Below are 108,929 nucleotides of genomic sequence, written 5' to 3'. Positions count from 1 at the left end.
AGTCTGTACTCATTCCGATAATCTTGGCAGTAATATGTATATCAGATAACTCATAATCAACGTTAATGAAATCGCCTAGAACAATCTTGTCCCTATCCGAGCTTTCTTCCATATCAAGCACACTAAACAAATTCACAATATCAATTTCTGCTGTTAGCTTTGGTTCGCGAATTGTGGCGAAGTAATCAATAGCCAGCTCCTTCAGTTTATCGGGATCACTAACATACTCGTTGCTATATTCGGCTTCAAAAATAAACTCGTCTAATTCAAGAATCTCATCATCTGTTAAGTTATTTTCAATTGAAAGCAGCGTATTCAATGTTTGAATTTGCGTATGGACAGAAGCGATATTACTTAATACACTGTTGACTTCCGTTGTTTTAATCGAAATGTCTGACTCTTTGATTTCCTTCAAATCTAATGTTGAAGTAACATCTTCCCCTTGAGAATTATTTACGTCCAATGCATCGAGAATCACATCTAATTCAGCGTTCAAATCATTTAACTGACCTTGCTTAATGACAAGATCCGCACGCAACGTATCCAATTGATCCAGATATTCACCAAAATCTTCTTCATGAGAGTTTTTCAAATCCACCCATGCAAGGAGTGCACTACGTAATTCATCGGACATATCATCGTAGTAGTAGGAGTAATCCTCTAAGTAGGAGGCGCCGGTTGAGGTCACTTCAGAAAGGGTAAGTCCGTCTTTACCACGCACAATCAGCCTTGTGGCTTGCTCATTGGAATTGGATTCATAGGTAATAGAATCTAAGAGCTTTCCATAGCTCGTTGTGAAGCCTTTGTTGATTCCATATGAATCAGGGTTATGAAGATTAACCGTTTTGTCCAATGTATTGAACAGGACTAAGCCTTCGAATGTTTCTGCCACAGCGTATATGAAATCAAGAACACTACCTGAAAATTCTAAGGAGCGGAATGAAATATCATAATCACCGTGCACACTGCCCACAGACCAGCTTGTTCCGCTTAAGCCATTACTAAGCAACTGTGTTGCGGTCAAACTCACTGCTTTGTAATCAGTAATGGTTCGATAAGTCAACTGAATAGGAAGGCCTGAGCATTCGACAGAGAGATGATCATCCCCGCTGTCACGGTTTTTCGTGATCTTCTGAACAAGGAAATATTCCTCTTTGTTCTCATCTTGAAAATGAATCAACTGTTTTTCTTTTAGTTTTTGAACATTTGCATTCTTTTTTTTCGTATGTCTTAAATTCAAAGCAAAGGGCATTTTAAAGGATAGAAGAGAGATGTCTCCTAATTTTGCTTCATGTGTAATGTCATAGGCTTCATTAATAATGCCTATTATCTTTCGGTTCTGCTTGCACAGAGACAGAATCGGTTTATTTTGCAAATCGATTTCCTCCTATTCGAATTTCTGCTGTTTGTGCTTCCAGTATTTTCTTGCCATGCTGTCGATATGATCAAGATTCCCATCCCAGTACAGAATTAGCTCCTCGAAATCTTGTTCGGTCTTAAGAAGAAAATCCAGTAGTTTATAATGCCTGGTTGTATGCTCACCAATCAAATACAAATAATTCAGAAGTCCTTCCTTGTTGTCCCACATTCTAAAGAGAAATTCATAGTGGATATTCATATCAATCGAGTAATCGTGTTTATTATCAATTTCTATGTATCTTTCAAGCAGTTTCTTTCGCATTGAAGCTAGCTTATCTACTTGCTCATAATCTCCCAACACATTTTCAAAGTACTCCATCTCTGTTTGCACGAAAAGGAGCTCTCTTCGGACAATCGGGTCGTTCATTGCATCAGATAATTTTGTATACATGCATATTCTCCTCTCAAATACAACAACCAAATATTTCATTGTTGTGTTATAACACAAATAATAAGCTAACTTGTGTACCGAGTCAACACAAGAGGGCGTTGTTTTTATATTTCGATAAAATTGTTGTATCATGACACAAACTATAATAGAATAGGTTTAGGTGATGATAGATGAAATCAAAAGAATTGCTTATGGACGTTATTAAGCTTTCAAGAACGTATGTCAATAAAACGTTAAGAGAGCTAGAAGAAGAAACAAAAATAAGTTACTCGCAGCTAAGTAAAATTGAAAGAGGGGAGTCTATTCCTTCTAAAGAAAACATTGAATTGTTAGCGAAAGCATTAAATTTGGATAAAAATCATTTATTAGTTCTTTGCGGGTATACTCCCACCGAAATTTCAATTGGAACTGCAGAATTAATTTATGAATTATGGGGAGATGATGAAGATTCCACAACCAACATTTCCTCCGAGGATATCATTCTTATTCGCAATCAGATGGCTCATGGCGCCATTCAAGCCAAAATACCGGATAGAGTTCCAATTGAAATGTCTGAAGATATGGATAGAGACTGGGCTAAATTTATTAAAGATATGAAAAAAAGAAACATAACTCCGCATCAACTAAGAGATATACTGGCATTCGCAGTAAACATTAATAAATATGTAGAAAATATTAGTTTCTTAAAGGAGAACAAATAATCAATTATCCTTTTAGTTGACCTCTGTATTTTATAGTTATTTTGACATTACCTTGTACAATTAAATAATTAGCCCCTGTAACCAGGGTAATGAAATGACTATCCTCAGTTTTATTGGAATAGCGATAGGTAAGTGGAATATCAGAGTCAACGGTTTTATTCAAACAATCTATTGTAAGTTTTTCATGATCTGCCAGGCCTGTATATTCGAGCTTTTCGCCACCATTACTTGTATTCATGATTGAAAAGCTTCCTCCCGATAGTACCTCAACCTCGAATAAGGGAGCTGCCGGCAGGTCTCCAACATTATGAATCAAACAACTTGTGCCTGTTGGACTGTTTTCAGAAAAATCATGATATTGTGAATAAGCAGGTGTCCAGGCCCAGGGAGAATCGCAACGCAAAGTGATGGAAACATAGCCTTGGTTTGCAGCATTATGCGTAAGTGTGCCTTCATCAACAAGCATGGCATAATAAATATGGCTTTGTTTGGATTCAAAGATTAGAGGTGCATAATTGTCTGTTGTCAACCAGTTTGCTAGGCTTCTCAATTTGGTGCTGTCGAAATTTTCTTCAAACGCCAATCTTAATGAAATAGTAAGGGGTTCATATTCAATTCCCATGAAATAAGGCTTTGAATTGCCTTTAATCTTTTGTTCAAGCAGCACTCTAGCTGGAGTGAATGGCTCTTCTTGCATACCACTATCTAAAGAAACATTCATGACTCCATAATCCCTGCAGTTTTCATTGTTAAAAGTAAATAGTAATGATTCTCTAATCGTCATATTTCACCTCAGTTATCTTCTACGATCAAAATCCCTTAAGGCTTTTACGAACAAATCGGCATCGCTTTGTTTGGCAGAGCCGCTTAAGTTGACCGTTAAATTATAGGTACTTCCCATTACACCAGTCGCTGATGCTGCTCTTGGCAGTAAGCTGCTAACTTCAATCGATTTAATTTTATCAATCATATTTTGAGCCCATTCATTGACTTTCAATATATCTTTAGTTTGAACTTTGTTCATAATCAGTTCTTGTTCATGAAGAATTCCAACCTTGCCACTTGTACCCCAAGAAGGAGTCATTCCGCCTTCTCTGGCAGAGAATATCGGCAAGCTTGAAGTACTAAGAGCTGCAAAGCTGCCGTCAACAAAGTTATATTGAGACCTCAATTCATCATTTTTTTCTTTTAAAGTTTTGAATTGTTCAGTACCTGGGGAGCCGATTTCTTCTGCCATTTTCTTGTTATTTAAGTAATCTTCCCAAGCAGATTGAGTGTCTGAATGATAGGCATTTGATGAATTTGATGGTTGACTAGATAATACTCCTTCAATTGATTTATTCAGATTCGTGAAGGATTCCGTAGAAGCTAGCTTCTGGTTGAGATTCATATCAATCGAGGAGCCAATCGCGTTCATATACGATTGAATAGTTAGTGAGAATTGTTCAAGAGACGAACGCATATTCTCAATATTACCTTCAAGTTGCGTTTGTTTTAATAAGCTGTAGTTTGCATCCGTATTCAATTCATTTTGCCATTTTTGTTCTACAGCATCTTTAGCAATTTTCGTTTCGTTTTGCTTAGCCTCGAGTAGATCATCATAATTATCATCTCTTTTTTTTCGAGCATGCTCCAGTTCTATATCAGAAATCTCTTCCAGTTTATTTTGAAGCTCTTCTTGCAAGTCTTCGCGTTTGGAAGTAGCTTCAAAAGAGTTATCAAGAGTAAGCTGATCTATTTTACTTTGTATTTCCAGTTGTTCTTGTTGTAGTTTTTCTCTATTCTTTTGAAAATCCTCTTCGCCATCTTGTCTATTAAGCAGTTTTTTTCGATCTTTTATGTAGTTTTCGTAAGCGCTTAATTGCTTGTCTAACGAATTAGTTTCTAAATCGGCTTGCTGCTTGTAGTAGTCCTCCAACACTTGCATAGCGTCTTTGGTTGCGTCCTCTACGCTATCTGACCACTTTTGATAATAGTCATTTTGTGTAACAATTACCTCAAGAAGAAGTCCTTTCTGAGCTTCAAGAAAGTTATTCAATTCTTTGATTTGATCATTCGTCAAATCGCCTTGTTTTAAACGCTTCTGCGCCCAATCAATATCAGAAAGAATAAGGGTTTGCTTTTCTTTAAGAAAGGCTGCTTGCTTCTTAATCTCATCATTGTATTCTTTCGTTCCTTCTTTATATAGACTCTGAATTTTCTGAGATTCGGAAACCTTATCATCATATTCAGAGATTGCGTCCGTCAAAGTAGTTAAATAGTTTTGAGTACGATCAAGCTTGATTGAATCAATATTTTTTTGCAGCTCTGTTTGAGAAGGAATTAACTCTTCTATAGCAGATTTGTTATCCTTAATTGCTTGTGTATATTTTTGATATTGATCAAATGTATCTTGAAGTTTATCTTGAGAAGTACCAGAAGTCATTGAATTATATAGCGCGATAAATGATTCTGTTGCTTCGCCGTTTTGGTCTGTCCAAGAACTCATATCAAATTTGGAATTTGCTGATTGCAGTTTGTCTATTTGCAATAAAAGCTTACTATTTGCTTCTTCAAGATATTTCATTTCATTGGCTTGACCATGAAGTAATTCTGTACTTTTTTCAATTTGTTTATCATAATTTTCATCAGATGAAATACTGCCTTTAATGACTTCGTTGAGCTTGGCTTGAGTCTCTGATAGAGCATTAATGGCATTCACTCTAGCATCAATTGTATCCTGTATTTTAGGGTCGTCTTTGGAAGATGATGAGGAAGATTGCTTAGAAATACCTAAATTGGGATCATTGATTAAATCTTGAAGTTTAGCAAGATCATCTAATTGCGTTTGTAATTTTTTTTTCTCTTTCTCAAAGAGTTGTTCTTGATCAGCAATCTTTTCTTGTAAAATTTCTGTTGGATTGGGTAAAGTAACAGAAGCTTCTTCACTAGCCTTTGTTCCGTTAAGTGAATCAACTGCATCATAAGGGCCAACGGTTTTGTAATTAATATTATTTTTATTTAATGGATTTGTAGCTTTCTTTAATGCTTCATCGCCATTAGCTCTAACTTTATTTAGCGACTCGAGGGCTAACAGTTCTCTTTGATAAGCGTCTAATCTAAATTTTATTCCATTTATAGTTGCTTGAGTTGCATTAATCTCATCCTGCTTCGTCTGTAAACTTCCATTTCTCTTAGTTTCCAATAAGGATGTTAAAGCATTTTTTTCGATTGTCCAACCATCCGCTGTTTTCGAAACGGATTTTAATAATTCTGGATATTGGTCAATTAAGTCTAATATAGCCTCAGAGCTAAGTGATTGACCATTTTCTAAATCGTATAAAATTTGATTTAAAGATTTAATTTCATTAAGGCTAGCGTTCGCTTCATCTCCTAAAAAGGAGACAGATTGAGCTGTTTCTTGAGTTGCTGTGCTAGATGATTGAGCAGCGTTAGATAATTCTGCTTCCGAAATAAATAGTTTATCAAGCTCCTTAGTTGAAATATTTGATTTTATTCCAATACTATAAATTTCATTTTTTAGGTTATTTATTTCTGCAGAAGAGTTAGATGTATTGATTTTTGTAAGATCAGTAACTATTTTAGTTATTGCATTGCCTCTTTCGACAATTTGATCTCCATCCAGGTTGGAAATATCAATGTTGCCTATCAAGTTTTCAATCTTAGTACCTAAAGACTCGTCGATTGTAACATTGTTGGTGTCTAGTATGTTCTGAACTAAGTCATTTAAATCTGTTTTTAAGGCATTTGAACTATTTGAAACTTTATGCTCCAGAATGGCAAGATCAGTTTCAAGTTTATTCATATATTCGTCAGAGTAATTAAACTTCTTGCCAAATTCTATATTATCTTGCAGATATCCTAACTCTTTTTTATCAGAATTTATATCTTTAATTTGCTTATCGAAATTGCCGCCAGCCTCTAAGATCGATTTCTTTTTTTCTAAATTAGAGAGCTTTTCACTGTAAGCGATTTCCTCTTTAATGGCATTTGCATTTTTGAGATGAACATTTCCTTGTTCATCTACATTGGCAATTAGAGAGGGCATCAATTTAGAAAGCTGCTCAATGGTGTCTTTATATTTTTCTTCTTCCTCACTGTTTGCAAACAATGATCCATTTTTCGTTGTATTTTGCAAATAAGTATAGGAATCAACTAATTCCAGTATTTTATCTTTTTGCTTTGAGAAACTTTCCGCAGATTGGATTTGCTGGTCATGGTATTCTTTTTCTATTTGTTGCTGCTCTTTATATTTTGTAAATAGTGTAGAGAGACCTGCAACTATTCCTGTAATGGCCAGAGACAGACCCAACGAGAGTGCTGCCTCTAAAGCAACCGCTGATACACTTGCCAGATTCATAGATAATCTTAGAGACTTTAGGCTGACTCCTAGCATTGACGTGCTCTTGGAGGCTCTTGTTGTTGCTGAAGTTAACTGCTCTACATTTGTAACTGTTGCAACTTCAGATAGAGATGGAGCAATGGTGCTAATGGTTCCTGCAGTATTCATTATTTGTTCGAAATTAAAATTGGAGCTGGAGGTATTTTTCGACGTCTTCTCTTGGTTCTCGGTTATTGAAGTAGTTTTTTGTTGCTCGATTCTCCATTTTTCTTTTGCTTTTATCGCTGATTCAACAGCTTTAGTATATTGATTAAATTCATTAGAAGATGTTTTTAGTGAATTGTTCAGACTATTGAATGAATTTGAAAGGTTAATCAAATGATTATTAAAATCTTTTAAGATTGAAGTTGTTTTATCATCAAGATCCAGCTTTATTTTTAGTTTTTGTAAGGAGGGGTGATTAGATAGTTCTTTTATTTGATTATTAATATCTTTCAGACTTTTATTAGCGTTTATATTTACGCCTATTATTAGTTGAGTCACTTCTGGCACCTGTAATCGCTCCTTTTTAACATAAGAAAGAGCAATCAAAGATTGCCCTTCCTAATGTCTTGTTTTGAATTATTCAAAATTTTCGTTTACCATTTTTTGAAACAGATCTAATTTCTGCATCAAACGTTCCGTTACTTTAGCCAATTCAGATTTATCAAAAGATTCCCCTAACTTTTCTATGATTTCACTATTTAGAATTCGATTAATAATATCAGCTCTGGCTTCGTATGTAGTTGGAAGATTCTCAAGCAAAGTAGAAAAATGCATAACGATGTAAATATGTAGATAATCGAAAAACATAGCCTCCGTCACACTCTCTCCGGAATTCTTCGCATATTCGGCAAGAAATTGGGATAAATCATCCAGCATGTTATCTATTTTTTGAGGTGAAAAGTACTTATAGATTTCTGTAAAACCAATTCCATCGAGCACAACCTTTTCCATTTCATCAAATTTGCTTGCCTCATGCATAATATGATCTAGCGTAAGTTTATCCATTATAGAAGCTCCTTTATTTTATTAGTTTATTTACTGATGATATCTTTAAAGTATTTAAGCCATGTCACTTTAAGTTTATGACCTCCAGGGAAATAGACGTCCGCACCAGTTTGTGGGTTTCGTGCTTTTCGAGGCGGAGTTGGAATCTTTTGAATTCTAATTATTTTTGTAATGTCAACAATACCATCTACATCGACGCCTTCAATAATAATATTGAATAGAGCATCAATGTGCTCTTCAGCATTCTTTTTTGAAATATGCATTTTTAAAGCGTATTTCTCTACCAGTTGTACCTTATTCATATCATTTGTTCCTCTCTATAATTTGATTGTATATTAAAATAAAAAATTAATTTATATATCATATGTCGAACTTCGTAGTTGCGGATAAGATTATAAAAAATATGATCTGAATGATTGTAGCTTCCAACAATTACAAAGATTTTTATTGGAAACTCCGTAAAAAAACATCCTTATGAGTCGAAAAGAGTATGTCTAGTAAACGAGCTGCAATCTTCTCACGCTGGTTTTTTTTTATTGCTGTAGATGTAAATTTAAATAAAATTGAATACATAGTTTCTTTATTTACTTGCAGCTTTCCAATGAAAAATTTGCAGTATTTGATCGCATCATCTATTCGTCTGTCTTTTTCCTCTGGTAATAAACTGCTTGCATAGGTATTATTAATTTTAGAAATCATATTTTCGACATAATTAAATATTTTTTGTTCTTGATCGTAATTAAATCCTCTGGTTTTATGTTTTATAAGAAAGCTTTCGAAGGAGATATCTGCTTTTTGCTCGGCATATTTTAATCCTGATAATTCTTTAATTAAATAATCCATTGGACAATCATAGACTTCTGTTTGCATAGTAGCATTTTGATTTATATGCTTCCAGAATAGAGGTTTTTCTTTTTTTAATTCTTTTGTTTTGCTAATATGTTCAATTTCTTTATTGATATCTATGTCAAACATCTTTTTGGCCAAATCAATACACATTCCAGAAAGAATTGTAACAACATCAATTTTTTTCATAAGTTCATGTAATTCTGTTTCCGTATGCCCCTTATTGAAGAGATCCCAATATCGAGACATACATAATTGCCCTATATTTACGGTCATACCTATATATTTTTGACTTTTAGATAATTCGGTGTCAATTTTAGCCATATCATAATTACTGACAGTGTATTGTTTTTTGCTGCTATGAACCTGATTGAGGCAAACATTGTATTTATTAAAAATATCTTTCGCAATGCCAAGCAACTTGTCATTATGAATGAGTAAGACGGTATCGGAATCATAATCTGATCCAGAAAGGATATCTTGCAATGGAAATTCAATAGCATTAACACAAACTATATTTTTAGATAGATTAAAGTAATTATTTATGATATTAATATTTTTGTTTTTTACTACCAGAACATTTTTAGGGCTTGTATGCGGATTTCTAAATCCTATTAACTCAGTTTCTTCGAACATGGATGTATGTACTTCATTATTCTGTAGTGAAAATGACTTTGGTTTATTTTTATCTAATTTTCCTATGGCGTGATAGAGATATTCGACACCATTGCCAAGCATTACACAATAGTCTCCGTGAAGCCGAATTTTTCCTTTTTTTATGTGCGCCACATATGAGCTTACTATGTCTTTTCTAAATCTTCTAAATAATTTTGTATGAATGATTTGTGGATTAATGTTGTACAGTTCAGCAAACATTTCATTAGAGTTTATTTCATTGGCATTATTTTTTATATATTGTATAAAAAAAATATCATCGTTTTTTAACCTAATGATAAAGTCTCTTTCTAATTTTGTGAATGAATCGATGTCGTTTTTACGCAATGGAAGAGAATTTAGCATTTGATAACTCGTTTGCTGTAATATGTTGCCCTTAGAATCGAATCCAAGTTTTGAAGATTTTTCGCTTTTACACACCCCAAAAATACAATTATCTTTCATGACAATATGTTTCCAGTGTTGCCACATGTTTAACTCAGATCCAAGTAACTGACTAAACTTTAACGCTTTAAGGCTACTTGGTGTTGTAATCATAAGAATGTCCTTTGCGTATAGCAGCTCGTTATGAAACATACTTGTGATCTGCCATTGTTCATAATCAATATCTTCCGGACAATGATCTTTAAAAAATTGTTGAATATTGCAATTAAATGCAGCGCTTTTAAACATGTGATTACGCAGCAATAGCATTGCTTTTCCATCGGGAAAATAGCTTGAGTCAAGTAAAGATTCACCATCAAATAGAGAGTTGCGAATACTGCCCATTTCGTTGTGACTATCAAGAAATCCACTTGCTCCAGGGCGTATGATGTGAGCCTTCTTATTAAATATACTTTCTACATCTTCAATAATAAGAATATTTTCAGGATTTATATGTATTGTACTTTCAATTGATGAGCCTACCAGGCTTTCATAAGCGAGGAGGGAAGGGAAATCAATTTCAACCTCTCTAGGCCTGTTTCTGAATTCTATGTTCATTCTGCTCCATTTTATCATCGATTCATAAAATTTTTCTTTAATAAATAAACATTGTCCAATTCTGGATTTTGCACTGGATCGTTTGTAAACGACATATTGTGCTCCATTATAGTAAAATCCATCGGTATAAAATTTTTTTCGTAAATGCTCTTGCGAAACCGCACTCCATTTTTCATCATTAATTTCTTCAGAAATAACTTTAATAAAGTCAAAAATCTTTTTTTTATAATCTCCTTTTTCATTTTCTAATTTTTCGATTTTTTTTTTGCAATTTTTAATAATTTCTTTACCGGAATGAACTTTCTGCGTGAACTTCACATTAATAATGTCACATGATATTAATTTGTTACTTGTTTTTTTGATAGTAGTATGTATTCCGATAGAGATTAATTTATTTAATTCCAGGCTGGAAGGAATCATTCCTATAAATTTCAAATCTATCTCTTTGTCTCTAAACATATAGTTGTATAGATCGCAGCTCTCTATAGAAGGTATATACATGGGTTTATTCAGTTTTGCCAAATAAGAAACCTCCAAATCATTATTTATTTTTAATATTATTATTTTTGTTCAATAAGCTAAGTTCCCAACTATCATCATATGTTCGATTCATATGATCATAGGTATCCCATCCATCATGCATACGATAACTAAAAACCATTTGAAGTTCTTCACAAAAAATTTCATATCTCGGATCATATAAACCGTCAAAATAAGCATCCTCTTTCGTTAAACCTATTGTTCTTTTCAATTAGCCTCACCTGTTTCATTAAATTTTTTGATCACCTCATATTAAGATTCAATAAATAAATTTATTGATGCTCTTGCTTACATTTACAATCTATCATATTGAAATTTGAAATGTCAATATAATAAAATATTGAATAAAGTTTTGACAAAAGTGAGGTTTGATGATATATTCGCAATGATTTCGTATGGCTATTTCAAAATCATTGAAAAGGAGACTGCTATGAGAATTCCTGCGGAAAAACTGTTTAGCAACCAAGTGAAAATTTTATCAGTTAACACATCAACGTTTTATTCGGAATATGAACAAAGGATTGCAGACAAATTGCTTCAGTTGTATTTGGAGCGTAAGCAATTGAAAAAAAATCTTGATAAGACAGATATGAAATCTATAGAACATATTAAATGGAAAGCAGACTTGACGAAGATTAACAAAATGATTAATAAAATAAAAAGCGAGGAGTTCTATCCATCTTTACATAGTCATCAAGAAGTTAGACATTTAAATGAGGACATTATTACTTTTGCAGTAAAAGATGAAGAAGGTAATGCTGCAGATGAAAGAAAAATAAAAAATAAATTTATCATTAGTATGTTTGAATCCGAACTTACGAGAATACTTAAGATTAAACCAAATACATTTACCAATTCTATTATCATTGTTGAGGAAATTTATAGTGAAGTAACGAAGCAGTTAATACAGGAAGGGTTTATTTATAAGGGATTAAGATATTGTTATTATTCATCATCTGCAGGTCAACTAAGAACTAAAAAGATGGTTTTTCTAAGACAATCCTTATGGAACAAATATAAAGGAACCTTGATGTGTGGTCTTACTGTTCCATACATTAATAGCAGGGGAGGAAGCAATGTTAATAAATTTTTAGCCTATTTATCATTACAAACGTCTTCAAGCGTTCGAATAAAAGATTTTGATATAGATAGAGTAATTGTATGCGACGATCTACAGCTTGATATTATGGGAGAAGTAGATTATATCGATAATCAAACCTTTAAAATTGAATCAAATGTAAAAATGCCAATTAATATGATGCCTACTGATGGGGCTGGAATGTGTTTGCCGGCAGTATCAAAACGTTCATTTCAGTTCAGGGCGAGCTGGATAAAGGGGTTAATTAGTCCCTTTGATTTTAAAAGATGGGTAGTAGAGATGAGAATTAAACATAACAATAATAGTATTGGTATCGTTAAAGATATTTGGAACAAGGAATATGATTTAATAGAGGATAATATTGAAATTATTATATGTAAGTCGATGTTTAAAATGTATGCTTATTATGATTCATGGGATAGTTTCAAAAATAAATTTAAAGAAAACAATTGTCATGCTGCTATTTGTAAATTTGAAAACGAAAATTTTAGTGATACTTTAAAATTAGGCTACCAGATGATTCAAAATTTACCTGATCTAACTGACGATGAGCTAAAAAAAATTGCTTCAATTACTGTTGATAAGATTAATAGACTTGGTAAAGATAAAAATGTAATGCTTGAAACTCTTGGAGTAACTGCAGCAAATAGAAGGAAAAATTATTACCAGCAGGCTTTGGAAATATATCCAGAATTATTGAATGATGCTTATGGGAAAGAGATTATAAGGTCGACAAAAAAAAGCTTGGTGAAGAACGCAAAAGGCGGAAAAGTCGAGGTCAAAGGAAAATATTTGTTTGCTGTTCCTGATTGGTGGGCCTATTGTGAGTGGTTAATACTGGGGAAAGATAAAGCCAAATTAAACGGGTTGCTAAATGATGAAGAAGTCTACTCCAGGTTATTTAAACCTGATGAGAAGCTTGATATTCTTCGATCACCAAGCTTGTATCGTGAGCATGGAATTAGAATCAATACGGTTAATGATACAAAGAAGGAGTGGTTTATTAGTAATGGCATTTACATTGGTCACAAATCATTATTGGCAAAGCTGCTTATGCTGGATTATGATGGAGATCAACTATTTTGTGTATCGGATCCAAAGCTAACGGCTCCAGCAGAAAGACATATGAAAGAAATTGTTCCTCTACATTATGAGTTAGCAAAAGCAAAGCCAAGTCAAATTAATAAAAATACGATATATCATGGAGTGAGAGAAGCTTTTAATTGTGATATAGGTGATATTTCTAATAAGATGAGCGTGGTTTGGAATAGCCATTCACCTGATCTAGATGTTCTAAAATATTTATGTTTGATTAATAATGAAGTTATAGATTTCGCAAAAACATTGCATAGAAGTATTATCCCTGAAGAAATTGAAAAGAAAATAAAGAATTCAACGAAAGGAAAACTCCCTTATTTATTTGTTTATATAAAGGATAAGAAGAAGGATTCTGTAGATAGTAATAAAACGAATACAGTAATGAATAGATTAGCTAATCTTATACCTAATAATCGAATCGTATTTGAAAATGTAGCAGGAAAATTTGATTATAAAATGTTGATGAACAACCCAGATATTAAAATAAATAATGATGTTATTTCATGTTATTGTGAATACGATTCAAAAAAATGGATGATGAACATACAGTCCAATGACAAAAATTCATCAAGTGATCATTTAAAAGAATATGAATTTATAAAAGAGGCTATTCTGCATATTCATCCAAATGAAGATGATGTGGTAGATATGTTAGTCGAGTATTTATATTTAAACAAAAACAGTAATTATAAGACAACTCTATGGTCATCGTTTGGAGACATAATCATAAAAAATATTAGAAATAATATTGCATTAAATGAAGGATTGCTATTGATCTGTGATACTTGTGACAACAAATTTATTAAAGAGAGACAAAGACAAACAAAATGTGATAATTGTAAAATAAAAAAGATTAGGGAATTGGATCGAATTAAAAAACAAAAAAAACGAAAAATAAGTTGTCCCCTATGAGTTTATAAGTCTTGTTTGGAAAAATCCTTATATTATAAGACCAGAATCAACATGAAAACTTATACTTAATGGTCTTTAAGGGCAGAAAACAAAGTTGAAAGCTGGAACACTTGGCCCATGATTGAAAAATTTACATTAATGGAGGTGTGAAAAATGAATAATAAAAACTTTAAGTGAGAATTAAACAATATGTTTTAGGATGTGGTTCTATTTCACGTTTACAAGAAATATACGAATATAAAAATCTTGTCATTTCAAAGATTCTTGAATCGTCGGAAATCGTTAAAGCGCTCTACTATGAAAACACTGATTATCTCGATCAAAATGATCTGGAGGATCCTAGTGTTTTGATCTATAATAATGTATTTCCTCACAGATTTATTCCTGATAATACAACCACCAGCAATATCTTTCTAACAGCATCCTATAAGAAGATAACAATGGTAAACAATCGGTATATTGTTGGCAATTTAGTGCTTGAAGTGTTTACTACTAGTGAATTGCTTCGAACTGATTATGGGATGACCAGGATTGATTTTATCATGAATAAAATTAATGATTTGCTTAACTCACAAAAAGGTGTAGGGATTGGCAAACTTGAGTTTATTGAACTGGATGAATTGGTTGTAAATGATATCTATTCGGGCGCTTCTATTACTTATCGTCCAATACAGTTTAATTAGGTAATGATATGGAGTTTAATCGAAAAAAAGCATTTTTGGGTAAACCAATAATCTTACCTTCTGGAGTTAAATTATATTCTCCAACGATTGACGAAATTGACGAATTAGATGATAGACTTTATTATCTTTATTTACTGTTCGCCTCTTTTAACAAGCATGAGATTTTTACTAAAATACTTGATTTTTCAGATAAGGATTTTGAATATTATCAGGGCTCTAACAGTTATTATGCACTAACTAAGGATCCAATTCTTACTGAGAAAATATGCGAATCATTATCCTTTTTCACAAAAGAAAAGGTGTTATATGATGAGAAAGCAACATGCTTTCATATTAATGAAAATCAAGTTTGTAATGCAACTGATTACCACTCATTTTCAAATTTGATTAAGCAGCTCAATGGTATAGGTGAGTTAGATCAAAGTGAAGTGAAATTTAAAAATGAAAAAGCAAAGAGAGTATTTTCTAAAATTTTAAAATTAAAAGAAAACAGCAAAAAAGTAAATAATAAAAATCAATTAGATATTAAGGACATCCTTTCGATATTATGCAATGCTCCTGATAATGGCATTGATATCTTTAATGTCTCAAAATTGACCATCTATCAAGTATATGAACATTTTGAAAGATTTCAATTAAAGGAAACGAATAGAAGACATTTACCTTTATGGACAAATGGTCGCCAATTACAAGAAGGCAGTGAATTACCTGAATGGATTTTAAAAACTAACTTATAAAAGGGAGATTAATGATTATGACACTAAACCTTGGACGTTATGGCTCTAGAGAAATTATGGATTTGCAAATTTTCAACTATGCGACTAAAGCGCCAATTCTTACTATGGATTATGCAACTTCTGCACAGACAGAGAATAGCGGTGAAGTAACTTATGCGAGAGGTGGCGCAGGAAATCCAAAGCGTATTTCCTGGAATGGTGATAAAGAATCAAAACTAACAATTGAAACATCAATTTTCACAATGCAGCATTTGGCTTTGTTGGCAGGTGAAAGTATTGAATCGGGCTCCAATACGATTTATAAAAATGAAGTTGTTACTGTAGGGACTGATAAAGTTCTGACTTTGTCGCATACACCAGTTGGTGGCGCTGCAAATATCTTTGTACGCAAATTCGTTAACGGAATTTTGGGTGAAGTACAGGAAATTGATTCCGTTTCGACGAACGAGGTTACTCTTGATTCACTCGCTACGGCTGTTGAAGGTGAAGAAGTGTCTGTGTACTATCAGTGGACGGCTGCTTCCGCACATAAACTCTCCTTTACAGCTAATGGGTTCCCTCCATATGTATTTATGGTCGGTGACACTGTGTATGCAGATGAAGTTGCTGGTGATGTGGTGTCTGCTCAAATGACCTATTATAAAGCAAAGCTTCAACCTAATTTTACAATTACAAATAGCCCAACCGGTGACCCGAGTTCTTTGTCGCTTGTGTTCGACGTATTTCCTGTAAAAGTAAATGGTGTTGAAACCCTGTACGATATGGTTATTTACGAAGACGAGGAATAAGTACATGCAAAAAGGAGATGATTTTAATCATCTCCTTTTTTTTAATCAGTTTAATTATTTATTTGTTTGATCGATTATACATTTATACATGATTTGGTCGAAACTATCTAGATTCCCATTCCAAAGTGCGCAAAAAAGTTCATGTAATTCAAAATCCCAAATCTCACTTAAGATAAGTTCATATAAAGGAGATAGATTGCTTGCTCCAGTGTAATAAAATCTTGCAAGTTCGATTAATGCATACTTCGATCCATTATAGACAGCATCGACATTTTCGGTCGTTAATTGAACTTGATTTTGCTCAGTTATCCTATTTACAGCATGGATGCTGTAGAAATTATCGTTGAATAATTGCATACTCGTTCCCCTTATCTTGTTGAATTTAATTGTTGCATAAACCTTTTATTGTCTCCTCCTTGGTTTAATTTTAGCATCTAATGGACTATTGACAATATTTAAAAGGTTGTTTTTTGTTATTTACAAATTATTCATTTTATGCATTTATGTCGAATGAAGTCGAAAAAGACATTAAAAATAAATAATTTGTCGTAATCTTGATTATATTAACTCATCATTATATGTTCTTTTGTAAATGATTGATGAGTTTTTGGCCCTTTCTTTTTTGTAAGCTAAATCATTTTCACGACCAAGCAAATTTTTGAACTTTTTTAAGAAGCTTTTATGAATGTAAGCTTCGATATAGTTGTTTTTTCTGGATTCCTTAACAGATTCAACATTTTCAAATAATAAAATATTTAATATTGAATGCATCTTTGTAACTTGATGCATATTAACGTAAATAAATTTATCAGATTGTGTAAATCCGAATTGTGCCGCTATATCTTCGATTCCGCTTAGCGTAATGGGACATAGAAATTTTTCATTTCTCGTCGTAAGAAGAGAATGATTCGGATCATAGTGAATGGTCAGAATGCTGGGAATGTTAAGCATACAAGTTTGAGACTCCATATTTTTTACGCGTAGATATTCTGGAGATATATCCATTTTGTCACCTCTTTTTTTTAGGGAAGAATACATCGGATTTAAGCTGTATATCAAGAAGCTCTAAATTATTTAATATGTCTATGTATATTTTTTCTTTTTTATGGTGTATACTGATTGCAATATGTTGTTTGAAAAGGAGTGAGTCTAATGATTGAAAATGTGGAGATAAATGAAAAAGATGTGTTTGAAGAATTTGCTGAAGTATCGCTGGAATTAATTAAAAATAAAGATATGCAAAGAGAGATAAACAAATATTTAGCTGAGAATCATAAAATTATATTGGGCACATTCGATGAAATGCTTATTAATCAAGATAAACTTCTTGGAATACCCCAAGAAGAGCTTGTTGCGATTATAAATGCAGTATTCATAGTGTCGAAGAACGAAAAAATCTCACCTCATCATTTTTTTTCCGAAAGAGAGATTAAACGCGCGTTAAAGTATAAAGCCGAGTTAGGCACACTGAATTATCCTTACACAATTGAAGGCGTTTTAAGATCCTCACACAATGAGTTTTTGACATTAATAAGCTATCAGGAGCTCGTTAAGATGTGGAATTCAGGATTGCTTTCATATAACTATGAAACTCAAAGAGCGGCGAAGAAGAAAAGAACAGCCAACGGTCAGATAAAAAAAACACCCACGATTATTACTAAAAGTGTTAAAAATATTGCCAAGCTAATGCTAGAGGGGAAATTTTTAAAATCTACGTTAACATTTAATATTTTAGCCGATGGAACAGATGATTTTGAATATGATGAAGGGGATTTAATTGTTAATGAAGGTACGAAAGTAAACCTAATTGATGGCGCTCATAGGATACTTGGCACAGTCGTTGCGCTAGAAACAAAACCAGATCTTGAAGGTTCATTTGAGGTATCGATAAGAAATTATACACTGGATCAAGCTCGTTACCTCATTGGATTGCTTAATACAGTGAATAGATTTGATAAAACGCTAGTGAAGTTTAACACGGATGACTCTTACGGCGGTTTAATCGTCAAGGATCTTATTCGAATTCCTGAATTGCGCGATAGAGTGGAAACGGATAAAACGACTGTAAGTAAAGCGTTAAATATGCTGACTAATTACGCGATTCTTGTTGATTCGGTTAATCTTACTTTTGACCCTCAATCAGCCAAGGAGCAATATCAAATTGCTGATTTTTTGAAAAAGTTTTATGCGATATTAATTTCCTCATATCCAGAGGATTTTAAAACGGATATGAAAAAGAGGCGTTCTCAAAGCTGGTTTAATCACCATAATATGCATGTTGGTTTTATTGTAATAGCAAAAAAAATATATGATCAGTTTCAGGGCACATTAGACTTTTCTGCCACTCTGGTCAGTGAAGTTGTTCAAAAAATTGACTATACAAAAGGTTCAGGAAATGAACTCGATAAAATTATGATTGAACAAGGGAGCAGAAATTCCAATCAAAGCAAAAATTTAATTAGAGCTTATTTTGAAAAAGAGATTAAAAATATTTTAAAATAAGGGAGTTGAGTTTTTGTGTCCAATATTCTCTATGAAGATAAGTTATACAATGAAAAAGTTAAAGAAGAATTCATGTCAAATATGAAATTAGGTTCAAAAAAAATATTTTCAAGACTTTTTAAAATTTCATATCCGCTTGAAACGCAGCTTAATAAAGATTTATATGATTTTAGTCGAGATGAATTAACAAAATTCTTTTACTTAATCAAACCTGCGAGTAAGCAAAGCTCTGCTGGAAATGTTGGATATGTTCAAAAATATATCGTTTGGGCCGAGGAGGAGGGCTATAAAACAGGGTTAAATCCTCTTGACTTTGTTGACGCGGAATGGAAAAAACAATTTTATAATGAATCAGTAAAAAGGTTTTGGACTGAGCAGGAACTAGACCAAATTATAGATAGCAGAGAAAATGCGCAAGATGCCATATTAATTGAATTATTGCGTTCTGGAGTTCGTGGATCCGGAAACAGTGAGATCCTAAATCTAAATAGACGTTCTGTAGATAAATTCAATAATCAATTATACCTGGAAGATGATAATGGAATGAAACGAACAGTCACTGTAAGTGAGAAATGTATAAAATTATGTTTGGAAGCATCAAATGAAACGGAATATAGTAAATTAAATGGAAATGCAAGTCCGGATATTAAAGCGCCAACTGCACATTTGATAGATAACGAATTCATCCTAAGAAATGCAAACACAAGAACAGTTCATAAACACGAAGCTGAGAAGAGTATTGTACATCGCAGGTTGGATAAAATTGCTACTGAATTGGATATTCCGAATTTTACTCCTCTTAATATTAGTCGAAGCGGAATGATGCAAATGGCAAAAGAAAAAATACTTAAGTATGGGAAGCTGACTGATGAAGATTGTGTTGAAATTGCTTTTCAATTTGGCGAAAAATCAGATGCTGCTCTATATCGCATGAAAAATGATTTTCTTAATGAGAATAAGGTAAGAATGCTTTATGAACTACTCTAAGGAATTAGAGTAGTTCTAATTAAATTAAATATTGAATTGTATTGACTATTTTTTAGTTGAAGTGATATATTCAACTTGTGTTCGTTCAACATGAGAGGTGTCACACGTAATATCTCACTTTGGTCGTTATCTTACTTTGAGAGGTGGTAATACAATGTTGATAAAATATTGATTTAAAATATTAAAATAAAATATTAAAATTTATTGAGGTGATAAAATGAAGATCATTGCCATTGAAGGAAGTGGCGAAGCAGAAAAATATATAGCATGTGAATTATTAAAAATACGTCTTGAATCTGAAGGGTATAAAATTGCAATAAGTAACTTTCGTCACGATGATCAACCTATTGGCAATTTGATTTTGAATTGGGGAAAGAAAGAATGGAAAGCCTCAAGAAAAACGATTGAACTTATTATGACAGCGGATATGCAGCATACGCAAGACTGGTTTAATGAACTTGAAAATCAGAACTATGATTTTTTAATTTTAGACAGTTACACTTTAAGTCAATTCATATATGCTAAAACGGATGGTATTGAAATGGATTGGATTATTCAGCTTCAGAAGCATTTAAGGAAGCCAGATTTAGATATTATCATTGATATACCTGCAGAGATTTGTATGAGCAGAAAAAATAAAAAAAATATTGATAAGAAGAGAGATTATAATTCGGAATTGGAATATCGAAAATATATTAGGGATGATTTCATCCTGTTATCTGAAAAATATTCTTCGCCCATTCATCGCATAGTGGATGGCAAACGAACTATTGAGGAGATGCACGAAGAGATTTATGAAATTGTAACAGATCATTTGACATAAGAGAATGAATACATTTAATTTAAAATATTGAAATATGCTGGAGGAATAGGGGATGTATTTTGAAGTTGACATTGAACATAGAGACATTGCAAATATTAAAGTTATTCCTACAAAAACATACGTAACATCGATCGTTGAGGAAGAAATTGAAATACATAAATATTTTGAAGATATTGAAGCTGTGGCCTTATATAAGGCTATACAAGAACATTTAAAATGTCTAAAAATGAGAAAGGGAGATATTCTTGAAGTCGTTGACATTCGTCAAATTGATCTGAATGAACAACTGATTTGGTCGATGTAATTGTAATGAGTCAGAATAAACAGCTTTAAAGCCACCTCAGGTGGCTTTTTTTCTGAAGTTATTTTAGCTAAGACAACACCATTTGCTCCTTCAGAGATCCTCGTCCTCGCCAATCTCTGAATGACTCCTATCCTTCTTATAAAATCTCCCCAGAAAGGCCAGCGGCGAAACATCGGTGATACCTAGTTCTTCGGTCCAACTGAATACGGCCAGAAACGGCAGCAGGCCAATAGCCAGAATGGCAATGATAAAGCCGACGGATACGCACAGAAGAGCTTTGCGAATGGTCATGCCAACATCTCCCCGTTATATTGTCTATTCTATCTATATGCCACAAAAGCGGGAATCAGAAGTTAGTGGCGATAGGGGAGGTGGACGTGGACGTGCTGGCCTTAGTCTGCAAATTCAAGAGCGAGAATGGCATGGAGATACGAGTCAGGCCACTTGCCTTTATGAAACATATGCTCCCGGAGATGACCTTCATACCTCATGCCGATTTTCTTCATGACGCTCGCAGAACCGATGTTGTCTGGCCTGCAGGTGGCGTAGATGCGATGAAGGCCGAGCGTGCCAAATCCGAAACGGAGCATCTCCCGAGCGGCTTCCGAGCCAAAGCCCTGACGCCAATAATCGGGATGAAGACAATAGCCAATCTCGCCAACTCGGTCCGAGACGACGTGGATACCGACGCCTCCAATCAAGTTGCCGGTTTCCTTCCGTATCAAGGCGAATTCATAATCGACTCGCGGCGTTTGCTCTTGCATGCGAATGACGGAATCGATGAATGCCATCGTATCCGCTTCGGTGTTCGGCCCCCATATCATATGCGTGGCAACGAGAGGGCTGCTGGCGTAGGCATGTACATCTAGCCAGTCCTCCTGACGAAAATCCCGAATGATCAGCCTTCCGGTTTCCAGCTTCATGTCGCTCATTTTGCTCCTCCTCCATTCAATCGTATCTAGCAGCCGACAGCGCAATGAAATTCTTCCTATTGTATAATGAGGGAATTGATCCTGGCAAGTGGAGGGGAAATGAGCTGATTTTGCGAGGTAAAGCGTGGGGAACAGGAATTTCTCCCGTTTATTGCTGCGAAATCGAAGAAAATAACGGATATGCTGGAAATCCTCCCGTTTATTTCATGAATTCAACCGAAATTCTCGATGATTGATGATATATGATGGAGTTTTTCCAGCATAAAAAGAGAATGGAGGGCAATGAGCAGTATAAGCTGGAGTTATTCCAGCATAAGCAGGCAAAATGCTCGCCACGATGAAATTAGGACGCCAACCAAAGCGTTCGCTAGAACAAACTTGGGAGCCTAAAAGCAATAACCAGGCTGCTTTATCCGAAAGGCAGCCTGGCTAGTTATGAAGCTAACACATATGCGGAGTCTTTATCACAAGCTGCAAGCTACAGAATGAGCATCGCGACCACCGTCGTGACCGTAAGTCCAATCACGACGGGCTTCAGATTGCGGCGGGCGAGCTCAAACGGGTCGACTCCGCAAATGGCCGCGGCGGGAATGAGCGCCCACGGCACAAGTGTGCCGCCGCCGACCCATATTGCGGAGATTTGACCGAGGGCGGTCAGGGTTGCCGCACCCGCGCCCAAAGCAGCAGAGAACAGATGCGCGATGGAGCCCGCCAGCGAGATGCCGGAGAAGCCTGAGCCGTCAAGACCGGTGATAGCTCCAACCGAGGTAAGAGTGACGGCGCTTACGCCGTTGTTGACCGGCACATGATTCGCGAGAGCGACGCCGAGGTCGTTCACGAGCCCGTGGGAGCCGGCCGGCAGCAAATCGCCGAATACCTGAGTGAACGCGGAGTCGCCCAGATAGAAGAAGGCGGCGATGGGGATGACGGGGCCGAATATTTTGAAGCCGAATTGAAAGCCTTCGATGATGAACTTGGTAATTTGCTCGAGACCGCGGGAGCGGTGGGTCAACATAGTGATGACGATCATGATGAAGACGGCCGTCCCGCCGACAAGCGCCGTAGCGTCGCCGCCCTGCAGATCGAACAGAAACATGCCGGCCACGTCAAGGGCGAAGAGCAGCGGTATAATGCCGGCAAGCCATCGCTTGGCTGATGCGCTTAACAGATGAGAGCTGCTGCTCTCCTCGACTGGCTCCGCATCATGCGGGATTACCGACTTCTTGGATTCGAGCTCCTCCGACTTGAAAGCGCCTCTGCGCATATCTCTCCGCAGCAGCCAGAACGCAATGACGGTGGTTGTCAGGCCCATGACAATGACGAGCGGAACGCTTGCGGACATGACGTCGCCAACGGGCAAGCCCGCAGCATCCGCCGTCAGCTTGGGCGCGCCCTGAATAATATAATCTCCGGACAAGGCAATGCCGTGGCCGAACAGGTTCATGGCCATGGCGGCGCCGAGCGCCGGAAGGCCGACCCGCACGGCAACAGGGAGCAGCACGGCTCCCATAAGCGCGACGGCAGGCGAAGGCCAGAAAAACCAGGACATCACCATCATGAGCAGGCCGATGACCCAGAAGGCTAGCGCAGGCGTTTTGATCAGTTTTGTAAACGGATACACCATTACTTCGTTAATGCCGGTTCGAATGAGAATACGGCTCATGGCAACGATAATGGAGATAATGAGGATGGTGCCGAGAAGCTCTGTGATGGCGTAGATGAAGCTGTTGAATACGCCGCTGACGGACCGCACCAGACTCTCCGTCGACAGCAGTCCCAGTACGAAGATACCGACGATGCAAACCAGGGACGTATCGCGGCGCATCATCATAAAGCTGATAATGAGAAGCACAAATGCGAGGTATACATAATGAATTGCAGTCAGTTCAATAACCATAAGAACGAACACCCTCCTGTACGAATGTACAATGCCCTGCTGCATCCTATGCGGAAGGATGGATAGGCGTTCGCTCTGTATAGCGGTTAGGCTCAGGCGGTTCCCTTCGTCGATTTTTTGGGCTTCGCCTTTGCTTTTGTCTTGCCTCCGGAATCCGTCGGCGTCTTCATCGCGTCGAGGCTGGCTTGAAGCGCGCTCATCAGATCAACGACATTCGATTTCGCCGCCGCGGGAGCTTCGACGATATCGATGCTTTCGCCCGCGATCTTGTGCTCGATGAGCTCGGAGAGCGCCAACCGGTAATCGTCCTTGTACTTGGACGGATCGAAGGTTTCGCTTAGCTGCTCCACGAGCAGCTTGGCCATGGTCAGCTCCTTCTCTTGAATAGCCGCTTCCTGCGGCAGATTGGGCACCTGATCGATGGGCCTTATCTCATCGGGAAAATGCATCGTCTCCAGGCAAATGCAATTGCCGACGGAGCGAATGGCGGCAAGGCTGCTTTTGCTCCGAATGGATATTTTCGCAATGCCGATTTTCCCCGTCTGCTTCATCGTCTCGAGAAGCAGGCTGTACGCGCCGGCGCCAGTCAAATCCGGGGAGAGATAGTAGGGCTTCACATAATAGAGCGGATCGATCTCGCTCAGATCGACAAAGTCGAGAATATGAATCGTTTGCGCGGATTCGGGCTTGATGGCGTCGATTTCTTCCTCCTTTACAATAACGAATTTATCCTTTTCGTATTCGAAGCCTTTGACGATATCCTTGGGCTCGACCACTTGATCGCAATGCTTGCAGGTTTTCTGATAGCTGATCGGCATGCCGCAATCCTTGTGAAGCTGCCTGAAGTGGATATCCTTGTCTTCGGTGGCGGTGAACATCTTGACGGGAACATGAACCAATCCGAAGCTGATGGCGCCTTTCCAAACGGTATGCATATGCAATCCTCCCTTTTTCCCATTAAGTTGCGTCAGGTTCAGGGGCTTTATTCGTTCGCTGTGACAGAAATAGAGGCAGACTTGAATTTGCCCAATCGGGAAATCATGGAACAAAAGGGTTGACAGTCGCTCTTAATATGTCATAATGAGTATATCGAATCGATAATGTCTAATTGATAATATTAAAATGAATGAGGCGATGACATGAACCCGCTCGAGAATGAATCAAATTACGATGCAAAACAGTACCGCACGCCGGACGGGGCTCCAAGCGACATTATCATCTTCACGATCGTCTCCCGGGAGAAGGTCGCCGCGAAGAAGGCGCTGCCCGACCGGGAGCTGCAGCTATTGCTTATTCGCAGGAAGGTCTGGCCTTATGAGGGAGCATGGGCATTACCTGGAGGCTTCTGCAAAGAATCGGAGAGCATGTATGAATGCGCAAGACGCGAGCTTGCGGAAGAAGCGGGCGTGCAGGATGTTCATATGGATTATTTGAACGTATACAGCACGCCGGGAAGGGATCCCAGAGGATGGATCATCTCCCATGCGTTCTGCGCTCTGGTGAACGAAAGCAAGCTGCTGGAGCGTCGCGCTGATGATGACGCCTCGGATGTGAGGCTCTTTGCGGTTGAAGACGCGCTTCGCTTGGAGCTCGCCTTCGATCACAGACAGATGATACGGGATGCGCTGGACAGGATAAGAGAGAAGATGCTTACGACGACGATCGCAAAGGAATTTCTATCGGAGGAATTCACGATAAGCGAGCTGTACCAGGTGATTCAGACCGTGGTGCCAGGCTTCGAGGAACGTAATTTCATTCGCAAAATAACCTCGACTCAAAGCCGCAAAGGCATTATTGAGGAGGTTAGGGACGCACAGGGCGGACTAAAGCTCTCCAATCGCTATTCGCAGCGCGCGGCGCAGCTCTACCGATTCACGAACGAGCGGCGGGAGCTGTCTATTTACAATTGAAAGGATGAGGAAGATGGACGCATTGATCATCATCGATTATACGGTTGATTTCGTGGACGGGAGGCTGCCATGCGGACAGCCGGCCATTGATATCGAAGAGCGGGTTATCGCGCTTGCCCAGTCGCATCTGGAGCGGGGGAACGAGGTTGTCCTGGCTGTGGATCTGCATGAGGAGGGGGATCCGCATCATCCCGAGACCGACTTGTTCCCGCCGCATAATATTCGCGGCACGGAAGGACGCTGGCTGTACGGTAGCCTGCAAGAGCTCTATGAACGGCACCGGAATGAGCTCCATTGGATGGACAAAACGCGATACAGCGCTTTTGCCGGAACTCATCTGGAATTGCGTCTCAGAGCGCGAGGGATAACCGAGCTTCATCTCATCGGCGTATGCACGGACATCTGCGTGCTTCATACGGCGGTGGACGCTTATAACAAAGGCTTCAAGCTTCATATTCACAAGGATGCGGTCGCAAGCTTCGATGAGACGGGACACGAGTGGGCGCTGCGGCATTTCCAGAACACGCTTGGCGCGAGAATCTACGAGAATGATCGGGTGATCCGCGTGTAGGCCGGCAACGCAAATCGAGAGGAGAGAACAACATGACTGGAGAGAATCTGACGCTTCATACCGACAAATATCAAATCAATATGATGTACGCCCATTGGAAGGGGGGGACTTATAACGAAAAGACCGTATTCGATCTCTACTTCCGCAAGCTTCCGTTCGGCAACGGCTTCGCTGTTTGCGCGGGTCTGGAGCGAGTCGTTCGCTATATTCAAAGCTTGACATTCGGAGAGGCGGAGCTGGCCTTCCTTGCGGCGCAAGAGGAGGATTATGATTCGGCGTTCCTGGAGGAGCTCGGCCGCTTCTCCTTCACAGGCACGCTGCACGCGATACCGGAGGGGACGATCGTCTTCGCGAATGAGCCGCTCCTCCGGGTGGAAGCGCGTGTATTCGAGGCGCAGCTTATTGAAACGGCGATGCTTAACTTCGTTAATTATCAGACGCTAATTGCGACCAAGGCGGCGCGAATCAAGATGGTTGCGCCGCATGACGGCTTGCTCGAATTCGGCACGCGCCGCGCGCAAGAGGCGGATGCGGCGATATGGGGCGCGCGGGCGGCGTATCTGGCCGGCTTCGACGGAACCTCGAATCTTCGGGCGGGCATGCTGTTCGGCATGCCGGTCAGCGGCACGCATGCGCATGCCTGGGTGCAATTTCATGAGTCGGAGGAAGAGGCGTTCATGCGGTACGCAAATGCGCTGCCGAATCAGGTGACGCTGCTGGTGGATACGTACGACACGCTGCGCAGCGGCGTGCCGAACGCAATCCGGACGGCGAAGGCGCTGGAGATGCAAGGGAAGAAGATGAAGGGGATCAGGCTTGACAGCGGCGATCTTGCTTATCTGTCAGCAGAGGCTAGACGCATGCTGGATGAAGCGGGTCTCGCGGACGTGAAGATCGTCGCGTCGAATGATCTCGACGAGCATATTATCGCGGAGCTGAAGGCGCAGGGAGCACGCATCGACATATGGGGCATAGGCACGCAGCTCATCACGGCCGCCGATCATCCCGCGCTTGGCGGCGTCTATAAGCTTGTTGCCAGAGAGCAGGAGGGACAATACAAGCCTGTAATCAAAATATCGGGCAATCCGGAGAAGGTGACAACGCCCGGCATCAAATCGATCTATCGCATGATTAATCCTGCCAGCGGCAAGGCGGAGGCGGATTATATCGCGCTTCAGGCGGAATCGGATGTCGACGAAGGACAGCCGATCAAGCTGTTCGACCCGATTCATCCGCAATTCAACAAAATCATGAGAGAATATATCGCGATGCCTCTTCTGAGGCCGATCTTTGAGGAGGGAGAGCTGGTTTACCAACTGCCTGAGCTTCGTGAAATCCGCGAACATCATCGGGAGCAGCTGAGCTTGTTTTGGCCGCAATATTTGCGCAAGCTGAATCCGGAGAAATATCCCGTGGATCTCAGCACTGAGCTGTGGGAATTGAAGCGTGATTTGATACAACGCTATCAAGGACAAGGGGCGGAGGAAGAATGAACCGATTGGGAACGATGCTGCTGCTGACGGGCTTTATGATCGCTGTTGCCGTCTATACCTCCTCGACCGCGCTTGAAATCACGGCCACCTTAACCGGCTTGCTCTGCGTATGGCTCACGGCGCGGGAGCAAATCTGGGCATGGCCGATTGGATTGGTCAATGTCGGCTGCTTCTTCTATATGTTTTGGGAGGTGCGGTTATATGCGGATATGACGCTGCAAGTGTTCTTCTTCGTTCTTAGCGTCTACGGCTGGATCTACTGGCTGAAGGATCGAGGCAGCCGCAAGGTGCGTCCGACGCGTCGCATCACTTCGAAGAACGCGGCACTGCTGCTCGTCCTTCTCATCGTCGTAACAGAGCTGTGGGGCCATCTGCTCTCGCAGTATACGGATGCCTCCATTCCCTACCTGGACGCGTTCATCGCGACCTTAAGCCTAATCGCGCAATTTCTGCTGTCGTCCAAATATTTGGAAAATTGGCTTTGCTGGATCATGGTTGATATTCTGTCCATCGGCATGTACAGCTACAAGGATCTGCATGCGCTGGCCTTTCTCTACGTGATCTTCCTCAGCATCGCTGTTGCCGGTTATCTATCGTGGCGGAAGGAGCTGACTAAGCAGCGCGTCCATCTGGCTCATGAAGGAGGGATGCCGAATGGCGCAGCGTAAAATCGGCTTGACCTTGGGTAAATTCGCGCCTCTTCATAAAGGCCATCAGCTTCTTATTGAAACGGCGCTAGAGGAGATGGATGAGGTCATTGTCGTCATCTACGACAGCCCCGAGGTGACGAATATTCCGCTGAATGTAAGAGCGGGATGGATTCGGAGGCTCTATCCCGAGGCGGAGGTCATCGAGGGTTGGGACGGCCCAAGCGACGCTGGTCATTCCATTGAGGTCCAGCGCATTCAGGAGCGGTATATTCTAGGTTTGCTCGGCGGCCGCAGCATAACGCATTTTTATTCGAGCGAATTTTACGGCGAGCATATGAGCAAAGCGCTTCATGCCGTTAATCGTCAAGTAGACGGCGATCGGCTGAAGCGGCCGGTGTCGGGCACGATGATTCGGGAGGATGCCTATGGCAACCGACGATTTGTCGATAATATCGTGTACAGGGACTTAATTGTGAGCGCGGTGTTTCTCGGCGCGCCGTCCACGGGCAAGAGCACGCTTGCGGCACATCTCGCGAAGCGGCATGAGACGGCATGGATGCCGGAATACGGCAGGGAATATTGGGAGCGGCATCAGCAGAATCGAAGACTGACGCTGGTGCAGCTGGAAGAGATCGCGGAGGGACATTTGTTGCGGGAGGAGCAGCTTTTGCAGCAAGCGAAGGAGGTGCTGTTCGTGGATACGAACGTGCTGACGACCAATCGCTTCGCACATTATTATCACGGGAAATCGACAGAGAAGCTGGAAGCGATGGCAGCCAAGTCGCAAGCTCGCTACGATCTGATTTTCGTATGCGATACGGATATTCCCTATGCGGATACTTGGGATCGCTCCGGCGCCGCGCAGCGAGAGTTGTTCCAGAAGCAGATCGTCGCTGATCTTCAGGTCCGGAAGCTGCCTTATATTCTGCTGCGAGGGACGCTCGAAGAGAGAGCGGAGAAGGTGGAGCGCGTGCTGAAGGGTTTTCGGAAATTTCAAAGCATGGGGGAGTGGAGAGATGGATGGAGCAGCGAGGATTGACCGAATCAAAGGCGGCTTGTTCGGTTTGGCGGTTGGCGACGCGCTGGGCGGGACGACGGAATTTATGACGGAATCGGAGATCAACAAGCAATACGGCGTTTTGACCGAAATAATCGGCGGCGGGGTGTGGCAACTGGAGCCCGGAGAGGTGACGGATGACACGATGATGACCTTGGCCGTGGCGGAGGGTATTCTGCAGAACCCTTTGCAGCCGGTCGAAGCAATCGGACGCCGTTTTCTCGAATGGTATGCCTCGAAGCCCAAGGATATCGGCAATACGATTCGGGCCGTCTTTCACCATTTTCAGGGAGACTGGTTCGCTGCGGCGCAGAAGGCGGCGGAAGAGCTTGGCGTAAGCGGAGGCAATGGAAGCTTGATGCGCTGCCTGCCGGTTGCGCTATATTACGATTCATTAGAAGAGATAGAGACCGTGACAAGGCTGCAGTCCCGAATGACGCATGTCGATGAACGCTGCGATGAGGCTTGCGCGCTCTATTGTCGCATGGCGCATCGACTGCTTCTTGGAGAAGACCTGGTTCCCGTATTGGAGCAGGAGCTGGAGCGAACCCGTTATGAAGATGTTCTGCTCGAAGAGCCTTCATGTGAGCCTACAGGCTTTGTCGTGCATTCCATGGCGTGGAGCATGCATCATCTCCTGAGATCCGACAGCTTTGAGGCGGTCATCCAAGGCGCGGCCAATAAAGGCGGCGATTCGGATACGATTGCCGCTATAGCGGGAGGTCTTGCGGGCATGTACTACGGCTATGAAGCCATTCCCGCCCGTTACAAGGAAAGCATTTTGATTCGTGAGAGGCTGGAGCATACTGCAGCGAGTCTGGCGGCTGTACACAAGCTGTAATTGTTGAGACGAGCAGTGGTTCTGAGCGCGCAGCTCCTTCGCATACGCTAGTAGAAAGAGCGCGAAGGAGGAACGGCGATGGGAGAGTTTTACGCTCACTTATCCTTGTGGCTAATCGGCATGTTCGGCATTATTGGCGTGTTCATCTATGCGCTTGCCCGATTTATTGGCAGCGATTCCTGGGATCATGACGAGCAATTCGTGTGGCGGCGCAAGATGAGGGAATAGAATGAGGCATTTTCGGGGAAAGTATCCTCCGTACCCTGATCATGATTGATAGGAGGAGGAAGCGTCATGGATCAACAAAATCAGAATCAACAGAATCAGAGCAGCATGCAACAGAATACCTCTTTTCAGCAAACACAGCAAATAGGCCAGCAGGAATCCGAGCATTTCGTTGCGGTTCAGAAAAACGGCGACGGCGATTTGACCGCGTTTAAAACGTCCTCGGGAAGAACGCTTGATTATAGGGAGGCGCTGCAAGAGGTGCAAGCGGGCCGCATTTCCGGCGTTAACGCCTTTAAAGGAAGAGATGGAGAAACCTATATTCGCGGCGACGCGGACGGGGATCCGAGCAACAATCTCGATCAGCTTCCGATCTTCTAGTCTCAAATAGGATAGCTTCACGCGGCAGCCGCCTGAACGACTCTAAGGGAGCGATTCAGGCGGCTATTCGTCTATACAATATAGGTTTTGCCCTGCTGCACTATGTTCATTGCTCCCGTTTTTCCCCGGAATTCCTCGACAGCATCCCCATAATGCATAAGCTGAATTTTCGCTTGGATGGAAGCGGGCAAGGTCAACAGCTCATCGAGGCAGGCATGTACGACGCCGGGAGCCTCTAGCTGGCAATCCTGGTAAATGACTTCAACGCCTTGCTCGACCAGTTGTTGCAGCAGTTTTCCGTCGAACCGCATATCCGCGGAATAGAAGAAACGGCGGTTAAAGAGGAAGGAAAAGCTTCTTTTACCCGGAATATGCTTTGTTTCGATAAGCTCTACGGCTATTCCCGGAGCGAGCTCATATTCAGTTCCCGGTTGCAGAGGACGGACATCGAAGAAATCGTCGATCGTTTGCAATTCGCCCTGAGTCAGGCCACCTTTCAATGTGTGCTCCCATAACGGCTGCACGAGCGGCTCGGCGATATAGAGCACCGGCTTGCGCGCATGCTTAAACATCATTTGGAAGGCGAGCTCCTCCAGCCCTCCGACATGATCGCCGTGAATATGGCTAATCAGAATCGCATCGAGCTCCCCGAAGCCGTAACCTGCGTCATGGAGAGCCTTCGGCAGCGTGATGCCGCAATCGATGAGCAGCCGGAAGCCGTTCGCCTCCGCAAGAGCGTTGTTGTTATTGAATTTTTTCGCAAAAGCGCTTCCTGTGCCGAGCATGGTCAAATTCATGGGTTTGTCCCTCATTTCCATTTATTTCGCGAAGCAGACGAATCCCTCTTACTGTAACAAAATTTATTCGTACATGCCATTTCCAGGCGCATTTCGAAGCCGCTCTACATACAATGCTCTAGCGGTATGAAGAGCGGAGGAGTTGGTTTGAGATGGCCAAGGGCGGCAAGGGCAAGTCGGCGACAAAGAAGAAGCAACTGGCGAGCGATCGCAAGCAGGTGAATTACAAGCTGGTGCTGTCCAGCACATGCGCGGTTTGCAAAACCCCGTGCGCGCGAGGCATGAGATATCTGGCCTCCATGCAGGAGCCCGGAGCGGTAGGCAAGGGCGTGCCGTGCATTTTGACCAAAACCTACGGGTAATAAGTCGTTCTATTTCCCAGGCAAGCGCAGAATTCAACAACATTTGACAAATGAGATAATTTATGAAACAACAATAAAATAGTTTCGCAGATTCGCGCAACTTTACGATGAAACACGAGTATAACCTTACATCCAGAATATGCGGATGGAGGTTAATAAAGCGATGAAATTCAAGAAAATAGCCGTAATCCTGGTGCTGTTAAGCGTATGGGGCGGTTCCATGATCTTCGCGGATGCCGCTGCGCAGAAGGTTCGCGTCATGCTCAATGGCGTGGAGCAAAGTGGAAGCGGCGCGATGCTGGAAGGCAAAACCTATTTGCCGCTCAGACAGCTGGCGACCGCGTTGGGAGCGATTGTGGAGTGGGATGACGCAAGCAAGACGGCGATTGTCTATAAACCGAATGTTCATATGTTCGTATATGATGATTCAAAGCCGTTCGGTGTGGTGAACAAAGGTTATTCGGCGAAAAAGCTGAAGGTGTTCTCGCAAATCGATAATCTGAAAACGGATATTTCATCCGTGAAGGTGACGATTACCGATCCATATGGAAGCGAGCAAGTCATTCAGACGAAGAGCATTACCGAAAACAAGGATAATTTTTGGTTCATAACCGAAGAGATGGATTACAAATTCGATTCCACCGGAATCTATACGATTCAATTCTACATGCAATCCTCTGATACGAAAGAATGGAACGTTGTGTCCGAGAAGCAGATCTCTTCGATTAACGGGAAATAACGAGCGCTGTATGGCTGAGACGCCCAGGCATCCAAAAGCAAGTCAAGAAGCCCGTCCTTCACCGGATGGGCTTCTTGTTTGACCGTCCCTAGCCGGACATGTTACGATAGGCGCGTATGATTATTACAGCGAAATGGGGTTGCTATCATGAGCGAACACGAACATCAGCACGGCGCGGATTGCGGCTGCGGACATGATCACGATCATGACCACGAGCATGAAGAGCATGTCTTCATCGTCTCCAACGACGAAGGCGAAGAGCGCGAGATGGTTATGGTGTATACATTCGAATCCGAATCTAACGTATATGCTGTTCTGCTTGATCGTCAGGATCCGGAGGAAGACGGCGTCATCTTCCGGATCGAGGAAGAGAATGACGAGGCGTTTCTGGTCGGCATCGAGGATGATGCGGAGTGGGATCGCGTAACGAAAATTTATGAAGAAATCGCGACGAAGGAAAACGAAGGCAAGTAGTTGCTCTTTGCCTAATCGCGTTTGGAAAGGGCAGCATCCGCCGACTTATCGGTGAATGCTGCCCTTTCGCATGCGTTTATTTTCTTGGATAATAGTAGACGGTTCTGCCGTTGAACATCAAGAGCTCGGCCTGCAGCTTCTTGGCCAGATGCTTGCACAGCTCGTTGGCCTTGGCTTTGTCGCCATGCGTTGCTTCGTCCGGCAAGACGACCTGAATGCAGGATACTTCGTCGCCGGCCGCGCTTGCCGCTTCGCCGATTCCGAAGATGATATGCTTGTACTCTCCGGCGGTGCCCTTCAAGTAAAACCATCGATCATCCTGTTTGGTCTCGATGCTGTAGGGAAAGGCCGCTCCGGCATAATCCCATCCGAGCTGCTTGCCCGTCAAGACCAATTGATCCCGATAGCGCAGCAGCAATTCCTGAACATTACGCAATGTCACACTCTGAGTTGCCGAACCTTGCACCAGCTTGATATAAGCGCTCTGAGCCACCTGCGATCACCTCTAGCCAAATTTTAGCATGGGGGGTACCGTCTTTACAATAGAATGCGGGTATCCTGGCTAGAAGATCGCGGTTTCCTCGACAATGACCTTCACGAATTCGATGCTGCGGTCCTCGGGTCCCTTCACGGGCAGACCGACCTCGACATGATCGACGATATAATCGATATTCGTCTGGGAGATGACCTCGCCGGGAAGCAGGATCGGGATGCCAGGAGGATAGACGTAGATGAATTCCGCGATAATGCGTCCTGCGGATTCCTTGAACGGAATAACCTCCGTCTCGGCGTAGAATGCGTCCCGAGGCGTCAGGGAAAGCTGCGGGATATCCGGAATTTTCACCACGAGCTCTTTCGCCTCGGCTCCGCCGTGGAACGCCTCGGAGAGACTCTTCAGCGACTCGATCAATTTTGCGACAGACTCGGATGTATCTCCAGGCGTAACCAGGCACAGAATGTTATACATATCGCTGAGCTCGATTTCCAGATTGAAATGCTCGCGCAGCCAATTCTCCGTATCATAGCCGGTGATGCCGAGATGCCTGACATGTATCGTGATTTTCGTAGGATCATAATCATAGGTTGCCTCGCCGCCGAGAATATCCTCGCCGAAGCAGTACAGACCGGGAATTTCATTGATCTGTCTGCGCGTCTCCTGTGCCAGCCTAATGGCCTTCTCCGCGATTTCATGACCGTTCAGCGCAAGATTGCGTCTGGATGTATCGAGTGATCCGAGCAAAATATAAGAAGTGGACGTCGTCGTCAGCATCGAAATGATCGTCTGCACGCGAAGCGGGTTAATTCTTCCCTTCTTAATATTCAGCACAGAGCTCTGCGTCATGGAGCCTCCAAGCTTATGCACGCTCGTCGCGGCCATATCCGCGCCTGCCTGCATGGCGGACATCGGAAGCTTGTCATGGAAGTGTATAAGAACGCCATGGGCTTCATCGACAAGCACGGGAATGTCGTAGCCGTGCACGACATCGACGATTTCCTTCAAATCCGCGCATAGGCCGAAATAGGTCGGATTAATGACAAGCACGGCTTTGGCGTCGGGATGCCGCTCCAGCGCGCGACGCACGGAGCTGGTCGTAATGCCGTGATCGATGCCGAGATTGTTGTCGCGCGCCGGCGAGATGAATACAGGCCTTGCTCCCGCGAATATGATGGCCGACATGATCGACTTGTGCACGTTGCGCGGAACGATAATTTTGTCTCCGGGTGAGCATACTGTCAGAATCATGGTCATAATCGCGCCGCTGGTTCCTTGCACGGAGAAATACGTGTAATCGGCGCCGAACGCGTCCGCGGCAAGCTTCTGAGCTTCCTCGATAACGCCGGTCGGCTGATGCAAATCGTCCAGAGGGGCTATATTGATCAAATCGATGGACAGCGCGTTGTCTCCAATGAAGGAACGGAATTCAGCGTCGCTGCCAAGACCTTTCTTATGGCCGGGTATATGGAATTGTATCGGATTCTGCTCCGCATGGTTGCGCAGCGCGGTGAAGAGCGGTGTTCTGCTGTGATCCATAGGAAACTCTCCTGCCTTTCTTCTCATGTGCAAACATAGTAGAGTATAGCAAAACCAACTTGGAATGCAAGAGAAATTAATTGTTCTCGAATTGTTCATTTCCGGCTGATTTCCGGATATGTTACGATAGATTGATGGAGGGATTGTTTCATGGAAAAGAAACGAATGTCTATAATCATGTCTATTCTTGTTATTACCTTTATCGGCTTCGGTATTATCATCCCGGTTATGCCCGTCATTATTCAAGACGCGGACCCCGAAGGGGCTGCGCTGCATACGGGAAGAATGCTCGCGCTGTATTCGGCGGTATCGTTCCTTCTGTCGCCAATCTGGGGCAATCTGTCGGATCGAATCGGCAGACGGCCGATTATTCTGACGGGCTTGCTCGGTTTCTCGGCAAGCTTCCTGTTGTTCGGCTTGTCCGCGGGCGACATGACGCTGATGTATCTGTCCAGATCGCTCGGCGGCTTGTTCTCGGGAGCGGTGGCTTCGGTCATCGTCGCTTATGTGGCCGATATTACGCCTCCCGAGCATCGCACGAAGGGAATGGGTCTTGTCGGCATGTCGATCGGACTCGGCTTTACGGTCGGACCGGGCTTCGGCGGCTTGCTAAGCGTTGTCTCGCATGAAACGCCCTTCTATGCGGCTTCGGCACTGACGCTGCTGACCTTTGTGCTCGCCTTTGCCACGCTGAAGGAGTCTCTGACCGAGGAGCAGCGAAGCAAACGCAGAAGCGCGAAGCGGGAATCGCGATGGACGGCGTTCCAGGGACGCCTCAAGTATTTGTACGTGCTTGCGTTCTTCGTTACCTTCACGCTTGCCGGCATGGAAGCGACGCTGCAATATTTCGGCGAGAAGCGCTTCGCGGTTACCCCGCTGCAGGTGGGTATGCTCTTCTTCGTCTGCGGGCTGGTCGGCGCGCTTGTGCAAGGCGGCTTTGTCCGCAGGCGGATCAAGAAGGGCGAAGAGACGAAGTATATTACGATCGGTCTCGTTGTGTCCGCGCTGGGCTTCTTTATGCTGATTTTCGCGCATGCGCTGTGGTGGGCTATTCTCTCGCTTGCCGTATTCGGCGTCGGCAATTCCCTGATCCGGCCTTGCGTCACCTCGCTCATTACGCAGAAGACGACCGTCGGGCAAGGGGTGGCTTCCGGACTAAGCTCGTCCATGGACAGCCTGGGCCGCATCGCGGGTCCGCTGCTCGGTTCGCTGCTGTTTACGTATGAAATCGGGCTGCCGTACATGGTGGGCGGCATCCTGTGTCTAGGCGCGGTTCTGCTGGTGACGCGTTTTACCCGACTCGATCATCAAGTCGTGGAGCAGCATGCTTCATAGAATGCAGAAGATAACAGTTGAAGTCGGATGTTTGGGAAATTATGAAATTCGTCTGTTGTGTCTGTTTATGGCATACGAATGGCTTAATTTTTTACGAAAGCCTGTGGCATTCATGCAATAATCCAGTATTTTCAGAATACTAGGAGACGCTGTTGCAAATTGCTGCAAATATACAGGAATGGTCGCTCCGAATCGCCGATATCAGACTCGAATGAGGAAATTCCTGTATGTATGCAGTATTTTTTAAGAAATAAGCTGCAACCAAAGAAATTCCTGCATTTATGCAGGAATTTCTTTGGTTTGTTTCAGTTTAGACCGTTTAGATACATAACTCGAACAGATGTAAACTGGACTTAAGTCGTAGTAACCATCCGACTCAGGACGTGCAGGTATTCCCATCTCTGGACGTTTCTCCGAAATTCCATCTCCCGCTATGATTGGAACAGATAAGAAATTTAGAATCCATATTGCAATGGGAGAAGGAGCTATGAAATGAACAGATTGACAGAATGGGCTTTCCGTAACAAATCGGCGGTGGGACTGCTGGTCGTTATGGCGCTGGTGATGGGGATTATCAGCTATCTGAGGCTGCCGATGGAGTTTCTGCCGGAGGCGGACAATCCTCAGGTTATGGTAACGGCGATTGGACAAGGCAACAACGCCAAATCGATGGAGGAGCAGGTGACTTCGCCGCTCGAAGACGCGCTGGCGTTCGTGAAGGGCAAGACCTCGATGCTGTCGTCCTCCGGTGATGGCTATTCGCAAGTCACCTTGAATTTCGATTCGAATACGAATATGAAAGATGCGAAGGCCGAGGTGCAAAGCGCGGTAGACGCGGTCTCGCTGCCAGCTAGCGTCATGAAGCCGTTCGTGGTGCAGTTCAACACTTCGATGATTCCAATCTCTTGGGTGAGCATTACCTTCGAAGACAGCATGAGCGAGCAACAAAGAGAGGCTGCGCTCGAGGAATGGACGAAGGAGCTGAAGAAGCTTGACGGCGTCGGCCAGATGAGCGTGTCGGGCAAATCGAATGCGGTTATCCGCATTACTCCGAACGCCGAGAAGCTGGCTGAAGCGGGAGTTCCGGCCCAAGCGCTGATGGGCGTGCTACAAGGACGCGGCGTTAACGCTTCGCTCGGCGAGCAAATCGTTGACGGCCAAGCCGCCAATCTGAACGTGACGGGCGCTATATCGGATCTGGAAACGCTGAAGTCGCTGCCGATCGCGCCAGGAGTGAAATTGTCCGATGTCGCGACAGTCGAAACCGATATTAATCAAGAGAGCATCAGCCGAATGAACGGCAAAGATGCGATAATGATTACCATATCGAAAGCGGCGAATGCCAACGCCGTGACTGTCGGCAATGAAGTTGAAGATCGAATGAATGAGTTGAACGGGGAAATTGCGGGCACAGAAGGATCTTTGCTGCTTAGCACGGCCGAATCCGTCGTTCATTCGGTGAATAGCATGCTTCAAGAGGTGCTGCTCGGCGCATTGTTCGCCACGATCGTTATTCTGTTGTTCATGCGCAATGTGAAGGCGACGATCGTCACGATCGTGTCGATTCCGTTATCGCTTGGCATCACCTTATATTTGTTGGACCTATCCGGCGTAACCTTGAACGTCATTACGCTCGGCGGCGTTGCGGTGGCGGTCGGACGGCTTGTCGACGACAGCATCGTCGTCATCGAGAATATATACCGCAGGCTTCAGAAGGAGCGTTTCTCGATCAAGCTTATCGCGGAAGCGACGAAGGAAGTGGCGTCGGCGATTACCGCCTCCACCATCGTTACGGTTGCCGTATTCTTGCCGATGGGGCTATTGAGAGGCTCGTTGCAAGCGTTCCTGTTGCCCTTCGCGCTTACGGTCACGTATTCGCTGCTTGCTTCGCTGGTTGTCGCATTGACGGTCGTGCCGCTTCTGAGCGCCGTGCTGCTTAGAGGGACATCGGAGAAGGAGCATAAGGGCTCTTCCAAATTCGCCGCTTTCCTGGCATGGAATTTACGCCGCAAATGGTTGGCTTTATCGTTGGCCTTCATCCTGCTTGTGGTCTCGGTAGGCGCTTATGTCAACATGCCAAAAGGCGCCCTTGATTCCTCCAGCGCGGAGAATGTCAATATTTCCTTAAAATATCCGAGCGATACGCCGGCTGAAACAGTGCAGAACGCCGGCAAGCAACTGGAGCAGACCATACTTGGCATGAATGAAATAAGCTGGGTGATGATGTCGATTGGCAACAGCTCGGACGCTGCGCAATACGGATCCGTTACTTCGCCGACGGAAATTACCTATCTGGTTGATCTGAAGAAGGGAACGGATGCGGAAGTATTCATCGATAATGTAACGTCTCATGCAGGCGAATACGAGGGAGCGGAGCTTATCAGCAACGCGGCCGATCTGATGATGGGCGGGGGCGGAACAACGGTATTCGTCGATGTGTCCGGCGATGATCCTGCTCAAATGGCGGAAGCCGCCGAGAAGCTGAAAGAGGCGATGGCTTCGGTGGACGGCGTGCTCAAGGTCGAGACGAATCAAGAGGAAGTGAAGCCGGTCTACAGCTTCGAGATTAATCCGGAAGCTGCGAAAGGACAGGACGTATCCGCCCAGCTTCAGAGTCTAATTAATCCGATGCCAATCGGGTCCATTAAGCTAAGCGGCAGCGATACGCCTGTTATTCTGATGCCATCTGCGCATCCGAAATCCGAGAGCGATTTGAACGCTCTTATGATTATGACGGAGGAAGGCGCAAAGCCGGTATCCAGCGTGGCGAAGCTTGTGCGTACCGAAGAAGCGAGTCTGTATTATCACAAGGAAGGCAAGCCGTATATTCGCGTAACGGCAAGCGCCGATCCCAAGCTGCTCTCCAAAGTCGGAGATGATATTAACAAGAAGGTTGCGGACCTAGATACAGAGGATGGAATCACGCTTGCGGTAGGCGGCGCGTCCGCCGAACAGGCCGGAGATTTTGCGGATCTGGGCATTACGGCATTGATCTCGATCGGCCTCGTCTACCTCATTATGGTATTGACGTTCAAAACGCTTCGGGCGCCTATCGCAATCATGATTTCGTTGCCCCTCGCGACAATCGGAGCGGTTACGGGTCTTATGGTATCGGGCGTTACGCCGGATTTCACCGCCATGTTCGGCGCTCTGATGCTCATTGGCATCGTCGTAACGAACGCGATCGTGCTGATCGACCGCGTGAAGAAGAACGAAGAGACGATGACGATCAGGGAAGCGCTGATCGAAGCGGCAACAACGAGAATGCGTCCGATTATTATGACGGCGGTCGCAACGATCAGCGCCATGCTGCCGCTCGTATTCGGCTCGCATGAATCGGGCAGCATCGTATCGCAAAGCCTCGCCATCGTCGTAATCGGCGGTCTTGCGGTCGCCACGCTCCTCACGCTGATCATCGTGCCTTGTCTCTACGAGCTGCTGTTCTTCTTGAAATCCCGCAGACAAAGAGCCGCGGCGAAAATCGCGTCTCCTCAGGAGCCGTCCGTGCATGCATAATGCCTAACAATGAAACAGTCGATGAACGGTCTGCAAATTGAACTAGAGCAAAGAAGCAGCGCCCGCGAATCTCATTCGCGGGCGCTGCTTTACTCTTCAAGTTTTGCCGCTTTGCCACCTTATCTGTCCTTAGAAATCGCCGACATGAAACGAGCCTCGCCGCCAGATAGGGATTCAATCTATGGTTGCGCGGACAGAGATAACCTTATATGCGATAAAACAGCATTTTTTTTGATTTTTTGAGGAAATAGCGTCCTCTGTGTCCACCAAAACGAACAAACTTCGTATTTATCCCAAATAGCGTCCCCTGTGTCCGCTTATTTGTTTCTGGGCTTATGAAAAGGTCTGTCGTTGTTTCTGTATAAAAATTTAACCGCGGACCGTCGTCGCTTGGCGCTATTGTTCGCACGCTTGCTTATACAGCGGAAGCAAGGCCTCGTAAGTTGAAGCTGCCAGCTGCAGCAAGCCCTCACCGTTCTGCAGCAGCTTGTCGTCCGCAGCAATATGGCGACCAAGAAGCAACTCCGCTTTGCCCACGTCGCGGAACCGGGTCAGCGCTTCCTTCCAATCCTTGCGGCTCATTCCTTCTACGGGGCGCGCCTCTTTGTTCATATGATCCATGGACAGGAGAAAATCGCCGGGCACAACGGCAATGGTTTCGTTCAGATGCTTCAGAAACGAGGAGGCGATTTTCTTCTTGTTCGGCAATTCGTAAATAAAGGCAAGCCACAAAAACAGATGATCATCGAAGAGACCAAGCTGGAAATGGGGATGCGCCTTGTAGCCTCTCTTATTGGGCGAGAGCGCAAGCCAGGTATCCTTCGGCGGATTCACCTTGCGGCGCGCGTGTCTCGCGATATGAAGGAACATCTCTTGTCCGGACAGCAGGGATAGCTCTGCGGCGAGCTGCGCTCCGATTTGCTGGAATTTCGGCTGAATTCGGGTCTGAATGCCGGTCATTCTCTCCGTCAGCCCTTCAAGCTCGAACACCTTGAAGTCATCGGGAAGAAAGCCGGTGAATATCGTAGACTGCTCGGCAGTTTGTGTGGTCATGTCTTTGGCTCCAATCTATGAATGATGTATTTGAATTATAGCATACCGTCTGCTTACAGTCCTTCCTTAAGGGGCTTTTTCATCGCTTCTTCATCCTATGGAATTCTCACTCCGGCAAGCATTCGGTTAATTTTGGGCAATCCCGATTGAAAATTAGTCAATAATCCAAGTTGCCAGAACATAAGATGGAGTATAAGATAGTGATAAGAACAAATTATCAGAACATTTCGTCAAATCATTCAACCGGAGCAAAGATCATAATATTTTAAGGGCAAGGGAGGGATTGCCGTGAACAAAAGCTACGAGGTGGAATATTGCAATTTGGAGCTGAGATTCGAACGCCGGCAAATCCAAAATCTTATTCGCGATCTGATTCAGGAAGGATACTCCTTGTACTGGAGTGAAACCGACGGTCAGTTCCTCGTCTCCATTCGCACAGGCCGCAAACTCGTCAAGCTTCAGTTCGAGCGCATGAAGAGCAGGTACAAAATTGTAGGAGATTATGTGATTAAGGATGAAAAGCTGTCAGAGCTGCTTGAAAAACTAATTAATGATTCACGCGGGCATGCGGTCGTCAAGCGGATCAAGGATCGTCAAATCGTCATCGAGAACATTATGTTCGGCGAGATTATACGACTTGTGGAGGTGTCTGGCATGGAGCACAGAATTATTTATCAGAAGAAGCCGTTCGTCACGATAGAGGAAATGATCAAAGCCTTTCAATCCAAACGGGCCGAAGAGCGGGCGGCTGTTCTGCGGTATGAGCTCGATTATGAATTGTCCGTCTTGTTCGAAGCGTTAGAGGCCGGGAATCAGGAAGCGGTTACAGAATCGAAAGACAAATTGGTCGGACTTCGTTCCGAAATGCTGCAATTGGAGCTGTGATGCATGATTAGATGTTCCGCACGTAAGAAGTGAACGATCTCCTCTCTGCGAGCTTTGCGGGGGTGCGGGATCGTTTTCTTGTTTGAGGGACGCCAATTTTGGAGACAATTTCGACATTTTTCCATACAGACGGTTTTCTTCTGGTCGCAAAAAGAGTAGAATAAAGCTATTGTGACTAAAATTAAATATAAAGGGTGGAAGAAATCAATGTCTAAAACTCAGATTGGCGTTATCGGAATGGCTGTCATGGGTAAAAACCTGGCTCTCAATATCGAGAGCAGAGGCTTCACGGTATCCGTGTTCAACAGATCCCGCGAGAAAACAGATGATCTTATGAAAGAATTTCCGGGCAAGAACCTTGTGCCTGCCTATACAATCGAAGATTTCGTCGCATCCTTGGAAGTTCCGCGCAAAATTCTGATCATGGTGCAAGCCGGCGCCGGCACGGACGCAACAATCGACGCTCTTGTGCCGCTGCTTGATCAAGGCGATATCATAATCGACGGCGGCAACGCTTATTTCCCCGACACGCAGCGCCGCAGCAAGGAGCTGGAAGCGAAGGGCTTCCGCTTTATCGGAACCGGCGTATCCGGCGGCGAAGAGGGCGCTCTGAAAGGACCTTCCATTATGCCGGGCGGACAGAGATCGGCTTACGAGCTCGTTGAGCCGGTGCTTACGGCGATATCCGCGAAGGTGGGAGACGACGCTTGCTGTACGTATATCGGACCGGACGGAGCGGGCCATTATGTGAAGATGGTTCATAACGGCATCGAGTATGGCGACATGCAGCTCATCTGCGAAGCCTACGACTTGCTCAAGAACGTGCTGGACGTGAACGCGGAGGAGCTTCACGACATCTTCACCGAATGGAACAAAGGCGAGCTTGACAGCTATCTCATCGAGATTACGCGCGATATCTTCTCCAAGTACGACCCTGAGACAGGCAAACCGATGGTGGACGTGATTCTGGACTCCGCGGGTCAGAAGGGCACCGGCAAATGGACGAGCCAAAGCTCGCTCGATCTCGGCGTACCGTTGTCCATTATTACCGAATCGGTATTCACCCGTTTCTTGTCCGCGATGAAGGAAGAACGCGTTGCGGCAAGCAAGGTGCTCAGCGGTCCCAAGAAAGTCAAATTCGAGGGCGATCGCAAGGCCTTCATCGAATCGGTGCGCAAAGCATTGTTCGCCAGCAAGATTTGCTCCTACGCGCAGGGCTTCGCGCAAATGCGCGCCGCTTCCGAGGAATACGGCTGGGATCTGCGCTACGGCGACATCGCGATGATCTTCCGCGGCGGCTGCATTATCCGCGCCCGCTTCCTGCAGAACATCAAAGACGCATACGATCGCGATCCGGCTCTTCGCAATCTATTGCTTGACGAATATTTCAAAGAGATTGTCGAATCGTATCAAGGCGCATGGCGCGAGGTTGTTGCCGCTGCTGTGGCAAGCGGCGTTCCTGTTCCGGGATTCTCCAGCGCCTTGGCGTACTTCGACAGCTATCGCACAGAGCGTCTTCCGGCTAATCTGCTGCAAGCGCAGCGCGATTATTTCGGAGCGCATACGTTCAAGCGTCTTGACAAGGAAGGCACGTTCCACTTCAACTGGCTGGACGCTTAAGGATTGTCCGGAAGCAGTCCGTAGGCCGCTTGCCGGAGCCATTCCCGCATGCGGTCGGCTTCCTGGTCGCAAGCATTTCGCCTCTGAATGAGCGACATTGCGATTTCCGCGAAGTATAGAAAGTTTTGCAATAGGCGTGGCTGGGACAGATCCGTTAATAGGGGATCTGCATCAGCCACTCTTTTCTTTATGTATCCCAGCATCCAGACGACATCGCTTCGCGTAAGCGGATATTCAGGGTCCATAATGGCTTTCAGCTTTCCTTCGATAGGGTCGAGAGTGTGTGGATGTTGATGGCTTGTCATCGCCTGTCACTCCTAGATTCAAATTATGCATCATTAACAACGATACGGCAGAACGAACAATTTTATACCTTCCCTTGCAAAAAAATGATATGATGTGGGCAGGTTCAAAGGCGATAAAGGATGGATGGATAGCATGAAATCGCAACCAAACAACAAAATCATATTGGTCGGCTTCATGGGGACCGGCAAATCGATTGTCAGCGAAAAGCTTGCCGGACAATTGGGCTGGAGCAGAGTCGATATCGACGAGGAAATCGTGAAGGCGGCGAAAAAACCGATTTCGAAAATCTTCGCGGACGATGGCGAGGATGCCTTCAGAGAGCTTGAATCCAGGGTGTTGGAAGCCGCTCTGGCAAGCCCGGAGCAGGCGATTGTCGCGACCGGAGGCGGAGCGGTGCTGCGAGCAAGTAACAGGCAGGCGATGTTGGCGCATGGCTTCGTAGCAGCCTTGAAAGCGAGTCCGGAGACGATCATAGCAAGAGTGATGAACGATTCGTCGCGCCCATTGCTGCAAGGGGATGTTCGGGCAAGGGTGCATGAGCTTCTGGAGAAGCGAAAAGATGCTTACGACTTCGCGCATTTGGCCATCGACACAACGGCAATGACCGTTGCGGAGGTCGTCCAGCGGATTGCAGATGAAAGCGGACTTATTTCGAAATAAAGACTAAAGGGGAAATTGGCGGATGGATGTTATCGTAAGAGGAACACCGGAATTGAAAGGCGAGATTGGAGCTCTATCCTCCAAAAACTATACGACGCGCTATCTTCTGACGGCAGCATTGGCGGAGGGCACCTCCACGGTTTATTATCCAGCCCACAGTGAAGACAGCGACGCGATGCGCAGATGCATCAAGGATCTCGGGGCAGTGCTGGAGGAGGATGATGAGAAGATTGTCATTACCGGATTCGGAAAGCATCCGAAAGCCGTCGATCAGCTCGACGTGGGCAATGCAGGGGCCGTTCTGCGCTTTCTGATGGCGATTGCGTCGCTGTGTCCGGATGTTACCTTCATCAACAAGTATCCGGATTCGCTCGGCAAACGTCCTCATCATGATTTGATTCATGCCTTGACGGATATGGGCGTGGAGATTGAGCATCAGGACGGCAAGCTGCCGATTCGGATCAAGGGAGGACGTCCGCGGGGCGGACAGATTCGCGTATCTGGCAACATCAGCTCGCAATATCTCAGCGCCTTGCTGTTCCTCACGCCTCTTCTGGAGGAGGACAGCGAAATCGAGGTGCTGCATGATCTGAAATCCAAGGTCGTTGTCGGTCAGACCCTCGAAGTGTTGCAGCAGGCGGGTATTGTCGTACATGCGGATGAGGATTATATGCGCTTTCGCGTACCGGGCAGACAGCAATATACCGCGAAAACGTATTATGTGCAAGGCGATTATCCCGGCTCCGCCGCCATTCTTGCCGCGGCGGCGGTGACGAAGTCCGACGTGACGGTGCATCGACTTATGAACGAGAGCAAGCAGGGCGAGCGCGCGGTTGTCGATGTGCTTCAGATGATGGAGGCGCCGCTGACGCATGAGAACGACATCGTGCGCGTCCAAGGCAGCGGCAAGCTCAAAGCGGTTGAATTCGACGGCGATCACGCGACGGACGCCGTGCTTGCGATGGTAGCCGCTGCCGTATTCGCCGAAGGCACCTCGCGCTTCTATAATGTAGAGAATTTGCGGTACAAGGAATGCGATCGCATTACCGATTATTTGAATGAACTACGCAAGGCCGGCGCTAACGTGGAAGAGAAGCAAAGTGAAATCATCGTGCATGGCCGGCCCGAAGGCGTGGAAGGCGGCGTTGATATTAATGCCCATTATGATCACAGGGTCATCATGGCGCTGACGATTGTCGGTCTGCGCTCGAAGGCGCCGATTCGAATTCACGACGCGCATCATGTGGCAAAATCGTATCCGATCTTCTTCGATCATCTGCGGGACTTGGGTGCCAATGTGGAATGGGTGGAATAATTGGTAAATGGAATTTAATTTGTAGAAACGAGGTGTGGGGATGTCTTACGAAAATCCGTCTCGCGAGCAAATCAAAGAGCTGTTGTCCGGAGCCGCGACGATCGCGGTAGTCGGCCTGTCCGATAAGCCTGATCGGGTGTCCTACGGTGTTTCGCAAGCGATGCAAGCGAAAGGTTACCGCATTATACCGGTCAATCCGGGAGCGGATCGCATTTTGGGCGAAACCTGTTATGCCGCGCTGGGCGATATTCCAGAGAGGGTGGATATCGTCAATGTGTTCCGCCGCTCAGAATACACGCCCGAGGTTGCTGCGGAGGCTGCCGCGATTGGCGCCGGCGCGCTCTGGCTGCAGCTTGGCATTTATAATGAGGAAGCGGCGCGTATAGCTTCGGCAGCAGGGTTGCAGGTTATTATGGATCGTTGCATCAAGGTGGAGGATTCGATTCTTTTGCCGGAAGGCAAGCCTAAGACGTAAAGGCATTCACAATCGGGAAGGGGACGGGCTGCGACAAGCTCGTCTTCTTTTTGACAAACGATATGACAACGCTTAACATCGTAATAGTAGTCGTCCGAAAAGCTCGGCTGCATGCAAGCTTTGATAATAGTAGTCGTCCGAAAAGCTCGGCTGCATGCAAGCTTTGATGTATGCGGATATTTTTTTTAGGAGGGACAAGATGACGTTCATAGGAAGCCTGCAACAGCTTGGCAGAGCCTTCATGCTGCCTATGATTGTGCTTCCGGCAGCTGCGGTGTTTCTCAGTCTCAGCGGATTGCCTTGGGATTACATAGGCTTGCCCGTCATGTCGCAATATTTGGAGGCGGCAAGTGATACCATATTTTATTATTTGCCCTATCTTTTCGCGGTGGGCATTGCGCTCGGGTTTACGAGCAACGCTTTGTCTGCGGGAATGGGCGCCTTTGTCGGCATGATTATTTATGACGGCGTATTGCAATCAGGGAATGTGGAGATTGAGCCGACTGTGTTTATCGGCGCTTTCTTCGGAATCGCGGCGGGTATGAGCTATGAGCGATTTAAGGATCTCCGTCTGCCTGAATATATTCAATTCTTCGGCGGACCGAGATTTGTTCCGTTGTTCATGAGCTTTCTCTCGCTGCTGTTCTCTATCGGCATGGTGCAGATTGCTCCGTCCGTTCAGAATATGCTGATTAAGCTGGGAGATATTGTTGCCTCCGGCGGAGGCTTCGGCGTATTCCTGTTCGGATTCGTGCTTCGCATTCTGGTCGTATTCGGCATGCATCATCTCGTCAGTCACGTGTTTTGGTTCCAGATCGGCGCTTACGAGACCGATACCGGCCAGCTTGTGTTCGGTGATTTGCCGCGCTTTTTCGCGGGAGATCCCGCCGCGGGCTCGTTCATGGCCGGACTCTATCCGACCATGATGTTCGCGCTGCCCGCGATTGCCTTCGCGATCATTCACGAGGCGCGGGAGGATCTTAAGCCCAAGATACGCAAAACCTTCCTCTATGCCGCGCTGGCTTCGTTTCTGACCGGCGTGACCGAGCCGGTGGAATTCGCTTTTCTGTTCGTGGCTCCCTATCTATATGTCGTTCATGCCTTGTTGTCCGGAGCCATTATGTGGGTGACCTATGAGCTGGGCATTCATCACGGCTTCTCCTTCTCGGCTGGCGCAATTGACTTCATCATCAATGAGCATCTTGCGACGAGGGGATGGCTTATTCTTCCGATTGGAATCGTGGTCGGAGTCGTCTATTATACGTTGTTCCGCTGGGCGATTCGACGCTTTCGCATTCCAACTCCGGGCCGTGAGGAGGGCTCGCAGCTCGATGAATGGGCGGGCGATATTCCATACCGGGCGCCTCTGATTCTGCAAGCAATCGGCGGCAAGGGCAATATCGTGCAGATGGAGTCCTGTATTACGAGACTGCGACTCAAGCTATCGAACGAGAAGATCATTGATGTCAATGCGCTTCGCAATCTTGGCGCGGCCGGCGTCATCAGGCTTGGAGGGGGCCATGTGCAGGTTGTATTCGGCACCTTCTCGGAGCTGATTCGCGAAGAGATGCTGAAGACGATTCGCCGCGATCAGGAGCAGGTATCGTTCCATTCGCCGGTGCAAGGACGAATGATTCCGCTCAAGGATGTGCCCGATCCTATTTTTGCCGGCAATCTGGTCGGACAAGGCGTGGCCTTCCTGCCGGATCGCGGAGAGCTTGTGTCTCCGGTCAGCGGCAAGGTCATCCATATCTATCCGACCATGCATGCCATCGGCATACGGACGAAGGAGGGGCTGGAAGTGCTGCTGCATATCGGCATCGATACGTCGCAGCTTGCGGGAAAATCGTATTTCGAGGCGATGGTGAAAGAAGGAGATAAGGTGACTCCCGGCATGCTGCTCATTCGCTTCAACCTTCAGAAGATTCGCAAGGAAAGCAAGTCGCTCGCAACACCAATGGTTATTACGAATACGGATCTTGTTCAATCCTGGAGATACGCTCCCTTCAAGTCCGTGAAGAAGGGGCAATCCTCAGTGATGTCAGTCGTACTTAAAGAGAGCAATGGTGGAGGGGAAACGCAATGATTCGTGGAATTGGCGCCTCAACGGGCATCGCTATCGGGAAATCGTTCGTCTTGCCCAACTGGGAATGGGAAGTGCCCGAGCAGAAGATAGATGTTGCTGATTTTGCCCGCGAATTCGAACGGGTCTATGAGGGCATTCGGACGTCGAAGGATGAAATTCAGCAGATTAAAGCCGAGCTTTGCGAAGTCGTGGGCGCGGATGAAAGTCAAATCTTCGACGCGCATATCGCGATTCTGGACGATCCCGTCTTCATGAATGAAATTCAAGGCATTATTAGGCGGCAGTACAAGGCCGCGGAAGTCGCCGTCAAAGAAGCGATCGATCATTTCGTCACGATGTTCGATTTGCTCGACGACGAGTATATGAAGGAGAGAGCGCTTGATATTAAGGATGTCGGCAATCGTCTGCTCAAGCATCTGCTTGGCGTGCCCGAGATCAAGCTGCCGACCGACACACAGCCGTTCATTCTCATCGCGAAGGAGCTTTCGCCGTCCCAGCTTGCGCATATTAATCCGGATCATGTGCTCGGCATTGTCACCTTGGCGGGCAGCACGACCTCTCATTCCTCCATTATGGCGCGAGCGCTCGGCATTCCGCTCGTCGTGGGCATTGAGCCGAACCTGGAAGACGAGATCACAACCGGACAAATTCTGATTATCGACGGCAGCGAAGGCATCCTGTATCTGAATCCGGATGACGGCCTGATTGCCAAATACGAAGCGCTGCAGATCAAGCAAGCGGAAGCGAAGAAGCATCTGCAGCATTTCATCCATCATCATTCCGTTACGCCCGACGGCAAGTCACTGCGCCTGGCCGCCAACATCAGCTCGATGAAGGAGCTGGATATCGCCCTGTCTTCGGGCGCGGACGGCGTCGGTTTGTTCCGAACCGAATTTCTCTACATGGATCGGAATCGTTTCCCCCTAGAGGAAGAGCAGCTTGAGGTTTATCGAAGCGTTGTGGAGAAGCTGGCCGGGGAACCGCTTGTAATCCGCACGCTGGATGTCGGCGGAGACAAGCAACTGGACTATTTCGAGCTGCCGGAGGAGGATAATCCGTTCCTCGGGTACCGCGCCATTCGCATATCGCTGGATAAGACGGAGCTGTTCAAGACGCAGCTTCGCGCCATTCTTCGAGCGAGCGCCTTTGGGAAGATCAAGCTGATGTATCCGCTGATCTCTTCGGTCGAAGAAGTCAGAGCCGCCAACAGATTGCTCCAGGAAGCGAAGCAAGAGCTGGAGAGCGAGGGCATCGCCTTCGATGGAGGAATCAAAACAGGCATTATGATTGAAGTGCCGGCAGCGGTCATGATTGCCGATCTGCTCGCCCAGGAGGTTGATTTCTTCAGTATCGGGACGAATGATCTCGTGCAATTCACGCTTGCGGTCGATCGTATGAACGAGGAGATCGCGCATCTGTACGAGCCATTCCATCCTGCATTGCTGCGCATGCTGGGGAATACGGTCAAGGCGGCCAAGGCGCATGGAGTAACGGTAGGGGTGTGCGGGGAACTGGCTGGAGATCTCAGAGCGCTGCCGATATGGCTCAGTCTTGACGTAGACGAGCTCAGCATGTCGGCTCATTCGATTCTGCATGTGAAGAAAAGGCTGCTATGTACAAGGCAGGATGACAGCGTCTCCGTCTTCAAGGAGCTGCAGCGCTGCCGAACGGGAACCGAGATCAAGGAGATGCTGCAAAGCTATATGCTTTCCGTAGACGAACAAACAGCGAATGGTTAACCCATTCGCTGTTCTAATGCGTCTACGAAGGCCTTGGCGTATTCGGGAAGATCGGGCGGTCTGCGAGCGGAGATGAGATTGCCGTCCACGACAACCTCTTCGTCGAACCAGGAAGCTCCCGCATTCTCCATATCGTCGCGGATGCCCGGCGTGGAGGTGACCTTCCGTCCTTCCAGGATTTTGGCGGAGATGAGCACCCACCCGGCGTGGCAAATTTGGCCGATCGGCTTGTTCGCCTCGTTCATTTCTTGTACAAGCCGGAGCACCTTGGGATATCGTCTCAGCTTGTCCGGCGCCCAGCCTCCGGGGACGAGAAGCCCGATGATTTCATCGCTGCGCACTTCATCGAAGGATAGATCGGCTACAGCGGGGACGCCGTATTTGCCGATATGCTTCCTGCCTTTCTCGGGACCCGCGTAGAGCACGGTCGCGCCGGCTTCGCGCGCGCGATAGACCGGATACCATAGCTCGAGATCCTCGAACTCGTCGTCAAGCAAACAGATAACCGTCTTGTTTTGCAAGGACATAATAAGCCTCCATTCCTAGTGACATTTCATTCTTATTGTAACGAAGGAGATTATATGAATCAATTCAAAGCGGTCAAAAATACGATTCGCGTGCTTGTGCTGGCAGGCTGGATGCTCGTCATATTCCTATTGTCCGCCCAAACGGGTGAGGAAGTGAACACCTTTCTGCCGTGGTTTCAGAAACTGTTTCCGGCCATGCAGGATTTTAATTGGGGACATTTTGTCACTTATTTCGTGTTGGCGGCAGCGTTTGATTTCGGCATTGGAGCGCGATCCGAGCGCATCGTTTGGAAGCTGGTCATCATAGCGGCCTGCGGGCTTTACGGCGTTACCGATGAATATCATCAATCCTTTGTCGCAGGGAGATCAACCGATGTACAGGATATCAAGCATGATCTAATTGGAGCCTTCCTGTGGACCGTCGTCATCATGCTTCCTCCGCTTTTAAGGATTTGGAGACGCATCGCGCTGCGAGCATGACGCAATCTTCCATAGTAAAAATTACATAGCGCCGTAAGCAGGATTTTTGGCAAAAAAGGTCGAATGTTTTACTCACTCTCAAAATGGACAGAGGTATTAAGCTGGCGAAAATGCCGCTTTGAGAAGGAGTTGACCCACATGCAGAAGAAATGTCAATGCGGCAACATGATGAAGATGAAATTACGAACGGTCATTTATTCGGGGAAGGTAGAGATCGATAATGTACCCATCTTCTCTTGCCAGGAATGCAGCCGAAGTGAAGTCATTCCAGAGGTTAAGCCGGATTTGACGGGCTTGATCGCGAAGCTCGGCAATGAACCGGGCAAACAATCCTTTCTGTTCAATGAATGCAATGAATGGGCGGATTTGCTGGTGGAAGCCCGGGCCAACAGGCAAATGCCGGGACAGCCCGAGGTGGAGGCGATGATTGAGCAGCGTATCAATACGCTTCTGGATCTTTATTTGATTGCGCAGAAGCTTGACGATCAGCCGTGGATCGATGATTTGAACAAGCGGCTGCAGCAGATTAGCAGACGAATCTTGCATACATAACAGCACTCCTTACATTCAGGAAACAGGTTGAAGAAAAAGGGGATTTTGACAGGCGGGAACAGCGTTTTCCCCCTGTCTTTTCTTTTCTTCCGACCTCGTGAAAACGCAATGAAAGCACGATATAACAAGGTTTTTGACGATTAATGTTTTGCGTTGCTTGTACCTTTGTGCTATCATTATTTTCAAACGTAACGAACGAAAAAAAATCTGAGCAAATGGAGAGAGATCCCGTGACGGTAACCATTTATGATGTAGCAAGAGAAGCAGGCGTTTCGATGGCGACGGTATCCAGAGTGGTCAATAACAACCCGAATGTAAAGCCGGCGACGAGAAAAAAGGTTTTTGAAGCAATTGAGCTTCTGGGCTATCGTCCTAATGCGGTTGCCAGAGGCTTGGCCAGCAAGAAAACAACAACGGTCGGAGTCGTTATTCCGGACATTTCCAATGCGATATTCGCCGAAGTCGCGCGGGGAATCGAAGATATTGCGAATATGTATCATTATAATATTATTCTCTGCAACGCGGACAAGCGCAAGGAAAAGGAAATTCGCGTCATTAACACGTTGCTGGAGAAGCAGGTAGATGGACTGTTGTTCATGGGCGGCGCGGTAACGGACGAGCATCTTCAAGCGTTCAAGACCGCGAATGTGCCGATCGTGCTGTGCGCGACCAGCGATGACAGCAATCAGATTCCTTCCGTGGATATCAATCATGAGGAAGCCGCGTATGATGCTGTCATGAAGCTGATCAGCCAGGGACACAAACGAATTGCGATGATCAGCGGCACGCTGCAGGATCCTTCGAATGGCTACGCCAGATTCCAAGGCTACAAGAGGGCAATGGAGAGCTCGGGGCTTCCGTACGACGATTCCTTGGTGCGTATCGGCAACTACCGCTATGAATCGGGAGTCGAGGCGATGAAATATTTTGTCGATATGGAGAATCGCCCGACTGCGGTCTTCTCCGCGACGGACGAAATGGCGATTGGAGCGATTCATTGCATTCAGGATTCAGGCTTGCAAGTGCCAAGAGATATTTCCGTTATTTCGGTGGACAACAGCCGCATGGCTTCGATGGTCAGACCTCAGCTGACCGCGGTCGCCCAGCCGATGTACGATATCGGAGCGGTGTCGATGAGGCTTCTGACGAAGCTCATGAAGAAGGAAAATGTGGAAATGTCCAAGGTCGTGCTGCCGCATGAAATTGTGACGCGTCAATCGGTTGGAGGCGCATAGAAGCAATGGCATGGAACAAAATCGGCATCATCGGCGCAATGGCTGAAGAAATTCAATTTCTTCACGAGCATGTAGAAAACGCAACAAGCTTTACCCGCGCAGGCATCGCCTATTTCGAAGGAAGCTTGCACGGGAAAGCTGTTATCTATTGCAAATCAGGCGTAGGCAAGGTGAATGCGGCGGTCTGCACGCAGCTGCTTATCGACGCAGGGGCGGATTGCGTGCTGTTCACGGGCGTAGCAGGCGCTCTTGATCCGAGCTTGAATATTGGAGATATCGTGATCTCGACAACATGCATTCAGCATGACATGGACTGCAGCCCTCTCGGATACGCCAAGGGCGAAATTCCTTTTCACCCCGTCTCTGAATTCAAAGCGGATGAAAATCTTGTCCGTCTGGCTGCGGAAGCGGGAGAGAAGCTTTTCTCCGGCCGCAGTCTGGCAGGCAAGGTGCTCTCCGGCGATCAATTCATCGCCAGCCGAGACACGGTTTCGAGGCTTCATGAGATTTTTCATGGGGCTTGCGCGGAGATGGAAGGAGCGGCCGTCGCCCAGGTATGCGTTATGAACGAAATACCGTTTGTGGTTATTCGTTCGATGTCGGACAAGGCTGACGGCTCCGCTCACGTGAATTTCGCTGAATTTACGCAGGAGGCTTCCGAGCATTCCTATCAGATGATTGACGAAATCGTCAAAAATCTGTGAGTCATGCGCGGCGATAAGAGTATAGGATGAACGAAAAGCAACCGGAAGAGCCATGCTCTCGCGGTTGCTTTTTTTTTTAGGGCGGCAGAGCCTATAAATCTTGAATGACGATGGCCTGCGTGAGGCGGTTCTTCTCCGTTATTTCATGTCGCCTCGGCATAGGGGGAATGCTCTCTGTATCCTCCAGCCAGGTCCTCGGAAGCTGTACCGGGCTTTGCGGCTGCCACTTGGCGAGCCACTCGGAAGGAAGCGCTTGCTCTCCCCCGGAACGAATGGCGGCTGCAAGCGGATGTCCGGACATCTCCAGCCAAACCATCGACCATGCGCGCGGCACAACCCTCCAGCTATCGTAGCCCCCTCCTCCGAGAGCGATCCACCGGCCGTCAGCATAGACATGCGCAAGCTCATGAAGGATAGCCGGGATTTCCTTATAAATCCCCATGCTGCAGTGAATATGGGAGAGGGGATCATAAGCGTGGGCATCGCAGCCGTGCTGGCTGATAATGACGTCGGGCTTGAAGCTGCCTATGACCTTGCGAAGCGTTACCGAGAAGCTCTCCAGCCAGGACTCATCCTCCGTATACGGCTCGAGCGGCATGTTGAAGCAGGCGCCGTGTCCGAGATCGATCCCTTTCTCGCTGACAAAGCCGGTTCCCGGAAACAGAAATTTACCTGTCTCGTGAATCGAATAGGTGCACACATTCGGATCGTCGTAGAAGATCCATTGCACCCCATCCCCGTGATGAACATCCGTATCGACATACAAGACTCTCGCATGATAAGTCTCGCGAATATGCTTGATCGCGATTGCGGCGTCGTTGTATACGCAGAAGCCCGCTGCGCGCTCCGGGAAGGCGTGATGCAAGCCGCCGGCGAGATGGAAGGCATGCTCGGCTTGACCGCTCATAACCGTCTCGGCGGCAGTGAGTGAGCCCGTTGCGATGGCTGCCGCTGCCTCATGCATGCCCGTGAAGAGAGGCGTATCCTCCGTCGACAAGCCGTAGGCCGCAGCCGTGTCCATTATGGAGGAAGGCGGTTCCGCTTCGCTTAACGATTTAACCGCTCTTACATAGTCTTCGCGATGAACAGTGGTGAGCGCTTCATCGGTCATCTTGCGATTTGGCGTTGCGATTTGCTCTGCGCTCAATCCATTGGATGCTTGCAGCAAGTCCATCGTCAGAGTCTGGCGGATGGGATCGAATGGATGATCCGCGTGAAATTTGTAGCGTATGGCTTCCGGATGATGAATGAATAAAGCAGGAGATGGCATTCCAACTTCAAATCCTTTCTCGCAATATTGAGCGTTAATACATAAATCGATCATGGAATCTCACGCTGTCAAAGCGCTCGATAGAGCTCAGCGGCACATCCTTGCCGATCCGAACCATCAGACAATTAGCCGGATGCGAGCAAATTTCCGGATCATCCGTCGCATACCAAACCATGCCCGAGGTTTTCATCAAATTCTCCATCATGCTTCGGTAATCCCACACATTCAAGCCCGTTCCTTCAAGATCCCAATGCCAATAATATTCTGTCGTGTAGACGATAACATTCTCTAATTGCTCTTCGGCGAAAGCGAGTCTGATCATGCGCTTTCCGATTCCGAAGGATCGATATTCGTCGGCAACCTCGATGGCTCCAAGCTCGATCAGGTCCTCCATGCCTCCTTCGGACCATCGCTCCAGCTCATCCGGATAATGAAAGGTCACATAGCCGACCACAGTATCGTCATGTCTGGCCAGTATGATGCGTCCTTCTTCCAGCTCGGCAATTTCAACAAGCGCAATGTGCTGCTCAGAGGGCCGTCTGAAGGCATCCAATGATGGATGCATCGCATAGGTGGACAAACGGTCTGCAGGGACAGGTCCTTCGATAACAAGCTCCAGATTGCTGCGGGTGCGAAGTCTGTCGATCTGCAGTTTTTTGCGGTGCTCCAAATCCATTCCTCCTTTGTCTGGGCTGTTGGCGCGAATGCGTATTTCTTGCGTTATGATGATTGAATCCTACTATAGGTTATAACAAACAATCAAGAAAATGAAAAGCATGGTCGAGATGAAACCGGTTGTGTTATAATGATAAAGGCGTGTTGAAAGCGCATACGGCATTTAATATCAGATAAAGAGTGATGGGAGAGTGATAGTATGATCAACTTACATCAAGAACGAATTCCTGCAACAGCGCAAAATCCAAATTTGAAAAGCTATGAAGAGGAAGCGGCTTCCTTCGACTGGAAGCAGATCGAGAAGCAATTCAGCTGGCATGAAACCGGCAAAGTGAATATGGCATATGAGGCGATCGACCGCCATGTCGAGCAAGGCAGAGGGGAGAAAACGGCTCTTCATTATAGCGATAACGATAGAGATGAAGCATACACCTTCAAACAGTTGAGCGAGCAATCGAACCGATTCGCCAACGTACTTCGCGACATGGGCGTGAGCAAGGGAGACCGCGTATTCATCTTCATGCCGCGAACGCCCGAGCTGTACTTCAGCGTGCTCGGAGCGCTCAAGATCGGCGCTGTGATCGGGCCGTTGTTCGAGGCATTCATGGAAACGGCCGTGAAGGACAGATTGCAGGACAGCGAAGCGGTTGCAATCGTTACCACGCCCGCGCTGCTGCATCGGATTAAACGAGATGAGCTTCCGAATCTGAAGCATATTATTGTGTACGGCGACGAGATTCCTGCAGAAGAGGGTATCATCAATTATAAAGAGAAAATGCAAGAAGCGTCCGAAACAGCGGAAATTGAATGGCTGGATCGCGAGGATGGTCTTATTCTGCATTATACATCCGGCTCAACCGGCAAGCCGAAGGGCGTCTATCATGTTCAGAATGCGATGATTCAGCATCTCTATACCGGTCAAATCGTACTTGATTTGAAGAAGGATGATGTCTACTGGTGCACGGCCGATCCAGGCTGGGTGACAGGCACGTCTTACGGAATCTTCGCTCCATGGCTGAACGGCGTAACGAATGTAATCAGAGGCGGGAGATTCAGCCCCGGCGATTGGTACAACGTCATTCAGAAGTACAAGGTAACCGTCTGGTACAGCGCTCCGACAGCTTTTCGCATGCTGATGGGGGCGGGGGACGATCTGTCGACTCAGTACGATCTGACGAGTCTCAGACATGTGCTGAGCGTCGGCGAGCCGCTTAATCCCGAGGTTGTGCGGTGGGGAATGAAGGTTTACGGGCAGCGCATTCATGATACATGGTGGATGACCGAGACGGGAGGACAGCTTATTTGCAACTATCCAAGCATGGATATAAAACCGGGCTCCATGGGCAAGCCTTTGCCTGGCGTATCGGCTTCTATCATCGACGACAGCGGCAATGAGGTACCGCCATATCGCATGGGCAATCTGGCCGTTCGCACGCCTTGGCCGTCCATGATGCGCAAGGTGTGGAACAATCCTGCGAAGTACGAAGAATACTTCCGTCTGAGCGGTTGGTACGTATCTGGCGACTCCGCCTACAAGGATGAGGATGGTTACTTCTGGTTCCAGGGCCGGATCGACGATGTCATTAACACGGCAGGCGAGCGAGTTGGTCCTTTCGAGGTGGAAAGCAAGCTGGTCGAGCATCCGGCGGTAGCGGAAGCCGGCGTCATCGGCAAGCCGGATCCGATGCGCGGCGAGATTATCAAGGCATTTATCGCGCTCCGCGAAGGCTATGAGGCTTCGGAAGAGTTGAAGAAGGAAATTTCGCAATTCGTGAAGGTGGGCTTATCCGCTCACGCGGCTCCAAGAGAAATTGAATTCAAGGATAAGCTGCCGAAGACAAGAAGCGGCAAGATTATGCGCAGGGTGCTGAAGGCCTGGGAATTGAACCTGCCGACAGGAGACTTGTCTACTATCGAGGATTAATGAAATGAAGAAGGCTCTCAGACGATTTTGTCTGAGAGCCTTCCTTTGGTATAGAGCAGATAATTGATCCGGGCTAGTTCGCTCCGACGGTTACAATCGCCGAAGGCGTGGACGCTCCCGCGCTATTCTCGGCCGTTACATAATAGGAGCCGCTCGCAAGCGTGACGGAATGCTCAAAGCTCGTCTGCGATGTGGATGCAATCTTCTGGAAAGAGCTTCCGCTGCCGGATTTGAAATAAATATTATATTGAACAACCTGATCCGACACTGGGTTGGCGGACCAACTGAGCGTCGTGCTGAGAGCGCCGCCCTCAGCTTGAAGTCCGGTAGGCGCGGAAGGCGTCGAGATTGGACTCGAATCGCCATTGCCGTCTCCTTCTCCCGAATTGTCGGGTTGATTCGGGTCTACCGGGAGTCCTGGCTGATCGGTGTCGCCAGGGTCGGTCGGGAACCCCGGTAATCCAGGGAACTGCGTACCATAATTCATAATCGCGCTTGGCGCAGATTCGTTGCCTACAACATCCACTGCGACGACATAATACTGTGTCTGCTCTTGACTGGATGCCGTAAAGCTGGAGGAATACGAGCCTCCATCAAGAATGGATTCTCCGAATTTCGCATAATCGCCGCCATTCACCGCCCGATAGATCCGGTAGCCAACGACATCCGCGGAAGGGCTCTCCGTGAAGGAAATTGTAAGAGCGTCGTTCGCTCCTGCTTGCAAACTTGCGCTGGCAGGTGGAGCAGGCACTACACCGTCATCTTCTCGAGGATCGGTCTTGGACGGTGCGGCATTGGCAGCGTCCGTCGGCACATAGACGGACATTGGTCTGCGGCTCTTCGCCGGAAGCACCTTCTGCGCATTCTCGATTTCATCCATCAACACATCCAGAGGCTTCAGTCTCTTGATAAGAAGCTTCTCGGTGACCATATCAAGCGGCGTGAGCGGGTTAGGCACATAATTGATGCCGTTGTAAGTAATGATTGCCATATTGACGAGCGCATTGTCGGTTTCCTTCGGCACATCATTTTTGTTGAACCAGTCCGTCACGGACATGCCGGCCGCTTTCGTCAGCTCGGAAGGAAGCAATCCGCTTGCCGTCGACACCGTTGCCTTCACGATGCCGTCCGGCTTGTTGAACGAATCCGTTACGAACAATTCAGGCTTTTTCTCGGTCAACTCGTTCATAATGAGTCCCCATATGTTGCGGGCTCTCTTATGTCCTTCATTCGACAAGGAATTGATCGACTCCTCGTAGCCGGACCATACGCCGAGCGTAACATCGGGAGTGAAGCCCATGAACCAAACATCGGCATAGCTCTGCGTGGAGCCTGTTTTGCCTGCGATTGGAATTTCCTTGTATTTTTTGAATTGCGACACAAGCGAGTGACCGGAGCCGCGAGGATCCGAGATGACCGTTTTGAGCATATCCGTAATGAGGAATGCGGATTGCTCGGAGAACACTCGCTTCGGCTTTGGCGTATGCTCATAAATAATTTTGCCGTTGGCATCCGTAATCTTCTCGATCATATACGCATCGTTGAGAATGCCGTTATTCGGAATAGCGCCGTAGGCATTGGTTAATTCTTCGACCGTGACGCCGAGGCTGAGTCCTCCGATAACGCCTGTTTGCGCATAAGCGTCCTCAGGCTGCAAGGTTGTGATGCCAAGCGATCTGACGAAATCCCAGGCTTTCGGAATCGTGACGATATCGTTGAAAATTTTGAGCGCAGGAAGATTCATGGAACGGTTGAGCGCTTCACGCGCCGTCATCAGTCCGTCAAATCGATTCGTCACATCCATCGGAATATGGTAGCCCTTCTGCCCGTCCTTCATTACAATTGGAGCGTCGTCGAGAATGCTTGCCGGCTGTATGAGACCCATCTCGATGGCGGGCAGATAAGCGGCTACCGTCTTCATCGTGGAACCCGGCTGGCGAATCATCTGAGTCGCGAAGTTAAGCTGCTCCTCGTAGAAATCCCTGCCCTCCAGCATGCCGAGAATCGCTCCGGTCTTGTGGTCGAGCATGAGACCGGCGATCTGCTCCATGCCTTTTGTCTCGCTGTCCGGGCTGAAGTTATCGGGATTATCGCCGACATCATGCATGATTTTGTATACATCTTTGTCAATTGTCGTATAGATCTGATAGCCGCCGCGAAGCAGCTGCTCTCTCGCTTCTTCGATGAGCGGAGCAGTCTCCTTGTCGCGAAGATCCTCCTGCGTAATGCTCGGATCCTGCTGCATCAGAAGCACCTCTGCAGCTTGACGCTCGGCTTCTAGCATAAGATATGGATAAGTCGTATAGGCTTTCTCGCTTGGCTCCGCAATGCTGGAACGGAGGTCGAAAGCAATCGCTTCCTCATATTGCTGTTGATTGATTCTTCCTGTTTCCAGCATGCGCTGGAGTACGAGCTGCTGACGCTTCACGGCGCGCTCGAAGCCGTCTTCATTGAATTTGCCCGATCCGGTAAACGCGCTGTACAGCGATGGCAATTGCGGCAGACCCGCAAGATAAGCGGATTGGGCAATATTCAGCTTGCTGAGATCCGTAATATTGAATATGCCTTTGGCCGCTGTTTTGATGCCGTACACTTGATAGCCGTTGGAGCCATTGCCGAACGGCATCTTATTCAAGTAAGCCGTCAATATTTCTTCCTTGGTCAAATAACGCTCCATGCGAAAAGCGAGGAAGATTTCTTTGAACTTGCGGCTGTCAGTTTTGTCGAGACTCAGAAACACACGGCGAGCAACCTGCTGTGTCAACGTACTGCCTCCGGTCTGGACATCCTCATTAAGGAACTTCTGCTTAATGGCTCTTGCGAGGCTGCTGATATCGACGCCCTTATGCTCATAGAAATTGTTGTCTTCCGTCGCAAGCAAAGCGTCAATGACCCCTTGAGGAATTTCATCATACGCAACGACAATGCGATCCTCTTCGGTTCGAAGCTGCCCGACGAGCGTGGCATCATTGAAATAGACATAGCCGGTCTCGGTATATTCGCCGACCTTATCCTGAATGACGCTCTGCGGTCTGACCGGCTCTTCCTTGACCAAGGCCGCTACATATCCGGTCACTGCGCCTCCGGCCAGCAAGCCGAAGAAAATGCCAAAATAAATCACCCATTTGACCGTTAGGAAAGTTACCAGTCCGAACATTCGCCAGCTGCTTTGTTTTTCCGGTGTTTCCGGCGATTGTTGTTGATCCTCGTGCATGTAAATGATTCCTCCTCCAAAATAGCATCCTTATTATAGCATAAATTGCTTAAGGGTACATGCGTCCTTGGGGCGATGTCAATCAAGGCGTTCCGCATAATTGACAGTTCAGGGCTCCTGTGATATAAATTCAATGCCGTCATTCATCCTTTTTCCAGAACAGAGCGGCACAGGCCGGTCGACTGATGAAATTCGGTTTCATTTTGCAACTATTTCTGATGTCGGTCGTATTAAATAACGGAAACGATTACAGGTTATGGATGAAGGGGAGGAGGAAGAGGATGGAAACGTTGTTTATGACTTGCTTGGTCGGAGGCATTTTGTTCGCGTTGATCAGTTTAATTTTTGGAGATCTTCTGAGTCACGCGCTGGATGGAGCGCTGAATTTCATCTCGGCGGACAGCTTATCTTTCCTGCAGCCGATGACGCTTGTCGGAGGCATTACCGTCTTCGGGGGTGCTGGATATCTGCTGACGAAATACAGTATGCTGGGGGCGGCTGCGGTTGTCGTGCTTGCCTTGCTTATCGCCATTGCCGCCGGAACGGCCGTCTTCTTCCTCTACGTGAGGCCGATGGAGAACAGCGAGAATTCGATCGCCTTCACGCTTCGTTCCCTGTCCGGGCTGCCTGGGGAAGTGATCGTGCCGATTCCCGCTGGCGGCTACGGAGAGGTGCTGGTACGCGCGGGCGGCGGCGTGACGAACCAGATTGCGGCAAGCTTTGACGGCGTGCCGATCGCATCGGGCTCGCGGATTGTTGTAGTTGAAGTGAAGGATAGCGTGATGTACGTCTCTGAGCTTAACCTGTCAATCGATTAGAAGAGAGGGGAAATGTAGATGGAAACTGATGTGTTAATGATTCCGTTGGTAGTTGTAGGCGTTCTGATTGTGCTTGGCTTGGCGTTCTGGGCAAGATACAAGACGGTAAGTCCGGACGAGGCGATGCTTGTGACCGGATCGTTCCTTGGCTCGCGGAATACGCTGGTTGACGAGTCGGGAAGAAAGGTGAAGATTATACGAGGCGGAGGCGCGTTCATCCTGCCCGTGTTCCAGAAGGCCGAATACTTATCCTTGCTGTCGCATAAGCTGGATGTTTCCACTCCTGAGGTGTATACGGAGCAAGGCGTGCCGGTAATGGCCGACGGCGTTGCGATTATTAAAATCGGCGGCGCGGTCGAGGATGTCGCCACGGCGGCGGAGCAGTTCCTCGGCAAGCCTACCGAAGCGTTGAAGGGCGAGGCGCAAGAGGTGCTCGAAGGTCATCTCCGCGCGATTCTCGGCTCCATGACCGTTGAAGAGGTGTACCGAAACCGCGACAAGTTCGCGCAGGAGGTGCAAGGCGTTGCGGCCAAGGATCTGAAGAAGATGGGACTCCAGATCGTGTCCTTCACGATTAAGGATCTGCGTGACAAGCACGGCTATCTCGACGCGCTCGGCAAACCGCGTATCGCGGCAGTGAAGCGGGATGCGGAGATTGCGGAAGCGGAAGCGATCCGGGATTCGCGGATGAAGAAAGCGGTTGCCTCGGAAGCAGGCCAGAAGGCCGAGCTGCTTCGCGATACGAATATCGCCGAAGCCGAGAAGGATAAGGAAATGAAGGTTGCTTCCTTCAAGAGAGATCAGGATACCGCTCGAGCGGAAGCCGATCAGGCCTATTTCATTCAAGAAGCTAGAGCGAAGCAAAGCGTTGTGGAGGAGCAGATGAAGGTCGAGCTTGTGCGGAAGGAAAGAGAGATCGATCTGGAAGCGAAAGAGATTCTGCGCAGAGAGAAACAATACGACGCGGAAGTGAAGAAGAAAGCGGATGCCGACCGTTATTCGGTCGAACAGTCCGCGGAAGCGAACAAAGCGAAGCAGCTTCGCGAAGCCGATGCGCTGCAATATCGCATCGAAGCGGAGGCGAAGGCGCTTGCGACGCAGAAGCGTCTGGACGGTCTTGCCGTAGCCGAAGCCGAGCGCGCCAAAGGTACGGCGGAGGCCGATGTCATCCGGCTGCGCGGTCTTGCGGAAGCGGAGGCGAAGGAGAAGCTTGCCGAAGCGTTCGAGAAATTCGGAGAAGCGGCGGTGCTCGACATTATCGTGAAGATGCTGCCTGAGCTTGCGGGCAAGGTTGCGGAGCCGATCAGCTCCATCGACAAACTGACGGTAGTGGATACGGGCAATGGAGAAGGCGCCGCGCGTCTGAGCAACTATGTCACCTCGTTAATGTCGACAGCGCCAGAAATGCTGAAGAGCGTCTCCGGCATTGACGTGAATAATCTCATTCGCGGTCTAACGTCCAAGGCAATCTCGCCGACTGCTGCGGCTCCTGCGGCGAAAAGCGCTGTTCTGCCGAGCAAGGCAGTAGACGCCGTCGCACAGAGCTTGAAGGAAGAGTTATAGTAGCACGGCCCCCGGAATGGGGGCCGGACGATTTACATAAAGCGCAAAACCCCCATTGAATTCTGAATTCAATGGGGGTTTTGCCGTTGCGAATATTTCTCTTGTTTGATGCAAACATTAAGATTGCCAATCATTGTATGTATCTAAACAAAGGGGAGAGCATATGAATTCGGAGCAACTGATCGAACAAGTTGAGCCTGAGGCGGACGATACATTCGCTTACCCGGACACAACCGAACTCGAGCCGAGGCTGCAGTGGTACAGGGCGCAGCTGGAGCGATGCTTTGACGCTGTTTTTCATACGTTTGTTGCCGGGGAGTCCGTTCCATGCGCGATTCTTTATTTGCAAGGAATGTGCAACGCTGATTTGATTCAAGAGCATCTACTTGTCCCGTTGCTCGCACAAGAGCAGCTTGTCGATGCTCTGTCATTGGTTCGCTTTTTGTTCGACAAGCGCAAAGCGCCGCTTTCAAGCAGTCTCGCATTCGTAGATCCCTTCAAGGCACTAAACGCCCTGTTGGATGGACACGGACTGCTGCTGATAGACGGTGACGAGAGAATTATGGATTTGCCATTTCCCCATTACGAGAAACGCTCCGTTGAGGAAGCGCCCAATGAATCGGTTATTCGCGGACCGCGCGAAGCCTTTGTCGAAAGCTTGGATACGAATGTTACTCTTATTAGAAGACGGATTCGCAGTCCTCACTTTAAGCTGGAAAAGATGGAGATTGGCGAAACGACTCACACCTCTGTCATTATCGCTTACTTGGATCATATCTGCCCGCAAGAGCGCGTTAAGGAATTGAAGCTCCGCCTTAATGGGATCAAGATCGACGGCGTGCTCGGTTCGAGCTATCTGGAGGAGGCCATTCAGGACAATCCCTACTCCCCCTTCCCGCAGTTGCAGCATACCGAACGTCCTGACACAGTGTCCGCTTCCATATTGGAAGGTCGAATCGCCGTACTCATCGATAATACGCCAATTGTAATGCTGGCGCCGCTTACTTTTTTCATGATGCTGCAGTCTGCTGAGGACTATTATCAATCCTTTATTGCAGCTTCATGGATTCGGAGCATCCGGTTTATTTTTCTATTCGTATCTCTGATGCTGCCCTCATTCTATATTGCTGTGACGACCTTCCATCCTGAAATGATCCCTTTCAATCTCCTGATTTCCGTATCTTCCTCAAGGGAAATTGTCCCGTTCTCGGCTTTGATGGAGGCTTCCATGATGGAAATCGCATTTGAAGCCTTGCGTGAGGCATCGGTACGTATACCTAAATCCGTCGGTCAAGCCGTATCCATTATCGGCGCTCTTGTTATCGGCACGGCTGCCGTACAAGCCGGCATCGTATCTGCGGCCATGGTAATCATCGTATCCGTCACCGGAATCGCTTCATTCATTATTCCGAACTTCGATCTGGGACTTTCCTTCCGGTTGCTTCGCTTTCCGATGATGTTCTTGGCCGGAGTATTCGGCATTTTCGGTATTGCCTGCGGTGCCATTATCATCTATGTGCACATGATTAATCTGGAGACATTTGGCGTGCCTTATTTAGCTGGAGCTGCCCCGAGAATCGTACATAATCGGGAAGACACGCTAATTCGCGCCCCATGGTGGAAGATGCGCCTGTTGCCTTTCACTGCTCAAGCCAACCACAGGCTGCGCATCTCTCAGGATTTGAGAGGCTGGACCCGGAGCAAGAAGAAGGAGAAAGATTAGTCATGAGAGTCTGGCACCAATTCTACTGGAAGATTGGACTGTCGCTTCTTCTATCACTGTCCCTGACGGGGTGCTGGTCGGCGGTAGAACTGAACAATCGGGTATTCGTCAGTACACTGATTATCGACCAGGCTGACGAAGGTATTGAGCTTACAATCGGGTTTCCCCTTACCAATCAGCTTATCCCTGGCCAAACAGGAGGCGTAGGAGGCAGCTCTCAGCCATCCGCGTTCATCAGCCGTACCGGCGGCACTCTGGAGGAAGCCTTACAAAAAATTCAAGGCGATCTTTCAAGGAAGCTCACCTTTGGACAGACGCAAAGCATTATTATTGGCACGAAGTACGCTCGTCATGGTATTGAACATATTCTTGAATTTATTGTGCGTCACCCCTATTTGCATCTGAATTCCAACCTATTCCTTGTCGATGGAAACGCGAAGGAGAAGGTTGCCCGGTCTCCCGTTCTGATCGAGCGTTTCCTTATGTCTGTATTAAGCGGCTATGTTCGAAATAATCAGGTGCTCAGTACAACGGTCAAGGATATGATGAATATTAAGGAGAATGCAGGAGACCGGATTCTGCCGGTTCTCAATTTCAAATATAATTATACGATTTCGACAAAAAAACAATATCCTACAGTTGGCACGGGGGGAGCGGGTGTTTTCAGGCAAGGCAAACTGATCGGGCCTCTGCTGACTCCGGAGGAAACCTCTTCGGCCAGAAGCTTGTTAGCGCAATTAAAGCAATATATCTACAGCGTATCTTCGCCAACCGACGGCAAAAAAATCGGGGTTTATACAAATTCTATGAAAACCGTCCTGACTCCAGAGTTAAATGGGGAAAATATTACGATGCATATCCATTGTTTCATAGAAGCGGGGATTATCGCTTCCGAGTCATCGCTGGACATGAAGAAAATGGAGAGTTTGACTTTAATCGAGGAGGTAATCGAGCAAATCGCTCAAAGCACGATGGAAGCGTTGATTGTCAAAACGCAGCGTGTAGGAGCGGATGTGTTTAATTATGGCCAGCGAATCGAAGTCAAATACCCTCGGAAGTGGAACGAAATCCGAGGGCAATGGCGAGAGTACTATAAACATAATCTCAAAGTCAAGGTCTCAGTGCATGTTAGCTTGAAAAGGACAGGATCTTCCTCTCAAGCATTCAATAAACAGTTTCTGAACTCCAATACTTCTAGTGGGAGGTAAGGCATCATGGCGAGAGGATCAATCACTTCCGGACAATTGACCAAGCTGTTTGCGCTTCATCTGTTTTCCACCATGATTGCCTTCATGCTCAGCCTTATGGTTCGCAGGAGCGGATTCAATGCTCCGCTCGGCATTGCGGCCGGAGCGGTACTGGGACTTGGCATTACATATGTTGCATTTCGATTAGGCATACGCAGACCCGAACAGTTTTTTGTGGAATACGGAAAACAAATTGTCGGCAAATGGCTGCATTATCCACTCATGCTCTATGCGGCTGCTTCTTATCTTCTAATTGCGATTCTAAATTTCTGGGAGCTTCAGGATTTTCTAACGCAGTTTTACTTGATCAATACCCCTCCATGGGCAATTGCAGGCTTATGCGGCATCTGTATTGCTTATACGGTACGATTTGGCATCAAATCGGTATTCCGGTCGGCAGAAGGGATATTTTATCTCAGCATGTGCTCTTTTCTGCTGATTCCGCTGCTGGTTGGAGACACCTACGAGTGGTTTATTGCCAAAGGCATCCTCACCCACTTCAGTTTGGCTCAAGCATGGCCGACTGCCTATTATACTGCAAGCGTGTATGGAGAGATGGGACTGGTGATATTCCTGTTTCCTTATTTATCGGAGCCCAAAAGCGCATGGCGACCTATCGTATGGGCGATCCTGATATCGGCTGCCATTACGCTGCTGCACATTGGTCCCGTGCTGCTTACTTTTGGCGTGGAGCTAGCTTCCAATTTGAATTACCCTGAGTTGGAGCTGCTTCGTTTTATGAAAAACGGTACGTTTCTGGAGACGCTTGATCCGGCGCTTATCGCCTTGTGGCTAATAAGCATCTTTGTCAAGCTCGGGCTGATTATATTCATTGTTTCGCATATTTTGTCCCATATGATTGGCCTGAGGACGCATAAGCCTATCGTCATCCCGATCACGCTGTTAGTCGTAGTGAGTTCCCTGAGTCTGTTCGAGAACACCATTCAATTTCACGAGGCAATGTCCGGGGGGATATTGACTGTCTTTATGATCGGAGAATTGATCCCTGCTTTGTATTTTGTCGTGGACAGCGTTAAATCCTGGTTCGGAGTCGGACAAAGAACTTCACATTCTGAAGAGGAGCGCTCTCCCGCATGATTACGATTCTGATTCTGTTCGTTTTGATCGCCATATTCGAATGGCGCAGTCAGGCGATTGAACAACATTCCAAAAAAAACTTAGTCTCTGTCCTGCTATTCATCGCGGCCATCATGCTTACGACAGAGACGCTCTATCTTCTCAAGGACAGCTTTCACCTAGCTGTGCTAATTGAGACCCTGTTCAGTCCCCTTGAGCACGCTATAGTGGGAAAGTCCCCTTGATAATGTGCAGGGCAATTTGGCCAAATTCGCATTGCCCGATTTATTCCAAGAAATTCTCCATTGAGCGCATAAATACAAAAATAAGTATTGAAGATCATACAAAAAAACCTCGGAGCTCCCAAGTAACAAGAGGGCTCCGAGGTGGTTTCTGCGACACTTCTTTGCGAAGTCGGTCGATTAACGGCTGTAGAATTCGACGATTTGCTTCTCGTCAATTTCTTGGGAAAGCTCGGCGCGATCCGGCAAACGAACGTACTTGCCTTCCATTGCCTGTTCGCTGAACTCAAGGTAGTTCGGGATGTGATGACGGCCTTCCAAAGCTTCTTTGACCGCTTTCAGACCGCGGCTGCGCTCGCGGAGACCGATTACATCGCCGACAGCTACTGTGTAGGAAGCGATATCCACTTTCTTGCCGTTAACGGTAATGTGACCGTGAGCGACCAATTGACGCGCGCCTGCGCGGGAATTGGAAAGCGCCAAACGATACACAAGGTTGTCCAGACGGCTCTCCAGCAAAGCCATGAAGTTTTCGCCGGCTTTACCTTTTTGCTTCGCTGCTTTGTCGTACAAGTTGCGGAATTGCTTCTCGTTCAAGCCATACATATGGCGAAGCTTCTGCTTTTCCTGCAATTGAACGCCGTAACCGCTCATTTTTCTGCGTTGGTTAGGGCCGTGTTGTCCCGGCGGGAAAGGACGCTTCAAGTCTTTTCCTGTACCGCTCAGGGAAATGCCCAGACGGCGGCTTAATTTAAATTTTGGTCCTGTATAACGTGCCATATCTCGTATTAACTCCTTCATCAAATGAAATTTTGAGTTTGGGGTTGTTTCGCGGAAAAACGTTCTTCGATCAAGCATGCCTGATCCAGATAAGCACCTCAGCCGCAGGCCTATCCGTGAACATCAATCCTGAGGGTGACACAAAACCGTACGCCCATGTTTTCAACAATTAATATTATATGAAATAATGATGAAAAGTCAAGCGGTTATATCCGATAAGCTTGCTCGGACCACATCTTAGAAAAAGTGTCTTTAGTCCTATAAATTTAGCATTTTATAGTGCAATATTATCAAAAATAAAGTATGATCAGAATGAAAAGGCTGCGAGCGTCTAAACGAATGACGCTGACAGCGTTATAATGTTTTATAATGATATGGAATTCAATCTCGATCATACCTATCGTTGAACATACGAAAGCTCATCTTCCTGAAGAATTGAGGAAAGGGTTGGGTGCTTCATGTTAGTAGAACGGAACGAACAACATTCTATATGGTTTGCAAATGAAGACATCCAAGAAGCGGACGAGCCCTACCTTCCTTCATTGTTAGAAGAAAGTTTTCATCAGTGGATGACGGAGGCCTCGGAGTTGGAGGCATTCCAGCGCTACGAATTCAGAATTTACAGCAAGAAGCTTCTTCGTTGCGGCGTCTGCGGCTTAACCTTTGACATGCCGGAAGAGGAGCTGAACCGCGCCGTCTCGGAGCTGGGCGCCAAGCTGCAGCATACAAGTGCGCCAGCATCTGTCTCTGCTCACGGCTGCAGCCTAACGGGCATTCCCTTGAAGCGCAGATCGGACGGCGGGCTCTTTGCGATATTTGTCAGCGTTGCTCCGCTTCAAGGGTTTGTCGCGCCCGGGGAGGCGCAAGCCTGCGCAATGCATTACCGGAGCTGTTTCTACCGTTCGTTCGAACAGCTGTACGTGAAGGATATTCTTAGGCAGCAAACCATTAACGAGAAGGAGGCGGGGCGCAGAGACGCTTTGTTCCTGGCGGCGAAGCGGTTGTACGACCAGATCGACGTGACATCGGTGTTGGCCGAGATGCTGCACAGTCTGGAGACGCTGTACGCCAATTCCGACGTACATTTGTATCTGTCGCAAGACTATGTGGACGGAGATCCGCGGATAAAGCCGCTTATCTTCAAGAACACGGCCCACGACATCGTCGCCCAAGCCTTTCTGGACGGGAAGCCTGCCACGGAGAAGGGGCGAGACGGCATGATCAGGCTGGCTGTGCCGATGTCGGGGAAGCAGGCGGCCTACGGCGTGTTGTGCTTGACGATTGAAGCGGAGAGATGGGAAGCGTCCAATATGCCGGCTTTTCTTCTATTGGCCGATACCGCGGGATCAGCCTTCGAGAACGCGAAGCTCTACGAGCAGTCTAATTTGCTTATCAACGAGCTTAGGCTTATTAACGAAATGACAAAGCGACTTAATCAGTCGCTGCGTTTGAACGAGATTTTTCAATTCGCGACGAATGAGCTCTTGACGATATTCGACGCCGATTACTGCTGCGTGCTCCAGCTTAATCCCGTAACCAATCAATTCGAAATCAAGTCCAGCAATATTCCTTCGTTAACCAGCGAGGCCTTCTCCCCGGAGTACGGCTTCTGCGGCATCGTCTACCGAACCAGGGAGCCGCTCATTATTTCAGACTACTGGAATACGAGAGTGGTTACCTCGGAGGTGATGGACAAGACGGGATCGCGATCGCTTATTGCGACGCCCGTATTCGTGGAGGGCGATGTGGTCGGCGTCATCCTTATTACGCATAAGGTAGCTAATTTTTTTTCTTACGACAATTACAAGCTGCTGCAGGTCATGAGCACGCATATCGGCCTCGCGGTTGCGAATGCTTCTCTTCACTCCGAGATGCAGCGAATGGTCATCACCGATAATTTAACAGGTCTGCATGCGAGGAATTTTCTGGATGAACAAATTCAAGCCCGACAGCGGAAGGATCCGTTCGGTTCTCTTATTCTGGTGGATATTGACTATTTCAAACGCGTTAACGATACATTCGGGCATCAAATCGGAGATCAGATCCTGATTCAGGTCAGCAAAATTATTAATTCCTGTATTCGGCAGGATGATATCGCCGCTCGCTGGGGCGGCGAAGAGCTTGCCATTTATTTGCCAGGCATACGGCTTGATCAGGCATTGCGCATTGCAGAGCGAATCCGCAGAAAGGTCGAAGACGAGACGAATCCGAAGGTTACGGTATCCTGCGGCGTATCGGAGTGGACCTTCGACAATAAGAAAATCAGTGTTGAATCATTGTTTTACAGAGCGGACATGGCATTGTACGAAGCGAAGAACAACGGAAGGAATCGTATAAAGGTTGGCAAGTTGAACGCCAATTCTTAACATAAGCAAGAGATGAAAACGCCTGAAAAGGCGTTTTTTTGCGAATTGTCGGAGTAGCCGAATGAATCATGGGCAAACCTATGAGGAAAAAGCTGCAGGAGGAAGACGCATGAAACGCAGGAAGTTGAAAGGATTTCCGGGTATGCTGCTGCTTATGCTCATATTCGTTTTTGCCGAAGGCTGTACGACCGATGCCAGCAAGCATACGCCGGAGGAATGGCTCTCGCTCTCGTATTCCGGCCTTGAGGCCATGGATCAATATGCATTCACGGGATCGACCTCCATGGGTCTTGAGGGCGGGGTTATGTTTCAGCCCCAAACCTTTGAAGGAAGAATTAGCAATCATGAGCAGTTGACGATTCAATCCCGGCAACAGGGTGAACATGATTGGAATCCGATAGAAGTGCTTAAAACGTTGAATCAATCGAATCAATCGGTCGTCATCTCGGGCGAGGGAGCGGATGAAGCTTCCTCAACTCCCATCTTGACGCTGAGAGTCGAGGAAGCGCCTGACGTAACGAAGGAACGCTGGTCTGCAAGGCTGAAGGAGGAGCTGGAGCAGGTGGCTGGAAGCGGCCGCGAGGCTGCGGATGAGGGCGCAAGATCAAACAGGGACGAGGTTTTGGACGCTTCCCGACAAGAGCTTCAAGCAATGCTGGAGACGCTCGTTTGCAGCTCCGTCTATGACATTACGATCGACAGACGAAGGCTTATTCCGCTGAAGATGGAGGAAAAAACAAGCTTTCAATATATTCGCGCCGGCCATGCCATGAAGGAATCGAGGCATACGACGGTCAGATTGCAGGATTTCGACGGATCGGCGGCTGCAGAGCCGACAACAGGCGGAATAACCAAGTGAGTTCGCAATTGATTCCGAGATGCATATACTGGATGAAAATACGGATGAAAGCCTTGAAATTATTGGGATTGAAGCGTTTTTTTCTCCAACCCTATTGCTCCATGTCACATTTCGAGTTATTATGAGGACAAAGGAAAGCATTACTAATTGAACTGGAGGGAATTCCCTATGTCTAACAACTCTGCAATTGTAGAAATCTCACAAACAGCGAATAAATTCACTTCATCAATCGTTCTTCAAGCTGAGAGCAAATATATCGATGTGAAGAGCATTCTGGGATTGTTCACTACCTTGGTCGGCGGTCATGCCTATGAGCTGCATGTTCATGGTCCGGACGCTGACGATGCGAAGAAGGCTATGGCTGAAGTTTTTGCGAAGCATAATCTTAAGATAACGATTGTTGAAGGTTAATTAAACGTGACATCAGCACAAGCGCTTCTTCGAAATATTTCGAAGAAGCGCTTGTTTTTTTGAAAAACGCTTTTTGTTTGAGTGTATGTCCTTGTGTATTGCTCCTTTTTCGTCTAATATAGGGGTATAGAAGTTAGCGGGTAAGCGCACAGGGGGGAGTAGAATGTCTGCACCGGAAATTACGGACTTATTGCATGAGAAAGCAAGGCGTCTTCTTCAAGAGGATGCGAGCAAGATAGAAAAGCTTATCGAAGTGCAAATGGCGAACTTAACAACGCGTCAGTGCCCTCTGTACGAAGAGGTTCTGGATACACAAATGTATGGGTTCTCTAGAGAGGTTGATTTTGCGGTTCGCACCGGTCTTGTGTCGGAGCAATCGGGGCGCGATATTGTCAGCATGCTGGAGCGCAATTTGGCCGTACTCTATGAAGCTTTGGATAGAAAAGGAAAGTCTCTCTCATGAGTCTTTTCTTTTTTTTTGCCGCCTTGCTTCCTTGGACGCCTTCTATTACAATACACATATATGGCAAATTGAGGAGTGGATGACATGACCGAAGATCTACAAACGGGCCTAATCCGAATTTCTGACGATGTAGTGGCGACAATAGCGGGACTGGCAGCACTCGAAACTCCAGGAATTGCCGCGATGTCCGGCGGGATTTCCGAGGGTCTTGCCAAACGGCTCAGCGGCAAGAATGTACAGAAGGGCGTTTCGGTTGAAGTCGGTCAGCTTGAGGCAGCTATCGATTTACGAATCATCGTCCATTACGGTATTCCGATCCAGGAGGTTTGCCGACAGCTTCAGCTTAATGTTCGGGAGTCCGTGGAGAATATGACAGGATTGCAGGTTGTTGAGGTTAACGTGAAAGTAGAGGGAGTCATCTTCAAGGAAGATGATATTGAAGAGCAGCAACAGCAGCCCGCACGCTTGAAATAGCCTTCGCTGACAAGAAAGAGGCCATCTCCTCAAGCAGGAGACGGCCTCTTTGGTTTTTTCGCCGACGTATAAGACATATGCACCGCTTCCAGAGGGCATCTAAGCTGAGGCTCCTTCTAGCGGGTCCTGTGATTCGTCCTTGGCTTGTCCGTTCGATTCGATTCCCGGGAAATGCTTAGCAACACGCCCATGCACATCAGGCTGACAAGCAAGGACGAGCCGCCATAGCTAATAAAGGGCAGCGTTACGCCCGTAATCGGTATCGTTGCGGTTACGCCGCCGATATTGACGAAGGCTTGTATCGCGAACAAGCTGACTATGCCTATCCCGACCAGTGTTCCGTACTGATCCGGGCAGCGCAGCGCAACGATAATGCCCCTCCATATAAAAGCGAGATAGAAAAGCAGGAAGAGCGCGCTCCCGATAAAACCGAATTCTTCCGCGATAATCGGAAAGATGAAATCGGTGTATGCATATTGAAGATAGCTAAGCTTCTGCACGCTTTCGCCAAATCCCGCACCGGTTATTCCGCCGTGACCCAGCGCTTGAAGCGAGGAGACAAGCTGCCATGCCTCGCCTTGGGCATGGGCGACAGGGTCCATGAAGGCGGTGAAGCGATCGATCCGGTATTGCCACGATTTCTGAAAGCCTGATGGGTTGATCAGCATCGACAAGCTTAAAAACAAGGTAATGAATATTCCGGCAACCGCTCCGGTGTAGAACACTTGCTTCAAGTTCGCCCCTCCCGCCACTATCATGACAGCAGCGCAGGAGGCAAGCACCAAGCAGGAGCCGAGATCGGGCTGAAGCATGATGAGTCCGCAAATGAAGCCAATGATGATGATGACGGGGAGCAAGCCCTTCTTGAAATCGCGGAACTTTTCGCCTTTCTTCGATATCAGAGCCCCCAGATAGAGAATGATAGCCAGCTTGGCCGGTTCGGTCGGCTGAATGCCGAGCGAGCCAAATCCGAACCAGCTTCTCGCGCCGTTAAGCCGTTCTCCGATGAAGGGTACGAGAATCAGCATAATCAGCACGGGGACGAACAGCAGGAGAAAGCTCTTCTTGTAGAAGGTGTATTTGATATTCATAAGCATGAACATGGTGAATAAGCCAAGGCCAGCCCATACGAGCTGGCGCTTTGTAAAGTATGAGGCGTCGTTCTGAAACTTGGATGATACGACTGCAATGCCGGAGGACGCGCTGAAGACCATAACGAGTCCAAAACCGACCAGCAGCAAGGTCATGATAAGAAGCAGAAAGTCCGGTCTTCCACGACTGCCGTTCTGCGCAGCGCTCATAGCGGTACCCTATACGAGATGCTTCTTGAGTTGATCTAGACGTTGAAGCGCCGTATCCAGGATATGCTGCGGAATAGGGGTCTCGTAGTCAAGGCCATGCGGGAAGGTGGCTCGTCCCATATAGACGGCTTCGACGCTCAGAAGCGCGTGAGGGGATTCCAGCTTGCCTTCAATCGCTCTTGTATTCATCCGAAGAAAAAATTCGGTTCCCGTAGATTGCTCCACCAGCTTCAAATCGTATGTAGCGCGATAATATTCCCATTGCCAGCGAACAAAGCCGACATTGCCGGCTACCTCGTCCAGATAGCTTAGTTCAGCTTGCATTCCGTTTAATCCGGAGTTTTCGATAATCATTTCTGTTCCTCCCAAATTCAACCAGACATGTGTTTGCATTCATTTCTCATGATAGTATGTTTCCCCAGTCTGCGCAACCCTTACTCGGCGGCAAAGCGAAACTGTTCGTGACATTTTTGAGAAAAGTGGTAAAATCCGATGGCATTGCTGAGCATAGTGGCGCTTTCCTATCATGCTCATGATCTGCTACACTACATTTAAACAGATAGAAAACGAAAGTAGGAGGCCCGTGGAATGAGTCTGAATTCTCCAGCCCAACAATGCTTGACGGAGCTTTATCCCCAAATGGTGAAGTGGCGCAGACATCTTCATCAGCATCCTGAGCTTTCCTATAAAGAGCAAGAAACATCGGAATGGATCGCGGCGCAGCTGGCGGAACTTCCTTGCGAAATTCGAAGGAATGTCGGAGGCCACGGCATTGTGGCAACCTTGAGAGGAAGAGAGACGGGGCCGATTGTGGCATTGCGTGCCGATATGGACGCTCTGCCGATTCAAGATGAGAAGCAGACGGAATATGCTTCCAAGGTGCCCGGAGTGATGCATGCATGCGGGCATGACGGGCATACGGCCGCGCTTCTGGCCGTCGCTCGCTATTACGCGGCACATCCGGACAGCTTCGCGGGAGAGCGGCGATTGCTGTTCCAGCCGGCCGAGGAAGTGACGCCCGGCGGCGCGAAGGAAATGGTCGGGGACGGCGCGCTCCAAGACGTCGATGTCATCTATGGCGTGCATCTGTGGACGCCATTGCCATACGGGACGCTGTCCACGAAGCCGGGGCCCTTCATGAGCGCAGCCGATGAGTTCGAGATTGAGATTGAGGGTCTTGGCGGACATGGCGGACTGCCGCATCAATCGATCGATACGATTATGATCGGAGCCGCGCTCGTTCAGGCTTTGCAGAGCATTGTCAGCCGAAGCATCAATCCGCTTCATCCGGCCGTTGTAACAATCGGCTCGTTCCAAGCGGGAACGACGAATAATGTTATTGCCGAGAAATGCCGGATGAAAGGCACGATTCGAACCTTCGACGAGAATAGTCGGAAGCTTGCTCATGAACGTCTTGAAACGATTATTAAGCATATTTGCGAAATGCATGGCGCACGCCATCGTCTTCATATGAAAATCGGCTATCCTGCAGTTGTGAATGACGAGAGGGAGGCTTCGCGATTTTTCGAAGTGGCGAAGCAATTGGTTGGGGAAGAGCATGCCGTTATGGCTGACGCCATCACGGTGGCAGAGGATTTCTCGTATTATCTGGAAAGAGTGCCCGGCTGCTTTATGTTCGTCGGCGCGGGCAATCCCGATTGCGGAGCAGAATACGCGCATCATCACGCCAAGTTCGATATTGACGAGCGGGCGATGCTGCATTCCGCGGCTCTTCTGATCGGAATGGCCGAGCATTATGCCGGGGAAAAGAAATAACGCTTGCCTCGGCAAGCGTTATTCATCCTCCCATTCGGCCGCTAATTCGTTGTTCTCGTTGTAAAGCTCGGCCGAATCCTGAGCGGTGTCGTCCCAGACATTATCGGCCTCCCATTCCAGAATCACGCCTGATTGATTGCCGAGATTCGAATCGCCGGAAGAGACGATAATTTGCCCTTTGGCGGGAAGCTCAATCGCTTGGAAGGTGTATGTCTGATTGCCAAGCACGCTGACCAGCTTCCATCCCTCGAGATTAATCGCGTTCGCGGATGTGTTCTTTATTGTCACCAGCTCGGCTTTTTTGTCCACCTCGATCGACAGTCCTGTCTGCACCGCCTTACGCAGCGTGACATCCGCATGACTGCTCTCCTTGCCGGAGCTCCATATCGCCAACTTGTCCTGCTTGGCTTGCTGCTCCAGCTTCTTATACAGATTCTCCATCTTCACATTCGGTTCGATAATGAGCACCTTGGCGAGTCCCTCTTCGAGAAGCTGCTCGTTCAAGATGGTCCCATCCTTCAGTTCAACCATTGCGAGTACGCGATCATAGCTGTCCTTCTTGCTCTCATCGAAGCTGAGTCGAACCTCTTTGGAGTCTGCGAGCAAAAGCTTCGTTCGCTCGGCGGCTTCAGCGCCGAACGGCTCTGTGTACGCCTTGATCTCCGGTGCGTCGATATACAGCATTCTTACCGTTACATATTCCTTGTTCACTTTGATATTGAATGTATCTCCATCTATATAACCGCTGACCGGATACCAGGTATTCGCCTTCACCGATTTCGAGGTGAGATTCGCAATGGAAGAGCATCCTGCCGCAGCGACTAGCAGCAGAGCGATAGGGATAATGAATAGTCGTCTCATGACATTTCCTCCAGCGCGTCAGTTTAGGTAGTCTTCTACTACTATACCACATAATCCCGCATGCTATCGAAAGAGTTATCCGGCCGGCAGGGATAAAATATGGATATTCCCCTCATACTTACAGAAGAGGAATTGAAAAGGGGGCGCAGCCATGATTCATCAGAGAGATTGCTCGCTGATTATTCAATCCGATTTGTCGATTCTGCTGGATGAACGCAAGCCGGGAGCGAATGAGGCGCGAGAACTGCTTATTCTCGTCGCGGAGGCCGAGAAAAGGACAGGAAGGATGCATACCTATCGCATTTCGCCGATGTCGTTATGGAATGGCTTGAGTACAGGCATTGCATGGCCTGAGATTCATGAGGCTCTTCTTTCGCATGCGAGATACGGGATACCCGCTCAAGCGGAGGCCTCGCTGCGGACCTGGGCGGATCGCTTGGGCAAGCTCACGTTGTCAGCCGTGAACGGCAGACTGCTGCTCTCCGGCGACGAGGAGATGATCGAAGAGCTGCGACGCCGGCCGGGGTTGTCTTCCTGGTTCACGGGCTCCCTGTCGGCAAGCGAATGGGAGCTGGATCCCAACTGCAGAGGCTTGTTCAAGCAAGAGCTGACACGGCTTGGTTATCCTGTCATCGATCGCGCCGGCTACCATGAGGGACAGACGCTCGATGTGAGACTCAAAGAAAGAACGGGCTTCGGACAGCCTTTCGCGCCCCGAGCTTATCAGCAAGCTGCCGTGAATCGCTTTCTCGAAGAGAATTCCATGCATGGCGGGAGCGGAGTTGTCGTTCTTCCATGCGGTACCGGCAAGACGATCGTTGGGCTGGCAGCGCTTGCCAGACTGAGCGCGGAGACGCTCATTCTGACCTCGAGCGTCATCTCCGCAAGACAATGGAAGGACGAACTGCTGGACAAGACGACGCTGGCCGAGCATGAGGTCGGCTTATACGCGGGCTCCGGCAAAGAGGTGCGGCCGGTTACGATCGCAACCTACCAACTATTGACGAGACGAAGGCAGAAGGATGGCGAGTTCACCCACATGAAGCTGTTCTGGGATCGGGATTGGGGACTTATTCTCTATGACGAGGTGCATATGCTGCCTGCTCCTGTCTTCCGCATGACGGCTTCCATTCAAGCAACAAGGCGATTGGGACTTACGGCGACGCTCATTCGGGAGGACGGCTGCGCCGAGGATGTGTATTCGTTGATCGGACCTAAGCTCTTCGATCTTCAGTGGAAGCAAGCGGAAAGCGAATCGTATATTTCCGAAGTGGCATGTACGGAAATTCGCGTAGGGCTTCATCCCCTTTGCGAAGAGGAATACGCCGCGGCCTCTCCGCGAGCCCAGCTCCGAATCGCTGCAGAGAATCCGAGTAAGCTTGCCGTCGTCAAGCAACTGCTTCAGAAGCACCGGGGCAAGCCTACGCTCATTATCGGACAGTATTTGAAGCAGCTTGGCGAAACGGCGGAAGCGCTGCAGGCGCCGCTGCTGACCGGAAACACGCTGCATTCCGAACGAATGGCGCTCTACGAGCGGTTCCGATCAGGCGAGATCGGCATTCTGGTCGTATCGAAGGTAGCCAATATCGCTGTTGATTTGCCGGATGCGGCAGTTGCGATTCAATTATCCGGAAGCTTCGGCTCGAGGCAAGAGGAAGCGCAGCGTATCGGCAGATTGCTCAGGCCGAAGAAGGGCGGCAATCATGCCTGGTTCTATTCTCTCGTTACCAATCATACGAAGGAAGCTTTATTCGCCGCTAAGAGGCAGCTCTTCATGCTGGAGCAGGGCTATTCCTATGAGCAGCTGAATGCTGCCGAGCAACAGGAGCAACAGGATCGGCAACCCGGTTCTCGCGTTCCGCTGACGGAGGCGTCGCAAATATGATTATGGAGCAATTGACGGCACGTCTGAATCCGACTCGCTTAAAGCGGTATTGGGATTCTTCCGTGTGGCGTTGTTCGCGAATTGGGGAAAGGGGCGAGTGGGCGAAGCATGCGATGCAGCCCGAGAATGCTTCGGGGGCATTGTCGCGCCTGTCGGATGCAGCAAGAGAGGCGCTAAGGGCGATGATAGACTCTTTCGGCGTCATTCCCGCACCCGAAGAGAGACTGCTCAAGGAATTGCGCGCCAACACAGCGTTATCGGGCGCGCAATGCCGAATTGGGCTGCAGGAGCTCGAAACGGCCGGAATCCTGTTCGCAATCAGCGAGACATGGGGAGAAAGAGAGTTATTCATGCCGGCGAACAGCTGCCTCCTCTGGCAGCGGCTCTTCTATCCAACCGGGCTTTCCCCTCTGAACCAGGAGTTCATCCCCTTCATCGATGAAGATAATGGCAGAAGGAATAGCAGCGTGAGCTTCGGAAGACAGCTGATGTACGCGATCTCGGCAATCGCGCGGACTGGCATGAAGTATACTGCCAAGGGAGCTTTGCCGAAGAAAACGATTGAAAAGCTGCTTCAGCAAGTGGAGCTTGGCGAGGCCCAGCTTCAGCCTTTCGTCGATGGCTTGGAGATCACTGGACCCTATCCGGCGGAAGCGGCTGTTGTGCTCGAAGCAGCCTTCGAGCTCGGGATCGTGGACCGGGCGAGGGAAGGCTTAAGTCTGAATTCAGCCGGTTTGAAGGCGTGGCTCCTTCAGTCGGACGCAGACAGAGAGCGATCGCTCATGAACTGGCTCTTTGGCAAGCTGCTGCTAGCTTCTTGCCCTGAAGCGATGTGTGCGGCTTCCTTGCTTCTTAGTCTTGAGCCCGGTCCATGGCATAGTCTGAATCGGGCGAAGGAGCTTTTGTTGTCCCGCGAGGCGGTCGACCATGACTGGCTGTCCGCGTGGCTATCCTTATTCTGCCGAGCGGGCTGGGCGGAGCTTGGGGATGCCAAGGCGGGTCAGGAGCGTCACGAAATATTCCGTCTCCGGGAATGGAGCAGCTCCGTCGAACGAGGGCAAGGACTGTACATTCAACCGAGCGGAGAGCTTCTCGCCGAACCGTCCTGCTGCATGGAGACCCGATGGGAGCTGGAGTTGATCAGCGAACGGCGCAGCGACGATGAACTGACATGCTATCAAATAACGCCGGAATCTGTGAAACGGGCAGCGGCGCATGGAAGAACAAAAGCATGCCTGGAGCGTTTTCTGCTTCAGGCCAGCGGAGAAGCGGAATTGCCGGATACGGTCGCAGCGATGCTGGAGGAATGGATAATGCCCGGCGAAGGATGTGGCGGAATCGATTCGAAGGCGCGGAAAACCGCGGGGATTTACGCGGATCTTCGCCATCATTCGGACCTTCCGGCAGCAGAGTGGTCTTGGCCGGCGAGAGCCCAGGTCCCGTTCATCGCCGTCGGGGCAAAGCTGACAACCTGCGAGATCGCTCCATTGACGCAAGGCTGCGTTCCTCTTCTTCAAAATCTGGACAGGCTGCCCGCGATGTGGCACAAACAGCTGCGCAGCTATCATGCCTCTACCAGGAAAGAGCTTATGCAGCAAGCGATGCAGCTCGAGACGGCCGTTCAATTAAAGATGGATGGCGAGCTGGTTGTCTTCATCCCCGACGAGATGGAGCTAAGCGGCCCGGAATGGACGGTTACTGGCAGACTGCAGAGGAGCGGATATCCGAAACGAAACCGCCTTTCCTATGAAATGTGGGAGGAGATGAGGTTGTTGATTCCAGAGGGATGTTACTAGGGCATGCGCGCTTTGGCGGCGGACTATTCATCCCCTCGCCATTTATGCTATGATAATAAAGAAGTCAGCATGCATATAAAAGCGAGGTGGATCTATGCCGGCAATCGATGCGTTTGCGGCAACTTTAACTGGTGGAACAGAAGGCGCCAGCTCTTCACTTGATATGGCGTCGCTCCTGCTCCATGCGTATGATATAGGCGATTCGATTAATCAATCGGCCGAGGTGGCCGACTATTTATATTGGAAGACGGTTGTGGATAACAATGATGAGGTAAAGCAGATTCAAAGCCAATTCGCGAAAGCGAAGGAACTCTTCGAGGAATGTCAGAGATTTGGCCGCTTTCATCCCGATTATCACGCGGCGAAGGATAAGGTCAAACAATTTGAGAAGCAACTGGGCGAGATGGAATGCGTTCGCCGCTTCAAGCAGTCCGAGCAACAATTGGATGATATGTTATTCGAGGTTTCGCGTGTCATCGCCGAATCCGTATCCGACACTATCAAGGTGCCGAGCAATGAGAGGGGCTCGGGAGGCGGCTGCGGGGGCGGGGGGTCATGCGGCTGCGGCAGCGGAGGCTGCGGCTAGCCGGAGAAATCTGAAGCGGAACCTACAAAGTTGGGAGGAAAGCGCATGCTGCCGGATCGAACGGGATTTATTGTATGGGTCAGCGATTTGAAAGCGGCCAGAGCGTTGGAACGCTTCGGAAGCGTGCATTTCATGTCGCGAAAGCTGCATTATGTAGTCTTGTACATGAATGCGGATAGAGCCGAGGAGGCTGTCAAGCAGATGAACAGACTTGCGTTCGTCCGCAAGGTGGAGCGCTCGTACCGCAATGAAATAAAGACGGAATACAGCAAGGATATTGAAGATAAAACGAGGTTTTACAGCCTCTAAGAGGGATGATTGCGAACGCCGCTGAGCGCATAAGTTGTGCAAGGCGGCTTTTTTATAAATTTGTTGATACCATATATTAACAAAAATGGCCTGAGTTTATTTTTATGTTGAAAAATCGGACAATCATGGTAGAATGGTAATATATATATAAATAGGATAAAAGCCCTGGTTCCTTGGGAGGAGTAGGTTGCGGGATGAAGGATAAAATGACTAGAAGATGGAACACGTACGAGTCGTTTTATGTCAATCTGGGCGATAAACGCGTCGTGGATATTATTATTACCAACCATGCCAAGAGCCGCTGGATTGACCGCATCGAAAGCGATAAGACGGGTTATGACGACATTGCTGAATTTATTTGGGATTGTTTGAAGAAAGGGAATATCGAGCCCTATTATCGCAACGAACAGGATGTATACTTAATTGACGAGGATTTGGTGTTTGTTGCCGAATTTTCCGATTCTCCAACTGAAACCGATCTGCTCGGCAATAAGCTGCACAAGATGATCGTCGTTACCTTTCTTGGAAGAATGTCGGAGACGATCGAGCTGCGCGATCTCAAGAGCTATTATTCTTGGCTGAGACATTCCAGGCGGATGACTTTGGTAAAGAACAGTCGAAAGAGGAAATAACTATGACAAAGAATGGATGAAGCGTATGATCACTGGCGATCATACGTTTTTTTTGCATGAAAGCGGGATGCAGCCAGGAATCAATTTTCTATAACATTCGGCCTATTATGTTGTATAATAGCGAGAACGACAAGAAGGGACGGATCATGATGGCTCTAAACTTTCATCAGCTGCATATCTTCTTCACAGTTGCGGAGCGAGGCAGCTTCTCCGCTGCGGCGCAATCCTTGCATATGACTCAGCCTGCCGTGACGATGCAAGTGCAATCCCTGGAGGATTATTTCGGAACCAAGCTGCTTCAGCGTTCAACGAAACGAATTGAATTGACGGAGGCGGGCAGAGCGCTTATGCCTTATGCGAAGCGCAGCATTGATCTCATTCGGGATACCGATCAGGCGATGTCCTCCTTCACGAAGCAATTGAAAGGGCGGCTGCAGCTCGGTTCCTCCTTGACGATCGGCGAATATGTTCTCCCGCGGCTTCTCGGGCCGTTCGGACAAGAATATCCGCATATTTCGATCAGCATGAAGGTCATGAACACCGCGCAGATTATGGAGGATATTCTGAATCATCAGCTTAATTTCGGCCTGATTGAGGCGCCGGTCAATCATCCGGATATGCATATGGAGGCGGTTATGAGCGATGAGCTTAAGCTCGTTGTGCCCAAGGAACATCCGCTTGCGGACCGAGACGATATTTTGCTGGAGGAGGCGCTGCAGTATCCGTTTGTGCTGCGCGAGCAGGGCTCTGGGACGAGGCTGGTCATGGAAGAGCAGCTCAAGAAGAAAAGCTTCGATCTCAGCGAGATGAAGATCGTGATGGAGCTTGGCAGCACCGGGGCGGTGAAATCCGCAGTGGAAGCGGGACTTGGCATTTCATTCCTGTCCTCCTCGTCGGTGAAGCACGAGGTTGCGCTTGGTCTGATCAAAATCGTGAAAATAAGGGACAGCAAATTTCAAAGACAATTCTATTCCATTTATTTGAAATCGGCGCTGCTTCCGATCTCGGCGGTTACGTTCCTTACCTTCCTGAGAGAGAGGGATTTGCATCAATGGCTGTAAGCGAAGGAAGAGCGGATCTCCATTGTCATACGACGGCTTCGGACGGCATGTTCGCTCCCGCGACGGTTGTCCGAATGGCGAAGGAAGCAGGCCTGTCGGCCATTGCGATTACGGATCATGATACGACTTCAGGCGTGGAGGAAGCGATTGAGGAAGGAGGGCGTTCAGGCCTGGCCGTTATTCCCGGCGTTGAGCTGAGCACGATCGCGGACGGCGCGGACATTCATATTCTGGGCTATGGCATGAATATTGCGGACAAGCTGTGGCAGGAGCGTCTATCGCTGCAGCGCCTGGCCAGGGACCGGCGCAACGTGCAAATTTTGCAAAGACTGAATGCGCTTGGAATCGCGATCACGATGGCGGAGGTAGACGAGGTTTCGCGGTCGGGGCGAACTTCGGTCGTCCATGGCGCGGATGCAAAGCTGAAGAGCACAGGAAGGCCTCATATTGCGGAGGTTCTGGTGCGTAAGGGCATCGTCCCTTCCATGAAGGAAGCGTTCGATCGTTATTTGGCCGCAGGGGCCGCCGCTTACGTGCTGCAGGAGAGAATTCATCCGGAAGAGGCGCTGGGCTGGATTCGGGACGCGGGCGGCGTGGCCGTTATGGCGCATCCGGGCCTTTACGGCAACGATGAGCTTGTGGAGAGACTGCTTCGTCTCGGCTTCGACGGCATTGAAGCGTCGCATTCGGATCATTCGATGGAGGATGAGCGGCGTTACGGGGATCTGGCGAGAAAATATAATCTGATCGCGACTGGCGGATCGGATTTTCACGGTATCCGGGAAGGCGTCAGCTTCCATGGAGATTTGGGCGCCCGAGGCGTGTCCGCGGCGATTGTCCCGCAGCTGCTGCAGCTGCGGGAGCGTGGCTAAGCGCAGGACATGATTCGGTAGGACGCAGGGCGTCGCCGCTTCACTTTGTTTCCCGGCTTAATTGCTTGATACGATTCTCGTCCGGCGTGATGAACAGGGTTTTCTGATGATCGTAGATGACAAAGCCCGGCTTAGCGCCGCTTGGCTTGCGTACATGACGAATCAAGGTGTGATCGACCGGAATCATGCTCGACGCTCTGGCTTGACTGTAATGCGCGGCCAGCATGGCGGCTTCCTCCAGCGTCGGATTGCCGAAATTCGTTGCTTTGATGACCACATGGGAGCCTGGAATGTCCTTGGTGTGAAGCCATGTGTCAGATGGCGCGGCGAGCCGATTCGTCACATATTCATTTTGCGTGTTATTTTTACCTACATAGATTGGAATGCCCTCCGAGGAGGTGTAGCAAAGCAGTGCAGGCCGCATTGCTTTTTTTCGTTTCGGCCCTCTGCGATGCTTCTCCTTCATATACCCTTCCGCGACAAGCTCGTCTCTGATCTCGCCGATATCCGCCAGCGACGCGGATTCCAGCTGCTGAAGCAGCCCTTCGAAATAATGGATTTCCTTGTCTGCAATCTCCATTTGCTCCGCGACGACCGCCAGGGAGTTCCGATGCTTCGTATATCTTCGGAAATAGCGCTGAGCATTCTCAGAGGGACTTAGCTGAGGATCCAGTTCGATCGAGACCGTCGCTTGCTCCTCGTCATAGAAATTGATCAGCTCAACGGAGGTGTCGCCTTTATTGATTTGATGCATGTAAGCCGTCAGCAGCTCTCCCAGCACCTTGTATTTCTCCGCATCCTTCGCTTCCTTGAGCGTTTCCTCCAGCTTTTTGATCTTCGAGACATTCTTGCTCTTTTCGTTCTGCACGAAACGAATCAAGTCCGCGGCGCGCTGCTTCACGGTGTCGCGCTCCGCCTTGTCGCCGAAGAAGGCTTCGAGCAAGTCGCTGACGGACTCGTAGCGTATCGTTTCGCCAGGTATATGAGTCAGCTGCGTCACGGAGAAGCTGGCTTTGCCCGTCTCCCCGTTCTCGACAAGGACAGGCTCGTAGTGATGCTCCTCAAAAAGCTGATTGAGGGAGCGGAATGCTTCCCACAGCGCTTCCGGCTGCTCCTCGAGCTCCATGTCGGCTTTCGAGCTTTGCACGGCGCGGTAGACGATCTCCTTCGCGAGCAGCGGGCTGAAGCCGCTGAATGCTCCGACCAGCCGATTCTGCCAAGAGCTCTCCGCCCCTTGCTTCGGCGCAGCAAGCTGCTCCCAGAACGCGTGGCGTTCGGTTATGCTCAGCGGATCGACCTTGTCTTGCTCGGGAGGAGCGGTGTACGCGCTGCCGGGCATCACGATGCGATAGGTGGAGATGGCCGGAGTTACATGATGAATGCCGTCCAGAATGAGTCCGGTCGCTTCGTCAATAAGAATGATATTGCTGTGTCTTCCCATAATTTCGATAATGATTCGTTTGCTCGATGTATCGCCGAGCTCATCGCGATGTCTGATCGCGATATGCAGAATGCGCTCGCGGCCAATCTGCTTCACGGATTCGATGACGCCGCCTTCGCAATGCTTGCGAAGCAGCATGCAGAACATGGGCGCTTCGAGCGGATTCACATAGGCCGCGGTCGTCCAGTGGATTCTCGGATAGGTCGGATTGGCCGACAAGAGCAGCCTACCGTTCACACCGTTGCCTCTTATACCAAACACCAGCTCCTGTGACGAGGGCTGATGGATTTTATGAATGCGCGCGCCGATACAGCGCTGAAGCTCATGTGCGATCGCGCGCACGACAATGCCGTCTAAAGCCATAATGATTAAATTCCTCTCTCTGTCAGATGTTACTATCATGCCATATTTAAGAGAAAAACTTAAGTGCGGTGGGATAATTTACAACCTGTCCGAATATAGTGGTGGTAGAAGGGTTGTTCAAAAAGCCCGCTTTTGATCACGATGTATGTCAAGAAGTCTACTCGACATCGAATCTTGCATTCAGCCGAAACTTCTGGTACTCACGTAGCAACCACTACGTTCCGTTCCTCAGTTTCTAGCTTCATACAAGCTTCTCGGTGCTGAAAACCGGTCTTTTTGAACGTGCGTTTAAATGCTGTCCGTTGGGCCGGCATCATACAGGAGGGAGTCGTACAATGGAACAAATGAAATGGCATCAAATGAGCACGAATGAGCTGCTTGATACGCTAAAAGGCTCGCTGGAAGATGGGCTGAAGCCCTCCGCCGCGGCAGAACGCCTGGAGCAGGGAGGAAGCAATGAGCTTACGGAGGGCAAGCGGATATCTCCCGTTGTGCTGTTCCTGAATCAGTTCAAGGATTTCATGGTGCTCATCTTGATGGGTGCAACGCTGATCTCCGGACTGCTCGGCGAATATTTGGACGCGATTACGATTATTGCGATTATCGTCATTAATGCCGTGCTCGGCTTCGTGCAGGAGTTCAGAGCCGAGCGCTCGCTTAGAGCGCTGAGGGAGCTGTCCGCCCCTTCAGCCACCGTGCTTCGCGGCGGCGAGCGCGTAACTGTGCTCGCCAAGGATCTGGTTGCCGGCGATGTGATCTTCCTCGAGAGCGGGGATCGCATTCCCGCCGATGTGAGGCTCATCGAGGCGAACAGCTGTTATGTGGAAGAATCGGCCTTGACGGGCGAGTCCGTGCCCGTAGGCAAGCATGCCGCTCCGATAACGGAAGGAGAGCTTCCGCTTGGCGATCAACGAAATGTCGGCTTTATGGGTACGATGATTACGCGCGGGACAGCCAAGGGCATTGTCGTACGAACGGGTATGCGCACGGAGATGGGCAAGATCGCCGGCCTGATTCAGGAGACCGAATCGATGGAAACGCCGCTGCAGCATCGGCTTGAGCAGCTCGGCAAGCTGCTCATTATCGTCGCGCTTGGGCTTACGGTCATGGTCGTGCTGGCGGGCATTCTGCATGGACAGCCGGCTTACGGCATGTTCCTCGCCGGAGTCAGTCTGGCTGTCGCCGCCATTCCGGAAGGCTTGCCGGCAATTGTCACCATCGCGCTGGCGCTCGGCGTGCAGCGCATGATCAAACGGAAAGCAATCGTGCGGAAGCTGCCTTCCGTGGAAACGCTCGGCTGCGCTTCCGTTATATGCTCCGATAAGACAGGCACCTTGACGCAGAACAAGATGACCGTTACGCATGTCTGGATCAGCGGCAGGCAGCTTGAGGTGAGCGGAGAAGGCTACGAGCCGACAGGGGCGATGTACGAGGACGGAAGAACGCTCGATCTGAAGCATGATCAGCCTGTAAAACGGCTGTTGCAAATCAGCGCCTTGTGCAATAATGCGCAGATTATAAAGCAAGAGGCGAATGACCCGAACGCGAAGAAGCGGAAATCGAAGGAAGCGGCGGAGGAATGGGTGTTGAAGGGCGATCCGACGGAAGGCGCGCTTGCGGTTCTGGCGACCAAGCTGGGCTCGTCCGCCAAATCGCTCGAGATGCTCTACCAGCGGGAGAAGGAGTTCCCGTTCGATTCCGAACGCAAGCGCATGTCGGTCGTCGTGAAGCATCAGGGCGGCAGGCTGCTCTGCACGAAGGGGGCGCCGGATCTGCTCATGGAGCATTGCTCTTATGTGCTCTGGGACGGCAAGGTTGTGCCCTTCACCGCAACGCTCAAGCGCAAATGCGCGGAAGCGGGCGAGCGAATGGCCCAGTCCGCCCTGCGCGTGCTTGGACTGGCCTATCGCGATCTCAAGCTTACGGATGCCTGCGAGACGGAAGGCGAGGTCGAGAACGGGCTGGTATTCGTCGGCTTGACCGGCATGATCGATCCGCCTCGGCGCGAGGTGAAGGATGCCATTGCGACCTGCCGCAGGGCGGGCATCAAGACCGTGATGATTACGGGCGATCATCAGCTCACGGCGGAAGCCATCGCGACTCAGCTCGGCATTATGCCTCGCGGCGGCATCGCGATCAGCGGCAAGGAGCTTGAAGCGTTCGATGACGAGAAGCTGGAGGGCATCGTTGACAATGCGTATGTCTACGCCCGCGTCTCGCCGGAGCATAAGCTGCGAATCGTCAAAGCGCTGCAGCGAAGAGGACATGTTGTGGCGATGACGGGCGACGGCGTCAACGACGCTCCCGCAATCAAGGCAGCGGATATCGGAATCGCAATGGGCATTACCGGTACGGATGTGTCGAAGGAGGCGTCCTCGCTTATTCTCAGCGACGACAATTTCTCGACGATTGTGGCGGCGATTGAGGAAGGCAGGGGCATCTATGAAAATATTCGCAAATTCATTCGTTATCTGCTTGCTTCGAATGTCGGCGAAATTCTCGTCATGTTTCTGGCGATGATGGCGGGTCTGCCGCTGCCGCTCGTGCCGATCCAGATTTTATGGGTCAATCTGGTGACGGACGGCTTGCCTGCTATGGCGCTCGGCGTCGATCAGGCGGAGAAGGACCTTATGCAGCATAAGCCGAGATCGGCCAAGGAGAACATATTCGCAAGACGGCTCGGCTGGAAAATTATTAGCCGCGGCATCTTGATCGGCATCTGCACGCTCGGCGCCTTCTGGATTACGCTGCTTGAGCACGGCAGCGATGCGCAAGGTCTGATCACCGCCCAGACGGTCGCTTTCGCGACGCTCGTGCTCGCGCAATTGATACATGTATTTGATTGCCGCAGCTCGCGTTCGATCTTCCATCGCAATCCGCTGCAAAATAAATCGCTGGTGTTCGCCGTCTTGTCCTCGCTTGCTTTGATGATTGGCGTGCTTTACATCGACGCGCTGCAGCCGATCTTCAAAACGGTGCCGATCGGCTTCCGCGAATGGTGTCTCGTATTCGTAGCCGCTGGAATTCCTACCTTTGTGATGGGGATTGGCAGCGTGCTTGGCAAATCGAACAAGAAAAAATCGAATTCCAAGTGGCCGCTGGGGCCGCAATCGGTAGCAAGATGACGAAATAATGCAAATGATGATGCAATTCCTCAATATCATTTCTCCTTCATTTACGGTATGCTAGAGTACAGAATACTAGGGTCTGGGGTCTGCATACACACCCTGGGGCAGCAGCTTAAATGAAGGGGAGAGCATAGATGAATTTTACGAAGATGAACGGACTTGGCAATGACTTTATCGTGGTGGCCGGCGAACAGCGGCTTCCGGAGGACGCGGCAGAGCTGGCGATTCGCCTCTGCAACCGGTTCTTCGGAATCGGAGCAGACGGTCTGGTCTATATTCTGCCATCCGAGAAGGCTGATTTCCGCATGCGGATTATCAATTCGGACGGCTCCGAGGCGGAGCAATGCGGCAATGCGATTCGCTGCGTAGCGAAATATGTGTACGACAACGGCATGACGAGCAAGGATGAGATTACCATCGAAACGCTCGGAGCGGGCGTGCAGAAAGTGCAACTGACGGTGGAGGAAGCGAAGGTGCAATCGGTTCGCGTCGATATGGGCGAGCCGATCCTGCAAGGGCTGCAAGTGCCGACAACGGTGAATGCGGAGCGCGTGGTGGAGCATGAGATCGAGGTGGATGGACGCTCGTTCCGCTTCACTGCGGTATCGATGGGCAATCCGCACTGCGTCATCTTCGTCGACGACGCCGTAAGCTTCGATTTGGCAACCTGGGGGCCGAAGCTCGAGGTTCATCCGATGTTCCCGCGCAAGATCAACGTGGAATTCGTAACGGTCAATTCCCGCACGCAAGCCGATATGCGCGTATGGGAGCGCGGCGCGGGACCTACGCTGGCCTGCGGCACGGGAGCCTGCGCGACGCTTGTGGCGTCGGTGCTGACCGAGGCTACCGACCGGACGGCTACGATCTCGCTCAAGGGCGGGAATCTGCTGATTGAATGGAATGAAGCCGACAATCATGTCTATATGACGGGACCTGCTGCGGAAGTCTTCCGCGGAGTGTTGTAGGTGGCTGTCATGAGCGGCTTGCATTCTGCAAAGCAAAGCTTGCGCGAGGCGATGGCCGAGCGCTTGCTGACAGGCGACGGAGCGATGGGAACCTATCTGTATCAGATGGGGTTCCCTGTCGGCGTTTCCTACGAAGAATTGAATATTCTTCGCCCCGAAGTGATCGAGAATGTGCATCGTCAATATTATGAGGCGGGAGCAAGGGTGCTCGAGACGAACACCTTCTCCGCGAATGTGGAGAAGCTGGCGATTCACGGTCTGGAAAGCGAGATGGAGGCGATTAACCGCGCTGGCGTGCGTGCGGCGAGAAAGGCTGCGGGCTCTGACGCTTACATTGTCGGAGCGGTTGGCTCCATCCGCGACGGCAAGCTGAAAAATCTCCGCACGACCAAAGCCCAGGAGGCCTATCGGCGCCATATGCTCGCATTGCTGGAGGAGGGCGTTGACGGCATCCTGCTCGAAACCTTCTATAACTTGAAGGAGATGAAGCTGGCGCTTGACATCGCGAGATCTCTGACCGATATCCCGATCATTTGCCAATTCGCGGTCGAGGATGTGGGCCGGACGCAGGACGGCGTCCAGCTTCATGAAGCGTTCCGCCAGCTCGGCGAGCTTGGGGCGGATGTGGTCGGGTTCAATTGCCGGAGCGGTCCGAACGGCATTCTGCGCGCGATCGACGCCGTGGAAGGGCCTGTCCCTCTGCCGATGTCCGTGTTCCCGAATGCCGGCATTCCCGACTATGTGGACGGCAAATACACCTATTCCGCGGGGCCGGATTATTTTGCGGAATGCGCTCGCAGATTTGCGGATCGAGGCGCGAGAATTATCGGCGGCTGCTGCGGGACAACCCCGGAGCATATTGCCGCGATCTCCGCTTCGCTTGCCGAATATTCGCCGCAGCTAGGGCTCGCGGAGCCTTCCGCAAGAAAGCGGCAGGAGAGCGTCGAGATCAAGCCGCATAAGCAGGGTACGGGCTTGGCGGAGGAGCCGGCGGTCTCTGCTCCTTCCATCGTGGAGCTGGTGAAGGAGCGTCATACCGTAATCGTCGAGCTGGACCCGCCGCGCGATCTCGATATCGGGAAATTCATGGCGGGCGCCGAAGCGTTGAAGGATGCGAAGGTGGACGCGGTAACGATGGCGGATAATTCGCTCGCCGTTACCCGTATGAGCAATCTGGCGCTAGCCGCCCTCGTGCAAGAGAGAATAGGCATTCGGCCGCTTGTTCATATCGCTTGCCGCGATCGCAATCTAATTGGAACGCAGTCGCATATGATGGGACTCGACGCGCTGGGCATCGATCATATTCTGGCGGTAACGGGCGATCCCGCGAGATTCGGGGATTTGCCCGATTCTTCCTCGGTTTATGATCTGACCTCCTTCGAGATGATTCGCATGATCAAGCAGCTGAACGAAGGTCTGGCATTCTCCGGCAAGCCGCTGAAGCAAAAGGCGAATTTCGTCGTCGGTGCGGCCTTTAATCCGAATGTCAAGCATCTGGACAAGGCGGTGCAGCGGCTCGAGCGCAAGATCGCTTCCGGCGCGGACTATATTATGACGCAGCCAATCTATGACCCGGCCTTGTTCGAACGCGTGGCCGAAGCGACGAAGCATCTCGATATTCCGATATTCGTCGGCATCATGCCGCTTGCGAACGGACGCAACGCCGAATACTTGCATAACGAGGTGCCGGGCATTCAGCTTTCGGACGAGGTCCGCAGAAGAATGGCGGGGCTTGAAGGAGCGGAGGGAAGGGCGGAAGGCGTGAAAATCGCGCAGGAATTGCTCGACGCCGCGATGCCGCTTTTCAACGGAATCTACTTGCTTACGCCGTTTTTGTTCTATGAAATGGCCGCGCAATTAACCGAATATGTATGGAAGTATACCGGGAAGAAGAAGCTGCAGGTCCAGTGAAAAAGAGGCAAATTCGAATTTTTGCTTGTTCGCGGGAGCAAAATCAATTAGAATAAGGCATAAGTTGGAGATCTGGACATAAGCGTTTGCGTATGCAGTCCATCATTATTGTCAACAATAGGATAATAGTTTTGACGTGAATCGGGAGAGTTTTCTGTGAAAAGTCGCTTGGACGTATCCGGCTTTGAAGATTGTCCGCAAGCGGAGGGGGATCAAGCTTGGCTATTAAGCTTATTAATATCGGATTTGGAAACATCGTTTCCGCGAATCGCATTATTTCCATTGTCAGCCCGGAATCGGCGCCGATCAAACGCATTATTCAGGAGGCGCGCGATCGGCACATGCTGATCGACGCAACTTACGGGAGGCGCACGCGCGCGGTTATTATTACAGACAGCGATCATGTTATTCTATCAGCAGTACAGCCGGAGACGGTTGCCCATCGTTTATCCACCAAGGATGACGATAACGACGAATAGTACGGGGAGCTTGGAACAAATGGGATTGTTAATTGTTTTGTCCGGCCCTGCCGGAGTGGGGAAAGGCACGGTATGCACTGCACTGCGCAGCAAGATGCCCGATATCGTCTATTCCGTATCCGCTACAACCAGGCAGCCGAGACAGGGCGAGGTAGACGGCGTTAATTATTTCTTTAAAACCCGGGAGCAGTTCAAGGACATGATTGCCCGCGACGCGCTTCTCGAGCATGCCGAATATGTCGGCAATTATTACGGCACGCCAAGAGATTTCGTGGATCGAACGCTCGCGGGCGGCCAGGATGTCATTCTGGAGATCGAGGTGCAGGGCGCGCTTAAGGTGAAGGACAAATTTCCCGAGGCGATCTTCATCTTCCTGCTGCCGCCTTCTCTGGATGAGCTGAAGCAGCGCATTACCGGACGGGGAACGGAATCCCAGGACATCATCAATTCGCGAATGAACGTTGCCGTTGAAGAGATGAATCTGCTTCGCCATTATGATTATGCGGTTATGAATGACGAGATCGACGCGGCCTGCGACAAGATTCGCAGCATTATTATCGCCGAGCATTGCCGCAGAGAACGGATTATGTCTTCCATGTCCGAGATCAAGGTTGCTACCAAGAAAGCATGAGTGAGGAGAATGTTCAATGTTGTATCCGTCCATTGACGAAATGGTGAAGAAGGTCGACAGCAAATACACGCTTGTCGTCGCAGCCTCACGGAGAGCCCGCATGCTTCGCAACGGCGAGAAGTCCGAGCTTGCGAATGCGCGCTCGCACAAATTCGTTGGCGTAGCGCTCGAGGAAATCTACGGAGATATTGTGCAAGTGATCAGCTTGCCGACGAAGGAAGATTAGATTCAGGCAGGACACCGAGGGAGCGTCGCTGATAACAGCGGACGCTCCTTTTTGGCATAGCGTTCACCATGCGATGTCATTTCGGCATTTGCGATCGTCTTCGCTCTGTTTGCATTTGCTCGTGTTTCGAGCGGGATGTGGTATGATAAGAACAGAATGCTTCAGCAGCAGGTATTGCTTCAAAAAACTTTTTTTGGAGGGATTTCTTATGGAGCCATTGCGATACCCGATTGGCAGATTTCAATATGAGGGCATGTCTTCGGCGCTGCGCGAACAATGGATCGCCGAGATTGAAAGCCAGCCCCAGCGGTTGAAGGAGCTGACCCAAGGCTTAAGCGACGATCAATTGGATACACCGTATCGCGGCGGAGGCTGGACGGTGCGCCAGATCATCCATCATATCGCGGACTCATCCATGAATTGTTTTACGAGATTCAAGCTTGCGCTGACGGAGGATAATCCTACGATCAAACCCTTCAATGACAAATGGGCTATGACGGCGGACAGTCTGGGGGCGGCTCCGGGGCCGAGTCTGCTTATGCTTGAGGGTATTCATATAAGATGGATTCTTTTGCTTCGATCGATGAAGCACGCAGAGTTCGAGAGGCAATTCTATCATCCGGAGCTGGGCAAGCAATTGAAGCTGTCTTATTTCCTCGGCTACGTGGCATGGCATGGGAATCATCATATCGCTCATATTAGCAGCTTGATGGAACGCAAGGAGTGGTAAGCGCTGTCCAAGCTTGGGATGAGCTTGGACTTATATAGAATAGGAGTGGACAGCATGATGCAAGGGAAAACCATCCTTCTTGGCGTAACTGGAGGAATTGCGGCATACAAAGCCGCCGCTCTGTGCAGCAGGCTGACGCAGGCAGGCGCGAATGTGCATGTTATTATGACGGAAGCGGCAACAAAATTCATAACGCCGTTGACGCTTCAGACCTTATCCCGCAACGCGGTGCATGTGGATACCTTCGATGAACGGGATCCCTCGGTCGTCTCCCATATCGATCTGGCGGATCATGCCGATTTTGTCGTCATCGCGCCGGCGACGGCCAATGCGATCGCAAAGCTTGCGGGCGGCTTCGGAGACGACATGTTAAGCACGACGCTTCTGGCGGCAACCTGCCCGATTCTTATCGCGCCTGCGATGAATGTACATATGTATGAGCACCCCGCGGTCGTGCGCAATATGGAGCTGCTGGCATCGCGCGGCGTCATGTTCGTCGAACCGGGAACCGGCCAGCTCGCCTGCGGTTATGTGGCGAAGGGCAGGCTGGCGGAGCCGGAGGACATCGTTGCCGCCGTGGAGCAGTGGTTCGGACGCGGCGGGCTGTTGAAGGGCAAGAAGCTCCTCGTTACCGCGGGAGGCACGATCGAGAGGCTTGATCCCGTAAGATATCTCACGAATGATTCCTCGGGCAAAATGGGCTTTGCGATTGCCGAGGCCGCAAGCCTGATGGGCGCGGAGGTCACGCTGGTGGCGGGCCGCGTATCCGTGAAGCCGCCCGCGGGCGTGCGGCTGATCGAAGCGCCATCGGCGGCGGAGATGCTGGAGGCGGTCACGGCGCTGTTCCCGGAGGCTGATCTTACTGTGAAGGCGGCGGCGGTTGCGGATTATCGCCCTCTTGCCGTCTCCGAGCATAAGATGAAGAAGAGCGGCGACAAGCTTATTCTGGAGCTGGAGCGAACAACGGATATTTTGCAGACGCTGGGCGAGATGAAGCAGCCGCATCAGCTGCTTGTCGGCTTTGCCGCAGAGACTGAGAATCTGGAGCAATATGCGATGGACAAGCTATGGCGGAAAAACTGCGATCTCGTCGCGGTCAATCCCGTCAATCGGCCGGGAGCGGGCTTCAATGGAGATACGAATCTGCTGTTTATATACGATTCGAACGGACTTGTGGAGGAGCTGCCCCTATTGTCGAAGCGCGAGGCCGCAAGGCGGCTGCTGGATATCGCGGTCGAGCGGCTTAAGGATGTCGGGAGAGATCGCGCATGATTGCCAAAGTGATTGTTGATGTGCCGAGCCGTCAGACGGATCGGCCTTTTGATTATGAGGTGCCGGGGGCGATGGAGGAATGGATTGCGATCGGAAGCCGGGTCGGCGTTCCGTTCGGCGGACGCACGCTGCAAGGCTTTGTCATCGGCTTGGCGGAGCAATCGTCCCTTCCCTCCTCCAGGCTGAAGCCTGTAGCTGAGCTGCTCGACGGCGTTCCGCCTTTGCTGCCGGATATGATCGAGCTGTCCGAGTGGCTGAGCGCCAAATATTGCTGCTCGCGCATTCAAGCGCTGCAAGCGATGATTCCCGCCGCGCTGAAGGGCAAGGAGGAGCGAAGGATCGGACTCGGCGACGAGGACGCGCCGCATGGGCTTTCCAAGGAGCTCATGGAGTGGCTGGGCGAACAAGCGGGACTTGTGAAGCTCGACGCGCTGCTCGAGCGTTTTCCGGATCAAGCTCGGATGATGAAGGGGGCGCTGCAAAGCGGAGCGCTCCTTCAGCAAGCGGCAATCAAGGATCGACTGGCCGCGCGCAAGGTGCAGACGGTGTTTCTGCCCGAAAGCCGGGAGGAGGCCGAGCGGGCGCTGGAGGCTCTTGGCGCCAAGGCGGCCAAGCAGCGCGCGGCGCTTTCCTATTTGCTGGAGCACGGCGGCCCGATGTCGATTCAGGCTCTCGCCGCCGCTTCCGGCGCCTCTCCCGCAAGCATCCGGTCGCTCGTCGACAAGGGACTGCTGATTATGAGGGAGGTGGTCAGCGAGCGGGACCCTTTCGCGCATCGCGAGTTCGAGCGGACGGAGCCGTTGCCGCTGACGGCGACGCAGCAGGCGGTCTTCCGTCGCATAGCGAATGCTCTCGATGCGGGGCAAGCGGATGTCATGCTGCTTCATGGCGTGACGGGAAGCGGGAAGACGGAGGTTTATCTGCAATCGATCGCGAATTGCTTGAAGCAGGAGAGACAGGCGATCGTGCTCGTGCCGGAAATCGCCCTTACGCCCCAGATGGTGGAGCGCTTCAAAGGACGCTTCGGAGAGGCGGTCGCCGTGCTGCATAGTCGCCTCTCGAACGGAGAGAAGCTGGATGAGTGGCGAAAAATCCGCTCCGGAAGAGCCAGGGTGGCGATCGGCGCGCGATCGGCGATATTCGCTCCGTTCGAGCGAATCGGTCTTGTTATCATCGATGAGGAGCATGAATCGTCCTACAAGCAGGAGGAGAGCCCGAAGTATCATGCGCGCGAGGTTGCGGTGCGGCGCGCGAAGCAGCATGGAGCCGTCGTCGTGCTGGGCTCCGCCACGCCATCGCTCGAATCGTTCGCGGCGGCGAACCGGTCCCCCGCTCCCGGACAGGAGCCCATGCTTCTGTCGATGGCCGAGCGGGTGGGCGGCCGCCCGTTGCCGTCCGTGGATATCGTCGATATGCGGGAGGAGCTGCGGGACGGAAATCGCTCGATGTTCAGCCGAAGATTGCATGAGGCGCTGCTCGCGAGACTGGAACGGGGCGAGCAATCCGTGCTGCTTCTTAATCGCAGAGGCTACTCGACCTTCGTGATGTGCCGCTCCTGCGGCTATACGGCTACATGCCCGCATTGCGACATATCGCTTACCTTCCATCAGAAGGCGCGTCAGATGCGCTGCCATTATTGCGGCCATGCGGAGCAGGCGCCCGCGACATGTCCCTCCTGCGAGAGCGAGCATATTCGCTACTTCGGCACCGGCACGCAGAAGGTCGAGGAGGAGCTGGCGAGGCTGTTCCCGGGCATTCGCGTCATCCGCATGGATGTGGACACGACAAGCGAGAAGCATGCCCACGAGAAGCTGCTGAAGACATTCGGGGATCGGAAGGGCGATGTGCTGCTTGGCACCCAGATGGTGGCGAAAGGTCTGGATTTCCCCTTTGTTACGCTCGTAGGCGTTATTGCGGCCGACACCTCGCTCAATCTTCCCGACTTCCGCGCCGCGGAACGGACCTTCCAATTGCTTACGCAGGTGGCGGGACGAGCGGGGCGACATCATCTGCAAGGCGAGGTCATTGTGCAGAGCTACTCTCCGGAGCATTATGCGATCACGACGGCCAGAGAGCATGATTACGAGGCCTTCGTTCGCGAGGAGCTGCGCCATCGCTCGCAAATGGGCTATCCGCCTTACTGCAGGCTGGTGCTGGTGACGATGTCGCATGAGCAGCTTGCGCTGCTTGCGGAGGTTGGTCAGAGCTTCGCCGCGGAGCTTAGGGCGCTTGCCGAGCATGAGGGCGTGCTCGCGCCGCTGCACAGCGGTCTGCCGAGAGCGCTTGAAATTCTCGGTCCCGTAGCTTCGCCGATCGCGAGAATGAAAGATCGCTACCGTTTTCAATGTGTGATAAAATATCGGGGAAGCATAGATGCGTCCGCGCTTGTGCGCCGCGCGCTGCAGCCGTTCACGGAAGGGACGCAGCAGAGCGTCCTGTTCAGCGTAGATGTGGATCCGCAGGTTATTTTGTAAGATGTAGTTCAACACGTATTGTATGAGATTAAATTAGGAAAAGGCAGGGAATATAGCATGAGTATTCGATTGATTGTGAAGGACCCGGATCCGGTATTGCGCGAGGTCGCCAAAGAGGTTACGAAATTCAATTCGAACCTGAAGAAGCTGCTGAAGGATATGGCGGAGACGATGTATGATGCGGAAGGCGTGGGCCTTGCTGCGCCGCAGATCGGCATTTCGAAGCGCGTAATCGTCGTGGACATCGGAGACGAAAGCGGTCTGTTCGAAATGGTCAATCCGGTGATCGCAGAGCAAGACGGGGAACAGGTTGGGCCCGAAGGCTGTCTGAGCATTCCGAATTTGAACGGCGAGGTGAAACGCGCGGATCGCATTGTCGTTCAAGGTCAGAACAGTGACGGCGAACCGATCTCGATTGAAGCGAGCGGTTATCTCTCAAGGGCGTTCCAGCATGAGATTGATCATCTCAACGGTATTCTGTTCACGGATCTGGCCATCAGCGTCTACGATATTTCGGAACGAAAAAATAAAGGGAGCGAATAGCTTCATGCGCATTGTATTCATGGGAACACCCGAGTTTGCGATTCCGTCCTTGAAGCTGCTCGTCGAGCAGGGCCGCGACGTTGTCGCGGTCGTGACACAGCCGGATCGGCCGAAGGGCCGCAAGAAGACGCTCACGCCGCCGCCTGTGAAGGAAGCGGCGTTGTCGTTCGGGCTGCCGGTGCTGCAGCCGGAGCGCATGCGCAGCGAGGAGGCGGTCGCCGAGCTGGCGGCTTACCGGCCGGAGCTCATCGTCACGGCGGCATACGGTCAGATTCTGCCGAAGGCGGTGCTGGAACTGCCTCGTCTCGGCTGCATTAACGTTCACGGGTCGCTGCTGCCGAAGTATCGCGGCGGCGCGCCGATACAGCGTTCGATTATAAACGGCGAGGCCTCGACCGGCGTGACGATTATGTATATGGCGGCGGGACTCGATACGGGCGATATGATCGCCTCCGTGGAGCTGCCCATTCTCGAGGAGGATACCTCCGGCACGATGTTCGAGAAGCTGAGCGCTGCCGGAGCGAAGCTTCTGGGGGAGACTCTTCCGTCGATTATGGACGGAACGGCGGCGAGAGTGCCTCAGAACGAGGAGGAGGCCACTTATGCGCCGAACCTTTCCCGCGAGGATGAGCGAATGGATTGGAGCAAGTCCGCGCGCGCCATCTTCAATCAGGTGCGCGGCTTGTCGCCGATGGCGGGAGCGTTCACCACTCTTCAAGGCGAGGTGTTCAAGGTTCGGGCTTGCTCGGTGCTGAGCGGCGAGCAAGAGCTCAAGGCGGCTGAGAAAGCGGCTGATCAGTTGCAAGCCGGCTGCGGGACGGTGGTTGCGACCGGCGCTGCAGGGATCGTGGTCCGAACCGGAGACGGCTTCCTGCTGCTGCGGGAGATTCAGCCCGCCGGCAAGCGCGCGATGGACGCGGGAGAATGGCTCAAAGGCGCGCGGCTTGAGTCGGGCACCTCGCTTGGCCAAGGAGACGCGCGATGAGCGGCGGCAATCGGAAGAAGCCGGGCACGCCGAGAGAAGTCGCGCTCGATATCCTAGTGAAGGTAAGCGGCTCCGGCGCTTACAGCAATTTGCAGATTAAGCGCGCGCTTCAGGATACGGCGCTCTCGCGGGCCGACGCGGGTCTTGTGACGGAGCTCGTGTACGGCACGATCGGCAGGCAATTGACTCTCGATCATTGGCTGGAGCGTTTCGTGGCCAAGGGCTTGCGCAAGCTGGAGCCATGGGTGCATCAGTTGCTTCGGCTAAGCGCCTATCAGCTGCTCTATCTCGACCGTATTCCGGCGCATGCCGCCGTCAATGAAGCGGTAGCCATCGCGAAGCGGAGAGGCCATACCGGCATCTCCGGCATGGTGAACGGCGTCTTGCGCAATATGGATCGCAATCGCGCCGAGCTGGTCCCATCGCGTATTCAATTGAAGGATAGCGTCGCGACCATCGCACTGCGGCATTCCTATCCGGAATGGCTCGTGAGGCGATGGGCGGATACATACGGTGAGGAGACGGCGGAGGACATCTGCGCGGCGGGCAATGAACAGCCCCATGCCAGCATCAGGGTCAACTCGTTCCTTGCCGCGCGCGACCAGCTGCTTCGGGAGCTGCAGGCGGAAGACGTTGACGCCGAAGCCTCCAAGCTTTCCCCCCATGGCATTCTCATTCGATCCGGCGGCAATCTCGCGGACAGCGAGCTCTTCAAGCAGGGCAAATGCTCGCTTCAAGACGAGAGCTCCATGCTGGTGGCGGCCGTTCTCGCTCCCGAGCCCGGCATGAAGGTGCTCGATTGCTGCGCGGCTCCCGGGGGCAAGAGCGCTCATATCGGGGAGCTGATGCAAGGCAAGGGCAAGGTGTGGGCGAATGATCTGCATGCCCACAAGCGGGAGCTGATCGTGCAGCAGACGGAGCGGCTGAAGCTCCGCAACGTCGAAGCGATCGTCGGCGACGCGGCGAAGCTTCGCGAACGATTCGCGGAGAACTCGATGGACGCGGTTCTGCTTGACGCTCCATGCACCGGCTTCGGCGTGATCAGGCGGAAGCCCGAGATCAAATGGACGAAGACGGAGAGCGACATCCGCGAGATTGCGGTCTTGCAGGGTCAATTGCTCGAAGAAGCTTGCGCGCTGGTGAAGCCCGGCGGCATTCTCGTGTACAGCACGTGCACGATCGAGAAGGAAGAGAACGAGAAGCAGATCGCTCGCTTCCTGGAGGCGCATTCCGAATTTGCACTCGATTCGGCCTGGCCCGAGTCCGTCTTGAAGGCGCTTGGAGAAGCAGGCGTTATTGATGACAGCTTCGACGGTCAGGCTCAGCTGCTGCCGCAGCATTTCGGCAGCGACGGCTTCTTCATCGCGCGCATGAGAAGACGCCCCTAAAGGGCTTGTTATGGCTCGATATGGGCGTTTGTGGTAGAATAGATCGGTGACAGCGGCAAGATCCGCCATTTGGCGACCGCTGGCCCTATATTGAAATTAGGTGTGATGAGATGAAACCATTTATTTATGACTATACGCTGGATCAGCTTCAAGACTGGATGAAAGAGAACGGGGAGGCCGCCTTCCGGGCGGAGCAGCTCTTCGACTGGATCTATGTGAAGCGCGTCACAAGCTTCGAGGATATGACGAATTTGTCCAAGGGCATGCGCGAGAAGCTGGCCGAGCATTTCCAATTCGTCGCCTTGCAGGAGATTACGAAGTTTGAATCCAAGGACGGCACCGTCAAGTTTCTGTTCGGTCTGCATGACGCCCACGCCATTGAAACGGTCATTATGCGCCACAACTACGGCAACAGCGTCTGCGTGACGACTCAGGTCGGCTGCCGGATCGGCTGCACCTTCTGCGCCTCTACGCTCGGCGGCCTAAAGCGCAATCTCACTGCCGGCGAGATCGTCGCGCAGGTGGTTACCGCTCAGAAGATGCTAGACGCAACGGGCGAGCGGGTATCGAGCATCGTCATTATGGGCTCGGGAGAGCCGTTCGAGAATTACGACGCCACGATGACTTTCTTGCGGAATATGATTCATGAGAAGGGGCTGCATATCGGTCAGCGCCATATTACGGTGTCTACGAGCGGAATCGTGCCAAGCATGTATAAGTTCGCAGACGAGAATACGCAGATCAATCTCGCCTTGTCGATTCATGCGCCGAACGACAAGCTTCGTTCCAAGCTGATGCCCGTCAACAGACGCTTCCCGTTCGAGGACGTCATCGAAGCCTGTCATTACTATATCGCGAAGACGGGACGGCGCATTACGTTCGAATACGCGCTTATCGGCGGCGTGAACGATCAGCCGGAGCATGCGGAGGAGCTGGCCGGCGTACTGAAGGATATGCTCTGCCATGTTAATCTTATTCCGGTCAACCATGTGCCGGAGCGCAATTACGTGCGCACGCCGCGCGAGGATATCTTCGAATTCCAGCGCATTCTCGAGCGCAATAAGATCAATGCAACAATCCGCAGGGAGCAAGGCCATGACATTGCGGCGGCATGCGGACAATTACGGGCAAAACATATGGAGTCCACGACGAGGTGATCGCGCATTGTTAACGGCAAACCGCAGTAATATCGGACGTGTTCGGCAAGTGAACGAGGACGAGTCCTGGGTGGGACAGCTCGATAACGGCGTCACGCTGGCTATCGTTGCAGACGGTATGGGGGGGCATCAAGCTGGCGACGTCGCCAGCTCGCTGGCGGTAAGCTCCTTCCGTCAAGCATTGGAGAAAAATGCGGGAAAATCGAACCTGAGCGTGGAAGAATGCAGAATGATGATTCGTCAAGCGATAAGCGAAGCGAACGAGGCGATCTATGCGCTGGCTTCCAAGAATGAGAGCTATCACAATATGGGCACGACTATTGTGGCCGCTCTCATCCATGACGCGCATGCGGTTATCGGACATGTCGGCGACAGCCGGGCTTACAAGGTGGCAGGGGGCGGTATGGAGCTTCTTACTGCCGACCATTCGCTTGTGAACGAGCTCGTGAAATCGGGCCAGCTCAGCCTGGAGGAGGCGCTGCATCATCCGCGGCGGAATGTGCTGACCCGGGCAATCGGCACGGATTCACAGGTGAGCATCGACGTGCAAACGATGGAATGGTCATCCGGAGACGTTCTTCTGCTCTGCAGCGACGGACTTACGAATATGGTCAGCGAGGAGCAGATGCTCACGACCGTCTCGAGCGGAGAGATGGACCTGGAAGCGAAGGCGGATCATCTTATCCAGCTTGCGCTTGAGGCGGGCGGAGACGATAATGTCACTCTTGTGCTTCTGCAAGAGGCTTCCGCCGCGATGCGAGAGGAGCGATCCTTATGATTGGACATGATTTGGGCGGACGCTACGAGATTGTAACAAGAATCGGCGGAGGCGGCATGGCGCTGGTCTACAAGGCGCATGATGTGCTGCTTAACCGCAACGTCGCCGTTAAGGTGCTTCGCCAGCAGTTCGTGAACGACGAAGAATTCATTCGCCGTTTCAGGCGCGAAGCGCAGTCAGCGGCCGCGTTGTCTCATCCGAATGTTGTCAGCATCTACGATGTCGGACAGGAGGATGACATTCATTATATCGTCATGGAATATGTCGAAGGCAATAATCTGAATGAAATCATACAAGAACGCGCTCCGCTGCAAACCGAGGAAGCCGTCCGCATCGCCATGCAAATTTGCGACGCTCTCGAGCATGCGCATCAGAATCATATTATTCATAGAGACATCAAGCCTCATAATATATTAATCGGCAATAACGGACGCGTGAAGGTAACCGACTTCGGCATTGCCCGCGCCGCAACCTCTTCAACGATTACGCAGACGGGCTCTGTTGTCGGCTCCGTCCATTATTTCTCGCCCGAGCACGCGAAGGGCATTAACACCGGCACGAAATCCGATATCTATTCCCTGGGGATCGTGCTGTACCAGATGCTTACCGGCAAGCTGCCGTTTCTCGGCGAAAGCCCGATATCGGTAGCGCTCAAGCATTTGCAGGAGCCGTTCGAGGATCCCCGCGTCGGCAATCCGCATATCCCGCAAAGCGTGGAGAACGTCATTCTGAAGGCGATGCGCAAAAATCCCGATGAACGCTACGACTCCGCGCATGAAATGCTCATTGACCTGGATACTTGCCTGCGGCCGGAGCGGCTGAGCGAGTCTAAAATAACGTTCGCGCATTTCAACGATATGGACGAAACGAGAATTATGCCGGCCATTCGAAGAGACGCGTCAGAAGCTTCCGGCGATCGCACAGGGCGGAGAGAGGCGGTTGTTTCTTCCGATACCGATGTGCAGTGGCGGGAAGAGTCTGCCGAGAAACGGTCGAGGGGCTGGACCAAGCCTCTGTCCATTGTAGGCATAACGCTGTTGCTGCTGGCGGGCGTGATCGCCGGCTTCATCTGGATTCTGGGGCAGCTCGATACGGAAGAGGTTCCCGTGCCGAGTGTGGTAGGGATGTCGGAGCAGGATGCCAGGGTAAAGCTGGCCGAGGTTGGCCTCAAGGTGGAGGAGCCCATTACACGGGAGTATCAGGCGGACACGCCTGAGGGCATTGTATTCGAACAGACGAAGATGAATATGAGCGTGAAGAAGGGCTCGTCGATCAAGCTGTCCGTCAGCGACGGTCCCGTCAAGAAGGAGCTTGACAATTATGTGGGCCAGAAGCTCAGCAGCGCGAAGGAGGACTTGACCGCTCTCGGCTTCGACGAGGATCGGATCAAAACGAAATACGAGCACAGCGACGAGCCCGCCGAGCAAATTCTTGAGCAGACGCCCCAGCAGGGCGAGCTCTTGGATCCGCTCCAGGATGAAGTTTCCTTCGTCGTCAGCAGCGGGCCGGAGACGGTGGAGATGCCGGATCTTGTCGACAAAGAGCTGAGCGATGTGAAGAAGCTGCTGAAGTCGCTTGATCTGGTGCTGAACGAAGAGGATATGGTGGAACAGCCGAGCTATGTCGTAGAGAAGAATCATGTCATCAGCATGGATAATTACAATGCGGGAGACCAGGTTCCGAAGGGCTCCGGCGTCAGCGTTACCGTAAGCACCGGCCAACCCCAAGACGCGAAAAACTATACGTTCAATGTTCGCATCTCTCCTGCCAACGCCGGCAAGACGAGCGAAGTGAAAATTCTGATCTCGGATGCGCGCGGCGAAAGCCTGGACGGCGGCACGATGACCATTTCCGATACGGCTGATATTCCCGTAACCGTCGTTCTTGCGCCGGATACGGTTGCGATTGTAACGGTATATCGCGACAAGGATTTCATGGATTCGAAGAAAATTACGTACGAAGAAGCAGCCTCGGGCTCGGATTCGAATTTGACCATTCCGGGCAATGAAGGAGAACCAACCGAGCAGCCGACGGAAAGCGAACAGCCGACCGGCGGAGACGAGCCGGTTGGGGCGGAGGGTATTGACGGCAATGACCAGAATCAATCGGAAGTCCAAACAACAGGAACCCCGTAAGAAGACGGGAGGCGGCTCGTTTCGCAAGGGTCTGATCGTGAAGGCGCTCAGCGGCTATTATTATGTTCGCGGGGATGAGGAAGCTCGCAGCTCCGAAACGGTGCAATGCCGTGCGAGAGGCGTATTCAAAAAACGAGGCGAATCGCCGCTCGTCGGCGATCAAGTGATGTTCAGCTTGACGGAGAACGGGGAAGGAGCGGTGGAAGAGCTGCTCCCCCGCTCCTCGGAGCTGATTCGTCCTCCCGTCGCGAATATTGATCTGGCGATCTTGGTGTTCTCCGTGTCCGAGCCCGATCTTAATCTGCAGTTGCTGGACAAGTTCCTGGTGCATATCGAGCATGCCGGCATTCCGGCGATACTATGTCTGAGCAAGCGGGATTTGGAAGTTGACGGAGAGCGTTCGGAGGAGGCTGCGGCTGCGGCGTCCTCCGTTAATCGTATATACCGGGCGATCGGCTACGAGGTGTTCGGGACCAGCTCCCGCAAGCGCGATGGAATCGAGGAGCTTCGTCAGCGCATTCGAGGACATCTGGCGGTATTCGCCGGCCAATCCGGCGTTGGGAAGTCATCTCTGCTAAACGCGATTGTACCGGGCCTTACGCTCGAAACGAATGAGATCAGCGATCGCCTCGGGAGAGGCAAGCATACGACAAGACATGTGGAATTGATCGATATCGACGGGGCCTATGTGGCGGATACGCCGGGCTTCAGTCAGCTGGATTTCGGCGAGCTCGGCGTGGAGGATTTGAGCTATTGCTTTGTGGAGATGCGCGAGCTGTCGCCATCCTGCAAATTCCGAGGCTGCACGCATGCTCATGAGCCAGGCTGCGCGGTTATTGAAGCGGTGGAGCAAGGCGCGATCGAGAAGAGCCGCTATCAGCATTATTTGTTGTTCCTGGAGGAAATGAAAGAAATGAAACGGAGGTACTGATAACACATGACAATTATTGCTCCTTCCATATTATCAGCGGACTTCGCCAAGCTGGGCGAGGAGATCAGGGAAATCGAAGCGGCAGGAGGAGACTGGATTCATGTTGATGTCATGGACGGGCATTATGTTCCCAATATGACCTTCGGTCCGCCCGTCATCTCGGCGGTTCGATCTTCAACCGCGCTGCCGTTCGATGTTCATCTCATGATTGAGAAGCCGGAGCTTTCCCTTGCGGATTATATCGATGCGGGCGCGGACAGGGTAACCGTTCATGCCGAAGCCTGCACGCATCTGCACAGAACGGTTCATTTCATTAAGGAGAAGGGCCTTCCCGCGGGTGTTGCGCTGAATCCCGCAACGCCCGTAAGCGTGCTGGAGCCGATTATTCAGGATCTGGATCTTGTGCTGATCATGACGGTAAATCCGGGCTTCGGCGGTCAGAGCTTTATTCCTTATTCGCTGGTCAAGCTTCGTCAATTGAAGGCGATGCTGGATGAGCGCGGGATTGCGGGAGTTCATATTCAAGTCGATGGAGGCATCAATGCCGAGACGTCGCGGCTTGTTCGCGAAGCAGGCGCGAATGTGCTCGTGGCCGGGAATGCCATCTTCTGCGAGAAGGATCGTTCCGCGGCCATCGCGGCGCTGCGCTAGTCGGTCCATGAGAGATTTCACCTTCAAGACGATGCTGTGGGTGCTGCTCTATTCGTTCCTGGCCGGTTTTTCGCTGTCCATCTTCGCGCAGATGGACGCTGTCGTCCGATATATTTTCTCCCTGCTTGCCCTGTATATCGGCATACGTTTTTTTCGTCGATTCGAAACGATAGGGATGCGCGTGCTGTTCGTCGTTCTCGCTATCGTATTCTATTTCGTATCGGCCATCGGCTTCTCCTTCTATTTCTACATGCAGGATCATCCGGAATTGATGACAAGCACCCTTTAAGCGCGCATTCAAAAAGTTCGATTTTCCGCCCGAGAAGCCGCTTTCGGAGCGCTTATGATGGAATAGGACATTACTTCTTCGCATAGGATGTTTACATGAGCGCAGGATTTGTCACGGATCAATTTCACGAGCGTGTCTGAGGAGGGATGAGGCATGAAATTTTATACAATCAAACTGCCTAAATTTCTTGGAGGTTTCGTTAAGGCGATTTTGAATACGTTCCAAAAAAATTAATGCGGATGCCGTTTTTCGATGAGTATGCTGCTCCTATGACTACAGAAAAGACAGGATCTTCAGAGAACGGCGCAGTCATTTCACCTCCGGTTTGCTGCGACGGAAAAAAATAAAAGCACCTGAATGCTCAGGTGCTTTTGTCTATGGCTTGAAATATAAGAACGTGCAATGCTTGGCGCACCGCACAGAATCTATATTTCAACGCGAGAGCGCTGCCGCAAGCGGGGCTTGCCGCAATCGTTCTCGCTGCAGGTTTGTTACACGCGGGTAACTTGACCGGATTTCAACGCGCGCGCGCTGACGTATACACGCTTCGGCTTGCCGTTAACGAGAATGCGAACCTTCTGCACGTTAACGCCCCAAGTGCGACGCGTCTTATTGTTAGCGTGGGACACGTTGTTTCCTTGACGCGGCGATTTGCCGGTTAGATAACATTTGCGGGACATGACTACACCTCCTAAAAAGTTTTGTGAAGCAAAACCTCACTTCGAAAGCATATGCTTCAGCATGTGCGATTTTTCAATGTTCATTTGATATTACACCTGGCACTTTAAACACACTTGAATATCGTATCACAAACGATGTTGCGGTTCAACATTTATCTTCGTTAAAGGTTCGACTTCATAACGGTATTGATTTATAGTACAATGTAACATAGTCCATAATATTAATAGTAGGGAGTGCATGTCCATGCAACTGCAGCTGAGTACCGAGCTTGGCTCTATTCATATTACCGATCAATGCATTGCCGTGTTAGCCGGCTCCGCAGCCATGGATTGTTATGGACTGGTTGGAATGGCTTCGCGGAATGGATTGAAGGACGGATTCGCCGAGCTGCTCGGGAGAGAGAATATGTCCCGCGGAGTGGTGGTAAGACGGGATGCGGACCGGCTGCTCATCGAGCTTTACATTATCGTGAGCTACGGAACGAAAATTTCCGAGGTTGCGCACAACATTCAATCCAAAGTTTCGTATGTGTTGAACCAGATCATGGGACTCAGCATCGATGAGGTCCATATATTCGTACAAGACGTCAGGGTATCAAGCTATTAGGAAGGGGAATTTTCATTGGGTAAACGATCTATAAACGGATCCGATTTTGCCGCGATGGCATTGCTTGGTGCTGAGCTATTACAACAACATGCAGATCATGTAAACGCATTGAACGTGTTTCCGGTGCCGGACGGCGATACCGGCACGAACATGAATTTAACGATGAGCTCCGGTGTCAGAGAGCTTCGCAGCAGACCTTCCGAGCATATCGGGAAAGCCGCCGAGGCTCTTTCCAAGGGGCTGCTGATGGGCGCCAGGGGGAATTCGGGCGTTATCCTCTCTCAATTGTTCCGCGGCTTCTCGCGGTCATTGCACAGCTTGCAGGAGGCGAGCGCGACCGAGCTTGCGGCAGCTCTTCAGCATGGCGTGGATCTCGCGTACAAAGCGGTCGTGAAGCCTGTGGAAGGGACGATTCTCACCGTTGCCAGAGAAGCTGCCAAGCATGCCGTTCAATATGCCCGCCGCGGGGCGGATGCGGTCGATTTGATGAACGAGGTTCACCGCAAAGCGCATGAGGCGCTTCAGCGCACGCCGGAGCAGCTTCCCGTGCTGAAGCAGGTTGGCGTAGTGGATTCCGGAGGCCAAGGCCTGGTCTACATCTACGAAGGCTTCGTTCGCTGCCTGTCCGCTTCGGAGAGCGGCAGCTACCAGGAGCTCTTCTATTCGCCTTCCGAGGCGGCGCTGCCAGAAGAGGTTGCGTTGCCGGAATCGACGCGGGGCGTGAAGTCGATGAACGAACCCGGCTCGGCGCAAGGCCGATTATCGACTGAAGCGATAGAGTTTTTATATGACATGGAGTTCTTCATTAATCGGAAATATGCGGGCAAAACTGCGCCGAGATTTGATGAATCCGCTTTCAAAAGAGCGCTTGGCAAAGATGGGGATTCCATCCTTGTCATTGTTGAAGAGGATATCATTAAAGTGCATGTTCATTCCCGAAAGCCGGGGGATGTGCTTACATTATCTCTTCCTTACGGGGAATTGACAGATCTTCATATCTTAAACATGCGCGAGCAGCATCGCGAGCTTCTGCAAGAAGAAAGCTCCGCCGATGCTGCGAATCTGGCAGCGGCGGAACTGCTGTCGGGACAAGCGATTAACGGTCTGCCTCCCGCTCCGGTATTCGAGAAAGCGCCTTACGGCATTATCGCGGTGGCGTTGGGAGAAGGAATTACGGAGCTGTTCTTGTCAAGCGACGTGGACACGGTGCTGTCCGGCGGCCAGACGATGAATCCCAGCACGGAGGATTTCGT

At 49.4% G+C, this 108,929-nt stretch carries 103 protein-coding genes (1 of these 103 only partly in view); 75 read left to right on the top strand and 28 right to left on the bottom strand.

The window, feature by feature from the left end; genetic code table 11:
* On the bottom strand, nt 1-1,375 hold a 1,375-nt coding region (locus HFP08_RS18210; RefSeq protein WP_206109279.1), incomplete at its 3' end, for a phage tail spike protein.
* Between the two features lie 12 nt (nt 1,376-1,387).
* A complete protein-coding gene (locus tag HFP08_RS18205; RefSeq protein WP_168122032.1) occupies nt 1,388-1,810 on the bottom strand; it encodes a hypothetical protein in 423 nt (140 codons plus the stop codon).
* Nucleotides 1,811-1,980: 170 nt separating this feature from the next.
* Between HFP08_RS18205 and HFP08_RS18200 the strand changes: the two genes are divergently transcribed.
* The gene (locus HFP08_RS18200; protein ID WP_206109278.1) at nt 1,981-2,511 is read left to right on the top strand and encodes a helix-turn-helix domain-containing protein; all 531 of its coding nucleotides are present in this window, start codon (nt 1,981-1,983) and stop codon (nt 2,509-2,511) included.
* 4 nt (nt 2,512-2,515) lie between these two features.
* On the opposite strand, the gene HFP08_RS18195 is transcribed toward HFP08_RS18200, so the two are convergent.
* The 6 genes from HFP08_RS18195 to HFP08_RS18170 form a co-directional block, all read right to left on the bottom strand.
* Nucleotides 2,516-3,295, bottom strand: coding sequence for a distal tail protein Dit (locus tag HFP08_RS18195; RefSeq protein ID WP_168122031.1), 780 nt, complete (start codon nt 3,293-3,295; stop codon nt 2,516-2,518).
* Nucleotides 3,296-3,307: 12 nt separating this feature from the next.
* Nucleotides 3,308-7,405: a Smc domain-containing protein gene (locus tag HFP08_RS18190; RefSeq protein ID WP_168122030.1), complete on the bottom strand. Its 4,098-nt coding sequence runs from the start codon at nt 7,403-7,405 to the stop codon at nt 3,308-3,310.
* A 69-nt stretch (nt 7,406-7,474) separates the two neighbouring features.
* Nucleotides 7,475-7,903 (bottom strand): hypothetical protein, encoded by a 429-nt coding sequence (locus tag HFP08_RS18185; protein WP_168122029.1) that lies wholly within the window; start codon nt 7,901-7,903, stop codon nt 7,475-7,477.
* A gap of 26 nt (nt 7,904-7,929) precedes the next feature.
* A complete protein-coding gene (locus HFP08_RS18180; protein WP_168122028.1) occupies nt 7,930-8,205 on the bottom strand; it encodes an HU family DNA-binding protein in 276 nt (91 codons plus the stop codon).
* A gap of 142 nt (nt 8,206-8,347) precedes the next feature.
* Entirely contained in the window at nt 8,348-10,927 is a 2,580-nt protein-coding gene (locus HFP08_RS18175) for an RNA dependent RNA polymerase (protein WP_240941552.1), read from the bottom strand.
* 19 nt (nt 10,928-10,946) lie between these two features.
* Nucleotides 10,947-11,156: a hypothetical protein gene (locus tag HFP08_RS18170; RefSeq protein ID WP_168122027.1), complete on the bottom strand. Its 210-nt coding sequence runs from the start codon at nt 11,154-11,156 to the stop codon at nt 10,947-10,949.
* A gap of 219 nt (nt 11,157-11,375) precedes the next feature.
* On the opposite strand from HFP08_RS18170, the gene HFP08_RS18165 reads away from it, so the two are divergent.
* The 4 genes from HFP08_RS18165 to HFP08_RS18150 all read left to right on the top strand — a co-directional run bounded on the left by HFP08_RS18165 (nt 11,376) and on the right by HFP08_RS18150 (nt 16,262).
* A complete protein-coding gene (locus HFP08_RS18165) occupies nt 11,376-14,054 on the top strand; it encodes an RNA dependent RNA polymerase (protein WP_168122026.1) in 2,679 nt (892 codons plus the stop codon).
* Nucleotides 14,055-14,227: 173 nt separating this feature from the next.
* A complete protein-coding gene (locus tag HFP08_RS18160; protein WP_168122025.1) occupies nt 14,228-14,737 on the top strand; it encodes a hypothetical protein in 510 nt (169 codons plus the stop codon).
* Between the two features lie 8 nt (nt 14,738-14,745).
* Entirely contained in the window at nt 14,746-15,474 is a 729-nt protein-coding gene (locus HFP08_RS18155) for a hypothetical protein (protein ID WP_168122024.1), read from the top strand.
* A gap of 17 nt (nt 15,475-15,491) precedes the next feature.
* Nucleotides 15,492-16,262: a hypothetical protein gene (locus tag HFP08_RS18150; RefSeq protein ID WP_168122023.1), complete on the top strand. Its 771-nt coding sequence runs from the start codon at nt 15,492-15,494 to the stop codon at nt 16,260-16,262.
* A gap of 558 nt (nt 16,263-16,820) precedes the next feature.
* On the opposite strand, the gene HFP08_RS18145 is transcribed toward HFP08_RS18150, so the two are convergent.
* Complete coding sequence (locus HFP08_RS18145; protein WP_168122022.1) at nt 16,821-17,267, bottom strand: LytTR family transcriptional regulator DNA-binding domain-containing protein; 447 nt, start codon at nt 17,265-17,267, stop codon at nt 16,821-16,823.
* A 147-nt stretch (nt 17,268-17,414) separates the two neighbouring features.
* Between HFP08_RS18145 and HFP08_RS18140 the strand changes: the two genes are divergently transcribed.
* From HFP08_RS18140 to HFP08_RS18125, 4 genes are all read left to right on the top strand, one after another.
* Nucleotides 17,415-18,764 (top strand): DNA sulfur modification protein DndB, encoded by a 1,350-nt coding sequence (locus HFP08_RS18140; RefSeq protein ID WP_168122021.1) that lies wholly within the window; start codon nt 17,415-17,417, stop codon nt 18,762-18,764.
* 15 nt (nt 18,765-18,779) lie between these two features.
* Nucleotides 18,780-19,751, top strand: a complete 972-nt coding sequence (locus tag HFP08_RS18135) for a phage lytic cycle repressor MrpR family protein (protein WP_168122020.1) — start codon at nt 18,780-18,782, stop codon at nt 19,749-19,751.
* 217 nt (nt 19,752-19,968) lie between these two features.
* Nucleotides 19,969-20,574 (top strand): dTMP kinase, encoded by a 606-nt coding sequence (locus HFP08_RS18130; protein ID WP_168122019.1) that lies wholly within the window; start codon nt 19,969-19,971, stop codon nt 20,572-20,574.
* A 52-nt stretch (nt 20,575-20,626) separates the two neighbouring features.
* Nucleotides 20,627-20,878: a hypothetical protein gene (locus HFP08_RS18125; protein ID WP_168122018.1), complete on the top strand. Its 252-nt coding sequence runs from the start codon at nt 20,627-20,629 to the stop codon at nt 20,876-20,878.
* Nucleotides 20,879-20,968: 90 nt separating this feature from the next.
* On the opposite strand, the gene HFP08_RS18120 is transcribed toward HFP08_RS18125, so the two are convergent.
* From HFP08_RS18120 to ku, 4 genes are all read right to left on the bottom strand, one after another.
* Nucleotides 20,969-21,169 carry a hypothetical protein gene (locus tag HFP08_RS18120; RefSeq protein ID WP_168122017.1) on the bottom strand — a complete coding sequence of 67 codons (201 nt, stop codon included), beginning with the start codon at nt 21,167-21,169 and terminating at the stop codon, nt 20,969-20,971.
* Nucleotides 21,170-21,270: 101 nt separating this feature from the next.
* Nucleotides 21,271-21,801 carry a GNAT family N-acetyltransferase gene (locus tag HFP08_RS18115; protein ID WP_168122040.1) on the bottom strand — a complete coding sequence of 177 codons (531 nt, stop codon included), beginning with the start codon at nt 21,799-21,801 and terminating at the stop codon, nt 21,271-21,273.
* Nucleotides 21,802-22,288: 487 nt separating this feature from the next.
* Entirely contained in the window at nt 22,289-23,707 is a 1,419-nt protein-coding gene (locus HFP08_RS18110) for a hypothetical protein (RefSeq protein WP_168122016.1), read from the bottom strand.
* A 92-nt stretch (nt 23,708-23,799) separates the two neighbouring features.
* Nucleotides 23,800-24,642: a non-homologous end joining protein Ku gene (gene ku / locus HFP08_RS18105; protein ID WP_168122015.1), complete on the bottom strand. Its 843-nt coding sequence runs from the start codon at nt 24,640-24,642 to the stop codon at nt 23,800-23,802.
* A gap of 204 nt (nt 24,643-24,846) precedes the next feature.
* On the opposite strand from ku, the gene HFP08_RS18100 reads away from it, so the two are divergent.
* From HFP08_RS18100 to HFP08_RS18065, 8 genes are all read left to right on the top strand, one after another.
* On the top strand, nt 24,847-25,617 hold the full coding sequence (locus HFP08_RS18100) for an NUDIX domain-containing protein (RefSeq protein WP_168122014.1): 771 nt from the start codon (nt 24,847-24,849) through the stop codon (nt 25,615-25,617).
* 13 nt (nt 25,618-25,630) lie between these two features.
* Nucleotides 25,631-26,188: a cysteine hydrolase family protein gene (locus HFP08_RS18095; RefSeq protein WP_168122013.1), complete on the top strand. Its 558-nt coding sequence runs from the start codon at nt 25,631-25,633 to the stop codon at nt 26,186-26,188.
* Nucleotides 26,189-26,220: 32 nt separating this feature from the next.
* Entirely contained in the window at nt 26,221-27,681 is a 1,461-nt protein-coding gene (locus HFP08_RS18090; RefSeq protein WP_168122012.1) for a nicotinate phosphoribosyltransferase, read from the top strand.
* On the top strand, nt 27,678-28,349 hold the full coding sequence (pnuC, locus tag HFP08_RS18085) for a nicotinamide riboside transporter PnuC (protein WP_168122011.1): 672 nt from the start codon (nt 27,678-27,680) through the stop codon (nt 28,347-28,349). The genes HFP08_RS18090 and pnuC overlap by 4 nt, the downstream gene beginning before the upstream one ends.
* Nucleotides 28,336-29,370, top strand: coding sequence for an AAA family ATPase (locus HFP08_RS18080; protein ID WP_168122010.1), 1,035 nt, complete (start codon nt 28,336-28,338; stop codon nt 29,368-29,370). The genes pnuC and HFP08_RS18080 overlap by 14 nt, the downstream gene beginning before the upstream one ends.
* Nucleotides 29,348-30,229, top strand: coding sequence for an ADP-ribosylglycohydrolase family protein (locus HFP08_RS18075; RefSeq protein WP_168122009.1), 882 nt, complete (start codon nt 29,348-29,350; stop codon nt 30,227-30,229). Before HFP08_RS18080 ends, HFP08_RS18075 begins: the two co-directional genes overlap by 23 nt.
* A 78-nt stretch (nt 30,230-30,307) precedes the next feature.
* On the top strand, nt 30,308-30,457 hold the full coding sequence (locus HFP08_RS18070) for a hypothetical protein (RefSeq protein WP_168122008.1): 150 nt from the start codon (nt 30,308-30,310) through the stop codon (nt 30,455-30,457).
* A gap of 105 nt (nt 30,458-30,562) precedes the next feature.
* Complete coding sequence (locus tag HFP08_RS18065) at nt 30,563-30,835, top strand: DUF3892 domain-containing protein (RefSeq protein ID WP_168122039.1); 273 nt, start codon at nt 30,563-30,565, stop codon at nt 30,833-30,835.
* A 71-nt stretch (nt 30,836-30,906) separates the two neighbouring features.
* Here the strand turns inward: HFP08_RS18065 and HFP08_RS18060 are convergent, their stop codons facing one another.
* Nucleotides 30,907-31,632 (bottom strand): MBL fold metallo-hydrolase, encoded by a 726-nt coding sequence (locus HFP08_RS18060; protein ID WP_168122007.1) that lies wholly within the window; start codon nt 31,630-31,632, stop codon nt 30,907-30,909.
* 152 nt (nt 31,633-31,784) lie between these two features.
* Between HFP08_RS18060 and HFP08_RS18055 the strand changes: the two genes are divergently transcribed.
* The 3 genes from HFP08_RS18055 to HFP08_RS18045 all read left to right on the top strand — a co-directional run bounded on the left by HFP08_RS18055 (nt 31,785) and on the right by HFP08_RS18045 (nt 33,207).
* Nucleotides 31,785-31,994 (top strand): hypothetical protein, encoded by a 210-nt coding sequence (locus HFP08_RS18055; RefSeq protein ID WP_168121877.1) that lies wholly within the window; start codon nt 31,785-31,787, stop codon nt 31,992-31,994.
* Between the two features lie 163 nt (nt 31,995-32,157).
* Nucleotides 32,158-32,733: a stalk domain-containing protein gene (locus HFP08_RS18050; RefSeq protein ID WP_168122006.1), complete on the top strand. Its 576-nt coding sequence runs from the start codon at nt 32,158-32,160 to the stop codon at nt 32,731-32,733.
* Nucleotides 32,734-32,880: 147 nt separating this feature from the next.
* On the top strand, nt 32,881-33,207 hold the full coding sequence (locus tag HFP08_RS18045; protein WP_168122005.1) for a DUF1292 domain-containing protein: 327 nt from the start codon (nt 32,881-32,883) through the stop codon (nt 33,205-33,207).
* A 76-nt stretch (nt 33,208-33,283) separates the two neighbouring features.
* Here HFP08_RS18045 and HFP08_RS18040 read toward each other — a convergent pair whose 3' ends face one another.
* Nucleotides 33,284-33,700, bottom strand: coding sequence for a DUF1885 family protein (locus HFP08_RS18040; RefSeq protein WP_168122004.1), 417 nt, complete (start codon nt 33,698-33,700; stop codon nt 33,284-33,286).
* A 69-nt stretch (nt 33,701-33,769) separates the two neighbouring features.
* Nucleotides 33,770-35,239, bottom strand: coding sequence for an aminotransferase class I/II-fold pyridoxal phosphate-dependent enzyme (locus tag HFP08_RS18035; protein WP_168122003.1), 1,470 nt, complete (start codon nt 35,237-35,239; stop codon nt 33,770-33,772).
* A gap of 150 nt (nt 35,240-35,389) precedes the next feature.
* Here HFP08_RS18035 and HFP08_RS18030 point away from each other — a divergent pair, with 150 nt between their 5' ends.
* From HFP08_RS18030 to HFP08_RS18020, 3 genes are all read left to right on the top strand, one after another.
* Nucleotides 35,390-36,574 carry an MFS transporter gene (locus tag HFP08_RS18030; RefSeq protein ID WP_168122002.1) on the top strand — a complete coding sequence of 395 codons (1,185 nt, stop codon included), beginning with the start codon at nt 35,390-35,392 and terminating at the stop codon, nt 36,572-36,574.
* Between the two features lie 492 nt (nt 36,575-37,066).
* Complete coding sequence (locus HFP08_RS18025) at nt 37,067-40,090, top strand: efflux RND transporter permease subunit (RefSeq protein WP_168122001.1); 3,024 nt, start codon at nt 37,067-37,069, stop codon at nt 40,088-40,090.
* Between the two features lie 9 nt (nt 40,091-40,099).
* A complete protein-coding gene (locus HFP08_RS18020) occupies nt 40,100-40,333 on the top strand; it encodes a hypothetical protein (protein ID WP_168122000.1) in 234 nt (77 codons plus the stop codon).
* Between the two features lie 153 nt (nt 40,334-40,486).
* Here the strand turns inward: HFP08_RS18020 and HFP08_RS18015 are convergent, their stop codons facing one another.
* Nucleotides 40,487-41,143 carry a DUF1054 domain-containing protein gene (locus HFP08_RS18015; protein WP_168121999.1) on the bottom strand — a complete coding sequence of 219 codons (657 nt, stop codon included), beginning with the start codon at nt 41,141-41,143 and terminating at the stop codon, nt 40,487-40,489.
* Nucleotides 41,144-41,431: 288 nt separating this feature from the next.
* Here HFP08_RS18015 and HFP08_RS18010 point away from each other — a divergent pair, with 288 nt between their 5' ends.
* Both HFP08_RS18010 and gndA read left to right on the top strand, forming a co-directional pair.
* On the top strand, nt 41,432-42,028 hold the full coding sequence (locus HFP08_RS18010) for a hypothetical protein (RefSeq protein WP_168121998.1): 597 nt from the start codon (nt 41,432-41,434) through the stop codon (nt 42,026-42,028).
* A 207-nt stretch (nt 42,029-42,235) separates the two neighbouring features.
* The gene (gene gndA, locus HFP08_RS18005; RefSeq protein WP_168121997.1) at nt 42,236-43,648 is read left to right on the top strand and encodes an NADP-dependent phosphogluconate dehydrogenase; all 1,413 of its coding nucleotides are present in this window, start codon (nt 42,236-42,238) and stop codon (nt 43,646-43,648) included.
* Here gndA and HFP08_RS18000 read toward each other — a convergent pair.
* Nucleotides 43,645-43,953 (bottom strand): hypothetical protein, encoded by a 309-nt coding sequence (locus HFP08_RS18000; RefSeq protein WP_168121996.1) that lies wholly within the window; start codon nt 43,951-43,953, stop codon nt 43,645-43,647. The two genes, gndA and HFP08_RS18000, sit on opposite strands and share 4 nt — an antisense overlap.
* 133 nt (nt 43,954-44,086) lie before the next feature.
* Between HFP08_RS18000 and HFP08_RS17995 the strand changes: the two genes are divergently transcribed.
* The 5 genes from HFP08_RS17995 to ptsP all read left to right on the top strand — a co-directional run bounded on the left by HFP08_RS17995 (nt 44,087) and on the right by ptsP (nt 50,229).
* Entirely contained in the window at nt 44,087-44,614 is a 528-nt protein-coding gene (locus HFP08_RS17995; RefSeq protein WP_168121995.1) for a shikimate kinase, read from the top strand.
* Nucleotides 44,615-44,636: 22 nt separating this feature from the next.
* The gene (aroA, locus tag HFP08_RS17990) at nt 44,637-45,929 is read left to right on the top strand and encodes a 3-phosphoshikimate 1-carboxyvinyltransferase (protein WP_168121994.1); all 1,293 of its coding nucleotides are present in this window, start codon (nt 44,637-44,639) and stop codon (nt 45,927-45,929) included.
* A 40-nt stretch (nt 45,930-45,969) separates the two neighbouring features.
* Complete coding sequence (locus HFP08_RS17985) at nt 45,970-46,404, top strand: CoA-binding protein (RefSeq protein ID WP_168121993.1); 435 nt, start codon at nt 45,970-45,972, stop codon at nt 46,402-46,404.
* Nucleotides 46,405-46,603: 199 nt separating this feature from the next.
* Nucleotides 46,604-48,490, top strand: a complete 1,887-nt coding sequence (locus tag HFP08_RS17980) for a glucose PTS transporter subunit IIA (RefSeq protein WP_168121992.1) — start codon at nt 46,604-46,606, stop codon at nt 48,488-48,490.
* A complete protein-coding gene (gene ptsP / locus HFP08_RS17975) occupies nt 48,487-50,229 on the top strand; it encodes a phosphoenolpyruvate--protein phosphotransferase (RefSeq protein WP_168121991.1) in 1,743 nt (580 codons plus the stop codon). Before HFP08_RS17980 ends, ptsP begins: the two co-directional genes overlap by 4 nt.
* Here the strand turns inward: ptsP and HFP08_RS17970 are convergent.
* Nucleotides 50,226-50,756, bottom strand: a complete 531-nt coding sequence (locus tag HFP08_RS17970; protein WP_168121990.1) for a type 1 glutamine amidotransferase domain-containing protein — start codon at nt 50,754-50,756, stop codon at nt 50,226-50,228. The genes ptsP and HFP08_RS17970 overlap by 4 nt on opposite strands.
* A gap of 54 nt (nt 50,757-50,810) precedes the next feature.
* Here HFP08_RS17970 and HFP08_RS17965 point away from each other — a divergent pair, with 54 nt between their 5' ends.
* From HFP08_RS17965 to HFP08_RS17950, 4 genes are all read left to right on the top strand, one after another.
* Nucleotides 50,811-51,236, top strand: coding sequence for a VanZ family protein (locus tag HFP08_RS17965; RefSeq protein WP_168121989.1), 426 nt, complete (start codon nt 50,811-50,813; stop codon nt 51,234-51,236).
* A 138-nt stretch (nt 51,237-51,374) separates the two neighbouring features.
* Nucleotides 51,375-51,788, top strand: a complete 414-nt coding sequence (locus HFP08_RS17960) for a hypothetical protein (RefSeq protein ID WP_168121988.1) — start codon at nt 51,375-51,377, stop codon at nt 51,786-51,788.
* Nucleotides 51,789-52,018: 230 nt separating this feature from the next.
* Nucleotides 52,019-53,023 (top strand): catabolite control protein A, encoded by a 1,005-nt coding sequence (gene ccpA, locus HFP08_RS17955; RefSeq protein WP_168121987.1) that lies wholly within the window; start codon nt 52,019-52,021, stop codon nt 53,021-53,023.
* A 5-nt stretch (nt 53,024-53,028) separates the two neighbouring features.
* Nucleotides 53,029-53,727 (top strand): 5'-methylthioadenosine/adenosylhomocysteine nucleosidase, encoded by a 699-nt coding sequence (locus HFP08_RS17950; protein WP_168121986.1) that lies wholly within the window; start codon nt 53,029-53,031, stop codon nt 53,725-53,727.
* Between the two features lie 91 nt (nt 53,728-53,818).
* On the opposite strand, the gene HFP08_RS17945 is transcribed toward HFP08_RS17950, so the two are convergent.
* Both HFP08_RS17945 and HFP08_RS17940 read right to left on the bottom strand, forming a co-directional pair.
* A complete protein-coding gene (locus HFP08_RS17945; RefSeq protein WP_168121985.1) occupies nt 53,819-54,997 on the bottom strand; it encodes an acetoin utilization protein AcuC in 1,179 nt (392 codons plus the stop codon).
* Nucleotides 54,998-55,031: 34 nt separating this feature from the next.
* The gene (locus HFP08_RS17940) at nt 55,032-55,667 is read right to left on the bottom strand and encodes a GNAT family N-acetyltransferase (RefSeq protein ID WP_481856583.1); all 636 of its coding nucleotides are present in this window, start codon (nt 55,665-55,667) and stop codon (nt 55,032-55,034) included.
* A 204-nt stretch (nt 55,668-55,871) separates the two neighbouring features.
* Between HFP08_RS17940 and acsA the strand changes: the two genes are divergently transcribed.
* On the top strand, nt 55,872-57,596 hold the full coding sequence (acsA, locus tag HFP08_RS17935) for an acetate--CoA ligase (RefSeq protein ID WP_168121983.1): 1,725 nt from the start codon (nt 55,872-55,874) through the stop codon (nt 57,594-57,596).
* A gap of 73 nt (nt 57,597-57,669) precedes the next feature.
* Here the strand turns inward: acsA and HFP08_RS17930 are convergent, their stop codons facing one another.
* A complete protein-coding gene (locus HFP08_RS17930; RefSeq protein WP_168121982.1) occupies nt 57,670-60,810 on the bottom strand; it encodes a transglycosylase domain-containing protein in 3,141 nt (1,046 codons plus the stop codon).
* Nucleotides 60,811-61,091: 281 nt separating this feature from the next.
* On the opposite strand from HFP08_RS17930, the gene HFP08_RS17925 reads away from it, so the two are divergent.
* The 6 genes from HFP08_RS17925 to HFP08_RS17900 all read left to right on the top strand — a co-directional run bounded on the left by HFP08_RS17925 (nt 61,092) and on the right by HFP08_RS17900 (nt 67,483).
* Nucleotides 61,092-61,628: an NfeD family membrane protein gene (locus HFP08_RS17925; RefSeq protein WP_168121981.1), complete on the top strand. Its 537-nt coding sequence runs from the start codon at nt 61,092-61,094 to the stop codon at nt 61,626-61,628.
* A gap of 18 nt (nt 61,629-61,646) precedes the next feature.
* A complete protein-coding gene (locus tag HFP08_RS17920) occupies nt 61,647-63,191 on the top strand; it encodes a flotillin family protein (RefSeq protein ID WP_168121980.1) in 1,545 nt (514 codons plus the stop codon).
* Between the two features lie 163 nt (nt 63,192-63,354).
* Complete coding sequence (locus HFP08_RS17915) at nt 63,355-64,914, top strand: spore germination protein (protein WP_168121979.1); 1,560 nt, start codon at nt 63,355-63,357, stop codon at nt 64,912-64,914.
* Between the two features lie 2 nt (nt 64,915-64,916).
* A complete protein-coding gene (locus HFP08_RS17910; protein WP_168121978.1) occupies nt 64,917-66,122 on the top strand; it encodes a Ger(x)C family spore germination protein in 1,206 nt (401 codons plus the stop codon).
* A gap of 6 nt (nt 66,123-66,128) precedes the next feature.
* Complete coding sequence (locus HFP08_RS17905; RefSeq protein WP_168121977.1) at nt 66,129-67,259, top strand: GerAB/ArcD/ProY family transporter; 1,131 nt, start codon at nt 66,129-66,131, stop codon at nt 67,257-67,259.
* Nucleotides 67,256-67,483: a hypothetical protein gene (locus HFP08_RS17900; RefSeq protein WP_168121976.1), complete on the top strand. Its 228-nt coding sequence runs from the start codon at nt 67,256-67,258 to the stop codon at nt 67,481-67,483. The genes HFP08_RS17905 and HFP08_RS17900 overlap by 4 nt, the downstream gene beginning before the upstream one ends.
* A gap of 177 nt (nt 67,484-67,660) precedes the next feature.
* Here the strand turns inward: HFP08_RS17900 and rpsD are convergent, their stop codons facing one another.
* Nucleotides 67,661-68,260, bottom strand: a complete 600-nt coding sequence (gene rpsD, locus HFP08_RS17895; protein WP_168121975.1) for a 30S ribosomal protein S4 — start codon at nt 68,258-68,260, stop codon at nt 67,661-67,663.
* A 458-nt stretch (nt 68,261-68,718) separates the two neighbouring features.
* Here rpsD and HFP08_RS17890 point away from each other — a divergent pair, with 458 nt between their 5' ends.
* The 5 genes from HFP08_RS17890 (at nt 68,719) to HFP08_RS17870 (ending at nt 72,833) form a co-directional block, all read left to right on the top strand.
* Nucleotides 68,719-70,626 (top strand): sensor domain-containing diguanylate cyclase, encoded by a 1,908-nt coding sequence (locus HFP08_RS17890; RefSeq protein ID WP_168121974.1) that lies wholly within the window; start codon nt 68,719-68,721, stop codon nt 70,624-70,626.
* 109 nt (nt 70,627-70,735) lie between these two features.
* A complete protein-coding gene (locus tag HFP08_RS17885) occupies nt 70,736-71,485 on the top strand; it encodes a hypothetical protein (protein WP_168121973.1) in 750 nt (249 codons plus the stop codon).
* A gap of 168 nt (nt 71,486-71,653) precedes the next feature.
* Nucleotides 71,654-71,896 carry an HPr family phosphocarrier protein gene (locus HFP08_RS17880; protein ID WP_168121972.1) on the top strand — a complete coding sequence of 81 codons (243 nt, stop codon included), beginning with the start codon at nt 71,654-71,656 and terminating at the stop codon, nt 71,894-71,896.
* 163 nt (nt 71,897-72,059) lie between these two features.
* The gene (locus HFP08_RS17875) at nt 72,060-72,359 is read left to right on the top strand and encodes an Fpa/YlaN family protein (RefSeq protein WP_168121971.1); all 300 of its coding nucleotides are present in this window, start codon (nt 72,060-72,062) and stop codon (nt 72,357-72,359) included.
* 84 nt (nt 72,360-72,443) lie between these two features.
* Nucleotides 72,444-72,833 (top strand): Asp23/Gls24 family envelope stress response protein, encoded by a 390-nt coding sequence (locus tag HFP08_RS17870; RefSeq protein WP_168121970.1) that lies wholly within the window; start codon nt 72,444-72,446, stop codon nt 72,831-72,833.
* A 116-nt stretch (nt 72,834-72,949) separates the two neighbouring features.
* On the opposite strand, the gene ftsW is transcribed toward HFP08_RS17870, so the two are convergent.
* Nucleotides 72,950-74,134, bottom strand: a complete 1,185-nt coding sequence (ftsW, locus tag HFP08_RS17865; RefSeq protein ID WP_168121969.1) for a putative lipid II flippase FtsW — start codon at nt 74,132-74,134, stop codon at nt 72,950-72,952.
* A 9-nt stretch (nt 74,135-74,143) separates the two neighbouring features.
* Nucleotides 74,144-74,488 (bottom strand): YugN family protein, encoded by a 345-nt coding sequence (locus tag HFP08_RS17860; RefSeq protein WP_168121968.1) that lies wholly within the window; start codon nt 74,486-74,488, stop codon nt 74,144-74,146.
* 234 nt (nt 74,489-74,722) lie between these two features.
* Here HFP08_RS17860 and HFP08_RS17855 point away from each other — a divergent pair, with 234 nt between their 5' ends.
* On the top strand, nt 74,723-75,910 hold the full coding sequence (locus tag HFP08_RS17855; protein WP_168121967.1) for an amidohydrolase: 1,188 nt from the start codon (nt 74,723-74,725) through the stop codon (nt 75,908-75,910).
* An 18-nt stretch (nt 75,911-75,928) separates the two neighbouring features.
* On the opposite strand, the gene HFP08_RS17850 is transcribed toward HFP08_RS17855, so the two are convergent.
* Nucleotides 75,929-76,771: a thermonuclease family protein gene (locus HFP08_RS17850; protein ID WP_168121966.1), complete on the bottom strand. Its 843-nt coding sequence runs from the start codon at nt 76,769-76,771 to the stop codon at nt 75,929-75,931.
* 151 nt (nt 76,772-76,922) lie between these two features.
* Between HFP08_RS17850 and HFP08_RS17845 the strand changes: the two genes are divergently transcribed.
* From HFP08_RS17845 to HFP08_RS17815, 7 genes are all read left to right on the top strand, one after another.
* The gene (locus HFP08_RS17845) at nt 76,923-78,656 is read left to right on the top strand and encodes a DNA repair helicase XPB (protein WP_168121965.1); all 1,734 of its coding nucleotides are present in this window, start codon (nt 76,923-76,925) and stop codon (nt 78,654-78,656) included.
* A complete protein-coding gene (locus tag HFP08_RS17840) occupies nt 78,653-80,452 on the top strand; it encodes a helicase-associated domain-containing protein (protein ID WP_168121964.1) in 1,800 nt (599 codons plus the stop codon). The genes HFP08_RS17845 and HFP08_RS17840 overlap by 4 nt, the downstream gene beginning before the upstream one ends.
* Nucleotides 80,453-80,546: 94 nt before the next feature.
* On the top strand, nt 80,547-81,038 hold the full coding sequence (locus HFP08_RS17835; RefSeq protein WP_168121963.1) for a YlbF/YmcA family competence regulator: 492 nt from the start codon (nt 80,547-80,549) through the stop codon (nt 81,036-81,038).
* Between the two features lie 45 nt (nt 81,039-81,083).
* Nucleotides 81,084-81,347: a YlbG family protein gene (locus HFP08_RS17830; RefSeq protein WP_168121962.1), complete on the top strand. Its 264-nt coding sequence runs from the start codon at nt 81,084-81,086 to the stop codon at nt 81,345-81,347.
* A gap of 194 nt (nt 81,348-81,541) precedes the next feature.
* The gene (locus HFP08_RS17825) at nt 81,542-81,979 is read left to right on the top strand and encodes a hypothetical protein (RefSeq protein ID WP_168121961.1); all 438 of its coding nucleotides are present in this window, start codon (nt 81,542-81,544) and stop codon (nt 81,977-81,979) included.
* 149 nt (nt 81,980-82,128) lie between these two features.
* Nucleotides 82,129-83,040 carry a selenium metabolism-associated LysR family transcriptional regulator gene (locus HFP08_RS17820; RefSeq protein ID WP_168122038.1) on the top strand — a complete coding sequence of 304 codons (912 nt, stop codon included), beginning with the start codon at nt 82,129-82,131 and terminating at the stop codon, nt 83,038-83,040.
* Nucleotides 83,031-83,912 carry a PHP domain-containing protein gene (locus HFP08_RS17815; RefSeq protein ID WP_168121960.1) on the top strand — a complete coding sequence of 294 codons (882 nt, stop codon included), beginning with the start codon at nt 83,031-83,033 and terminating at the stop codon, nt 83,910-83,912. The genes HFP08_RS17820 and HFP08_RS17815 overlap by 10 nt, the downstream gene beginning before the upstream one ends.
* 40 nt (nt 83,913-83,952) lie before the next feature.
* On the opposite strand, the gene HFP08_RS17810 is transcribed toward HFP08_RS17815, so the two are convergent.
* Nucleotides 83,953-85,716, bottom strand: a complete 1,764-nt coding sequence (locus HFP08_RS17810; RefSeq protein ID WP_168121959.1) for an Rqc2 family fibronectin-binding protein — start codon at nt 85,714-85,716, stop codon at nt 83,953-83,955.
* A 335-nt stretch (nt 85,717-86,051) separates the two neighbouring features.
* Here HFP08_RS17810 and HFP08_RS17805 point away from each other — a divergent pair, with 335 nt between their 5' ends.
* The 19 genes from HFP08_RS17805 to spoVM all read left to right on the top strand — a co-directional run bounded on the left by HFP08_RS17805 (nt 86,052) and on the right by spoVM (nt 106,623).
* On the top strand, nt 86,052-88,841 hold the full coding sequence (locus HFP08_RS17805; RefSeq protein ID WP_168121958.1) for a calcium-translocating P-type ATPase, SERCA-type: 2,790 nt from the start codon (nt 86,052-86,054) through the stop codon (nt 88,839-88,841).
* A gap of 137 nt (nt 88,842-88,978) precedes the next feature.
* The gene (dapF, locus tag HFP08_RS17800; protein ID WP_168121957.1) at nt 88,979-89,809 is read left to right on the top strand and encodes a diaminopimelate epimerase; all 831 of its coding nucleotides are present in this window, start codon (nt 88,979-88,981) and stop codon (nt 89,807-89,809) included.
* 9 nt (nt 89,810-89,818) lie between these two features.
* Nucleotides 89,819-91,720: a bifunctional homocysteine S-methyltransferase/methylenetetrahydrofolate reductase gene (locus HFP08_RS17795; RefSeq protein WP_168122037.1), complete on the top strand. Its 1,902-nt coding sequence runs from the start codon at nt 89,819-89,821 to the stop codon at nt 91,718-91,720.
* A 218-nt stretch (nt 91,721-91,938) separates the two neighbouring features.
* Nucleotides 91,939-92,199, top strand: a complete 261-nt coding sequence (gene remA, locus HFP08_RS17790; RefSeq protein ID WP_005548256.1) for an extracellular matrix/biofilm regulator RemA — start codon at nt 91,939-91,941, stop codon at nt 92,197-92,199.
* Between the two features lie 19 nt (nt 92,200-92,218).
* Entirely contained in the window at nt 92,219-92,830 is a 612-nt protein-coding gene (gene gmk, locus HFP08_RS17785; RefSeq protein ID WP_168121956.1) for a guanylate kinase, read from the top strand.
* 16 nt (nt 92,831-92,846) lie between these two features.
* Nucleotides 92,847-93,056, top strand: a complete 210-nt coding sequence (gene rpoZ, locus HFP08_RS17780; RefSeq protein WP_168121955.1) for a DNA-directed RNA polymerase subunit omega — start codon at nt 92,847-92,849, stop codon at nt 93,054-93,056.
* A gap of 208 nt (nt 93,057-93,264) precedes the next feature.
* Nucleotides 93,265-93,786, top strand: a complete 522-nt coding sequence (locus HFP08_RS17775; RefSeq protein WP_168121954.1) for a YfiT family bacillithiol transferase — start codon at nt 93,265-93,267, stop codon at nt 93,784-93,786.
* Nucleotides 93,787-93,840: 54 nt separating this feature from the next.
* Nucleotides 93,841-95,058 carry a bifunctional phosphopantothenoylcysteine decarboxylase/phosphopantothenate--cysteine ligase CoaBC gene (gene coaBC, locus HFP08_RS17770; RefSeq protein WP_168121953.1) on the top strand — a complete coding sequence of 406 codons (1,218 nt, stop codon included), beginning with the start codon at nt 93,841-93,843 and terminating at the stop codon, nt 95,056-95,058.
* Nucleotides 95,055-97,532 (top strand): primosomal protein N', encoded by a 2,478-nt coding sequence (gene priA, locus HFP08_RS17765; protein WP_168121952.1) that lies wholly within the window; start codon nt 95,055-95,057, stop codon nt 97,530-97,532. Before coaBC ends, priA begins: the two co-directional genes overlap by 4 nt.
* A 57-nt stretch (nt 97,533-97,589) precedes the next feature.
* Nucleotides 97,590-98,075, top strand: a complete 486-nt coding sequence (gene def / locus HFP08_RS17760) for a peptide deformylase (RefSeq protein ID WP_168121951.1) — start codon at nt 97,590-97,592, stop codon at nt 98,073-98,075.
* A gap of 4 nt (nt 98,076-98,079) precedes the next feature.
* Nucleotides 98,080-99,060 carry a methionyl-tRNA formyltransferase gene (fmt, locus tag HFP08_RS17755; RefSeq protein ID WP_168121950.1) on the top strand — a complete coding sequence of 327 codons (981 nt, stop codon included), beginning with the start codon at nt 98,080-98,082 and terminating at the stop codon, nt 99,058-99,060.
* A complete protein-coding gene (gene rsmB / locus HFP08_RS17750) occupies nt 99,057-100,448 on the top strand; it encodes a 16S rRNA (cytosine(967)-C(5))-methyltransferase RsmB (protein WP_168121949.1) in 1,392 nt (463 codons plus the stop codon). Before fmt ends, rsmB begins: the two co-directional genes overlap by 4 nt.
* A gap of 110 nt (nt 100,449-100,558) precedes the next feature.
* A complete protein-coding gene (gene rlmN, locus HFP08_RS17745) occupies nt 100,559-101,605 on the top strand; it encodes a dual-specificity RNA methyltransferase RlmN (protein ID WP_168121948.1) in 1,047 nt (348 codons plus the stop codon).
* Between the two features lie 7 nt (nt 101,606-101,612).
* Nucleotides 101,613-102,383 carry a Stp1/IreP family PP2C-type Ser/Thr phosphatase gene (locus tag HFP08_RS17740; protein ID WP_240941548.1) on the top strand — a complete coding sequence of 257 codons (771 nt, stop codon included), beginning with the start codon at nt 101,613-101,615 and terminating at the stop codon, nt 102,381-102,383.
* On the top strand, nt 102,380-104,518 hold the full coding sequence (pknB, locus tag HFP08_RS17735) for a Stk1 family PASTA domain-containing Ser/Thr kinase (protein WP_168121946.1): 2,139 nt from the start codon (nt 102,380-102,382) through the stop codon (nt 104,516-104,518). The genes HFP08_RS17740 and pknB overlap by 4 nt, the downstream gene beginning before the upstream one ends.
* The gene (gene rsgA / locus HFP08_RS17730) at nt 104,475-105,449 is read left to right on the top strand and encodes a ribosome small subunit-dependent GTPase A (protein WP_168121945.1); all 975 of its coding nucleotides are present in this window, start codon (nt 104,475-104,477) and stop codon (nt 105,447-105,449) included. Before pknB ends, rsgA begins: the two co-directional genes overlap by 44 nt.
* 6 nt (nt 105,450-105,455) lie before the next feature.
* On the top strand, nt 105,456-106,100 hold the full coding sequence (gene rpe / locus HFP08_RS17725) for a ribulose-phosphate 3-epimerase (RefSeq protein ID WP_168121944.1): 645 nt from the start codon (nt 105,456-105,458) through the stop codon (nt 106,098-106,100).
* 7 nt (nt 106,101-106,107) lie between these two features.
* Complete coding sequence (locus HFP08_RS17720; RefSeq protein ID WP_168121943.1) at nt 106,108-106,389, top strand: hypothetical protein; 282 nt, start codon at nt 106,108-106,110, stop codon at nt 106,387-106,389.
* 153 nt (nt 106,390-106,542) lie between these two features.
* On the top strand, nt 106,543-106,623 hold the full coding sequence (gene spoVM / locus HFP08_RS17715) for a stage V sporulation protein SpoVM (protein ID WP_010345573.1): 81 nt from the start codon (nt 106,543-106,545) through the stop codon (nt 106,621-106,623).
* 257 nt (nt 106,624-106,880) lie between these two features.
* Here spoVM and rpmB read toward each other — a convergent pair whose 3' ends face one another.
* A complete protein-coding gene (rpmB, locus tag HFP08_RS17710; protein ID WP_168121942.1) occupies nt 106,881-107,069 on the bottom strand; it encodes a 50S ribosomal protein L28 in 189 nt (62 codons plus the stop codon).
* Between the two features lie 244 nt (nt 107,070-107,313).
* On the opposite strand from rpmB, the gene HFP08_RS17705 reads away from it, so the two are divergent.
* Both HFP08_RS17705 and HFP08_RS17700 read left to right on the top strand, forming a co-directional pair.
* The gene (locus HFP08_RS17705) at nt 107,314-107,676 is read left to right on the top strand and encodes an Asp23/Gls24 family envelope stress response protein (RefSeq protein ID WP_168121941.1); all 363 of its coding nucleotides are present in this window, start codon (nt 107,314-107,316) and stop codon (nt 107,674-107,676) included.
* Between the two features lie 15 nt (nt 107,677-107,691).
* Nucleotides 107,692-108,929 carry the 5' portion of a DAK2 domain-containing protein gene (locus HFP08_RS17700; RefSeq protein ID WP_240941541.1) on the top strand. It continues 535 nt past the right edge of the window, so only the first 1,238 of its 1,773 coding nucleotides appear in the window; the start codon lies at nt 107,692-107,694; the stop codon falls past the right edge of the window.

The organism is Paenibacillus sp. HB172176, from assembly GCF_011947265.1.
In the GTDB taxonomy this organism is placed as follows: domain Bacteria; phylum Bacillota; class Bacilli; order Paenibacillales; family Paenibacillaceae; genus Pristimantibacillus.
Note: the sequence above shows the minus strand (reverse complement) of the source record. Positions and strands in the feature narration are given on the sequence as shown.

Bases quoted from the DNA above. Each gene is read 5' to 3' on its own strand.
- HFP08_RS18205 (WP_168122032.1), bottom strand. From the start codon at position 1,810: ATGTATACAAAATTATCTGATGCAATGAACGACCCGATTGTCCGAAGA.
- HFP08_RS18200 (WP_206109278.1), top strand. From the start codon at position 1,981: ATGAAATCAAAAGAATTGCTTATGGACGTTATTAAGCTTTCAAGAACG.
- HFP08_RS18195 (WP_168122031.1), bottom strand. From the start codon at position 3,295: ATGACGATTAGAGAATCATTACTATTTACTTTTAACAATGAAAACTGC.
- HFP08_RS18185 (WP_168122029.1), bottom strand. From the start codon at position 7,903: ATGGATAAACTTACGCTAGATCATATTATGCATGAGGCAAGCAAATTT.
- HFP08_RS18180 (WP_168122028.1), bottom strand. From the start codon at position 8,205: ATGAATAAGGTACAACTGGTAGAGAAATACGCTTTAAAAATGCATATT.
- HFP08_RS18165 (WP_168122026.1), top strand. From the start codon at position 11,376: ATGAGAATTCCTGCGGAAAAACTGTTTAGCAACCAAGTGAAAATTTTA.
- HFP08_RS18155 (WP_168122024.1), top strand. From the start codon at position 14,746: ATGGAGTTTAATCGAAAAAAAGCATTTTTGGGTAAACCAATAATCTTA.
- HFP08_RS18150 (WP_168122023.1), top strand. From the start codon at position 15,492: ATGACACTAAACCTTGGACGTTATGGCTCTAGAGAAATTATGGATTTG.
- HFP08_RS18145 (WP_168122022.1), bottom strand. From the start codon at position 17,267: ATGGATATATCTCCAGAATATCTACGCGTAAAAAATATGGAGTCTCAA.
- HFP08_RS18140 (WP_168122021.1), top strand. From the start codon at position 17,415: ATGATTGAAAATGTGGAGATAAATGAAAAAGATGTGTTTGAAGAATTT.
- HFP08_RS18130 (WP_168122019.1), top strand. From the start codon at position 19,969: ATGAAGATCATTGCCATTGAAGGAAGTGGCGAAGCAGAAAAATATATA.
- HFP08_RS18125 (WP_168122018.1), top strand. From the start codon at position 20,627: ATGTATTTTGAAGTTGACATTGAACATAGAGACATTGCAAATATTAAA.
- HFP08_RS18120 (WP_168122017.1), bottom strand. From the start codon at position 21,169: ATGACCATTCGCAAAGCTCTTCTGTGCGTATCCGTCGGCTTTATCATT.
- HFP08_RS18115 (WP_168122040.1), bottom strand. From the start codon at position 21,801: ATGAAGCTGGAAACCGGAAGGCTGATCATTCGGGATTTTCGTCAGGAG.
- HFP08_RS18110 (WP_168122016.1), bottom strand. From the start codon at position 23,707: ATGGTTATTGAACTGACTGCAATTCATTATGTATACCTCGCATTTGTG.
- ku (WP_168122015.1), bottom strand. From the start codon at position 24,642: ATGCATACCGTTTGGAAAGGCGCCATCAGCTTCGGATTGGTTCATGTT.
- HFP08_RS18100 (WP_168122014.1), top strand. From the start codon at position 24,847: ATGAACCCGCTCGAGAATGAATCAAATTACGATGCAAAACAGTACCGC.
- HFP08_RS18095 (WP_168122013.1), top strand. From the start codon at position 25,631: ATGGACGCATTGATCATCATCGATTATACGGTTGATTTCGTGGACGGG.
- HFP08_RS18090 (WP_168122012.1), top strand. From the start codon at position 26,221: ATGACTGGAGAGAATCTGACGCTTCATACCGACAAATATCAAATCAAT.
- pnuC (WP_168122011.1), top strand. From the start codon at position 27,678: ATGAACCGATTGGGAACGATGCTGCTGCTGACGGGCTTTATGATCGCT.
- HFP08_RS18080 (WP_168122010.1), top strand. From the start codon at position 28,336: ATGGCGCAGCGTAAAATCGGCTTGACCTTGGGTAAATTCGCGCCTCTT.
- HFP08_RS18075 (WP_168122009.1), top strand. From the start codon at position 29,348: ATGGATGGAGCAGCGAGGATTGACCGAATCAAAGGCGGCTTGTTCGGT.
- HFP08_RS18070 (WP_168122008.1), top strand. From the start codon at position 30,308: ATGGGAGAGTTTTACGCTCACTTATCCTTGTGGCTAATCGGCATGTTC.
- HFP08_RS18065 (WP_168122039.1), top strand. From the start codon at position 30,563: ATGCAACAGAATACCTCTTTTCAGCAAACACAGCAAATAGGCCAGCAG.
- HFP08_RS18060 (WP_168122007.1), bottom strand. From the start codon at position 31,632: ATGAATTTGACCATGCTCGGCACAGGAAGCGCTTTTGCGAAAAAATTC.
- HFP08_RS18055 (WP_168121877.1), top strand. From the start codon at position 31,785: ATGGCCAAGGGCGGCAAGGGCAAGTCGGCGACAAAGAAGAAGCAACTG.
- HFP08_RS18050 (WP_168122006.1), top strand. From the start codon at position 32,158: ATGAAATTCAAGAAAATAGCCGTAATCCTGGTGCTGTTAAGCGTATGG.
- HFP08_RS18045 (WP_168122005.1), top strand. From the start codon at position 32,881: ATGAGCGAACACGAACATCAGCACGGCGCGGATTGCGGCTGCGGACAT.
- HFP08_RS18035 (WP_168122003.1), bottom strand. From the start codon at position 35,239: ATGGATCACAGCAGAACACCGCTCTTCACCGCGCTGCGCAACCATGCG.
- HFP08_RS18030 (WP_168122002.1), top strand. From the start codon at position 35,390: ATGGAAAAGAAACGAATGTCTATAATCATGTCTATTCTTGTTATTACC.
- HFP08_RS18025 (WP_168122001.1), top strand. From the start codon at position 37,067: ATGAACAGATTGACAGAATGGGCTTTCCGTAACAAATCGGCGGTGGGA.
- HFP08_RS18020 (WP_168122000.1), top strand. From the start codon at position 40,100: ATGAAACAGTCGATGAACGGTCTGCAAATTGAACTAGAGCAAAGAAGC.
- HFP08_RS18015 (WP_168121999.1), bottom strand. From the start codon at position 41,143: ATGACCACACAAACTGCCGAGCAGTCTACGATATTCACCGGCTTTCTT.
- gndA (WP_168121997.1), top strand. From the start codon at position 42,236: ATGTCTAAAACTCAGATTGGCGTTATCGGAATGGCTGTCATGGGTAAA.
- HFP08_RS18000 (WP_168121996.1), bottom strand. From the start codon at position 43,953: ATGACAAGCCATCAACATCCACACACTCTCGACCCTATCGAAGGAAAG.
- HFP08_RS17995 (WP_168121995.1), top strand. From the start codon at position 44,087: ATGAAATCGCAACCAAACAACAAAATCATATTGGTCGGCTTCATGGGG.
- aroA (WP_168121994.1), top strand. From the start codon at position 44,637: ATGGATGTTATCGTAAGAGGAACACCGGAATTGAAAGGCGAGATTGGA.
- HFP08_RS17985 (WP_168121993.1), top strand. From the start codon at position 45,970: ATGTCTTACGAAAATCCGTCTCGCGAGCAAATCAAAGAGCTGTTGTCC.
- HFP08_RS17980 (WP_168121992.1), top strand. From the start codon at position 46,604: ATGACGTTCATAGGAAGCCTGCAACAGCTTGGCAGAGCCTTCATGCTG.
- ptsP (WP_168121991.1), top strand. From the start codon at position 48,487: ATGATTCGTGGAATTGGCGCCTCAACGGGCATCGCTATCGGGAAATCG.
- HFP08_RS17970 (WP_168121990.1), bottom strand. From the start codon at position 50,756: ATGTCCTTGCAAAACAAGACGGTTATCTGTTTGCTTGACGACGAGTTC.
- HFP08_RS17965 (WP_168121989.1), top strand. From the start codon at position 50,811: ATGAATCAATTCAAAGCGGTCAAAAATACGATTCGCGTGCTTGTGCTG.
- HFP08_RS17960 (WP_168121988.1), top strand. From the start codon at position 51,375: ATGCAGAAGAAATGTCAATGCGGCAACATGATGAAGATGAAATTACGA.
- HFP08_RS17950 (WP_168121986.1), top strand. From the start codon at position 53,029: ATGGCATGGAACAAAATCGGCATCATCGGCGCAATGGCTGAAGAAATT.
- HFP08_RS17945 (WP_168121985.1), bottom strand. From the start codon at position 54,997: ATGCCATCTCCTGCTTTATTCATTCATCATCCGGAAGCCATACGCTAC.
- acsA (WP_168121983.1), top strand. From the start codon at position 55,872: ATGATCAACTTACATCAAGAACGAATTCCTGCAACAGCGCAAAATCCA.
- HFP08_RS17930 (WP_168121982.1), bottom strand. From the start codon at position 60,810: ATGCACGAGGATCAACAACAATCGCCGGAAACACCGGAAAAACAAAGC.
- HFP08_RS17925 (WP_168121981.1), top strand. From the start codon at position 61,092: ATGGAAACGTTGTTTATGACTTGCTTGGTCGGAGGCATTTTGTTCGCG.
- HFP08_RS17920 (WP_168121980.1), top strand. From the start codon at position 61,647: ATGGAAACTGATGTGTTAATGATTCCGTTGGTAGTTGTAGGCGTTCTG.
- HFP08_RS17915 (WP_168121979.1), top strand. From the start codon at position 63,355: ATGAATTCGGAGCAACTGATCGAACAAGTTGAGCCTGAGGCGGACGAT.
- HFP08_RS17910 (WP_168121978.1), top strand. From the start codon at position 64,917: ATGAGAGTCTGGCACCAATTCTACTGGAAGATTGGACTGTCGCTTCTT.
- HFP08_RS17905 (WP_168121977.1), top strand. From the start codon at position 66,129: ATGGCGAGAGGATCAATCACTTCCGGACAATTGACCAAGCTGTTTGCG.
- HFP08_RS17900 (WP_168121976.1), top strand. From the start codon at position 67,256: ATGATTACGATTCTGATTCTGTTCGTTTTGATCGCCATATTCGAATGG.
- rpsD (WP_168121975.1), bottom strand. From the start codon at position 68,260: ATGGCACGTTATACAGGACCAAAATTTAAATTAAGCCGCCGTCTGGGC.
- HFP08_RS17890 (WP_168121974.1), top strand. From the start codon at position 68,719: ATGTTAGTAGAACGGAACGAACAACATTCTATATGGTTTGCAAATGAA.
- HFP08_RS17885 (WP_168121973.1), top strand. From the start codon at position 70,736: ATGAAACGCAGGAAGTTGAAAGGATTTCCGGGTATGCTGCTGCTTATG.
- HFP08_RS17880 (WP_168121972.1), top strand. From the start codon at position 71,654: ATGTCTAACAACTCTGCAATTGTAGAAATCTCACAAACAGCGAATAAA.
- HFP08_RS17875 (WP_168121971.1), top strand. From the start codon at position 72,060: ATGTCTGCACCGGAAATTACGGACTTATTGCATGAGAAAGCAAGGCGT.
- HFP08_RS17870 (WP_168121970.1), top strand. From the start codon at position 72,444: ATGACCGAAGATCTACAAACGGGCCTAATCCGAATTTCTGACGATGTA.
- ftsW (WP_168121969.1), bottom strand. From the start codon at position 74,134: ATGAGCGCTGCGCAGAACGGCAGTCGTGGAAGACCGGACTTTCTGCTT.
- HFP08_RS17860 (WP_168121968.1), bottom strand. From the start codon at position 74,488: ATGATTATCGAAAACTCCGGATTAAACGGAATGCAAGCTGAACTAAGC.
- HFP08_RS17855 (WP_168121967.1), top strand. From the start codon at position 74,723: ATGAGTCTGAATTCTCCAGCCCAACAATGCTTGACGGAGCTTTATCCC.
- HFP08_RS17850 (WP_168121966.1), bottom strand. From the start codon at position 76,771: ATGAGACGACTATTCATTATCCCTATCGCTCTGCTGCTAGTCGCTGCG.
- HFP08_RS17845 (WP_168121965.1), top strand. From the start codon at position 76,923: ATGATTCATCAGAGAGATTGCTCGCTGATTATTCAATCCGATTTGTCG.
- HFP08_RS17840 (WP_168121964.1), top strand. From the start codon at position 78,653: ATGATTATGGAGCAATTGACGGCACGTCTGAATCCGACTCGCTTAAAG.
- HFP08_RS17835 (WP_168121963.1), top strand. From the start codon at position 80,547: ATGCCGGCAATCGATGCGTTTGCGGCAACTTTAACTGGTGGAACAGAA.
- HFP08_RS17830 (WP_168121962.1), top strand. From the start codon at position 81,084: ATGCTGCCGGATCGAACGGGATTTATTGTATGGGTCAGCGATTTGAAA.
- HFP08_RS17825 (WP_168121961.1), top strand. From the start codon at position 81,542: ATGAAGGATAAAATGACTAGAAGATGGAACACGTACGAGTCGTTTTAT.
- HFP08_RS17820 (WP_168122038.1), top strand. From the start codon at position 82,129: ATGGCTCTAAACTTTCATCAGCTGCATATCTTCTTCACAGTTGCGGAG.
- HFP08_RS17815 (WP_168121960.1), top strand. From the start codon at position 83,031: ATGGCTGTAAGCGAAGGAAGAGCGGATCTCCATTGTCATACGACGGCT.
- HFP08_RS17810 (WP_168121959.1), bottom strand. From the start codon at position 85,716: ATGGCTTTAGACGGCATTGTCGTGCGCGCGATCGCACATGAGCTTCAG.
- HFP08_RS17805 (WP_168121958.1), top strand. From the start codon at position 86,052: ATGGAACAAATGAAATGGCATCAAATGAGCACGAATGAGCTGCTTGAT.
- dapF (WP_168121957.1), top strand. From the start codon at position 88,979: ATGAATTTTACGAAGATGAACGGACTTGGCAATGACTTTATCGTGGTG.
- HFP08_RS17795 (WP_168122037.1), top strand. From the start codon at position 89,819: ATGAGCGGCTTGCATTCTGCAAAGCAAAGCTTGCGCGAGGCGATGGCC.
- gmk (WP_168121956.1), top strand. From the start codon at position 92,219: ATGGGATTGTTAATTGTTTTGTCCGGCCCTGCCGGAGTGGGGAAAGGC.
- rpoZ (WP_168121955.1), top strand. From the start codon at position 92,847: ATGTTGTATCCGTCCATTGACGAAATGGTGAAGAAGGTCGACAGCAAA.
- HFP08_RS17775 (WP_168121954.1), top strand. From the start codon at position 93,265: ATGGAGCCATTGCGATACCCGATTGGCAGATTTCAATATGAGGGCATG.
- coaBC (WP_168121953.1), top strand. From the start codon at position 93,841: ATGATGCAAGGGAAAACCATCCTTCTTGGCGTAACTGGAGGAATTGCG.
- priA (WP_168121952.1), top strand. From the start codon at position 95,055: ATGATTGCCAAAGTGATTGTTGATGTGCCGAGCCGTCAGACGGATCGG.
- def (WP_168121951.1), top strand. From the start codon at position 97,590: ATGAGTATTCGATTGATTGTGAAGGACCCGGATCCGGTATTGCGCGAG.
- fmt (WP_168121950.1), top strand. From the start codon at position 98,080: ATGCGCATTGTATTCATGGGAACACCCGAGTTTGCGATTCCGTCCTTG.
- rsmB (WP_168121949.1), top strand. From the start codon at position 99,057: ATGAGCGGCGGCAATCGGAAGAAGCCGGGCACGCCGAGAGAAGTCGCG.
- rlmN (WP_168121948.1), top strand. From the start codon at position 100,559: ATGAAACCATTTATTTATGACTATACGCTGGATCAGCTTCAAGACTGG.
- pknB (WP_168121946.1), top strand. From the start codon at position 102,380: ATGATTGGACATGATTTGGGCGGACGCTACGAGATTGTAACAAGAATC.
- rsgA (WP_168121945.1), top strand. From the start codon at position 104,475: ATGACCAGAATCAATCGGAAGTCCAAACAACAGGAACCCCGTAAGAAG.
- rpe (WP_168121944.1), top strand. From the start codon at position 105,456: ATGACAATTATTGCTCCTTCCATATTATCAGCGGACTTCGCCAAGCTG.
- HFP08_RS17720 (WP_168121943.1), top strand. From the start codon at position 106,108: ATGAGAGATTTCACCTTCAAGACGATGCTGTGGGTGCTGCTCTATTCG.
- spoVM (WP_010345573.1), top strand. From the start codon at position 106,543: ATGAAATTTTATACAATCAAACTGCCTAAATTTCTTGGAGGTTTCGTT.
- rpmB (WP_168121942.1), bottom strand. From the start codon at position 107,069: ATGTCCCGCAAATGTTATCTAACCGGCAAATCGCCGCGTCAAGGAAAC.
- HFP08_RS17705 (WP_168121941.1), top strand. From the start codon at position 107,314: ATGCAACTGCAGCTGAGTACCGAGCTTGGCTCTATTCATATTACCGAT.